This window comes from Actinoplanes sp. NBRC 101535, assembly GCF_030269225.1.
GTDB lineage: Bacteria > Actinomycetota > Actinomycetes > Mycobacteriales > Micromonosporaceae > Actinoplanes > Actinoplanes rectilineatus.
The window spans coordinates 113,057-201,899 of sequence record NZ_BSSY01000016.1 but is presented as its reverse complement, the minus strand read 5'-3'; the positions used below and the strand labels follow the sequence as shown (position 1 = coordinate 201,899).

At 70.4% G+C, this 88,843-nt stretch carries 82 protein-coding genes and 2 pseudogenes (1 of these 84 only partly in view); 49 read left to right on the top strand and 35 right to left on the bottom strand.

What is annotated here, in order from left to right; translation table 11 throughout:
* Positions 1-792: 792 nt before the first annotated feature.
* Positions 793-1,611 carry a PaaX family transcriptional regulator gene (locus QSK32_RS34690; RefSeq protein WP_285474268.1) on the bottom strand — a complete coding sequence of 273 codons (819 nt, stop codon included), beginning with the start codon at positions 1,609-1,611 and terminating at the stop codon, positions 793-795.
* 265 nt (positions 1,612-1,876) lie between these two features.
* Here QSK32_RS34690 and QSK32_RS34685 point away from each other — a divergent pair, with 265 nt between their 5' ends.
* The 11 genes from QSK32_RS34685 to QSK32_RS34635 all read left to right on the top strand — a co-directional run bounded on the left by QSK32_RS34685 (position 1,877) and on the right by QSK32_RS34635 (position 15,678).
* Positions 1,877-3,322 (top strand): aldehyde dehydrogenase family protein, encoded by a 1,446-nt coding sequence (locus QSK32_RS34685; protein WP_285474267.1) that lies wholly within the window; start codon positions 1,877-1,879, stop codon positions 3,320-3,322.
* A gap of 115 nt (positions 3,323-3,437) precedes the next feature.
* Complete coding sequence (locus tag QSK32_RS34680; RefSeq protein WP_285474266.1) at positions 3,438-4,544, top strand: NAD(P)-dependent alcohol dehydrogenase; 1,107 nt, start codon at positions 3,438-3,440, stop codon at positions 4,542-4,544.
* Between the two features lie 29 nt (positions 4,545-4,573).
* On the top strand, positions 4,574-5,923 hold the full coding sequence (locus tag QSK32_RS34675; protein WP_285474265.1) for an ABC transporter substrate-binding protein: 1,350 nt from the start codon (positions 4,574-4,576) through the stop codon (positions 5,921-5,923).
* A 74-nt stretch (positions 5,924-5,997) separates the two neighbouring features.
* Positions 5,998-6,921 carry a carbohydrate ABC transporter permease gene (locus tag QSK32_RS34670; RefSeq protein WP_285474264.1) on the top strand — a complete coding sequence of 308 codons (924 nt, stop codon included), beginning with the start codon at positions 5,998-6,000 and terminating at the stop codon, positions 6,919-6,921.
* Complete coding sequence (locus QSK32_RS34665; RefSeq protein ID WP_285474263.1) at positions 6,918-7,769, top strand: carbohydrate ABC transporter permease; 852 nt, start codon at positions 6,918-6,920, stop codon at positions 7,767-7,769. Before QSK32_RS34670 ends, QSK32_RS34665 begins: the two co-directional genes overlap by 4 nt.
* Positions 7,770-7,859: 90 nt before the next feature.
* A complete protein-coding gene (locus QSK32_RS34660) occupies positions 7,860-9,431 on the top strand; it encodes an FAD-dependent monooxygenase (RefSeq protein ID WP_285474262.1) in 1,572 nt (523 codons plus the stop codon).
* A 41-nt stretch (positions 9,432-9,472) separates the two neighbouring features.
* Complete coding sequence (locus QSK32_RS34655) at positions 9,473-11,521, top strand: acetate--CoA ligase family protein (RefSeq protein WP_285474261.1); 2,049 nt, start codon at positions 9,473-9,475, stop codon at positions 11,519-11,521.
* Positions 11,518-13,182 carry a (2,3-dihydroxybenzoyl)adenylate synthase gene (locus tag QSK32_RS34650; RefSeq protein WP_285474260.1) on the top strand — a complete coding sequence of 555 codons (1,665 nt, stop codon included), beginning with the start codon at positions 11,518-11,520 and terminating at the stop codon, positions 13,180-13,182. Before QSK32_RS34655 ends, QSK32_RS34650 begins: the two co-directional genes overlap by 4 nt.
* Complete coding sequence (locus QSK32_RS34645; RefSeq protein ID WP_285474259.1) at positions 13,179-14,267, top strand: cupin domain-containing protein; 1,089 nt, start codon at positions 13,179-13,181, stop codon at positions 14,265-14,267. Before QSK32_RS34650 ends, QSK32_RS34645 begins: the two co-directional genes overlap by 4 nt.
* Positions 14,264-15,094, top strand: coding sequence for a fumarylacetoacetate hydrolase family protein (locus QSK32_RS34640; protein WP_285474258.1), 831 nt, complete (start codon positions 14,264-14,266; stop codon positions 15,092-15,094). The genes QSK32_RS34645 and QSK32_RS34640 overlap by 4 nt, the downstream gene beginning before the upstream one ends.
* A complete protein-coding gene (locus tag QSK32_RS34635; RefSeq protein WP_285474257.1) occupies positions 15,091-15,678 on the top strand; it encodes a maleylpyruvate isomerase family mycothiol-dependent enzyme in 588 nt (195 codons plus the stop codon). The genes QSK32_RS34640 and QSK32_RS34635 overlap by 4 nt, the downstream gene beginning before the upstream one ends.
* A 10-nt stretch (positions 15,679-15,688) precedes the next feature.
* Here the strand turns inward: QSK32_RS34635 and QSK32_RS34630 are convergent, their stop codons facing one another.
* Positions 15,689-16,984: an MFS transporter gene (locus tag QSK32_RS34630; protein ID WP_285474256.1), complete on the bottom strand. Its 1,296-nt coding sequence runs from the start codon at positions 16,982-16,984 to the stop codon at positions 15,689-15,691.
* Between the two features lie 106 nt (positions 16,985-17,090).
* Here QSK32_RS34630 and QSK32_RS34625 point away from each other — a divergent pair, with 106 nt between their 5' ends.
* Entirely contained in the window at positions 17,091-17,609 is a 519-nt protein-coding gene (locus tag QSK32_RS34625) for a PadR family transcriptional regulator (protein WP_285474255.1), read from the top strand.
* A gap of 18 nt (positions 17,610-17,627) precedes the next feature.
* Entirely contained in the window at positions 17,628-18,593 is a 966-nt protein-coding gene (locus QSK32_RS34620; protein ID WP_285474254.1) for an NADPH:quinone reductase, read from the top strand.
* Here QSK32_RS34620 and QSK32_RS34615 read toward each other — a convergent pair.
* The 9 genes from QSK32_RS34615 to QSK32_RS34575 form a co-directional block, all read right to left on the bottom strand.
* Positions 18,582-19,073, bottom strand: coding sequence for a flavin reductase family protein (locus QSK32_RS34615; protein WP_285474253.1), 492 nt, complete (start codon positions 19,071-19,073; stop codon positions 18,582-18,584). The two genes, QSK32_RS34620 and QSK32_RS34615, sit on opposite strands and share 12 nt — an antisense overlap.
* The gene (locus QSK32_RS34610; protein WP_285474272.1) at positions 19,073-20,446 is read right to left on the bottom strand and encodes an NtaA/DmoA family FMN-dependent monooxygenase; all 1,374 of its coding nucleotides are present in this window, start codon (positions 20,444-20,446) and stop codon (positions 19,073-19,075) included. The genes QSK32_RS34615 and QSK32_RS34610 overlap by 1 nt, the downstream gene beginning before the upstream one ends.
* A gap of 5 nt (positions 20,447-20,451) precedes the next feature.
* Entirely contained in the window at positions 20,452-21,531 is a 1,080-nt protein-coding gene (locus tag QSK32_RS34605) for an adenosine deaminase family protein (RefSeq protein WP_285474252.1), read from the bottom strand.
* Positions 21,528-22,307, bottom strand: coding sequence for an ABC transporter ATP-binding protein (locus tag QSK32_RS34600; RefSeq protein WP_285474251.1), 780 nt, complete (start codon positions 22,305-22,307; stop codon positions 21,528-21,530). Before QSK32_RS34600 ends, QSK32_RS34605 begins: the two co-directional genes overlap by 4 nt.
* A complete protein-coding gene (locus QSK32_RS34595) occupies positions 22,304-23,098 on the bottom strand; it encodes an ABC transporter permease (protein ID WP_285474250.1) in 795 nt (264 codons plus the stop codon). Before QSK32_RS34595 ends, QSK32_RS34600 begins: the two co-directional genes overlap by 4 nt.
* Positions 23,095-24,090, bottom strand: a complete 996-nt coding sequence (add, locus tag QSK32_RS34590) for an adenosine deaminase (protein WP_285474249.1) — start codon at positions 24,088-24,090, stop codon at positions 23,095-23,097. Before add ends, QSK32_RS34595 begins: the two co-directional genes overlap by 4 nt.
* Positions 24,087-25,124, bottom strand: coding sequence for an ABC transporter substrate-binding protein (locus QSK32_RS34585; RefSeq protein WP_285474248.1), 1,038 nt, complete (start codon positions 25,122-25,124; stop codon positions 24,087-24,089). Before QSK32_RS34585 ends, add begins: the two co-directional genes overlap by 4 nt.
* A 73-nt stretch (positions 25,125-25,197) precedes the next feature.
* Entirely contained in the window at positions 25,198-26,100 is a 903-nt protein-coding gene (locus QSK32_RS34580; protein WP_285474247.1) for an Lrp/AsnC family transcriptional regulator, read from the bottom strand.
* Between the two features lie 95 nt (positions 26,101-26,195).
* Positions 26,196-27,023, bottom strand: coding sequence for a LuxR C-terminal-related transcriptional regulator (locus QSK32_RS34575; RefSeq protein ID WP_285474246.1), 828 nt, complete (start codon positions 27,021-27,023; stop codon positions 26,196-26,198).
* A gap of 101 nt (positions 27,024-27,124) precedes the next feature.
* On the opposite strand from QSK32_RS34575, the gene hxlB reads away from it, so the two are divergent.
* Together hxlB and hxlA are read left to right on the top strand one after the other, a co-directional pair.
* On the top strand, positions 27,125-27,700 hold the full coding sequence (gene hxlB, locus QSK32_RS34570) for a 6-phospho-3-hexuloisomerase (RefSeq protein ID WP_285474245.1): 576 nt from the start codon (positions 27,125-27,127) through the stop codon (positions 27,698-27,700).
* A gap of 25 nt (positions 27,701-27,725) precedes the next feature.
* Entirely contained in the window at positions 27,726-28,349 is a 624-nt protein-coding gene (gene hxlA, locus QSK32_RS34565) for a 3-hexulose-6-phosphate synthase (protein ID WP_285474244.1), read from the top strand.
* 571 nt (positions 28,350-28,920) lie between these two features.
* Here hxlA and QSK32_RS34560 read toward each other — a convergent pair.
* The 7 genes from QSK32_RS34560 to QSK32_RS34530 form a co-directional block, all read right to left on the bottom strand.
* Positions 28,921-31,101: an MMPL family transporter gene (locus tag QSK32_RS34560; protein ID WP_285474243.1), complete on the bottom strand. Its 2,181-nt coding sequence runs from the start codon at positions 31,099-31,101 to the stop codon at positions 28,921-28,923.
* A gap of 170 nt (positions 31,102-31,271) precedes the next feature.
* Complete coding sequence (locus tag QSK32_RS34555) at positions 31,272-32,705, bottom strand: MFS transporter (protein ID WP_285474242.1); 1,434 nt, start codon at positions 32,703-32,705, stop codon at positions 31,272-31,274.
* A complete protein-coding gene (locus QSK32_RS34550) occupies positions 32,702-33,283 on the bottom strand; it encodes a DedA family protein (protein ID WP_285474241.1) in 582 nt (193 codons plus the stop codon). Before QSK32_RS34550 ends, QSK32_RS34555 begins: the two co-directional genes overlap by 4 nt.
* Positions 33,284-33,322: 39 nt before the next feature.
* Entirely contained in the window at positions 33,323-34,261 is a 939-nt protein-coding gene (locus QSK32_RS34545; RefSeq protein ID WP_285474240.1) for an SDR family NAD(P)-dependent oxidoreductase, read from the bottom strand.
* Positions 34,258-35,445 (bottom strand): cytochrome P450, encoded by a 1,188-nt coding sequence (locus QSK32_RS34540; RefSeq protein ID WP_285474239.1) that lies wholly within the window; start codon positions 35,443-35,445, stop codon positions 34,258-34,260. The genes QSK32_RS34545 and QSK32_RS34540 overlap by 4 nt, the downstream gene beginning before the upstream one ends.
* Positions 35,446-35,462: 17 nt before the next feature.
* Positions 35,463-36,635 carry an NAD(P)/FAD-dependent oxidoreductase gene (locus QSK32_RS34535; RefSeq protein WP_285474271.1) on the bottom strand — a complete coding sequence of 391 codons (1,173 nt, stop codon included), beginning with the start codon at positions 36,633-36,635 and terminating at the stop codon, positions 35,463-35,465.
* An 8-nt stretch (positions 36,636-36,643) separates the two neighbouring features.
* Entirely contained in the window at positions 36,644-36,847 is a 204-nt protein-coding gene (locus tag QSK32_RS34530; RefSeq protein WP_502872577.1) for a ferredoxin, read from the bottom strand.
* Between the two features lie 95 nt (positions 36,848-36,942).
* On the opposite strand from QSK32_RS34530, the gene QSK32_RS34525 reads away from it, so the two are divergent.
* Together QSK32_RS34525 and QSK32_RS34520 are read left to right on the top strand one after the other, a co-directional pair.
* Entirely contained in the window at positions 36,943-37,536 is a 594-nt protein-coding gene (locus QSK32_RS34525) for a TetR/AcrR family transcriptional regulator (protein WP_285474238.1), read from the top strand.
* 38 nt (positions 37,537-37,574) lie between these two features.
* Positions 37,575-38,147, top strand: coding sequence for a TetR/AcrR family transcriptional regulator (locus tag QSK32_RS34520; RefSeq protein WP_285474237.1), 573 nt, complete (start codon positions 37,575-37,577; stop codon positions 38,145-38,147).
* 107 nt (positions 38,148-38,254) lie between these two features.
* Here the strand turns inward: QSK32_RS34520 and QSK32_RS34515 are convergent.
* Together QSK32_RS34515 and QSK32_RS34510 are read right to left on the bottom strand one after the other, a co-directional pair.
* Positions 38,255-38,873: pseudogene (locus tag QSK32_RS34515) on the bottom strand (IS5 family transposase).
* 848 nt (positions 38,874-39,721) lie between these two features.
* A complete protein-coding gene (locus QSK32_RS34510; RefSeq protein ID WP_285474236.1) occupies positions 39,722-40,318 on the bottom strand; it encodes a cupin domain-containing protein in 597 nt (198 codons plus the stop codon).
* 40 nt (positions 40,319-40,358) lie between these two features.
* On the opposite strand from QSK32_RS34510, the gene QSK32_RS34505 reads away from it, so the two are divergent.
* The gene (locus QSK32_RS34505; RefSeq protein WP_285474235.1) at positions 40,359-40,952 is read left to right on the top strand and encodes a TetR family transcriptional regulator; all 594 of its coding nucleotides are present in this window, start codon (positions 40,359-40,361) and stop codon (positions 40,950-40,952) included.
* A gap of 75 nt (positions 40,953-41,027) precedes the next feature.
* Here the strand turns inward: QSK32_RS34505 and QSK32_RS34500 are convergent.
* Positions 41,028-41,111 (bottom strand): annotated as a pseudogene (locus tag QSK32_RS34500) (IS5/IS1182 family transposase); the annotation flags it as partial.
* An 80-nt stretch (positions 41,112-41,191) separates the two neighbouring features.
* Positions 41,192-41,815 carry a TetR/AcrR family transcriptional regulator gene (locus QSK32_RS34495; protein ID WP_045746667.1) on the bottom strand — a complete coding sequence of 208 codons (624 nt, stop codon included), beginning with the start codon at positions 41,813-41,815 and terminating at the stop codon, positions 41,192-41,194.
* An 87-nt stretch (positions 41,816-41,902) separates the two neighbouring features.
* On the opposite strand from QSK32_RS34495, the gene QSK32_RS34490 reads away from it, so the two are divergent.
* Positions 41,903-43,513 (top strand): amidohydrolase family protein, encoded by a 1,611-nt coding sequence (locus QSK32_RS34490; RefSeq protein ID WP_353051004.1) that lies wholly within the window; start codon positions 41,903-41,905, stop codon positions 43,511-43,513.
* A 268-nt stretch (positions 43,514-43,781) separates the two neighbouring features.
* Positions 43,782-45,266, top strand: a complete 1,485-nt coding sequence (locus QSK32_RS34485) for an FG-GAP-like repeat-containing protein (protein WP_285474234.1) — start codon at positions 43,782-43,784, stop codon at positions 45,264-45,266.
* A gap of 141 nt (positions 45,267-45,407) precedes the next feature.
* On the opposite strand, the gene QSK32_RS34480 is transcribed toward QSK32_RS34485, so the two are convergent.
* Positions 45,408-48,356 carry a M4 family metallopeptidase gene (locus tag QSK32_RS34480; protein ID WP_285474233.1) on the bottom strand — a complete coding sequence of 983 codons (2,949 nt, stop codon included), beginning with the start codon at positions 48,354-48,356 and terminating at the stop codon, positions 45,408-45,410.
* 260 nt (positions 48,357-48,616) lie between these two features.
* Between QSK32_RS34480 and QSK32_RS34475 the strand changes: the two genes are divergently transcribed.
* Positions 48,617-49,666 (top strand): helix-turn-helix domain-containing protein, encoded by a 1,050-nt coding sequence (locus QSK32_RS34475; RefSeq protein ID WP_285474232.1) that lies wholly within the window; start codon positions 48,617-48,619, stop codon positions 49,664-49,666.
* Between the two features lie 27 nt (positions 49,667-49,693).
* On the opposite strand, the gene QSK32_RS34470 is transcribed toward QSK32_RS34475, so the two are convergent.
* A complete protein-coding gene (locus QSK32_RS34470) occupies positions 49,694-50,644 on the bottom strand; it encodes a helix-turn-helix domain-containing protein (RefSeq protein ID WP_285474231.1) in 951 nt (316 codons plus the stop codon).
* A gap of 153 nt (positions 50,645-50,797) precedes the next feature.
* Here QSK32_RS34470 and QSK32_RS34465 point away from each other — a divergent pair, with 153 nt between their 5' ends.
* Both QSK32_RS34465 and QSK32_RS34460 read left to right on the top strand, forming a co-directional pair.
* Complete coding sequence (locus QSK32_RS34465) at positions 50,798-51,844, top strand: SAM-dependent methyltransferase (protein WP_285474230.1); 1,047 nt, start codon at positions 50,798-50,800, stop codon at positions 51,842-51,844.
* Entirely contained in the window at positions 51,837-52,511 is a 675-nt protein-coding gene (locus QSK32_RS34460; protein ID WP_083448954.1) for a hemerythrin domain-containing protein, read from the top strand. The genes QSK32_RS34465 and QSK32_RS34460 overlap by 8 nt, the downstream gene beginning before the upstream one ends.
* Positions 52,512-52,539: 28 nt before the next feature.
* Here QSK32_RS34460 and QSK32_RS34455 read toward each other — a convergent pair whose 3' ends face one another.
* Positions 52,540-53,211: an SDR family oxidoreductase gene (locus QSK32_RS34455; RefSeq protein WP_045741958.1), complete on the bottom strand. Its 672-nt coding sequence runs from the start codon at positions 53,209-53,211 to the stop codon at positions 52,540-52,542.
* Between the two features lie 72 nt (positions 53,212-53,283).
* Here QSK32_RS34455 and QSK32_RS34450 point away from each other — a divergent pair, with 72 nt between their 5' ends.
* On the top strand, positions 53,284-53,865 hold the full coding sequence (locus QSK32_RS34450) for a TetR/AcrR family transcriptional regulator (protein WP_285474229.1): 582 nt from the start codon (positions 53,284-53,286) through the stop codon (positions 53,863-53,865).
* Here the strand turns inward: QSK32_RS34450 and QSK32_RS34445 are convergent.
* Positions 53,839-54,297: a YybH family protein gene (locus tag QSK32_RS34445; RefSeq protein WP_045741957.1), complete on the bottom strand. Its 459-nt coding sequence runs from the start codon at positions 54,295-54,297 to the stop codon at positions 53,839-53,841. The two genes, QSK32_RS34450 and QSK32_RS34445, sit on opposite strands and share 27 nt — an antisense overlap.
* Positions 54,298-54,403: 106 nt before the next feature.
* Between QSK32_RS34445 and QSK32_RS34440 the strand changes: the two genes are divergently transcribed.
* The gene (locus QSK32_RS34440; RefSeq protein ID WP_045741956.1) at positions 54,404-55,063 is read left to right on the top strand and encodes a TetR/AcrR family transcriptional regulator; all 660 of its coding nucleotides are present in this window, start codon (positions 54,404-54,406) and stop codon (positions 55,061-55,063) included.
* 49 nt (positions 55,064-55,112) lie between these two features.
* Here the strand turns inward: QSK32_RS34440 and QSK32_RS34435 are convergent, their stop codons facing one another.
* On the bottom strand, positions 55,113-56,012 hold the full coding sequence (locus tag QSK32_RS34435; RefSeq protein ID WP_285474228.1) for a TIGR04222 domain-containing membrane protein: 900 nt from the start codon (positions 56,010-56,012) through the stop codon (positions 55,113-55,115).
* A gap of 125 nt (positions 56,013-56,137) precedes the next feature.
* Between QSK32_RS34435 and QSK32_RS34430 the strand changes: the two genes are divergently transcribed.
* The 6 genes from QSK32_RS34430 to QSK32_RS34405 all read left to right on the top strand — a co-directional run bounded on the left by QSK32_RS34430 (position 56,138) and on the right by QSK32_RS34405 (position 63,172).
* Positions 56,138-57,190, top strand: coding sequence for a LacI family DNA-binding transcriptional regulator (locus QSK32_RS34430; RefSeq protein ID WP_285474227.1), 1,053 nt, complete (start codon positions 56,138-56,140; stop codon positions 57,188-57,190).
* 89 nt (positions 57,191-57,279) lie between these two features.
* Positions 57,280-58,548 (top strand): extracellular solute-binding protein, encoded by a 1,269-nt coding sequence (locus tag QSK32_RS34425; RefSeq protein WP_285474226.1) that lies wholly within the window; start codon positions 57,280-57,282, stop codon positions 58,546-58,548.
* Positions 58,545-59,429, top strand: a complete 885-nt coding sequence (locus QSK32_RS34420) for a carbohydrate ABC transporter permease (RefSeq protein WP_045741952.1) — start codon at positions 58,545-58,547, stop codon at positions 59,427-59,429. Before QSK32_RS34425 ends, QSK32_RS34420 begins: the two co-directional genes overlap by 4 nt.
* Positions 59,426-60,241 (top strand): carbohydrate ABC transporter permease, encoded by an 816-nt coding sequence (locus QSK32_RS34415; RefSeq protein WP_045741951.1) that lies wholly within the window; start codon positions 59,426-59,428, stop codon positions 60,239-60,241. Before QSK32_RS34420 ends, QSK32_RS34415 begins: the two co-directional genes overlap by 4 nt.
* 10 nt (positions 60,242-60,251) lie before the next feature.
* The gene (locus QSK32_RS34410) at positions 60,252-61,421 is read left to right on the top strand and encodes a glycoside hydrolase family 1 protein (protein ID WP_285474225.1); all 1,170 of its coding nucleotides are present in this window, start codon (positions 60,252-60,254) and stop codon (positions 61,419-61,421) included.
* Positions 61,382-63,172 (top strand): glycoside hydrolase family 3 protein, encoded by a 1,791-nt coding sequence (locus QSK32_RS34405; protein WP_285474224.1) that lies wholly within the window; start codon positions 61,382-61,384, stop codon positions 63,170-63,172. Before QSK32_RS34410 ends, QSK32_RS34405 begins: the two co-directional genes overlap by 40 nt.
* On the opposite strand, the gene QSK32_RS34400 is transcribed toward QSK32_RS34405, so the two are convergent.
* Complete coding sequence (locus QSK32_RS34400) at positions 63,173-65,326, bottom strand: carbohydrate-binding protein (protein ID WP_285474223.1); 2,154 nt, start codon at positions 65,324-65,326, stop codon at positions 63,173-63,175.
* Positions 65,327-65,451: 125 nt separating this feature from the next.
* Positions 65,452-66,450 (bottom strand): hypothetical protein, encoded by a 999-nt coding sequence (locus QSK32_RS34395; RefSeq protein WP_285474222.1) that lies wholly within the window; start codon positions 66,448-66,450, stop codon positions 65,452-65,454.
* Between the two features lie 422 nt (positions 66,451-66,872).
* Here QSK32_RS34395 and QSK32_RS34390 point away from each other — a divergent pair, with 422 nt between their 5' ends.
* From QSK32_RS34390 to QSK32_RS34360, 7 genes are all read left to right on the top strand, one after another.
* A complete protein-coding gene (locus QSK32_RS34390; RefSeq protein WP_285474221.1) occupies positions 66,873-68,498 on the top strand; it encodes a glycosyltransferase family 2 protein in 1,626 nt (541 codons plus the stop codon).
* 203 nt (positions 68,499-68,701) lie between these two features.
* A complete protein-coding gene (locus tag QSK32_RS34385) occupies positions 68,702-69,184 on the top strand; it encodes an Asp23/Gls24 family envelope stress response protein (RefSeq protein WP_211275348.1) in 483 nt (160 codons plus the stop codon).
* Positions 69,181-69,477 (top strand): hypothetical protein, encoded by a 297-nt coding sequence (locus tag QSK32_RS34380; protein ID WP_211275347.1) that lies wholly within the window; start codon positions 69,181-69,183, stop codon positions 69,475-69,477. Before QSK32_RS34385 ends, QSK32_RS34380 begins: the two co-directional genes overlap by 4 nt.
* A 36-nt stretch (positions 69,478-69,513) precedes the next feature.
* Complete coding sequence (locus QSK32_RS34375) at positions 69,514-69,693, top strand: hypothetical protein (RefSeq protein WP_045741946.1); 180 nt, start codon at positions 69,514-69,516, stop codon at positions 69,691-69,693.
* Positions 69,686-70,168 carry an Asp23/Gls24 family envelope stress response protein gene (locus tag QSK32_RS34370; protein WP_285474220.1) on the top strand — a complete coding sequence of 161 codons (483 nt, stop codon included), beginning with the start codon at positions 69,686-69,688 and terminating at the stop codon, positions 70,166-70,168. The genes QSK32_RS34375 and QSK32_RS34370 overlap by 8 nt, the downstream gene beginning before the upstream one ends.
* Positions 70,165-70,725 (top strand): DUF6286 domain-containing protein, encoded by a 561-nt coding sequence (locus tag QSK32_RS34365; RefSeq protein ID WP_285474219.1) that lies wholly within the window; start codon positions 70,165-70,167, stop codon positions 70,723-70,725. Before QSK32_RS34370 ends, QSK32_RS34365 begins: the two co-directional genes overlap by 4 nt.
* Positions 70,725-71,306 carry a hypothetical protein gene (locus QSK32_RS34360; protein WP_285474218.1) on the top strand — a complete coding sequence of 194 codons (582 nt, stop codon included), beginning with the start codon at positions 70,725-70,727 and terminating at the stop codon, positions 71,304-71,306. Before QSK32_RS34365 ends, QSK32_RS34360 begins: the two co-directional genes overlap by 1 nt.
* A gap of 84 nt (positions 71,307-71,390) precedes the next feature.
* Here the strand turns inward: QSK32_RS34360 and QSK32_RS34355 are convergent, their stop codons facing one another.
* The 3 genes from QSK32_RS34355 to QSK32_RS34345 form a co-directional block, all read right to left on the bottom strand.
* Complete coding sequence (locus QSK32_RS34355) at positions 71,391-71,954, bottom strand: hypothetical protein (RefSeq protein WP_285474217.1); 564 nt, start codon at positions 71,952-71,954, stop codon at positions 71,391-71,393.
* A gap of 139 nt (positions 71,955-72,093) precedes the next feature.
* Complete coding sequence (tkt, locus tag QSK32_RS34350; protein WP_285474216.1) at positions 72,094-74,304, bottom strand: transketolase; 2,211 nt, start codon at positions 74,302-74,304, stop codon at positions 72,094-72,096.
* Entirely contained in the window at positions 74,301-74,444 is a 144-nt protein-coding gene (locus tag QSK32_RS34345) for a hypothetical protein (protein ID WP_157410956.1), read from the bottom strand. Before QSK32_RS34345 ends, tkt begins: the two co-directional genes overlap by 4 nt.
* Before the next feature lie 214 nt (positions 74,445-74,658).
* On the opposite strand from QSK32_RS34345, the gene QSK32_RS34340 reads away from it, so the two are divergent.
* On the top strand, positions 74,659-74,940 hold the full coding sequence (locus QSK32_RS34340; protein ID WP_285474215.1) for a hypothetical protein: 282 nt from the start codon (positions 74,659-74,661) through the stop codon (positions 74,938-74,940).
* Positions 74,941-75,012: 72 nt separating this feature from the next.
* Here QSK32_RS34340 and QSK32_RS34335 read toward each other — a convergent pair whose 3' ends face one another.
* Positions 75,013-75,795 carry an IclR family transcriptional regulator gene (locus QSK32_RS34335; RefSeq protein ID WP_045741941.1) on the bottom strand — a complete coding sequence of 261 codons (783 nt, stop codon included), beginning with the start codon at positions 75,793-75,795 and terminating at the stop codon, positions 75,013-75,015.
* Positions 75,796-76,032: 237 nt separating this feature from the next.
* On the opposite strand from QSK32_RS34335, the gene QSK32_RS34330 reads away from it, so the two are divergent.
* From QSK32_RS34330 to QSK32_RS34290, 9 genes are all read left to right on the top strand, one after another.
* The gene (locus QSK32_RS34330) at positions 76,033-77,619 is read left to right on the top strand and encodes an ABC transporter substrate-binding protein (RefSeq protein ID WP_285474214.1); all 1,587 of its coding nucleotides are present in this window, start codon (positions 76,033-76,035) and stop codon (positions 77,617-77,619) included.
* The gene (locus tag QSK32_RS34325; RefSeq protein WP_285474213.1) at positions 77,613-78,635 is read left to right on the top strand and encodes an ABC transporter permease; all 1,023 of its coding nucleotides are present in this window, start codon (positions 77,613-77,615) and stop codon (positions 78,633-78,635) included. Before QSK32_RS34330 ends, QSK32_RS34325 begins: the two co-directional genes overlap by 7 nt.
* Positions 78,632-79,450, top strand: coding sequence for an ABC transporter permease (locus tag QSK32_RS34320; RefSeq protein ID WP_285474212.1), 819 nt, complete (start codon positions 78,632-78,634; stop codon positions 79,448-79,450). Before QSK32_RS34325 ends, QSK32_RS34320 begins: the two co-directional genes overlap by 4 nt.
* On the top strand, positions 79,447-80,352 hold the full coding sequence (locus QSK32_RS34315) for an ATP-binding cassette domain-containing protein (RefSeq protein WP_052720369.1): 906 nt from the start codon (positions 79,447-79,449) through the stop codon (positions 80,350-80,352). Before QSK32_RS34320 ends, QSK32_RS34315 begins: the two co-directional genes overlap by 4 nt.
* A complete protein-coding gene (locus QSK32_RS34310; protein ID WP_285474211.1) occupies positions 80,349-81,083 on the top strand; it encodes an ABC transporter ATP-binding protein in 735 nt (244 codons plus the stop codon). Before QSK32_RS34315 ends, QSK32_RS34310 begins: the two co-directional genes overlap by 4 nt.
* On the top strand, positions 81,080-81,967 hold the full coding sequence (locus tag QSK32_RS34305; RefSeq protein ID WP_045741937.1) for an amidohydrolase family protein: 888 nt from the start codon (positions 81,080-81,082) through the stop codon (positions 81,965-81,967). The genes QSK32_RS34310 and QSK32_RS34305 overlap by 4 nt, the downstream gene beginning before the upstream one ends.
* Positions 81,968-81,983: 16 nt before the next feature.
* The gene (locus QSK32_RS34300; protein WP_045741936.1) at positions 81,984-83,447 is read left to right on the top strand and encodes a dihydroorotase; all 1,464 of its coding nucleotides are present in this window, start codon (positions 81,984-81,986) and stop codon (positions 83,445-83,447) included.
* Positions 83,448-83,521: 74 nt separating this feature from the next.
* Positions 83,522-84,856 (top strand): MFS transporter, encoded by a 1,335-nt coding sequence (locus QSK32_RS34295; protein WP_285474210.1) that lies wholly within the window; start codon positions 83,522-83,524, stop codon positions 84,854-84,856.
* Positions 84,853-86,085: an MFS transporter gene (locus tag QSK32_RS34290; RefSeq protein WP_285474209.1), complete on the top strand. Its 1,233-nt coding sequence runs from the start codon at positions 84,853-84,855 to the stop codon at positions 86,083-86,085. Before QSK32_RS34295 ends, QSK32_RS34290 begins: the two co-directional genes overlap by 4 nt.
* Before the next feature lie 810 nt (positions 86,086-86,895).
* On the opposite strand, the gene QSK32_RS34285 is transcribed toward QSK32_RS34290, so the two are convergent.
* The gene (locus QSK32_RS34285; RefSeq protein WP_083448950.1) at positions 86,896-87,255 is read right to left on the bottom strand and encodes a peptidase inhibitor family I36 protein; all 360 of its coding nucleotides are present in this window, start codon (positions 87,253-87,255) and stop codon (positions 86,896-86,898) included.
* Between the two features lie 217 nt (positions 87,256-87,472).
* Positions 87,473-88,537 (bottom strand): threonine aldolase family protein, encoded by a 1,065-nt coding sequence (locus QSK32_RS34280; RefSeq protein WP_285474208.1) that lies wholly within the window; start codon positions 88,535-88,537, stop codon positions 87,473-87,475.
* Positions 88,538-88,608: 71 nt separating this feature from the next.
* Here QSK32_RS34280 and QSK32_RS34275 point away from each other — a divergent pair, with 71 nt between their 5' ends.
* A protein-coding gene (locus tag QSK32_RS34275) for a LysR family transcriptional regulator (RefSeq protein ID WP_285474207.1) crosses the window boundary here: on the top strand, positions 88,609-88,843 show its 5' portion. 647 nt of this gene lie beyond the right edge of the window; the window shows 235 of its 882 coding nt (coding positions 1-235); the start codon lies at positions 88,609-88,611; the stop codon falls past the right edge of the window.

The window sequence follows — 88,843 nt, the reverse complement described above, 5'->3', positions numbered from 1 at the left end:
GCGTGTGAGCTGTTGAGCAGCTCGACGGTGTTACCGCCCTTGGCCACCAGGCCCGAGATGGCCTGACCCATGTTGCCGGTGCCGATGATGCTGATGTGCGCCATGATGCCCTCCGCAATTGGTTGTAGTGACAACTATGGACCATGCAGAAGCTTGTAGCAACAACAATTGTAGAAGCAACCCTGTGGTGAGGGTCTCACTCAGGCTCCGCGCAGGATTGCCCAGAAGTCGCAGTTGTGCTGCTGGCTCGCTGAGGTGGAAACCCCAGGGCCGTCAGGCTGCAGGACCAGAGTCCCGTGCGTGGCGGTGCGGTATGCCGGCCAGGACGGCAGACCGCGGCCGTTCGGATCGCCGGTCTCGGCGGACGTGCCCCAGTGTCGTTTGATTTGCCAGGCGAGCAGGCGAGCAGGCGAGCAGGCGCGAGGTGCGCGGCACCGATGTGGTGCCGAGGCTGAAGTCGAACAGGTGAGCCAGTTCGGCGTAGGGGATGCCGAGGAAGGTATCTGCCGTTCCTCGCCGTGTGCCTTGCAGTCAGCCGGTTGTGGTCCTGGCCGCCGGGGCGTGCCGAGCATGGTCGGCGTTTGCGGGCCGGGCGGCGGAGGCGGGCGCGGTCAATGACGCGGCGAGCGTGAGCGCGAGACTAAGGAGTGTGAGGGGTCGAGGCATCGGCCTTTCCTTCCTGGTGAATTCCATGAAGGAGCAGGACGTGTGGCGGCGGCATGCCGAAGGCCGCCGGCGGCCTTCGGCATGCGGCGTGGTGTTCCTCGGTGCGGGTTGGAGCGGAGTGACGCGTTACGCCGCCGGATCGGTTGGTGAGGCGATGAGCTCGTCGACGTAGGCGTCCGCGGCGGTACGCAGCAGGCCGTGGGCCTCGAGGAAGATCTCGTGGGCGAGACGGCCGTGCCAGCCGTCGGGCAGCAGATCAGACGGCAGATCGGGATCGCGGAACGGGAACAGCCGGTAGTCGTGGATCAATTGGGTTCGCTCGACCAGCGCGGCACGGCCGGTCAGCCGGCCGGCGCGGTAGTCGGCGAGCCGGGGTTGGTAGACCTCGAGCAGGTCGACGTAGTCGCTGTCGAGCTCCTTGAGATCCCAGGCGCGCGAGGCGATGTCGCGATCGGACTCCAGGCCCGCCGAGCGTGACCGGAAAACGTCCAGTTGTACGGCGGGTTCCTTGATGAACTCGTTCTTCACCTGCTCGAGGCGGTCATGTGGGCTCAGCCAGACGGCGGGCGAGAGCGGGCCGAAGCCCCACCAGGACAGTTTCTTGCGTAACTGGCCGCGAAGGGTCCGCTCGGTCTCCGGCACGGTGTAGATGACCATGTGCCACTGGCCGTCCCACGGGCTGCGAACCCGGTCGAAGATGCGCGAACGGCCTTCGTCGAACAGTTCCCAGGCCGCGCCGGTGAGTGCATAGATCGTCTCGCGGCCGTCGCGGCGGCTTTCCAGCCAGCCTTCGTTGCGCAACCGGTTGACGACCACGCGGGTGGTGGCGGAGGGAACGTCGAAGCATTCCATCAGGGAGACGAGCCCGCGCAGGCGCGTCTCGCCGCCCCGGTAGCGCAGGTAGTCCCCGAAGAGGTCGAACACCAGTGAGCGCGGCTTGAGCAAAACGCCTCCTGACAACTCTTGCCGTCACTGTGCCACAGGGCGGCGCCGGTACTTCCCGGCAGCTTACGTGACTCATTGAAAAAACGGCCGACACGCAATTGACACAAGTTACTTGGGTCACGATGCTAGAGCCCAGATCCGCCGTCGCGCTCTCCCACGGCGGTCGACACCTCGACATCCATTCCGGTCAGTCCAGCCCGCCCGGCGTCACGACCTGCTCCCGCTCAGCCGACGCGGACGCGGCCGTCTCCGAAAGGATTCCGTCATGACCAGCATCGACATCCCGCAGATCGGTCATCTGATCGGCGGGGAGACCGTCCTCGGCGACCTGCGCGAGATCCGTGACCCCGGCCATCTCGACGACACCGTGGCGCAGGTCGCCGTCGGCAGCGCCTCCGATGTCGACCGGGCGGTCCGTGCGGCCCACGCCGCCTTCGACGGCTGGCGCCGCACCTCGCCTGCCGAGCGCGCCAAGCTGATCCTCGCGGCTGCCGACGTCGTCGCCGGGGCGGGCGCCGACCTGGCTCCGCTGCTCGTGCGCGAGCACGGCGGCGTGCTGTGGGAGGCCCAGACCGACTTCGGGCTGGGCACCGGCGTGTTGCAGCACACCGCGAGCCTCGTCGAGGACTTCAGCCGTCCGGTGCAGTACGACGACGAGCAGAGCTTCATCAGCGTGGAGCGCGTCCCTCGCGGCGTCGTGGCGGCGATTGTGCCGTGGAACATGCCGGTGGTCCTGACCATGATGAAGCTGGCCCCGGCGCTGGCGACCGGCAATACCCTCGTGCTCAAGCCGTCGCCGTTCGCTCCGGCGGCGCTGACGATCCTTCTCACCCGGATGGCCGACCTGCTGCCGCCCGGCGTGCTCAACGTCGTCCACGGCGAGGGCGACGTCGGCGCGGCGCTCACCAGTCACCCGCTGGTCCGCAAGGTCGGATTCACCGGCGGCATCGCGACCGCCCGCAAGGTGATCGAGTCCACCGCCGGCACGATCAAGAACGTGACCCTCGAGCTGGGCGGCAACGACCCGGCGATCGTCCTCGACGACGTCGACATCGACGCAGCCCTGGACCGGATGCTCAAGGGCGTCTACACCCGAACCGGGCAGATCTGTTTCGCCGTCAAGCGCATCTACGTGCCGCGTGGGCTGTACCAGCGCTTCGCCGACGCCTTCTGCGACCGGGTGAACCAGTACGTGGTCGGCCATGGTCTCGACCCCGAGGTCAGCTTCGGGCCGCTCAACAACGAGGCCCAGTACAAGAAGGTCACCGACCTGATCGACCGGACCCGTAACTCCGCCGCGACCCTGCTCACGCTGGGCAGCAAGCGTGACGCGGACACCTGGGACAACGGCTACTACGTGCTGCCTCACGTCGTGCGCGACGTCGCCCACGAGGCGCCGATCTCCTGTGAGGAGCAGTTCGGGCCGATCGTGCCGCTGATCGCGTACGACAACGAGCAGCAGGCGCTCGACTGGGCCAACGACGGCGAGTACGGCCTCGGCGCGTCGGTGTGGACCACCGACCCGCAGCGCGGGCTCGCGCTGGCCCGGCAGATCGAGGCCGGCAGCACGTTCATCAACACCCACTCCTTCGAATCGCTGGACTTGCGGATGCCGTTCGGCGGCGTCAAGCAGAGCGGCATCGGGCGCGAGTTCGGCACTGCCGGGCTGTCCGAATACGTCGAGGAACACGCCATCCGGCACCTGAAGTAACAGCGGGCAATCCACACGCCCCGGCCACCGTCCGGCCGGGGCGTCACCCCTGCACGCCTGAAGGCCTTCTCTTACCTCCCTTTTATGACTGATTGTTGCGATGAGAGGACCGACCATGACCACAGTGACCGCGGCGGTGGCCCGCGAACTCGGCGCCCCGCTCTCCGTACAGCAACTCGAACTCGACGACCTCCGCGCCAACGAGGCCCGCGTACGCATGGTCGCCGGCGGCATCTGCCACACCGACGCGATCGTCCGCGACGGCATCTATCCGACCCCGCTGCCGGCCGTACTCGGCCACGAAGGCGCCGGCCTGGTCGAAACCGTCGGCGAGTCGGTCACCAGCGTGCGGCCCGGCGACCACGTCGTGCTCTCCGCCGCTTACTGTGCCGCCTGCAACGAGTGCCAGGCCGGGCGGATGGCGTACTGCGAGAACCTGTTCGCTCAGGACTTCGGCGGCAGCCGCACCGACGGCACCACCGCGTTCACCACCGCCGACGGGACCCGGATCTCGTCGCACTTCTTCGGGCAGTCCTCGTTCTCGACGTACTCCAACGTCGTGGAGAGCAGCCTCGTCCGCATCGACCCGTCGGTGCCGCTGGAGGTCATGGCGCCGCTCGGCTGCGGCATGCAGACCGGCGCCGGTTCGGTCCTCAACGAACTGCGCCCACCGGCCGGATCCTCGATCGCCGTCTCGGGTGTCGGCGCCGTGGGCATGGCCGCGGTCATGGCTGCGAGAGTGGCCGGCTGCACCACCATCGTCGCCATCGACCTGCACGACTCGCGCCTCGAACTCGCGAAGGAACTCGGCGCCACCCATGTCGTCAACGCCGCCGCCGGCACCGTCGTCGACGAGCTGATGAGCATCACCGGCGGACAGGGCGTCAACTACGCGCTGGACACCACCGCCATCCCGGGCGTGCTCGCCGGACTCATCGGCGCGCTGTCCATCCGCGGCACCCTGGCGCTGGTCGGCGCCGCGGCCCCGGGCACCACCGCCGAATTCGAGATCGGCGCCTCCCTGGTCAAGGGGTGGACCTTCAAAACCATCATCCAGGGCAGCTCGGTTCCCCAGCAGTTCATCCCGCGCCTGGTCGAGCTCTGGAAACAGGGCCGATTCCCGTTCGACAAGCTCGTGCGCACCTACAAGCTCGACGACATCAACGCCGGCTTCGCCGACTCCGCATCCGGCGCCGTGATCAAGCCGGTCGTCGTCTTTTGAAGTCCCTCATGAGAAAGGAAACCGCAACGATGACGTTGCGTCACATACGTCGCAAGTCACTGGCCGCCGGGGCAGTTCTGTCACTCGCTCTGCTGGCCGCCTGCAGTGGCGGGGGCTCGGACGACACCACCACCAGCGCCGGAGGCGACTGTTCGGCAGCCGCGGAGGGGGAGAAGGTGACCCTGACCTTCTCCTCCTGGGTGCCCGGCATGCAGAAGACCGTGGACCTGTGGAACAAGCAGAACCCGAACATCCAGGTCCAGTACAAGGAGGTCGCCGCCGGAGCACGCGGCACCTACCAGACATACGCCAATCAGATCAAGGCCGGTAACACCGACGACCTCGGCATGGTCGAGTTCGATTCGCTGCCCAGCTTCCGCATGCAGGACGGCCTGGCGAACATCGGCGCCTGCCCCGGTGTGGCGCAAACCGCCGCCCAGTACGTGCCGTGGACGATGAAGCAGGTCGCGTTCGGTGAGCCCGGCGCCGTCTACGGTGTCCCGCAGGACGTTGGACCGCTCGCTCTCTACTACCGCAAGGATTTGTTCGAGAAGAGCGGCATCGCGGTACCCGCCACCTGGGACGAGTTCTACGACGCGGCCAAGCAGGTCAAGGCCAATGGCGGTCTGATCACCAACTTCCCGCCGGACGCCGCCAACTACTTCGCGGCGCTCGCCTGGCAGAACGGCGCCAACTGGTTCAGCAACTCCGGTAGCGCCTGGACGGTCTCGATGACCGACGACAAGACCAAGCAGGTCGCCGACTACTGGCAGCGCATGATCACCGAGAAGCTCGTCGACAGCACCCCGGCGCTGACCGACACCCAGTTCAAGGCGCTCGAGACCGACCGGCAGTGGTCGGTGATCGGCGCTGCCTGGACCGCCAAACTGATCGAGAACGGATCACCGGGCACCGCGGGCAAGTGGGGTGTGGTGCCGTTGCCGCAGTGGCAAGCCGGCCAGCAGGTCTCCGGTAACTGGGGCGGCTCGACCACCGTCGTGTTCAAGAACTCCAAGCACCCGGCCGAGGCGGCCAAGTTCGCCTTCTGGGCCTTCGGCAATCTCGAGGCGCTGGCGCTCAACAACGCCAACGGCGGCCAGTTCCCGGCGACCACCGCGGGCGAGACCGACCTGCCCGCGCTGACGCAGCCGTATCCGTACTTCGGCGACCAGGTGATCTGGAAGACGTTCCAGGAAGCCGCGGCGCAGGTGGACGAGGCGTGGCAATGGGGTCCGACGATGACCCAGACCTTCACCGACCTCGCGGACGGACTCAGCGACGCCATCAACGGCCAGGGCACCGTGCTCGACGCGGTCACCGAGGCACAGCAGAAGACCATCACCACAATGAAATCCCAGGCCATCCAAGTCACCGAGTAGGTGAGTCAGGGCGCAGCAGCCGTCCCGCTCCGCCCTGACTCTTTCTCTTCAGGAGCATCCGTCCGATGGCGAACATGCAGACAATCTCCGCGGCTGTACCGCCGGCCCACCGAACACCACCGCGGCCTCGGCGCGGCAACCAGCACCGAGGCGCTATCGCCATCCTGCTCGGCCCCTTCCTCGTGCTGTTCGCGCTCTTCTATCTCATCCCGATCGGCTACTCGGTCTACCAGTCGCTGTTCACCATCGAACGGGTGGGAACCTTCGGCGCGCCACAGCAGGTGTTCGGCGGGCTCACCCAGTACCAGCAGGTTCTGGCGAACAGCGACTTCTGGGCCAGCATCGGGCGGGTACTGATGTTCTTCTGCGTCTCCGTACCCGTGCAGTTGGGCCTGGCTCTTGTCTTTGCCCTTCTGCTGGATTCGGCGGTCCCGAAGGGACGCCGCTTCTTCCGGCTGGTCTTCTTCGCGCCCTACGCGGTGCCCGGAGCGATCGCCGCCCTGATGTGGGCGTTCCTGTACGTGCCCAGCCTCTCGCCGTTCCCCGCCATCGCCGAGAACGTCAACCTGCTCGGCTCCGGGCTGCTGATGTTCGCCCTCGCCAACATCGTCAACTGGGTCTACACCGGCTACAACATGCTGATCATCTATTCCGCGCTGCAGGCCATCCCGGGCGAGCTCACCGAGGCGGCCCGGATGGACGGCGCCGGTCAGTTCCGCATCGCCTGGTCCATCAAGATCCCCATCGTGGCGCCGGCGCTGATCCTGACCGGGGTGTTCGCCATCATCGGCACCCTGCAGCTGTTCAACGAACCCACCGTTTTCCGGCTCTTCTCCAACGCGGTCAGCAGCGACTACACGCCCAACATGATGGTCTACGCCACCTCCAACGTGCCGAACTACCACCTCGCGGCCGCCTACTCGGTCGTGCTTGCGCTGGCGACCTGCGTGTTGTCCTTCGCTTTCCTCAAGATCACGCAGAAGCGGGCGATGGCATGAGCACGCAGGCTCCGCACCGCACGTCCACCATCGGCGCCACCCTGTTCCTGGCGATCTTCGCTGCCTATTTCCTGGTCCCGATCTGGTGGCTGTTGATGGCCGCCACCAAGACGCGCAGCGACCTGATCAACAGCCCGGGACTGTGGGTGGCCGATTCCGTCCGGCTGTTCGGCAACATCAGCGACCTGCTGGAGCGCGACGGTGGCGTCTACGCCCGATGGATGTTCAACAGCCTTCTGTACGCGGGCGCCGGCGCCGCGTTCGGCACCCTGTTCGCCACGATGGCCGGCTATGCCCTCGCGAAATACGCGTTCACCGGCCGGGACATCACGTTCAACACCGTGCTGGCCGGCGTTCTCGTGCCCGCCACCGCCCTGGCGCTGCCGCTGTTCCTGATGTTCAGCCGGGTCGGTGCGGTCGACACCTACTGGTCGGTGCTGCTGCCGAGCATGGTCAGCCCGTTCGGTGTCTATCTGGCGCGGATCTACGCCGCCGCGTCGGTGCCGGAGGAGATCCTCGAAGCCGCGCGCCTCGACGGGTCCTCCGAGGTGCGCACCTTCTTCACTGTGTCGACACGGTTGATGGCGCCGGCGCTGGTGACGATCTTCCTGTTCCAGTTCGTGGCGGTCTGGAACAACTTCTTCCTGCCGCTGGTGATGTTGCAGGACCAGGACCTGTACCCGGTCACGTTGGGCCTGTACATCTGGAACTCGCAGATCACCCAGGACCCGACCCTGCAGATGCTGGTCATCACCGGCGCCCTGCTGTCGATCCTGCCGCTGATCCTGGCCTTCATCGGTCTGCAGCGGTACTGGCGCAGCGGCCTCGCGGCCGGCGCTGTCAAGTAACGCTCTGGAAACCCGACGGAACATGTGTCACTATCGTGTTGGCCGTCGCCAGAATGAAATACGTGATGTGAGAGGCGTGGTGGAGGGTTGATGCGGATCGCGGTGCTCGGCGGAGGACCAGGTGGCCTGTTCGCGGCCACCCTGGCCAAGGCCTCGGACCCCACCCGGGAGGTGACCGTGTTCGAGCGCAACCGGGCCGACGACACGTTCGGCTTCGGCGTCGTCTTCTCGGACGCGACCCTGGCGGGCATCCATGCCGCCGACCCGGTGCTCCGGGACGCGCTCGGCGACCACGGGGTGCACTGGGACCCGATCGAGGTGCGTCTGTACGGCGAACGATTCCGCTGCGCCGGCAACGGCATGGCGGCTGTCGAACGCCGTACGCTGCTCAAACTGATGCGGCAGCGCGCCGCAGCCGCCGGTGTGACCCTGCGATTCGCCACCGCGATGGCACCGGATGATCTGCTCGCCGCCGGGTGCGACCTCGTGGTCGCCGCCGATGGAGCCAACTCCCAGCTGCGCGATCGGTTTGCTGAGACGTTCGAGCCGTCGGCCGAGACCGCGACGGCCAAGTTCATCTGGCTCGGCACCACCTACCCGTTCGAACAGCTGACATTCGTGCACGAACGAGGTCCGCACGGCGTGTTCGCCGTGCACGGCTATCCCATCGGTGGCGGGGTCTCGACGTTCATCGTGGAGACCGATGAGGAGACCTGGCGGCGCGCCGGTCTCGACGAGTTCGACGTCACCCAGCCTCCTGGTCCCAGCGACGAACGCAGCCGCCGATACCTGGAAGACCTCTTCGCCGGACAGCTCGACGGGCACCGGTTGCTGGTGAACAACTCACGGTGGGGCAACTTCCGCACCCGCAGCGCCGCCCGCTGGCACCACCGGGTCGGGCCAACCGCGATAGCGCTGCTCGGCGACAGCGCCCACACCGCTCACTTCTCCGTCGGATCCGGCACGAAGATGGCGATGGAGGACGCGATCGCCCTGGTCGCAGCGCTCGACACGGTAGGCGATGTGGACGCCGCGCTGGGCGCCTACGAGAGCGTCCGCCAGCCGCAGGTTGCCAAGATCCAAGGCTCGGCGCGGCCGAGTCTCTCCTGGTGGGAGCACTTTGGGCGGACACATGACGCGCTGCCGCCGTGGCAGTTCGCCTACCACTTCTTCACCCGTTTCCTCACCGACGCCAAACTGCGCCGCCGCGACGCCGGCTTCGTCGCCGCCGCACACGACGCCTGGCAGGCGGCACACGGCGCCGAACCGCTGGACAGCCCGATCGAGATCGCCGGCCGTCATCTGCCCACCCGGCTCGTCACGGTCGACGACCAGGCGATCCGGCTACCGGGCGGCGCGCTGCCGCTGAGCGCCGCTCCGGCCACCGATGGTGCATGGGTGCTGGACGTGCCGGCGCCAGCATCCGAGGGTGATCTCACTGCGGTGCTGGAGTCGCTTGCCAAGGGCGTCACGGCTGGCGCCGCGCTGATCTCGGTCCGCGGCGGCACGGCACTGACCCGCCGGTTGATCTGCGAGGAGGCCCGGATGACGCACCACACTCCGGTGCTGACCCTGGGGATCACCGACCGCGACGCGGCCCTCACCGAACTGCTCTCCGGTCGTACCGACCTGATCGGCGTGCGGTCAGGGGAGTCGCTGTGACCGCCGGCGCCGAGGTGATAGCGCCATCAGACTCCCGCCGGTTGGAACCGCTCTTCGCACCCCGCGGTGTCGTGGTGATCGGTGCCTCCCGCGACCGGTCCAAACTCGGCGCCGTGATGAGCCGGTCGCTGTCCCGGTTTCCCGGGCCGGTCGCCGGGGTCAACCCCCGCGACGCCGATCCCGGCCAGGGCCGGTTTGCGAGCGTGGCCGACGCGGCCACTGCGCTGGGTGCGCCGCTCGACCTCGCGGTGCTGTGCGTACCCGCCCCGGCCAGCGCCGGTGCGCTCACTGAGGCAGCGGCCGGCGGAGTGCGGGCCGCGCTGGTCTGCTCCGGCGGATACGCCGAGGCCGGCGGTCCCGGCATCGGATACCAGGCAGACCTGATCGAGGCCGCCCGCAATGCCGGCGTGGTTCTGCTCGGGCCCAACACCTCGGGGTTTCTCGCACCGGCGCTCGGCCTGACCGCGACCTTCGTCCCCGGCGCGGCCTCGGTCCCCGCCGGAACGGTCGCAGTGGTCGCCGCCAGCGGCGGCGTCAACCATGCCCTCGCGTTCCTGCTCGCCGAAGCCGGCCTCGGCGTCTCCCTGGCCGTAGGGCTCGGCAACGCCGTCGACGTCACTGCAGCCGACGTGCTGACCCATCTGGCCGGCGACGACACCACCCGCGCCGTGGCCCTGCACATCGAATCGGTCACCGACGGGCCTGCCCTGACCGCCGCCGTACGAGCCCTGACCGCCCGGGTCCCGGTGGCGGCGCTTGTGTTAGGCCGCAACGACGTCGCCGACTTCGCCCGCTCCCACACGGGAGCACTTTCCACGTCATGGCGAGTCACTCGCGCCGCGCTGCGCCAGGCGGGCGCGGTCCTGGTCGACGACGAACGGCAACTGGTCGACGCGGTCACCGCGTTGTCCCTGGTTCGGCTCCCGGCACGGCGGCACCCTGGCGTCGGCGTCGTCACCGCGCAGGCCGGGCCGGGCCTGCTGCACGTGGACGGGCTACGCGGACACGGTGTGACCGTCCCGCCGCTCGGCGAGGCGACGACCGCCCGGCTCGCGGGGCTGCTGCCACCACTGACCTATCAGGCGAACCCGGTCGACACCGGCCGACCAGGGGAGACGTTTCCTCAGGTCATCGCCGCTGTCACCGCCGACCCGGCGATCGACCTGGTCAGCGTGTACGCACTGGCCGAACCCGACTCGCTGGACCTGCCCGCTGCTCTCGCCGCCTCCGGCTGTACCCGGGTGGTGGTGGCCACCGGTGGCCCGGCGTCGGAGACCGCGGGTCTGCGCGAGGCTCTGCGCCCGCGGGGTGTCGCAGTTCTGGGCAGCCCGGCGGCGCTCACCACCGCGGTTACGGCGCTGGTGCACGACGCCCAGTCCCAGTCCCGGGCACGCGCCACCTCCTCGGGAACTGCCGGCGCCGGCCGGGTGGACGGCGCAGTCTTCGACGAGGATCAGGCCAAGACGCTGCTGACGTCGCTGGGCATCACCACCCCGCAGCGGCGGGTCTACGAGACACGCGCTGAGGCCGAACAGGCGCTCGCCGACCTAGGCGGCCCCCTCGCGATGAAGCTGCTCGACGCCTCAGTCACCCACAAGACCGACATCGACGGCGTGCACCTGGGCATCACCGAGCAGGCCGGGCTGCACCAGGCCCTGGACATCCTGCAGACGGCAGGGGCACGCCGTTTCCTCGCCGAACGGATGGCGTCACCCGGCGTGGACCTGATAGTTGGGGCGGTCCGCGACCCGGTGTTCGGCCCGATGGTCCTGGTCGGGTTCGGCGGCGTCATGGCCGAGGCCTTCGCCGACGTGGCGACCACCCCGGCGCCGACCACCGGCGCCGAGGTCGCCGACCTGCTCGGCGAGCTGTCCGGCCAGCCGCTGCTGAACGGATTCCGTGGTGCACCAGCCGTCGACAGGCAGGCGGTCGGCCGGGTCGCGGCTGTGCTCGGCGACCTGCTCATCGCGAATGACCAGATGGAGTCCATCGAGATCAACCCGTTGCGGTTCACCGCAGAAGGGGTCATTGCCCTCGACGCGGTGGTGACGGCCGGCCACCCGGACACACAGGAAGGCGCACGCAGATGAACGATGGCGTAGTTCCCTGGCCCGACGGTGCGGTGCGGGAGTACGTCGCCCGAGGCTGGTGGCGCGGCGACTCACTCGGCAGCCTGCTCTGGGCGAGCGCGGACGAGCGAGCAGGGCACGTCGCACTGGTCGACGGCGAGACCCGTCTGACGTACGCGCAACTCATCGCCCGCAGCGACGCCCTGGCCACCGCTCTGCGCGACCAGCTCGACCTGCAGCGAGGTGACCGGATCGTCGTGCAGTTACCGAACTGCTGGCAGTTCGTCGTGCTCACCCTCGCCTGCCTGCGCGCCGGGGTGGCGCCGGTGATGGCGCTGCCCGCGCACCGCCGGCACGAACTGCGTTACCTGGCCGGGCACAGCGATGCCCAGGCCATCGCCGTGCCCGGCGTGCTGCGCGGCTTCGACCACCAGACCATGGGCCACGAACTCGCCGCCGAACTGCCGGCGTTGCGGCACGTCCTGGTCACCGGGGACGACATCCAGCCCGGATCCGCCGACCTGACCGCCCTCGCCACAGCGCCCGGGGACGCCTCGGCGCACCGGCGACGATGGGACGCCGACCTGCCGGGTGCGCGGGACGTGGCGGTGTTCCTGCTGTCCGGCGGCACCACCGGCCTGCCCAAACTGATCGCCCGCACCCACGATGACTACGCCTACAACGCCCGCGAGAGCGCCGCCGTCTGCGAACTCGGCGAGGACACCGTCTACCTGGTGACCCTGCCCGCCGGCCACAACTTTCCGCTGGCCTGCCCCGGCATCCTCGGCACCCTGCTGGCCGGCGGCACCGTGGTGATGCTGGGCTCGCCCAGCCCGGAGAAGGCGTTCGCGACCATCGCGGCCGAAGGCGTCACCGCCACCGCGGCGGTGCCGGCGGTCGCCCAGCGCTGGCTGCAGCACGCCGTCGACGTCGGCGCCGTCCAGCTGCGCACCCTCACGCTGCTGCAGGTCGGCGGCGCCCGCCTCGCCGACGAGGTCGCCCGGCAGGTCCGGCCGGTGCTCGGCACCCGCCTGCAACAGGTGTTCGGGATGGCCGAAGGGCTGCTCAACTACACCCGGCTCGACGACCCCGACGACGTCGTCTGCCACACCCAGGGGCGGCCGCTCAGCCCGGGTGACGAGATCCGGCTGGTCGACGAGTACGACAAGGATGTGCCCGACGGGGAGCCCGGATCCCTGCTGACCCGTGGCCCGTACACACCGCGCGGCTACTACCGGGCCGCCGAGCAGAACGCGCGGGCGTTCACCGCCGACGGCTGGTACCGCAGCGGCGACATCGTGCGCCGCCGGCCCGACGGCAACCTGGTCGTCGAAGGCCGGGACAAAGACATGATCAACCGTGGTGGCGAGAAGATCAGCGCCGAGGAGGTGGAGAACCTCGTGTACCGGCTGCCACAGGTACTCCAGGTCGCCGCGGTCGCGATGCCCGACCCTGAACTGGGCGAGCGGATCTGCCTGTTCGCGGTGCTGCACGCCGGCACCGCACTCACCCTGCCCCAACTGCAGTCAGCGATGGCGGCCGAAGGTGTTGCCGCCTACAAGCTGCCCGAGCGTCTCGAAATCGTCGATGAGATCCCCACGACCAAAGTCGGAAAGATCGACAAAGAGGCGTTGCGGGCCGACATCAGCAACCGCCTCGTCCTGAAGGAGGGCACGCCATGACCACCCTGGACACCGGCTTCGACAGCCCACAGCATCAGGCCGCGCTCACCGAGCTGTACGACGACTTCGCCGCGGTGGGCATGACCCCGCTGTGGCGTACCCGGGAAGGTTTGATGCCCTTCTCTCCCGAGCCACGCGCGGTGCCGCACCTGTGGCGCTGGGCCGAGTTGCACCCGCTCGCCGCACGTAGCGCGGACCTGGTGCCGGTCGGCCGCGGCGGTGAACGACGCGCGATCGGCCTCGGCAACCCCGGCCTGCCCGGCGACCCGTACGCGACACCCACCCTGTGGGCGGCCATCCAGTACCTCGCCCCGCGCGAGAACGCACCCGAGCACCGGCACACCCAGTCGGCCTTCCGATTCGTGCTCGAAGGCGACGGTGTCTGGACAGTCGTCGACGGCGACCCGGTGGCGATGCGGCGCGGTGATCTGCTGCTCACCCCCGGCTGGCGATTCCACGGGCACCAGAACGTCTCCGACACGCCGATGGCCTGGCTTGACGGACTCGACATCCCCTTCGTCGCTACCACCGACCAGGGCTTCTTCGAATTCGGTCCGGAGGTGGTGCGGGACAGCAGCACCCCGGAGCGCAGCCGCAACGAACGGCTGTGGGGAAGCGCCGGCGTCACCCCCGAGTCGGCGGCCGCGGCACAGCCGGCGTCGCCGTTGATGGCGTACCGATGGGCGAACACCGACGCCGCGCTGACCGCGCAGCTCGAACTGGAACAGGAGGGCCACCCCGGAGTGCTCGGCCCGGGTCATGCGGCCGTGCGCTTCTCGAATCCGACGACCGGCGGGGACGCGCTGACCACCATGCGGATGGGCATGCACCGGCTTCGGGCCGGCGCGAGGACCCGGCCGGTGCGAACCACCGCGTCCTCGGTGTGGCAGGTCTTCGACGGGACCGGGACCGTCACGCTGAGCGGCACCGACTTCACCCTGGCACACGGCGACGTCTTCGTCGTGCCCTCCTGGACGGAGACCACCCTGCACACCGACACCGGACTGGACCTCTTCACCTTCTCCGACGCACCGATCATCGAGCGGCTGTCGCTGCTGCGTACCGAGACTGGAGCCGCTCGATGAGACTCGCGACGATCCGCACACCGCAAGGCACCCGTGCGGTCCGGGTGGACGCCGGCCGCGCCGTCGAGACCGGCCACCCTGACGTCGGCTCATTGCTCGCCACCACCGGCTGGCGGGAGGTCGCGGCGGCCGCCGACGGCCCGGACCACGATCCGGCCGCGCTCGACCACGCGCCGGTCGTACCTGTCCCCGGAAAGGTCTTCTGCATCGGCCTGAACTACCGCAACCACATCCTGGAGATGGGCCGGGAGCTACCGCAGTACCCGACGGTGTTCACCAAGTTCGCCGACGCGCTGATCGGGGCCAGCGACGACATCGTCGCGCCACCCGAGTCGGCGGCGGTGGACTGGGAGGCGGAGTTGGCCGTCGTGATCGGCGGCATGGTCCGTCGGGCCTCGGAGGCTTCGGCAGCCGCAGCGATCGCCGGATTCGCGGTCCTCAACGACGTGACCATGCGCGACTGGCAGTACCGGACCACGGAATGGACGCAGGGCAAGACGTTCGAGGCGACCACGCCGCTGGGCCCGATGCTCGTGACCCCCGACGAACTGCCCGGCGGGGTTCGACCCGCTCTGCCGCTGTCCTGTTCGGTCGACGGCGAGATCATGCAGAAAGCCGACACCTCGGACCTGGTCTTCGACCCGGTGGCACTGGTCCGGTACCTGTCGACCATCGTGACCCTGCGACCCGGCGACGTGATCGCCACCGGCACTCCGGGCGGAGTCGGGCATGCGCGAAAACCACCGCGGTACCTGGCCGGCGGCTCGACGCTGGTGACCGAGATCGGCGGGATCGGACGGCTGACGAATCAGGTCCGGGGCGAATGAGCGCCCGGACTTGGGCGCAGGCCGGGACGACGCTGTTCCTGGAGCGCCTCGACGTCCTGTCGGACGTGGATCTGAACGGGCCGTCGGGGCTGCCGGGCTGGAGCCGGCGACATCTCGTCGCGCACGTGCACTTCAACGCGCAAGCGCTGCTGCGGCTGGTGTCCTGGGCGGCGGCCGGCACCGAGAAGCGGATGTACGCCTCGCCGCAGCAGCGCGCCGCCGAGATCGACGAGGGAGCCACCTGGGAGCCGGGCCGGCTCAGGGAAGCGGTACGTGACTCCGCCGGACGGCTGGAGAAGGCGCTCGGCGACCTGACCCCCGGGCAACGGCAGGCGCAGGTGGTCACCGCGCAGGGCCGCACGGTGCCGGCCACCGAGATCCCGTGGATGCGTGCCCGCGAAGTGATGATTCACGCGGTCGACCTTGACACCGGGCTGACGTTCGATGATCTACCCGGCGACTTCATCGCGGCTTTGCTGGCCGACGTCGTCTTACGACGAACCGCCACGGGCGAGGGCGCCGGGCTGGCGTCCTGGCTCACCGGCAGGGCGCCGCACCCGCCCGGGCTCGGACCGTGGCTCTGAGCGTTTCAGGTCACCGCGCGTCGCCACCGCGCAGACCGTGTGAGGTTTCGGGCAGCCGCCACAGCACGGGCAGGGTGGCGAGGGCGACCGCGGCGACCATGACGCCGGGCACGAGACGCCAGCCGCTGGTGTCGACCAGCAGCTGCGCGAGGTAGGGCGTCAGCCCGCCGAAAACGGTGGTGGCGACGGTGGCCACCGCCAGTCCGCTGAGCCGGCCGGCGACCGGGAACTGTTCCGGGGATGCGGACGCGCCCACTGCGCTCACCCCACCGGCCAGCAGGGCAAGAACGACAGCTCCTGCCAGCGCCGGGGTGTGGCCGCCACCGTTCATGATCGCGAACATCGCGACCGGCAGGGTCACCGACAGAAAGGCGAACACCAGGATGGTGGGCCGGCGTCCGAACCGGTCGGCGAGCCAACCGGCCAGGGGTGTGACGGCGATGACGGCGGCGGAGGCGACGGTGGCGAGCCAGAGGGCGTCATCCTCGGCGAAGCCGCCCACAGCGACAAGGTAGGTAGGCACATAGGTGATGCCGACGTAATAGGTGATCGAACCCAGCGCCGAGATCGCAAACGTGCGATACAAGGCTGCCCGCTGGAAACGCAGGACCTGGCGCAGTGGCCGCGACGTCGTGGCGGACGCCTGCTGCACCCCGGCGAAGGCCGGCGACTCCCGCATCACGGTGCGCGCGATCAGGGTTCCAGCGGCGAGAACGGCACCGACCAGGAACGGTATGCGCCAGCCCCAGGATTCCAGCGCCGGACCGCGGACCAGCGCGGTGGTCACCGCCGTCACGGCCACCGCGAGCAGCGCCCCGATCTCACTGGCTGCCGCGGCCAGCGACGCCACCAGGCCGCGGCGGCGCGGCACAGCGCCCTCGACCAGGTAAGTCATCACGCCGGTGTACTCACCGCCGACCGAGAAACCCATGACGCAGCGCAGCAGCAACAGGAGCAGGCCCGCGGCAGGGCCGATCTGCTCTCGGATCGGCAGCAGCGCCGTGGCCAGCATGGCGATGCTCATCATCGTCATCGAGGCGAGCAGGACCTGACGCCGCCCATACCGGTCGCCGAGGTGGCCGAAGACCAGCGCGCCGAGAGGACGCATGACGTAGGCGATGGCGAAGACCGCCAGGGTGGTCAGCAGGGAGCCGGCACCGCTGCCGAAGAACACCCGCGACAGCACGGTGGTCATGAACAGGTAGAGCGTGAAGTCGTACCACTCGACCACCGTAGAGAACGCCGCCACAGCCAGCGAAGATCGCGGCAGGATGTGCAGGGTGGTACCGGAGGTTGTCAGAGTCATCGCTTGCTCGCAGAGGTGAGGGGAGGCCGCCACAAGAGGGCTCGTGCAGGACGCTAACATCGAATCGATGTGAACATCGAAACGATGTCACTGTGAGGATGAAGACATGCTCGAATTAGCGATCCTCGGCTTCCTGGCCGAGAGCCCCCTGCCCGGCCACGAACTACGCCGCCGGGTCTCCCGGCTGACCGGCTTCACCCGGCCGGTCAGTGATGGCACCCTCTACCCGGCCCTCAATCGCCTCGCCAAAGCCGGCCTGCTGCAACGGCGCCCCGACCCCGGGGCGGGCGGCGGGCGCTATCTGCTCAGCCTCACCGATGCCGGACGCGCCGACATGCTCGACCGGCTGCGCCGGCCCGCCGATCACGAGATCACCGACATGTCGCGGTTCCTGGTCGTCCTCGCCTTCCTCTCCGAGCTGCCCGACGTGGCCGAACAGCACGCGGTGCTGCGGCGGCGCCTGGCGTTCCTGGACCAGCCGGCGAGCTTCTTCTTCGACGGCGACCGCCCGGTGCGCGCCGCCGACATCACCGACCCGTACCGGCGGGGCATGCTGCTCACCGCCGGCGCCACCAGCCGAGCCGAACGCGCCTGGCTGCGCGAGGTCCTCGGCGACACCGACTGAGAAGAATCTGGAGCACTCATGCTTGCTGCCTGGTACGACCAGCAGGGACCGGCCACCGTGATGAACGTCGGCGACCTTCCTGATCCGCATCCCGGTCCCGGCGAGGTCCGGGTCCGGTTGACCCTCTCCGGCGTCAACCCCGGCGACACCAAGAAGCGACGAGGCTGGCTCGGCTCGACCATGCCGTTCCCGCGAGTCATCCCGCACAGCGACGGCGCCGGCGTCATCGACGCCGTCGGCGACGGTGCCGACACCGGCCGGATCGGCCGGAGGGTGTGGGTGTACAACGCCCAGTCCTACCGGCCGTTCGGCACCGCCGCCCAGTACACCGTCGTGGCCGAACAGTGTGCCGTCGACCTGCCTGACCACGTCAGCGACGAGTTCGGCGCCAGTCTCGGCATCCCCGGCATCACCGCGCACCGGGCCGTATTCGGTGATGGACCCGTCATCGGGCAGACCGTCCTGGTGCACGGCGTGCTCGGCGGTGTCGGGGCAATGGCAGCCCAGCTGGCGCGCTGGGGCGGCGCGACCGTGATCGGCACTGTCCGCGGCAGCGCCGACCTGGCGCAGGTGTCCATCCCGGCCGTCGCGCTGGACCGGCCCGACGCGGCGGCTGCGATCCGTGACCACGCGCCCGATGGCGTCGATCGCATCATCGAAGTGGCATTCTCCGAGAACGTGGACCTCGACGCCGCCGTCGCCAAGAGCCAGGCTGTCATCGCCGCCTACGCCACCGGCCGGGACCGCCCGGATTTTCCGTTCTGGCCGATGCTGTTCGACAACATCACCATCCGGCTGCTCGGCAGCGACGACTTCCCCGCCGAGGCGAAACAGCAGGCCGCGGCCGATCTGACCGCGGCCGCCGCAGCCGGGGCTCTGTCCATCGCCATCGGTACGCCCATACCCCTCGACCGCATCGCCGAGGCCCACGACCGCGTCGACGCCGGGACCCGTGATCGGGTTCTGCTGTCGTTACCGCAGTAACTGGGGGCGGTTGTAGGCCCGGCGATGCAATACGACCGGCTCCACGTCCGCCGTCTCGGCGGCGGCGTGCACCCGTAACAGCACGATCTCGTGGTCGCCGGCATCGTGTGAGGCGGCGATCTCACACTCCAGCCACAACGCCGCACCGGCCAGCAGAACCGCGCCCTCCTCGGTGACGTGCCGCTCGACGTGGCGGAACCGATCGGTGCTGTCGCGCGACGCGAGAGCATCGATGACTGCCGCCTGACTGGTACCGAGTACCGAGACGCCGATGCGGGACGCCGCGCGCAACCCCGGCCAGGTGCGGGAGGTGGCCTGCACCGCGACCGCGCACATCGGGGGGTCGAAGCTCACCCCGACGCTGAACGACGAGGCCACCAGCAGCGCCGGTCCGGAGGCTGTCTCGGCGGCCAGCGCCACCACGCCGGTCGGCACCGATGCGAAGATGTCGCGCACCGCCGTGCCCCGCAGGGGCATCATCACGCGGCTCCGCCTGTGTTGCGGCGGGCGCCGCCGGTATGGGTGGCGGGCAGCCGGTCCCCGTGCTCCGGGAACAGCCGGGCCCGTAGCGTGCCCGGGGTGGGGGACTCCTGCTCCAGCAGGCCGCGCCGGGTGAGTTCCGGAACCAGCAGATCGATCAGGTCGTCGTAGGTGCCCGGTGTCAGGTGCGGCTGCACCAGGAAACCGTCGGCGCCGGTCTGCTCCAGGAACTGCTCGACCTGGTCGGCGATGGTGATGGGATCGCCGACGAAGACCGTGCCGTTGATACCGTTGTCGCGGTACTCGACCAGGATCTCGCGGACCGTGTTGCGGATGCCGGTCTCCGGGTCGGTGAATCGGTCCACGCTGGTCTGGCCCTGTTCGGTGTGCAGCCGCGGCATGGGCGCGTCCAGCGCAAGCCGGGTCAGGTCGATGCCGGTCACCCAGGCGTAGGTGGTCGCCGCATGCTCCAGGGTGGCCATCTCCAGCATCCGGGCTCGCTTCTGCTGGGCCTGCTCGGCCGTGGTCCCCACCACGAAATGAGCGCCGACCACGAACTTGACGCTGTCACGGGGCCGGCCGGCCTGGTCGACCCGGTTGCGGATGTCAGCGATCTGTGCCGCGATCACCGGCGTGTCACCGCCGCCGAGGAACACCAGCTCGGCATAGCCGGCGGCGAACGATCGGCCGGCCTTGGAGGTGCCGGCCTGAACGAGCAGCGGACTGCGCTGCGGCGACGGAGGCAGGGCGAAGATTCCCCGGCTGCTCAGGAACTTGCCGGAGTGCTCGACGAGGTGGACCTTCTCCGGGTCGGCGAAGACCCCGGTCTCCCGGTCCAGCCGCAGCGCGTCGTCGTCCCACGAACGTTCCCACAGGTTCAGGCAGATCTCGACGTGGTCCGCGGCCTGGGCGTACCGGTCGTCGTGAGGGATCAGCGCTTCACCGAAGAGTTCCGCGGACGACGCCTGGGCGGCGCCGGTGACGATGTTCCAGCCGATCCGCCCGCCGGACAGGTGATCGAGCGTGGCGTAGCGCCGGGCGACAGCGGCGGGCCGTTCGACGGTCGTCGACGAGGTCACGACGACACCGAGGCGTGTGGTGGCCGCGGCGACGCACGAGGCAAGCACGATGGGATCACCCATCGGGACGTACATGCCCGCGCTCAGGGCGTGCGGCAGGACCTCGCCGTCGATCAGGGGATATCCGTACGAGTCGGCGAAGAACAGGAAGTCGAAGCCGCCCTCCTCCAGCCGGCGGGCCAGCCGCGTCCAGTAGTCGACGCCCAGGTATCCCAGCGAGGTGTTGCCAGGTTCCGCCCAGCTCGACCCGATGGTGCCGTTCGGGTTCATGGTCTGGAAGGCGCCCAGGATCATGCGGGTCACAGTTTCACTCCTCGGTCAGGACAGCGGGGGTTGTCGAGTAGGGCGCGGGTTTCGGTACGCCAGGCCGCCAGCAGTGCCGGGCGCAGACTGGGTTCGATCCAGGCCGCCTCCAGTGACGCCGTCGTGATATCGGCGAGCGTGGCGGGGTCCCAGTCGTAGGTGGTGGCGGCCAGCAGATGTTCCTGGGCCGAGTCGGTGAAGAACATCGCGGCGTCGTCGGTGTTGAGCGTGACGCGCACGCCGGCCCTGCGGACTTCGTCGAGCGGGTAGGCGGCCGCGGCGGGGAATCGGCCGGGCAGCATCATCAGACAGCTGGTCATCGCCATGGTCACCGGTGTGCCGGCTTCGGCGAACCGGCGCTGCAGCTCGGGCCGGCCCTGCAACTCCCAGGCGTGGTCGACGCGGTCGAGACCGAGGTCCAGCGCCTCCGGGACGTCGCGTGGCTTGTTCGCGTGTCCGGTGGTCCGGAACCCGTGGTGGCGCGCCTCGTCGTAGACACCCGCGAACGCCGCCAGCCGGTGTGCGGGGAAGCCGTCGTTGCCGATACCGAGGACCGGGGCGCCGTGCTCGCGAGCGATGGCCGCAGTGTGGACGGTGTCCAGACCGGCGGAGGGATCGTGGGCGCGGTCGGCGGCCACGATGATCCCTCCGGAGAGTCCGAGCCTGCGGCGCACGGACTCGAACGCCGCACCGATGGCGGCGAGCGCCGCGGTGAGACCGTTCGGGAAGGACCCGAACTCGGAGGCGTTCACCGACAGCTCGACGTGTCGGCATCCGGTGTCGGCCGCGCCGTCCAGCACGTGCTCGACGACCTCGCGCAGGACGCCGGCGTCGCGCAGATGCGCCGCCACGTCGCGGTGTGCGGCGAAGAACGACTCGACACCGCCGTAGTCCAGGTGGCGCCGGTCGACCGGGTAGCCGAGCCGGGCCAGGACACTGGGGCGCAGCGCCCCGGTCAGGTGCAGGTGCAGTTCGGCTCGGGGCAGCCGGCGACACAGCAGGATCCGGTGCAGCGCGGCGTCGACCGGCCCGCTCTCCTCGGTACGCCAGTCGTCAGCGGTGCTGATCGTGCTCATGCTGCCAGTCCTTCCCGGGTGCTCGCGGTCAGCTCGTCGAGCAGCAGCCGCTCGTTGTGCCGGAATTCCGCCGTCTCCAGGAACGACAGGTCCCGTGGCCGTGGCGCCTGCTGTTCGAGGACGTGCCGCACGGTGGCCGGCCGGTTCGACAGCACGTAGACCCGGTCGGAGAGCAGCAGCGCCTCCGGCACGTCGTGGGTGATCAGCACGACCGAGAGCCCGTCGCGGGCGCACAACTGTGACAACCACAGCTGCAATTCGGTACGGGTCAGGTAGTCCAGTGCGCCGAACGGCTCGTCGAGCAGCAGTACCGGCCGGTTCTGTACCACCGTGCGCAGCAGGGCGACCCGCTGGCGCATGCCGCCGGAGAGTTCGAACGGCAGGGCCGTGGCTCGTCCCTCGAGCCGGAACGTCGGCAGCAGTTCGGCGATGCGGCGCCGGGCGTCGCGGCGGCGCATCCCGCTGAGCTCGAGTCCGATCCCGGCGTTGTCCTGCACGCTCAGCCACGGCAGCAGCAGGTCCTTCTGCGGCATGTACGCCGAGAACGGCTGGCCGGCGCGTCGCTCGCCGTGGAAGGTGACCGCGCCGGCGGTGGGGCTGGTCTGTTCGGCGAGCAGGTGGAACAGCGTCGATTTGCCGGCGCCGCTGGGGCCCACCACGGAGATGAACTCGCCGGCGGCCAGTTCGAGGCTGATGTCGGCGATGACCGGGGTGATCCGGCCGTCCGGTGCGGTGAACGACTTCGCGACGTGATCGACGGTGAGCAGGGGTTTCATCGGCGGGCCGCCTTCCGGCGTCGTTCCCAGGGCATGGTGAGGGCTTCCAGCAGGTATGTCGTGGCGAACAGTGCGAGGCCGATCACGATGGTGACGAGGACCGCGGCGAAGACCAGGTCGGTGCGGAACAGGTTCTTCTGTAGTTGCATGTAGATGCCCAGGCCGGTCTTGGCGCCGACGTACTCGGAGAAGATGGCCGAGACCACGACGAAACTCGCGACGATCCGCAGCCCGGTGAAGAAGAAGGGCAGGGCGGAGAAGACTCGCAGCCGGAGGAAGACCTGCCAGCCGGAGGCGCCCATCGAACGCAGCAGGGTCGCCGCCTCGTCATCGGCGGACAGCAGCCCCTGCAGCGTCGCCAGGGTCAGCGGCAGCATGCTGACCACCGCGACCAACAGGATCTTCGGTTCCGGGCCGAACCCGAACCAGATGATGAACAGCGGGGCGAGCACGATCACCGGCACCGACTGGGCACCGATGAGCAGCGGTAGCATGGTCTGACGCAGTGGGCGCAGGAAGCTGAGCGCCCCGGCCAGCACCACGGCGAGTCCGACCGAGAGCAGCAGGCCGAGCAGGGTGATCTGCAGCGTGGCGCCGGTCGCTTCGGCGATTGCGGTGCGGTCGGCCCAGCCCGCGGAGATCACCTGGCTCGGCGGCGGCAGGACGGTGACGTCGAGGCCGGTCCATGCCGGGACGCTCTGCCAGACAGCGGTCAGGGCGGCGAGTGCAGCCAGTGGCGCGAGGTGCGCCCATTGTGGCCGGCGCCACGACGGAGGGGAGTCGCCGCTCATGAGGCCGGCTCTCGCAGCCAGGCTTCGATGCCGTCCACGGCTCGCCGGTGAAGAGTCTGCGGGAGCGCGGAGAAGGTGATGGAGGTCCGGGCGCAGGCGGCGAGCTGCTCGTCGGACAGCCCGATCCGTTCGCGTGACAGCTGGTACTCGCCGAGAATCGAGGAGGAGAACAGGCTGGGGTCGTCCGCGTTGATCGAGCACGGGACACCCGCGTCGAGCAGGGCGAGCAGCGGATGCGGCCGGTCACCGGGGACGACACCGAGCAGCTCGTTGGAGGTGGGACAGACGTCGAGGCAGACCTGTTCCCGGGCGAGGCGGCCGACGACGCCGGCATCCTCGGCGGCGCGGATCCCGTGCTGGATGCGGTCCGGGCGCAGCTCGTCCAGGGCTTCGGTGACGGCCTCGGCGCCGACCAGTTCGCCGGCGTGCGGTGTGACGCGCAGGCCGGCGTCCCGGGCGATCGCGAACGCGCGGGACAGTGGAGCGGCCGGGTTTCCGCGTTCCTCGTTGGCCAGGCCGAGTGAGACCACGCGCCTGCCGGACCATCGGGCGGCGAGCCGGGCGGTCTGTTCGGCGTGCTCGGCGCCGAGGGTTCGGTCGACGGTCACCATGAGGCCGACTTCGACGCCGGTCCGTCCGGTGGCCTCCTCGGCTGCGCCGGCCATGGCGGCGAGCGCGTTCGCCGCGGATCCGTAGGCATCGGCGTAGAAGTGCGGGCTGACGCCTAGTTCCAGGTATACGACACCCTCGGCCGCGGCGTCGGTGGCCGCCTCGTCGATGACCTGGGCGAGCATCCGTGGTGCCGCCAGCAGATCCACCAAGCCGAGGAACGCGCCGGCGAAGCCGCTGAAGTCACCGGTGTACCGCACCGGAGGGATCGGCACACCGTGGCGCTGCGCCAGGCGTTGCGCCGTCTGCGGGGGCAGAGCTGCTTCGAGGTGGATGTGCAGGTGCGCCTTCGGTAGCCGGGCGAGGTCGCGACCGGCGCTCACTTCTGAGCCAGGAACTCGTTGGTGAACAGGCCGGTCGTGTCGAAGTTGTCCAGTTTGGTGCCGCCCGGTCCGCTGAGGATGCCGTTCGTGGCGAGCCAGTCGGCGTTGGCCTGCCAGACGGCGGGGTCCTGGGTGCCGAACGTGCCGTCCGGGCTGGGGAACAGCCGCTCGGTCTGGATCTTGCTGACGTATTCGACCTGGGCGGGGTCTAGCTTGTCCGGGAAGAAGTCCAGGACGGACTTGTTCGCGGCGGCGGGGTCAGCGATCGCGGCGTCGTACCCGTCGCGTAGCGCTCCCATGAATCGCTGCACGGTGTCGCGGTGCTCGCTGAGGTACGTCTTGCTGGTGATGACGTTGCTGGCGTAGCCGTCGGGCACACCGAACTTCGTGGAGTCGAAGGTGTCCACCGGCGTGCCCTTCTTCTCCAGGTCGAACAGGTTTCCGGGGAAGGAGAGCACGGTGTCGACGCGTTCGGAGGCGAGCGCCTCGAAGGCCGCCACACTCAGTGTCACGTTTTGGGCGTCGCCCTTGCCGCCGGCCGCGGCGATCATGTCGTTGACGACGGCTATCTCCATGGGGGAGCCGAAGCCGCCGTAGGTCTTGCCGGCGAGCTGGGCCGGTGAGGTGTAGCCGTCCGACTTGCGGGTGGTCAGGACGTAGGGCGTGTGCTGGAAGATGGCGGCCGTCGACACCAGCGGCATCCCGGCGGCCTGGGCCAGCAGGGTGGTGCGCAGGTCGGTGGCGATGCCGATATCGGCCTGTCCCGTCGCCACCAGTGACTCCGAGGGGGTGCTGCCCCACGGGACCACCTCGACCTCGAGGCCGGCCTTCTCGAAGAGGCCGTTCTGCTGGGCGTAGGTGAATCCACTGAGCGAGGGATCGGGAAGGTAACTGAGTGCGAAGGTGACTTGCTCGAGCCCGGGCTTTTCGGCGGTGGTTCCGGACCCGCACGCGGCGGTGAGGGCGGTGAGGAGTGTCAGGGCGCCGGCGGCCCACCCGCGACGCTTTGCTGAATTGTGCTTTTGATCGGCCACCAATACAGAAAACGCAGGATCAGTGGCGTACGGAAGCCCGGCGCGTTTCCGGCCGGTTAAAAGATCTCCGCGGTCAGGGTCGGTGCTCCTGTGCTGCCCAGCTGAGGTCGTCGCGCAGGATCTGTACCGTTTCGGCATTACCGTCGGTGATGCGAGGGTCGTCGAGAAGCGCCTGTGCGACCCGGTCCAGCTCCGATCGGGATGCCGTGATCAAGTACGCCGCGACGTTGTGCGGACCGGTCTGCTCCACGACGAAGCGGATGGCGGGGTGTTCCCCGAGATCGGCGAGCAGGCTCGGCACGTCGCCGGCCCTCACGGACATGCTGAGATTCGCCTCTGCCGTCTCCTGCGATGCGCGTACCCGCACGGTCGCCCGGATCGCTCCCGTTTCCAGCAGCCGCAGGGCGCGACGGCGGGTGGCGGCCACGGTCAGCCCGGACACCTCGGCCAGGGCTGTGTAGCTCGCCCGGCCGTTACGCCGGAGTTCCTCGATGAGCCGGCGATCCACGTCGTCGGCGTCCACTGCCTCGTCGGCCCAGGCCGTTGCACCGCCGCGCCAGGCCGCGCCGACCCGCACACTGACGATGACCGAGACCTCGGCGCGGCGGACACCGGGCAGCGAACGCAAGGCCACGCTTCCGGCGACGAACTCGGGGTGATCGGCCGCGGCCATCTGGATGAGCAGATCGCCGCTGTCCGCCATCAAACCGATCCACGGCGACGCCGCGACCGCTTCACTGGTGAGTACCTGCTCCCGATCGGCGCCGCCCACACGGACCATGTACAGGAATCGAGGTTGCTCGAGCGCCGGATGAACCATGACAGTCGGTGTGAGGTCGCCGTTGCACAACAGCGCGCTCACCCGGGAACGCACCGTGGACTCCGGCTCGCCGAGCCGTCGAGCCAGATCCCGATAGGTTGCGCGCCCATCCCGCACCAGCAACTCGGTCAGCCGGCTGTCCAGCGCGTCCTGCACGGATCCATCCCATCCACCGGCTCACTGGCCCGCGTCTCTCCGGTACGGCATTGCCGGCGCCCGAAGGACGCGTGGATGACCATACCGAGCGCGCGTCAGCGTGAGAGCGCGGCGAGTTCCGCCCGAGACCGGGCGCCGAACTTCCGCAGAAGATTCGCGACGTGGTACTTCGCGGTGTTGATGCTGATGTTGAGGGTATGCGCGATCTCCTGGTTGGCGGCGCCGGTGACAACCAGGCGGAGAACGTCGCGCTCGCGTTCAGTGAGGTCTTGCTGATCGTCGATCGTGCCGCTGAAAGCCGGAGCGTCGAGCGGGATCGTGATGTCGATCTGTGAACCCCATGTCGGTGTCGAGCTGACGCGCAGATGGCCGTCAAGGGCGGCGACACGTTCGGCGATGGGACGGATAGCGTCATCGTGCGCGTCGAGCATGCCGTCACCGTCATCGCGGACCTCAACGAGCAGGTTCCGCCCGTCGCAGTCCCATTGGATCCTGACCCGGCGGGCGGTGCCCGCGTCGATCAGGGCGAGCACCGCGGTGCGCACGATGGTGCGGGCTGCCCGGGCGACGTCGCCGGGCAGCGCCCGGCCGCTCGCCGGCGGCTCGATGAACTGGACATCGAGTTCGCCGAAGCGCACCAGTGGCCGCAGGTCGTCACGGAGCCGGGTGAACGCGTGGGTCACCGGCTCGAGCAAGGAGCTGCGTTGCTGGTCGGTGGCGGTGCGCAGACCGATGAGCGCGGCGGAGGCGACCTCGATCGCCTCGGTCCGCGCCGCGGTGGCGTCCAGTCGTGAGGATCGCAGCACAGCAAGGATGGACTCGAGCGTCAGGGCATGACGAGTGGCCTGCTCGGCGACGGTCTGGGCGTGTTCGCCGAGCAGGTCGCGTGCCGCTGTCGACGCGGTGGTGGGCTCAGCCGGCATGCCCCGAACCTACCTGGAGGGTCGGGTCCCACCCGATCGAACGGGATTGCCGCCCAGAGGAGTAGCGGCCGGCCCGCCGAGACCTGGCGATCATCAATGACATGTTCACGGAAACAACCGCCACCAGCGCGTTTCTACTGGTGGCCGACGAGGTGGAGGACCTGGCATCGCGTGTCTCCGCCGGTGACGGCGCCGCGCTCGCCACGGTCGCCGACCTGATTGCCGGCGCCGGTCGGATGTTCACTCACGGCGCCGGCCGCTCCGGCCTGGCCTTACGGATGACCGCGATGCGCCTGATGCACCTCGGCATCGAGACGCACGTCGTGGGCGAGACCACCACGCCCGCGATCCGCTCCGGTGACGTGCTGCTCCTCGCGAGCGGTTCGGGCACGACGCCGAGCGTGGTACGCGCCGCGGAGACCGCAGGGCGTGCCGGCGCTACCGTCATCGCGGTCACCGCTGCAGCCGGCTCACCCCTGGCCCGTCTCGCCGCCGCGACGGTGCTGCTGCCCGCCGCCACCAAGACGGACCGGAGCGCCATCGCGTCGGCCCAGTACGCCGGGAGTCTTTTCGAACAGGGCCTCGTCCTTCTCGGGGACGCACTGTTCCACACCCTCTGGCAGCACAGCGGCCGCTCGGCGGACGACCTGTGGCCCACTCACGCCAACCTCGAATAGTTCAGCGAAAGACAGGAAAAGGACCATGCAACTCCAGTTCGCCATGGACACGCTCAGCACCGACGCCGCCCTCGCGCTCGCCGCGGCGGCCGCCCCGCACGTCGACATCCTCGAGCTCGGCACCCCACTGATCAAGAGTGAGGGCCTCGCCGCCATCACCGCGATCAAGAAGGCGCACCCGGACAAGATTGTTTTCGCCGACCTCAAGACCATGGACGCTGGTGAGCTGGAGGCCGAGATCGCCTTCACGGCCGGCGCCGACCTGGTGACTGTGCTCGGGTCTGCTGGCGACAGCACCATCGCCGGTGCCGTGAAGGCTGCCAACAAGCACGGCAAGGGGATCGTCGTCGACCTGATCGGTGTTGCCGACAAGCCGGCCCGAGCCCGGGAGGTCGTGGCCCTCGGCGCCCAGTTCGTCGAGATGCACGCCGGACTCGACGAGCAGGCGGAGGAGGGCTTCACCTTCGAGACGCTTCTCGCCGCCGGCAAGGCCGCCGGCGTCCCGTTCTCCGTCGCCGGGGGAGTGAGCGCCGCATCGGTGGCCTCGGTGCAGGCCGCCGGGGCCAGGGTGGCGGTCGCGGGTAGCGCGATCTACAGCGCCGAGGACGTCGGCGCTGCCGCCGCTCAGATCCGCGCAGCGATCAACTGACGATTTCACCATCCGTGTTCCCGGTGGCGCCGGCGTACGCTCGCGTGGCGGCACCCCCGGGCCGGGCAATCTTGAACAGTGTCAGTCGGGGTCGGCGGTGGAGGCGGCGGGGGATCGAGGAGACCGAAGCGTCCCGGGACGGCGAGCAGTTCGGGGCGGCGCAGGGGCGACTGCGCTCTGCACCGCGGCGAAGATTCCCAGCCGGGCGGCGATGATCGACTGGGATCCGCACCGGTCGCCGCAGCCGAGCCAACCCAGGGTGGTCTCGGGCAGCCGGCGCGATGATGCCGGCGTGGCTGTTGAACAGCATGGCGATCGGGAGGAGTGGCCGGATGTGCCGAGTCCGGTGGTCAGGTCTGGAGGTGCGGTAAGGCCGACGTGACCTCGAACAGGGCACGGTCGAAGACGCAGGATGATCAGAGCACGAGGATTCCGATGCTGCCGAGGGGCACTGAAGCCGGAAACGCCTCCGGGCGGGGAGTCGTTTTGTCGGACTCTGGAGCCACTGTCATGGTCTCCGCCGATGGGTGTCAGTGGAGACCATGACCCGTCAAAGGCTTCTGGTGATGTGTCAGACGGTCAGTCGGTCGCGGTGTTCACCTGCTGGATGCTGTCGTCTGTGGACATTGAGCTGGCGGCGCAGCTTCTCGCCCTCGACGTCGACGTCTGGCAGGACGCGATCGAGCCATCGTGGTAGGTACCACGCTGTCCGGCCGAGCAGGGTCATGACAGCGGGCACGATGGTCATCCGGACCACGATGGCATCGAACAGGACCGCGCAGGCCAGCGCGAAGCCGATGGATTTGATGATGGCGTCCGGGGCGAGGATGAAGCCGGCGAAGACGCTGATCATGATGATCGCGGCGGCGGTGACGACGCGGGCGCCATGACTGAAGCCGGAGACGACGGCCGCGCGTGCTTCGGCGCCGTGGACGTAGTCCTCGCGCATGCGTGTGACGAGGAAGACCTGGTAGTCCATGGCGAGGCCGAAGACGATGCCGATCAGGATGATGGGCAGGAAGCTGATGATCGGTCCGGGCTGGTCGACGCCGAGCAGATCGGCGGCCCAGCCCCATTGGAAGACCGCGACGACCGCGCCGAAGGTGGCGGCGATACTGAGCAGGAACCCGAGCGTTGCTTTCAGCGGTACCAACAACGAGCGGAAGACCAGCATCAGCAGCAGGAAGGCGAGGCTGACCACCACCAGCAGGTAGGGCAGGAGTGCGTCGCCGAGTTGCTGCGAGATGTCGATGTTGACGGCGGTCTGGCCGGTGACCCCGATCCGGGCGCCGGGCACCGTGCCGTCGATCTGGCGGATGGTGTGCACGAGGTCTTGGGTGGCGGTGTCGCTGGGTCCACTGGCCGGGATGACGGTCAGGACGGCGGTGTCACCGGCCTGGTTGAGGACGGCAGGGGTGACGGTCGTGACGCCGTCGAGTTGTCCGATGCGGTCTGCCGCCGTCTGAGCGGAGGCTTTCACCGATCCGGCGGCGCCGTCGACGACGACGGTCAGGGGCCCGTTGAGGCCAGGCCCGAAGCCCGCGGAGATCAGGTCATAGGCCTGGCGAGGGCTGCTGGTGGGTGCCGCGGTGCTGTCGTCGGGGAGGCCGAGCTGCAGATCGAGGGTGGGCAGGGCTACGACGCCGAGGCCGATGATCCCGGCGACGAGCGCGATGACCGGCCGACGGGCGATGGCGCGGGCCCAGCGCAGGCCGAAGGCTTCCTTGCTGGGCACGCGGCGGGCGGGTTTCCCGGAGACCTTGTGACCGGCGAATCCGAGGACTGCGGGTAGCAGGGTCAGTGCGATGAGGACGGCAATGGCGACGGTCAACGCGGCGCCGATGCCCATCTGGGCGAGGAACGGGATGCCGACCACGGAGAGAGCCACCAAGGCGATGATCACGGTGAGTCCGGCGAACACCACGGCTGATCCTGCGGTGCCGGTCGCGCGTCCTGCGGCGTCTTCGGGTTCGTAGCCGTCGTCGAGTTCGGAGCGGTAGCGCGACACGATGAACAAGGCGTAGTCGATGGCTACCGCGAGTCCGAGCATCAGGGCGAGGATCGTGGTCGTCGACGACAGTTCGATGAACCCGGTTGCAGCGGTGATCGTACCGACGCCCACGCCGATACCGAGCAGTGCTGTCAGCAGCGGCAGGCCGGCGGCCACCAGGGATCCGAAGGTGACGAACAGGACCACGGCTGCTACGGCGACACCGATGACTTCGGTGAAACCGGGCTCGCTGCCGCCGTCCATCGCGTCGCCGCCGGCTACCACGCTCAGTCCGGAGGTGTCGGTTCGTTCCACGATGCCGGCGAGGGCGGTCTTCGCTTCCGCTGTCAGGTCCCGGGCGGACATCTCGTAGGATACCTGTGCGAAACCGACCGTCGCGGCCTCGTTGATCGTGTGCGCCTCGTACGGGTCATCGACGGAGGCGACGCCGGGTGCCTGCTGCAATTGCGTGACGATGTCTTCGACTGCGGCTCTGATGGTTTTGTCGGTGAGTTTGCCGTCGGTGGTGGCGAAGACCACGCGGGCGGTGGCGCCGTCGGCCGAGGCTTGCGGAAAACGTTGCTGGAGCAGGTCGATCGCCTGCTGTGACGGGGTGCCGGGGATGCGCAGGCCGTCGCTGGTTGGGCCGGACAATGTCGCGGCGCCGATCAGGGCAGAGGCGAGAACGGCCAGCCAGAGCCCGAGAACCAGCCATCGTCGGCGGAAGGCGGACCGGCCGAGCCGGTACAGAAACCAAGCCATGGGTGAGTCCTCGTATCGGTCGAGTCGGAAAGGGGGGTGTCCTGCAGAAGCTAGCCACCGAGCCCATAAAAAACTGCACGATCGTGAAGTTCATTACTTCACGATCGTGCAGTTTTTACTGTGCAGTTACCAATTCCGACGCAGCGCAATGCCACCGTGGCCCAGTGCTGCTACCCCCGCGTGGCCTGCGGTTCCTGTGGCAGGTCGAGACTGGTGCGCAGACTCACCGGCCGTAGCGACACGGCAGCCACGATGCCCAGCACCGCCACGGCTGCGGAGATCAGGAAAACGGTGCCGGTGGCATTGCCGTACGCGACGTTGTCGGTGGTGGTTGTGTCGAGGCCGCGGGCGTAGATCGCGCCGAGTACGGACACGCCGACGGTGCCGCCGAGCGAGCGGAAGAACGCGATCGTGGAGCTGGCCGTGCCGATGTCGCGCAGTGGAACGGTGTTCTGGACGACGAGGACGAAGTTCTGCATCGTCAGTCCGATCCCGGCGCCGACGGCAAGCATGCCCACGCCCATCAGCACCAAGGGTGTCCGCGCCTCGGTCAGACCTAGTAAACCGAGCCCCGCGGCGAGCAGAACCGCGCCGGTGACCAGGAACGGCTTGACCTGCCCGGTACGTGAGACCAACCGGCCGCCCACTAGCGACGTTACCAGGATGCCCGCCATCATCGGGATGGTCAGCAGGCCCGCTGAGGTCGGCGAGAACCCTCGGGCGAGCTGGAAGTACTGGGTGAGGAACACGGCCGCGCCGTACATCGCGGTCCCGGCGGCCAGGCTGCCGAGAATGGCCAGAGCGGTCGTGCGTTGCCGCAGGATCCGCAGCGGCAGGATCGGCTCCGCCGCTCGCGCCTCCACCCAACCGGCGAAAGCCAGCAGGCCGAGCGCCCCCATGATGAACAAGACGCTCGGCCGCGACCACCATGCGAAGGCGTCGCCGGCGAACGACACCCACACCAGCAGCAGCCCGACGCCTGCCGTCATCGTCATCGCACCCAGATAGTCGATCCGCACTCGTTCCCGGGGCACCACCGGGATTCGTAACGTCGCCTGGAGCACGATCAGGGCGGCGACGGCGACCGGGATCCCGATGAAGAAGCACCAGCGCCAACCCAGCCAGGACGTGTCGACGATCAGCCCGCCGAGCAACGGGCCCCCGATCGTGGACAGCGCCGTGGTGCTGCTGAGGTAGCCGCTGTAGCGACCGCGTTCTCGTGGGGGGATCATCGCGGCGATCGCGATCTGGGCCAGAGCTTGCAGACCGCCGACTCCTGCTCCTTGCACTGCTCGAGCGGCGATCAGGGACCCGACGTTCTGGCTCAGTCCCGCCGCCAGCGACCCGGCCACGAACACCACGATGGCAGCGTGGATGAGCGTCTTCTTGCTGTAAAGGTCGGCGAGTTTGCCCCAGATCGGGGTGGACGCCGTCGCGGTGAGCAGGGCTACGGTGACGACCCAGGTGAGCTGGGCCGGCGATCCGTTCAGTCGGTCCAGCATCTGAGGCAGCGCAGTCGAGATGACCGTGCTGCTCAACGTGGCAACGAAAAGTACCAGCAGCAAGCCGCTGAGTGGCGCGAGCAGACGTCTGTCGGCGCTCATCGCCTGCGCCGCCGGTACATCACGAACACGGCAATGGCAGCGGCGAGGAGCACGGCTATGACGATGCCGGCGCCGGCACCTTTGGCTCCTTGAGCGATCGCCACCGCGAACAGGATGGGCAGCGCTGTGGCGATCGCGGCTCCGGCGGTGACGGCGGGCAGGAACATGCGGTAGGAGAGGCCGCCGGCGCCGGCTACCGGTGGCACGACGTTACGCACGAACGGGATCACTCGGCCGGTGAATACCGCCCAGGCCCCGTGTTTCTGCAGCATGAGTGTTGCTTTATCCCAGGACTCGGCGCCACGTTTACGGACGAGCCGGGTGTCGCGCAACGGTGGACCGACCCGGCGGCCGAGCTCGAACCCGACCACGTTGCCCGCCACCGAGCAGGCGACCGTGGTGCTCCAGAGCAGGAAGAAGTCTGCGATCGATCCGACGGCGGCCGCCGCGAGCAGCAACGCTGCCTCGCCCGGCAGGAAGAAGCCGACGCCGATGATGCCCTCACCCAGGACCAGCAGGCCCGTGGCGGCGACGATCGCGTATTCCGGCAGTTCTTGCAACCATGTGAGTACGTCCATGGGGCGTGCTCCCTTCAGATGCTGGCTGTCGGTGTCCCGTCAAGTGGTGCTGATGGCCTTCAGCAATTGGGCGATCTCGGCGCCGGGATCAGCGGGGACGGTGTAGCCGGTCTCGTCGCGGATCTCGTCGAGGTGGTCCCGCACGTCCTCCACGGACAAGGCGGGATGGTGGTAGCCACGAGTTCGGCCGGTGAAGAAGCGAGCTACCTGCCCCGCGCCCGCGGTGTAGATCTCGCCGGTCACCGGGCAGCCCTGGTGCGCGAGGAACGCCACCACGGGTGATACGAGCGCCGGATCGAGCCGGGCCGTGACCGCGTCCATCATCGACTGCGCCCGCGGATCGAGCCCGCCAGCGGGCATCGAGTGGGTGAGCATGCGGGTGGCGGCGATCGGGGCGACGGCGTTGACCCGGATGTCGTACCCGGCGCCTTCGAGGGCCAGAACACGGGTCAGACCGGCGATGCCGGCCTTGGCGGCCCCGTAGTTGCTCTTGCCGGCGGTGCCGAGCAGCCCGGCGGCCGAGGTGGTGTTCACGATCCGGCCATAGCCCCGCCCGGCCATGACCCGCCAGGCCGGGCGGATGAGATGGAAGGCGCCCTTGAGGTGCACGTCGAGGACCGCGTCGAGTTGCTCGTCGGTCAGGTCCCCGATCGGGCTGTCGCGCAGGATACCGGCGTTGTTGATGAGGATGTCGACATGCCCGTACGCGGCGACTGCCGTACCGATGACGGCTTCTCCCCCTTCGGAGGTTTCGACGCTGTGGGTGTCGGCGACGGCTTCCCCGCCGAGCTCACGGATCTGCGCAGCGACCTCCTCGGCCGGACCTGCACCGGCACCCTCGCCGGTGACCGAGCCACCGAAGTCGTTGACCACGACCCGGGCGCCGCGCTCGGCCAGCAGCAGCGCGTGGTGGCGGCCGAGCCCGCCCCCCGCTCCGGTGACGACGGCGACCCGGCCGTCGAAACGCAGGGCGCTCACCAAGCGACCGGGAGATCGTGGACGCCGTAGATGCTCATGTCGTTGCGGAACCGGATCTCCTCCAGCGGCACCGTCAGCCGCAACCCCGGCAGTCGGCGCAGCAACGTGGGAAGAGCGATCTGCAACTCGGCACGGGCCAGAACCTGACCCAGACACTGGTGCACGCCGTGACCGAAGGCCAGGTGACCGCGCACGGCGCGGTCGAAGTCGAGTTCACCGGCGTCGATGGCGAAGGCGGGATCCCAGTTGCCGGCGGGCAGATTCATGACCAGGCCCTCACCCGCCTTGACCTGCTGCCCGCCGATCTCCAGGTCCTCGTGCGCCACCCGGGCGACGAGGCTGTGCACGATGGTGAGATAGCGCAGCAGCTCCTCGACGGCGTTCGCGATGAGGGCGTCGTCGTCTGTTTCGCGTAGCACCGTTGCCTTCGCGGGGTTGTCGAGCAGCGCCGCCGTCCCCAGGGCGATCATGTTCGCGGTGGTCTCGTGGCCTGCGTTGAGCAGAATGACGCCGTTCATCGCCGCGGTCTCGCGGCGCAGCTCACCGGTGAGGACGTGCTCGTGGACGAGGCGGCTCATCAGGTCGTCGCCGGGCTCGCATTCCTTGCGAGCCACCAACTGCATCATGTAGCCGAAGAACTCCCGCGAGGCAGCCGCCTTCTGCTCCCGCGACGCGCCCATCGTCATCATCGTCGCGGTGATCTTCTGGAAGAAGTCATGATCGCTGTACGGGACACCCAGCAACAGAGAGATGACCAGCGATGGCAGCGGCAGCGCGTAGTCGGTGACCAGGTTCGCGGGCTGCCCGCCGGCGATCATGGCATCGATGAGGTCGTCGGCCATCTGCTGAATGCCGGGGCGCATGGCGTTGACGCGCTTGACGGTGAAGTCCTTGGTGAGCATGCGACGCAGACGGGCATGCTCCGGGTCGTCCATCCGCGGGAAGATGTCGGGGGCGTTTGTCCCGTCGTGGGCGCCGTTGCTCTGTAAGGCGAGAGCCTGTGCGCTGACCCGGGGATCGGTCATCGCAGCCTTGATGTCCTCGAATCGGCTGACCACCCAGACGGTATGGCCGTTCCAGATCGCCTGGTGCAGGCCCGGCCGCTCGCGCCACTGCGTGTACTCGGCGGGCGGGTCGAACGGGTGACGGGCGGAACGCGTACCGGGGAATGTTGCATTTGTCATGTGAACCTCTTCCGTTGTCAGACCGGTGTCATGTCGGTGAGAGCGGCCGCCCAGGGTGTGCGGGCGGCGATGAGCGCACGCCATGCACGCAAAGTTCGAGGGGATACGCCGACGGCCAGGACACCGGTCAGCGTCTGGCCCCGGCGGTAAGCCACGAGCATCCGGCGGGTGTCCACGTTGTTCTCCATTACGAGGGCTTCGTCGTGGCCACGCAGGACGCCGTACGCCTGGATCTTGACGTCGTACTGGTCGGACCAGAAGTACGGCACCGGCGCGAACGGGCGCGCCGCCTGGCCGGACAGGGCACGAGCTACGGCCAGGCCCTGCTCGGCTGCGTTGGTGCGATGCTCGACCCGCATCACCTCGCCGAACAGCGGGTTGTACCAGCGGGCCACGTCACCCACGGCATAGACGCCGGGGGCTGCGGCACAGTACCCATCGCAGACGACACCGTCGTCGAGGGTGAGCCCACTGCCGGCCAGCCACTCGGTGTTCGGGATGGTGCCGATCGCCATCAGGACCACATCGGCGGCGATCCTGGTGCCGTCGGCCAGCATCACTGCGGAGGCCTCGATGTGAGCCACGACAGCCCCGGTACGGACGGTGACGCCATGTGCGGCGTGCACTGCGGCCAGGAACCGGCCCACCTCCGTCCCGGCCACCGCCGCCAGCGGAACCGGTCCCGACTCCAGCAGTGTCACTCGTACGCCCAGGGCGACCGCGGTCGCCGCCACCTCAGCACCGACGAACCCGGCGCCGACGATCACCAGATGTCGGCCGGGCCGCAACTGCTCCCGGAACGCCAGAGCATCCGACAACGACCGCAACGTGTACACGCCGGCGAGACCCTCGGTCCCGGGTAGCCGACGTGCCCGGACCCCGGTCGCCAACACGACGGTGTCGTAGTCCAGGGCGACTCCGTCGGACACTGTCACGGTGCGGCGATCCGGATCCAGGCCGATCGCCGTACACCCGAGCCGCAGATCAAGATCAAGGGCGTCGAGCGCATCCACCGTACGCAGGGCCAGATCGCCTGACGTCCATCTGCCGAGCATGAATTGCTTGGACAACGGTGGCCGGTCATAGGGTGCCTCCACCTCATCCCCGACCAGAGTGAGCCCGCCGTCATATCCCGATCGCCGCAGCGCCTCAGCCGTGGCGATCCCGCCGGCCGAGGCGCCGACAATCACGACCCGCGTCACGACCCGGCCAGGTGGATCGCCGCCGCGGGACACATCATGGCCGACTCCCGCACCGCGTCGTGCAAGGACTGATCCGGAGCCGTTTCCAACAGCACCACGACACCGTCCTCGTCCCGCTGATCGAACACCTCAGGCGCGAGCAGCACACAGTGACCGGCGGCGACGCACTTCTCGGTCTCGACGTCGACGTGCAACACCATCACCCCTTCCGCCCCAAAATGGCAGTCGGCTGTCATTTAGTCCCGACAAGCTAGCACAGAACCGACAGTCGGCTGTCAATTGTTAGGCTGGGAAGGTGGCCACCGAGACCGAACGGCACCCGCGAGCCGACGCCGCCCGCAACGCGCAACGCATCGTGCAAGCAGCGCGAACAGCCTTCGCCGACGACGGACCCGACGTGCATCTCGAGGAGATCGCCCGCCGGGCGAAAGTCGGCATCCGCACCCTCTATCGACACTTCCCCACCAAGAGCGACCTCGTCCGGGCGGCCATCGACCAGAGTTTCGCCGAACGCCTGACTCCCGCCATTGAGCAGGCCGTCGCTGACGACGACGCGCTACGTGGCTTCACCACACTCATCGAAGCCGGAGTTTTCACCGTGGCGCGGGAGCGCAACACCCTCGCGGCGGCACGGACCACCGGATCCCCGACTGCTGACCTGTCCACCGCCTTCTTCACCGCACTCGCCACGCTCGCCGGGCGGGCTCAGCAGACCGGGGCACTACGGCCCGACATCACCACGGCTGACCTCCCGCGAATCATGGCGATGCTGGTCAGTGTGCTATGGAGTACCGATCCCGCTACCGAGGACTGGCGCCGTTATCTCGCTTTGCTGCTCGACGGACTCTGTCCCACCACGACTCGCAACCTGCCCGGGGCCGGCCGTTAGGCTACGAACAGGCGGCCACAGCAAGGAGCCCGAACGAAATGCCACGCACCACGGCGAAAGCACTGGAGAGTCGGCAGCGCTTCATCGACGTTGCTCTCGGCCTGTTCATCCGCCACAGCTTCGCCGGAACGTCACTACAAATGATTGCGGATGAACTGGGTGTCACCAAGTCGGCGGTTCACCACCACTTCCGCACCCGCGACGACCTGCTCCAAGCCGTAATCGATCCACTGATCGGACAACTGCGCAACGCCGTCGAAGCAGCCGAGGCGTTACGCGGACGCCATGCCCGCGCCGAGCGCCTGCTCATCGGCTTCGTCGATATCGTCGTAAACCACAAAGCCCTGATGAGCCTGCTCTCGGGCGACCCCGGAGTCATCGAGATGCTGCGTGCCCACCCCGAACTCAGCGCCCTGAGTCGACGGCAGATGACCCTTTTCGCAGCGGTCGAAGCCGGGCCGGCCGGCGAAGTCAAAGCCAGTGTCGTCACCCGCGGACTCGCTGGTGCGGCAGCCAACCCTTTGTTCGGACTCGACGACCAAGCGCTGCACACCCACCTCTGTACGGTTGGTCGGCTCACCCTCGGCCTGCCCCGATTGCGCCCTTCATAGCTGTCCAAGGGCAGGGCGATGCTCCCTCAAGTCGAGGGACGGTGCTATGTATTTCTCGCGATCGGCGCGAGTGCCGATTCGCTGCATCTGCGAGCCGCTTAAAGCTCCTAACACGATCTCTGGTCAGTCCAGTTGATCAATCGTCGCCAGCAGATCAGGACGCAGGCGAGGCTGACGAAGCCGTCGTGGATGTCGAGTCGGCGTTCCCGACGCACGGCGAGGTGGCGGAACTGATGTAGCAGAGCGAAGGTCTGCTCGACGACGTAGCGCAGTTTGCCGAGGCCCTTGATTCCCGTGGTTTGATGTCAGGAACGTTCGCTCCGCTGGTCGGCACGTAGATCGGGGTACCGTTGCCGTCGCAGATCAGGTGTTGCTTGGAGCCGGGTTTGCCGCGGTTGACCGGCGACGGACCTGTTCCGGCACCCCCTTTTTTTTCGCGTCGATGTGACTGCCGTCCATCGCCGCTCTCGACCAGTCGATCCGGTTCGCCGCGTTCAACCTGGCGAGCAGTATCTGGTGGACCCGGTCGAACACGCCCGCCTCGGTCCACCGCTGCAACCTGCGCCAACACGTCATACCGGACCCGAAGCCGAGTTCCTGCGGCAGATCTTCCCAGCCGATCCCGGTATGCAGCACGAACAGGACGCCTTGCAGGCACAACCGGTCCGGGACCGGCCGCGGCCCCGGCGCCTTCGCCGGCCACGGAGGCAACACCGGCTCGATCAACTTTTACAACTCGTCATCAACGACCCATACCTTGCTCACAACGCCCGAACGAGACTGATCTTCACCTCGCAACGCTGATCAGCATCGATTCAGCAGATCGTGTTGGGAGCTTTTAGGCCCAATACGCCTGTCCGAGAAATTCGGGGCAGCTCAGATCCTCAGTCGGGTCGTTGAGCAGGGCACGGAGCACCTTTCCCGGTGTCCGCCGTGACCCGTGACGCAGGCGCCATGTACTGATCGCACGTTGGTCTGCCCGATGATGCCGTTCGTGAATACCAGGGGCGTAAGCGCCGTCAATGAGGTGACCCGAGTAGCAGTCCGGCGGTGACGTAGCGTCACAGCGCTTGGCGGTGAGAGGGTGGGAACCCGCAGGGCGGGTCGGTCCTCTCACAGATCGACTTCTTCCTCCGGAGTCCCGCCGTGCTCGATGCCGCGACCCTGCCCACCCCGCTCACGGAGGGGACGACCGAGGAGCGAGGGCAGGCAGTGGGGGATGGGTCGACAGCTTGCTTGCGCCGGGTCGCTACGCGCATTTCGGTCGGGTCGTTCGGGATGCCGCGCTTCCGCATGCGGATCTTCGTTAAGTCGCCCTGTTCAGTGCCGCCCTGACCCGAGTAGTGGACGCGCTAGACACCTAATCGCAGTCATGGTCTGCCTGCGTGGTGACTTGGGGCGTCCAGCGCGCCCGTATTCACCACACCCCCACGGGTGTGGTGACTTCGGGTGTCCAGCGCGCCCGAAATCACCACGCGGACGGGCTTCGCACCCTGACCACGAAACGTGTCTAGCCCCGCGCCGCACACTCGCTGGATATTTTCTGATCGGTTGAACGTGCGTCAGGGGGCGAGTCACTGCTGAGCTGTGCGCTCTGCACCGATGGAGACGGCGACGAGCGTGCAGGGTTCGGAGCCGTGGTTCCGCCACGCATGACGCGTGCCGTTTTGAACGATGACGTCTCCCTCGCGGAGTACGGTCGCCGAACCGTCGCCGAGCTCGAGCGTCGCCTCGCCGCGAACGACCATCAGGTAGTCGATGGTGTCGCTGGTGTGCATGCCGTCGGGTTCCGACGCCGCCATCACGCCGGGCATCTCCCACTCGAACTTCTCCGCTGCCGCAGCGAGGTCCACGTCCGGTGCTGGCGTTGCGCCCTCCGGGGGATGAGTGATGACCACGAAACGTGACCCACCCACGGGTGGGAAGTACGTCGCGGTGGGACTGGGCGATCCGTCGTCGGGGAACGTGGGGACGTCGTCGCGGCTCCAAAGCCGGTGCGCTGCGAAGCCGGGCATCAGATCCGACGTGACGGGATCCACGGTGCGGTCGTCGACGATGCGTGACGTGCCCTCGGCGTCGTGCCCGGTGACAACTCGTCTGGTCAAGGGGATTCCTTCGGTTCTCGGACGCGACTCGTGATGAGTCTTGGTCTCATCAGCGTACATCTTCATGAGACTTGGTCTCATCGGGTCGTGCGGCTACGATGCGACTGTGTCTCGCTGGCTGCCCGACTCGCATGCGCGTCTCGAAGATGCAGCCCTCGAGCTGTTCGCCGAGCGCGGCTTTGACGCGGTCTCGACCACCGAAATCGCGCAGCGCGCAGGGCTGTCCAAAGCGACCTTCTTCCGCTACTTCCACGACAAGCCGGAGGTGCTGTTCTGGGGCCAGGACCTCCTCGCCGATACGTTCCGGCAGGCGATCGCAGGGGCACCCTCGGATGCCTCGCCTCTCCAGCTGGTGGGTGCTGCGGTCCTCGCCGCGGACGGCATCTTCGACGCTGACCGGCATCGTCATGCCGCGCTCCGGGCGCGGTTGATCGCGTCCTCGGCGTCCTTGGGGGAGCGTGCGGGGCGGAAGCGTGCCGTGCTTGCTGCGGCGATGACCGATGCGCTCCGGGCGCGCAACGTCGCCGACGGCACGGCAGACCTCACAGGCATGGTGGGCGCAGCCATCTACGGTGCGGCGTACGAGCGTTGGGCCGCGAGCCCCGTCTACCGATCTTTCGCCGATCTCGCACAGCACGAGTTCGACCTGACGGTCCTCGCCGCTGCTGATATGTCTGCGCGGCCGAGGGCATCGAGGTGATCCGCGTAGCCGTCTGATGTTGACGGTGGGTCACGTGTGATCAGCAGGTCCGGGTCGGCGCGGGCCGCGGTGACGGTCGTGCTCTCGGCCGGGACGAACGTCGGAGGTCCGCAGGGGCCGGCCGTCGGGGGCGGTGATCACCTGGATGTCGCCGCCGTGGGCCGTCCTGTGGGGTCCCACCCTCTCGCCGCCAACGTGCTGTGACGCTGCGTCACCGCCGAGCCGCTACTCGGATCACCTCAGGGTGCTCGACGGGTCACCTCCACCGCAGGCAGGCTCAGCAGTCGCAAGACAGCGTGGGCGAGCACGTCGGAGGCTTCGGCGGTCTCTGCGGGCGAGAGCGAGATCGTTCGCCGGAGAACGGCCGTGATCGCACCGAGGGTGGCGGTGACGAGGATGTCGAACTCGAGCGTTTCCGGCACTGCGCCGCCCGCGGTCATCGCGGCGCGTACGTCCGCCCGGATTCTCTGGCCGCGCGGATCGTTGCCGTCGTCGAGCAGTGCGAGGCGGCGGGTGAGGATCGCGGCGATCCGCGGTTGCTCGAGAGCCAGCCGCCCGGTGTGGCGCACGCTCTCGATCAGACGATCAACAGGATCGGCGTCATCGGGCAGGCGTTCGGTGAGCCAGCGCAGGTAGTCGTCGACGGCCGTGGTCGCCGCCGCTTCGAAGAGTTCCTCTTTGGAGGAGAAGTAGTTGTAGAACGAGCCGAATCCGACATCAGCGAGCTCGGTGATCGCCTGGATGCTGGCGTGCGCATCCTCACCCTCGGAGAGGAGGTGCTGGGCCGCTTCGATGAGGGCCGCACGCGTGCGTTCCTTGCGGCGGTTCTGCCGGGCGGGGGGTGGTGCGTCGGGGGCTGGCATGCCTCAACTCTACAGCCATCATCAAAGTTGATAGAGCTATCAATAATGATGATACGATCAACTCCGCTACTGAAGGAGTGAAGTTTGATGCCTGAGGATATGGACGATTCGGGCGCCGAACAGGCGGAACGTGGTCCCTCGGAGGTGAAGCCGGCGCGGCGCAGCACGCGGCGGACCTTTCTGAAACGAGTGGGATCGGGTGCCGCTCTTGTGGGACTCGGGGTGGTCGCCGACGAGACGATCAGGAGCGCGACAGCGCCGGTGGTGCCGCCACGAACCACCGTCACCGCTGCGGACGGCGTGCGGATCGACGACGTGACCGTCATCGACCCGATCGACGGTAGCCGCCGTGCCGGTCGGTCGATCGTCGTGCGCAACGGGCGCATCGCCGACGTCATGCCGACCGCGTCGGCGCCGGTCGAGTCGTCCCTGCGTGTCATCGACGGCGCGGGGCGCTTCGCCGTCCCGGGCTACAACGACATGCACACCCACGTGCTCCAGTCGCCCAGCACGGAGCTCGGCTTCGCGCTGATGCTGTCCCAGGGCATCACTGGGATTCGCCAGATGGAGGGTTCCGAGGAGCTCTTGACCAGACGCGCCGAGAACCGGCTCGGGCTGAACGAGACAGCCCCGCGCCTCCTGCAGCTGCCGGGCGCACTGCTCCTGCCGTTCAACGCGAACAGCGTCGACGACGCCCGGACCGAGATCGCCCGCCAGTGGGATCAGGGTGCCGACTTCATCAAGATGGTCCTGACCGACCGAGAAGTCTTTTTCGCCGCCATCGACGCGGCGCACGAGAAAGGCCTGCGCATCGCGGGTCACCTGCCTCCGCCGGTACGCATCGACGCTGCGGCCGAGAGCGGCTTCGACTCCATCGAGCATCTCGGGACCGGTTCGAGCGTCTTCCTCACACTCTCCACCAAGGCCGACGAACTCTGGGCACAGACCCCGTCCACGCTGCCCTTCCCCACCTGGGCTGCCGGCATCCCCTTCGCCGGCTGGGCCTTCGACACCTTCCTGAAGAAGAACTTCCTCGGCCCGGCCACCAACACCACGGATGCCGACCAGCTCGCTCTGCTGAAGCAGGCCTTCGACACCTACTCCGAAGACCGCGCGACCGAGCTCGCCGGATCCTTCGTCGCGAAGCGGACCTGGAACATCCCGACCATGGCCAACATCAGGAGCAAGTACGCCCTCGACGATGCGGAGTTCCGTGACGACCCCTGGCTCAAGCAGCTCCCCGCCAAGGAACAGGAGGAACACCTCGCCGCCGTCGCGACGTTCCGCTCCACCCCATCCGCCGACCTCGACATCCTCCACGAGTACTACGAACGCACCCTCCAGACCGTGGGCATCTGGGCGAAGGAAGGGGCGCCGATCATGACGGGAACCGACGGCAACGGTCGCGGGGTCGGCAACAGCTTCGCGATCGAGTTCCGCGAACTGGGACGCGCAGGTCTCACTCCGCTCCAGGTTCTGCAGGCCACGACCAGCCAGCCGGCGAGCTACCTCGGGCGCACCGACCGGATGGGCCGAATCGCCGCGGGGATGGACGCCGACCTGCTCCTTCTCGACGCCGACCCGTTGGCCTCGATCGAGGGGCTGAGTTCCATCTCCCTCGTCATGCGCGACGGACACGACTACACGTCCGCCGATCTCGAAGCACGCATCGGGCGGCTCATGACGGCACAGGACTGATCTTCGGCATGCGGCTACGCCGCCCCGGCGGCCCGCCGTCGTCCGGCCACGACCGCGGTTCGTGATGTGCCGGCATTCCGAGGGTTCTGACATCTGACGTTGCCGGCAGTGTGGCGTCGAGAAGTGCTCGACCGCGTGGAGCACCTGCCTCATGGCCTCGCCCGCGGCGGTCCAGCCGAGCACCTGTTCGCGTAGGCGGAAGGCATGCGCCATGGCCTGCCGGGTACGGGGCAGCGTGTAGCGGATTGTCTGGTTAGGATCACCGCCTGTGCGAAACCGATTGATTCTCGCGTCCTTTTCCGGAGCGGCGGCCGTGGTGCTGACCGGTGCCGCGGCGTTCGCGGTGGCCGGGGGAACCTCCGCCGCGGTGCCCGGGTACGCCGCCCGGGTCGTCGTCTCCGACGCCACGGGACTTCCCGCGCAGGGCTGCTCCGGTGCTCTCGTCGACAAGCAGTGGGTGCTGACCTCGGCGCTCTGCTTCACCGGGCAGGCCACCCCGGCCGCCACCGTCTCGGTGGCAGGTGTCACCCGTACGGTGACCGAGGTGCTCAAGCACCCGGACCGGGCGGTCGTCCTCGCGCGTCTGTCCGCCGATGTCACCACTGTCGAACCCGCGAAGCTGGCGGGCACCCCGTCCTCGGGGGAGACGCTGACGTTCGCGGGCTGGGGCCGTACCGCGACCACCTGGGTGCCGGACCAGCCGCACCGGGCGGATTTCCAGGTCACGCAGGTTTCCGGTGTCACCGCCGAGCTGACCGCGGCTGCCGCTGACGCCGCCCTGTGCAAGGGGGACGCCGGAGCGCCGCTGGTGCGCGGCTCGGACGTGCTGGCCCTCGCTGCGTCAGCCGGCCAGCGCGGCTGCCTGGACGCGCCGGCGGGCGGTACCGGCGCCGCGCAGGCGGTCCTGGTCGGGGATCTGTCCGGTTGGCTGGCCGCCGCGACTTCGGTCCCGGCGGACTTCAGCGGATTCGCCAAGGTCCAGGCTGGTCGTTTCGACGGTGACGCTCACCCGGACGTCACGGCCATCGAGCCGGCGACCGGCAAGTTGTGGCTGTTCCCGGGTACTTCCACCGGTCATGTGGTGGCCCCGAGGGTGGAGATCGGCCGGGCCGGCTGGAACGCGTTCAGTCAGATCGCGGCCGGTGACGTCACCGGTGACGGTCTCGCCGACCTGGTCACTCTGGAGTCCGCGACCGGCAAGCTGTTCCTCTATCCGAACACCGGCCAGAGTGGTCTGTCGCTGCCCGGCGCGCGGGTGGAGATCGGCCGTAGTGGCTGGAACGCTCTCACCGATCTGATCACCGGTGACTTCACCGGGGACCGTCTCGCCGACGTCGTCGCGGTGGAGTCCGCGACCGGCAAGTTGTTCCTCTATCCGAACACCGGCCTGACCGGGCTGTCGCAGCTCGGCGCGCGGGTGGAGATCGGCCGGGCCGGCTGGGGCGCGTTCGGCAAGCTCGTCGCGGGGGACTTCACCGGTGACGGCCTGGCGGACATCCTGGCGGTGGAGTCCGCGACCGGCAAGCTTTTCCACTACCCGAACACCGGCCAGAGTGGCCTGTCGCTGCCGGGTGGCCGGGTCGAGGTCGCCTCCGGCTGGCAGGGCCACACCGAGGTGGCGGCCGCCGATTTCACCGGTGACGGCCGGCAGGATCTGTTCGCGCTGGTCTCCGGCGCCGGATGGCTCTATCCGCTGAACGGTGACGGGTCGGCGCCGATCAGTACCCGGACTCAGGTGCGTACCCTCTCCTGATGTGCTGCTCCGGGACGGCGGGCCGGCCGTCCCGGGTTGACCGTGATTGATCGTCGCCGTGGCGGGTACGGGCGGCGGCGCGCCGGGATCGTCGGGTGAGATCCCAGCGCGCCGCCGCCCGCCGGATGCCGCGGGTGGTGCCTACTTGCAGGACTTGACTCCCGTCGCGTACGCCAGGCCGAAGCCCGCCGCCGACGAGTCCATGAAGATCACCTCGCGTCCGGTCGCGGCTGTCGCGAACATCTGCGCGCCCGGGCTGCACGATGCCGGGCCGAGGTACCTGCCCTGGAACGTGTACTGCTTGAGTTTCGGATTGAGTGAGTTGTCGGGGTAGCCGCCGGTCTCGATCCAGGCCTGCACCGGCGCCTCCTCGGTGACGGTGAGGGTGGTGTCGGACAACGCGACGGTGTCGGCGCGGATCGCCTGCGGGGAGTTCTCCTCGAACAGCAGGTGACTGGTGCCGGTGGCGAAGTCGAAGAGCCGCACGGAGTCGTGGTAGGCGCCCTGGCTCCACTCGCCGTCGATGATCGTGCCGTAGTCGCGGTCGGTCATCCAGGCGACCGCGGTGTCGGACACGTCGGGGTAGCTCATCCTCTCGGCGCCGACGTCGCCGCCGGCGTAGGCCGTCTGCCCGGTCGTGACGTCATGGACCTCGACGCCCAGCGACCAGTAGTAGCCGTCGGCGTCGGGCTGGTTGAAGATCTCGTAGCGGACGTAGGAGATCTTCCCGCCCTTGACGTCCGGTGCCGTCGCGCTGCCGAACCAGCCGGGATGGGTGAGGGTGTGCACGGTCGGCGAACCGCCGCGCAGGTAGCGCACCACGTCGAGATATCCCTGCGCCGGGTCGTACTGGCTCCACGCGACGACGCCGCCGTCGAAGCCGAGGCCGCTGATGCGTTCCGGGGAGCTGTAGAGCTCCGTGACGGGGCCGCCGCCGATGGGCGCCGACAGGATGCGGTTGGTCTCGTACGTCGGTGATGCGGGGTTCAGTGCGATCGACAGCCACACGACGCGTCTGCCGTCGGTGTGCGGGAAGCTGTTGACGCTGCCGTCGTCGGGGGAGATCCGGTACGGGGTGCCCTTGCCGTTGGTGCGGCCGGCCCAGATCGAGGTCGGTTCGGTGCGGTTCGCGTCGGACCGGGGCACGGCGAACCAGCCGCCGGCCACGCTCGCCTTCATGTCGGCGTACATGCCGGTGTTGAGCCGGTCGATCAGGACCTCGGTGCCCTTGCCGTACAGGTTCGCCTTCCACTTCGCGGTGATCCCGCGGGAGTCGAACGCGGTGCGTACCACCTTGAGGTCGGTGTTGTTCAGGCGGAACGACCTGGCGGAGGCGATGATCGCTTCGCGGGCGTCGACGAAGTCGGACATGGGCGTCAGGTAGTCGGTGAGGGCGCGGTAGACGATCTTGTCGGCGGTCGTCCTGCCGAGTTTCTGGCGCAGGTCCCAGAGGGCGCCGGACACGATCGTCGAGTTGAGGTGCACGCCGCCGTCGTCCATCGAGGGCGTGTCGATGAGGTGCTGGAAGTCCGCGGTGGTGGCGCCGTCGTCGAGGTCGCGCAGGGCGCACTGGGCGGGGGCCAGGGTGCGGCAGAGGTCACCGCCGAGCAGGCTCGCCTGCGGGTCGGACATCGGGGTGCCCGACGTGTCGACGTCGATGGCGTTGCCGAAGTAGTCGGCGACAGCCTCGTTGAGGGCCCCCGACTGTCCGGCGTAGACGAGGTTCGCGGTGTTCTCGACCACGCCGTGGGTCATCTCGTGGCCCACCACGTCCGGGTCGGCGGACAGCGGCAGGTACTCGGCGTCGCCGCTGCCGTACACCATGCGGGTGCCGTCCCAGTACGCGTTCACCCACGGGTAGCCGCCGTAGGTGATGCCCACGATCGAGTCGATCGGCATGCCGGCGTCGTCCAGGCTGTCGCGCCCGAGTTTCGCCTGGTACCACTCGAACACCTGCGCGGCGTCCCAGGCGGCGTCGACGGCGCCGGCGTCGGTCAGGTCGGCGCCGAGCGTGGTCGACGCGGAGACGAACGGTGCCAGGCCCTCCGGCCACTGGCCGCTCATCAGGTTGTAGTAGTCCCAGCCCCGGCCGTCCCAGGTGGTGACCGGCACCGTCCGGCCGCTCGGCAGTTTGTGGGTCAGGTCCTGCATGAGGTACGCGCCGGTGCCGGACTGGACCAGCGGCAGCGACACGGCCGTGCCGTGCAGGGTCGTGCCCTGGCCGACGACCGGGGCCGTCCCGTCACCGGCCGTGCCCGGCGCGGTGCCGGTCTGCGGTGCGGTGGTGGCACCGGCGGCCAGGGCGGCGGCCTGCGCTGCGGAGACGAAGGACTTGATCCGGCTGACGCTGAGCAGCGGCACCCCGTTGGTCGCGCCCACGTAGACGTCGCGGAGCACGGGCTGACCCGTGACGGCGTCCTTGCCCTTGACCAGGATGCGCCGCGCGAGCACACCGGTGCCGGTCGGCATGACCAGGAGTCCCTGGTCGGTGCCGGTGAGGTCGGTGGGGGTCCGGCCGGGCGCCTGCCCGGGGCGGGAGTCGGGGGCGACGACCGCGGTGCCGGGGTGCAGGCTCCTGCGGACCTCCTCGACCGCCCGGGAGACGGCGACGGCCGCGGGGATCGCGGTGGCGTTCGTGTCGACGTCCAGGTTGGTGAAGTAGGTTCCCGAGGTTCCGGTCACCGTGCGCCTGTCGGCGGTCTTCTCGGTACGGACCACGTACTGGGCGCCGAACACGGGCAGGCCCTTGTACTTCTGGTCCAGGCGGACCGTCTCCCGCTCGTCCTGTGTCTCGACGCTCGCGGTGGTGAGGGTGCCTGCCGGATCGTCGATCCGGTAGCGGTCCTGGTGGCCGGCGAGGTGGGCCTTGGCGGCCTGGTCCGCTGCGATCGTGGCGTTGACCGGGTCGGCGACGTCCTCCACGAGTGCGGGGGTGTCCGTGGGAGGCGCCGCGGTGACCGGGACGGGCACCTCCGGCGCCGTCGTGCCGGCCGGCGACGGGTCCGCCGCGTTCGCGGGCTGGGCGGTGGTTCCCAGGATGGCAGCCGTCGCCAGGACGGCGATCGCGGGTAGTGCCTTGGGTCTACGCACGTGTTGCTCCTGCAAGGTCGTGGACGGCGTCCATCCGCCGGCCGGTTCGTCTCCGCACCGGTACGCCCACCTCACCCCGGTGCCGGAGGGCGCCACAAGGACGATGTTGTGCACCTGCGCAAGTGCGCAGCGGCGCCTAGCCGTCCACACCGGACGATCGGGGGACCGGTGCCCGGCGGCTTCTTACAGATCCGTAATCACCGATTCATCGCAGCGAGAGGCGCCGCGGGCATCCTCATGGCGGAGGATGACGAGAACGTATGGACGACACGGATATACCCTGGTCGGCGACGGGTCTTGATCCACTGGCCGGCCGTGTGCTGGAGCACCTGGTGGCCGTGCGATCGGCGGACCGCGACGAGGTGGCGTCGGCGGCCGGTGTGTCACCGTCGGAGGCGGAGCGGGCGCTGCGGCACCTCACCGACGCGGCCCTGGCGTCGCGGATCGGCGGTGCGGTGCCGCGCTGGGCGGCCGCACCGCCGCGGCCGTCGCTCGGCGCCCTGCTGGCCCGCCGGCGGGCCGAGCTCGCCCGCGTCGAGAATCTCGTGGAGCGGCTCTCCGAAGCGCACGAGGCGGTGTCCTCCGCGCGTGCCACGGACATGGTCGAGGTGCTCCTGAGCCGGGACGAGGTTCCGGCGCGCTACCGCCAGCTGCTGAGGGGAAGCTCGTCGGAGGTGCTGCATCTGGCGAAGCCGCCCTATGTGACGGGTGCGGCGGCCTCCGCCGAGACGGCCGCCGTGACGCCCGGCGTCCGGATGCGTTCGGTGTACGAGCTGGACGGCTTCACCGACGCGGTGTCGCTGCGCACGGCCCTGCGCGGGACGGGCCAGGGCGGGAAACTGCGGCTCACGTCGCAGATCCCGGTGAAACTGGCGATCTTCGATCGGGGTGCCGCGCTGATGCCGATCTGGGGTGACCGCCCGTCGTCGGGTTCCGTGGTGGTGCACTCGCCCGCCCTGGTGACGGCGCTCGTCGCGTTGTTCGAGAGCGTGTGGGAGCGGGCCGAACCGGTGTCGCTGACGAAACGGCACGACCTGCCGGAGCCGGAGCCGGAGCCGGAGCGTGGACTGCCGGCCTCGGGACGGGACCTGCGGACCCGGGAGATCCTGCGCATGATGGCCGCCGGGATGAAGGACGAGACGATCGCCCGGATCCTCGCCGTCAGCCGTCGTACCGTCCAGCAGCACATCAGCGATGCGGGTTCGCTGCTCGGCGCCCGGACCCGTTTCCAGCTCGCCGTGCTGGCGGGCAAGCGGGGGTGGCTGAGCGAGCAGGGCGACAGCATGCCGCAGCCGCTGCCGGCGCGATGAGACGGCGGCCCCGGGCGGGGGAGCCGCTCAGGGCGCCCTGGTGTGGTCCGCGACGTAGCCGGTGGGCGTGGTGCCGTACCGCCGTTTGAAGGCCCGGCTGAAGTGGCCGCCGTCGGCGAACCGCCACCGGGCGGCGATCTCGGCGACGCTCAGGCGCCCGGCCGCGTCGACGAGGTCTTGGCGGGCCCGGCCGAGACGGTGGTCGCGGATGCAGGCGGCCACCGACTCGCCGCCGGCGGCGAACGCGCGCTGCAGGGTCCGGGTGGAGACGTGCAGTTCCCGTGCCAGCGTGGCCGGTCCGAGGTCGCGGTCGGCGAGCCGTGCGGCCATCAGCTCCTTCGCGGCCTGGACGAGGGCCGGCGCCGTGCGCGGGTCCGCGGGGCCGACGGCGCCGCGGACCACCGCCGCGGCCAGTTCGACCAGCGCGTCGCGGGCCGCCCGGGCCCCGGGCGGGCTCAGGTCCGGCGCCGTCCGGCGCAGCAGGTTCGCGTACGCCGTCAGCAGCCGCATCTCGGCGGTGTCCGCCGGTCCGCGGGCGACCCGGTCGCCGAGCACGGGGACGAGCCCGGCGCCGGGCAGGGTGATGGACAGCCCCGCGGTGTGCGGTCCGTTGGTGAAACTCGCCGGCCGGTCGAGCCGCCGGATCGCGAAGCTCCCGGCGGGCACGGCGTGCGTGTCGCGGCCGACCTGCAGCTCGGCCGAGCCCCGGCGGACCAGGATCAGCGTCACGCCGCCCTCCCCGCCGGTCGGTTTGCCGGCGCGTACGGCGGAGAAGCCCTCGTGGTGGTGCAGCAGCGCGTCGTGGACCCGTGTCTGGTGGAAGCGGATGCGCAGGTCGGCGAGCGTCGCGGGATCGTAGGCGGGGGTGGCCGCCGGGGCGCCGAGCCAGGCCCGCCAGCGCCGGAGGGACACCGACAGCCCGGTGGCGCCGAGCGGCCGGGTGTCCAATGCGAACGTCGTCGTTGCGGGGTCGCCCATCGCACCATTCAAACGCGCCGGCGCCGAGTCCGCTGGGTTCGGGCGGCCCGGCCGCTGACGCCGGTGTCCGCACCGGATGTCGCGGATGTCCAAGCCGGATGATCTTCAACCCTTTTAGCGTGGAGGCGGATCAGACGCTGGACGGAGGCAGTGATGCACGACGCGGACACCGAGGCGATGACCCGTCTCCAGCAGGCGTTCACCGCACGGGACACGGTGCAGGGCTGGGCGGCCGCGGCCAAGGCGCTCGCCCTGCTCGGCGCCGTACGCGATGCCGGGCTGATGACCGTCCTGGACGGCGGTGACCTCCCCGACCTCGCCGCCCGCACCGGTATCGGCGAGGCGCAGGCACGCGACGTCGTCACCGTCCTGGCCGCCATGGGTGTCGTGACGCACGACGACGGAAGACTCGGGCTGACGCCGGCGTTCGGGGTCCTGGCCCGTGGCCGGTCCGCCGTCAGCCTGGACAGCCTGCTGGATCAGGCGTCGGCGGAGATCGAGGAGACACGCCGGGCGCTGACCGTCCCGCCGGGGCACCCGCCGGACGGTGCCGCGGCGCTGGCTCTGGCCGCGACCACCGGCGTCCGGGTCGACCGGGCGGCCATCGCGCTCTACCGGTCGGTCCATGACGCGGTGCCCGAGTTCAGTGGGCCGCTCGCCGCGGGCGGCACGCTGCTCGACGTCGGCTCGGGAGTGGGCGGAGCGCTGCTCACCACCGCCGTCCTGTTCCCCGCCGCCCGCGCCACCGGCGTCGAGGTGATCGCCGCGGTCGCGGAGGAGACCCGGCGGCGCGCGGCCGAACTGGGAGTGGCGGACCGGGTCGAGGTACGCACGGGCGACGCGGCCGAGCTGACCGACGAGGCGGTCTACGACGTGGCGTTCTGGGCACACCCCTTCTTCGCCGACACGCTGCGCGCCCGCACGCTCGGTGCCGTCCGGCGGGCACTGCGACCCGGAGGAGTGCTCCTCATGCAGGAGCTGCACCCGCCGGCCGGCGACGCGGCACCCGACCTGGCCACCGCCCAGGAGGTGCTTCTGCACCGGCGGCGCGGGATCACCTACGCGCGCTCGGCCGAGGACCTGATCCGGGAGGCCGCCGCGAACGGCTTCGACCCGGTCCGCATCGCGCGGACACCGCTCGGCCGCGTCGTGCTGGCGGCCCGGCCCACCACCGCAGGAGAGGAAGACCCTGATGACTGACGCAGGTGTACGGATGGCGGACAGCCGCGACATGGTCGGCGCCCACGACATGTTCCGGGCCCAGTTCGGTGCCCTGCCGGCCCTCCTCGCCGGGGTCGCCCCCGGCGACACGGCCCGGGCCGCCGTCGTCGAGGAGCACGTGGTCCTGCTGGCCACGCTGCTGCACGGGCATCACGGCGCGGAGGACGAGCACGTCTGGCCGAAACTGCACGAGCGATGCCCGCGGGAGTCGCAGGACCTGGTCGCCACGATGGAGGCCCAGCACGCCGGGATCGACACCGCGCTGCAGGACCTGGTCACCGGTGCCCGGCTCTGGGCGCCGGCCGCGGACGCCGCCGGCCGCGACGCGCTGGCGGGTGTGGCCGCACGGCTGGGACCGGCGCTGGCCGAGCACCTCGCCCTCGAGGAGGCCGAGACGCTGCGGCTGATCGACGGCTACCTGACCGAGCAGGAGTGGAAGGCCACCGTGGCGGCGGCCGCCGGGAAACTGACGCCCGATCAGGGGCCGCTCGCGATCGGCATGATGCTGCACGAGGCGGACGAACACATGGAGGAACTCATTCGTGGCGGCGCGCCCGAGGAGTTCTGGACCGAGGTCCGCCCGGTCGCCGTCGGCGCCTATGCGGCGTACGCCACCCGCGTCTACGGTGACGCCGGGCGTCCCTGACGGGTCCGGCGGGTCTGCCGTCCTCACCTCATCCGGCGAGTGCCGCCTTCACCTGGCGGGTCGCCTGGTCGCCGAGGACCTCGGCGTCGCCGCGGGCGACCGCGTCGAGGGCGAGTCGCGCGACCCCGGCCGGGTCGACCTTGTGTCCGGCCGGGACGGCTGCGGCCATGTCGGTGTCCATGTAGCCGACGTGCAGCCCGGTGACGGTGATGCCGTGCGGGGTGAGCAGCTCGCGGGTGGCGCCGGTGAGTGCCCAGGCGGCGGCTTTGGCCGCAGAGTACGAGCCCGCGGCGCCCGGGTGCAGCCAGGACAGGACGGAGAGCACGTTGAGTACGGCGCCGCCGCCGTTGGCCGTGATGACCGGTGCGAATGCCCGGGTGAGCAGCAGTGGCCCGAAGTAGTTGGTCTCCATGTCCCGCCGGATCCCGGTGAGGTCGCCGTCGAGCAGTGGTGTGCCGGTGGCGATGCCGGCGTTGTTGATCAGCAGGGTGACGTCGGTGGCCGCTGCGGCGGCCTCGGCGATCGAGGTGGGGTCGGTGACGTCGAGTCGCAGGGGGAGGGCCCCGGGGAGGTCCACGGATTTCGGGTCGCGGGCCGCGGCGTAGACGGTGGCGCCGCGTTCGAGCAGCTGGGCGGCGAGGTGGCGGCCGAATCCGCGGTTGGCTCCGGTGACCAGGGCGACGGCGGTGGTGAGTTCCATGCGACTTAGATTACGACCGACATCTAAAATGCGCGACGTAATAGATGACACATGCCATCTATAGTTGACGGCATGGGACGGGTGTCGCAGGCGCAGGCCGCGCAGAACAGGGAACGCATCGTCGCCGTCGCGGCACGGCTCTTCCGGGAGAAGGGCATCGGCGGCGTCAGCGTCGCCGACGTGATGGCGGAGGCGGGACTCACCCACGGCGGGTTCTACAAGCACTTCGCCTCGAAGGACGCCCTGGTCGCCGAGGCGGTCACGGCGGCCTTCGGCTCCCGGTGGGTTCCGTCGCCCGGCGCCTATCTGTCGGCGGCACACCGGGACGACCCCGGCGGCGGCTGCCCGACCGCGGGCTTCGGTGGCGACGTCGCGAAAGACCTCGGCGGCGACGCGACGCGTGCGGCGTACGCGCGCGGGGTCGAGGATTTCGCCCGCGGCCTGGGCGGCGGGGAGCCGGACCTGGTCGCCCTCAGCACCATGGTCGGTGCCCTGCTCCTGTCCCGGGCCACCGCCGGCACCGGCCTGTCCGACCGCATCCTGGCGGCGGCCCGCGCCGCCCTCGAAGCCCCGGGGCAAGATCCGGAGCCGGCTGCGGAACCGGCCCCGGAGTCGGTCGCGGAACCGTCAGCGGCTGCCTTCCCAGAGCGGTAGGCGGAACGTCGCGTAGGTGAACTTGCCGGTGATCCGGCCGGCGCCGTCGAAGTGGAAGACGTCCAGGCCGTGCCACTGCATCCGGCCGCGGTAGCGGAGCCGGGCGAACAGCCGCACCAGGGGTGTCGCGCGCCTGCCGGCGTCGCCGGTCAGGTCCAGCCGGCACGCCCAGCGGATGGTGGCGCGGCGGCGGGACTCGTCGATCACCTGGTCGTACACGTCGAAGGTCATCGCGCCGTAGCGGCCGGCGAACTGGGGGGCGAACTCGGCGCGGATCGCCGCGAGCCCGTGCAGTTCGGGCCCGTGGCCGGGCAGGTAGCGGGCGTCCTCGGCGAAGAAGGACATCACCTTGTCGAGGTCGGGTTCCGGCTCGTTGAAGGCGGCGACGAAGGCGTCGATGGTGTGGCCGAGGTCGGTGCTGGTGGAGGTCATGGTCCTGCCGATCGGAGCCGAGGGGTCGGGTGCGGTCAGGGAGACGTTATAAGAACACTGTGCTCTTAACAAGAGAACGCCGTTCTCTTGTTGAGAGGTTAGGGTGATGGCTGTCATGGAAGCGTCGTTCCAGCGGGCCAGGCGCCCGGAGCAGAAGAACCAGCGGCGCGAGGACATCCTGGCCGTCGCCGCCACACTCGCCCGGGAGACCGGTGTGGCCCGGGTCAGCCTGGGCGACATCGCCGTGGCGGTCGGGCTGGCCAAATCCAACATCCTGCGGTATTTCGGAACCCGCGAGGAGATCTACCTCGAGCTGACGATGCGCGAAGGCGCCGACTGGGCTGCCGCCGCCGGTGCGGCGCTCCGGCAGGCCCGCGGCTACTCCGGGGTGGCGGCCGCGCTCGCCGACGCCTACGCCGACCGTCCGCTGTACTGCGACCTCACCACCCACGCCGAGACGATGCTGGAACACAACGTCTCGATGGCGGCCCTGAAGACCTACAAGACCTGGGCCATCGAGACGTACTTCACCGTGGGCCAGCTGATCATCACCGCCTGTCCGCAGCTGAGCGGCACCGAGGGCGCCTCCCTGGTGATGGCCTCCAGCGCCTTCGTGGCGAAACTGTTCCCGGTGACCCGCCCACCGGAGGCCCTGCGCCGGCTGTACGACCGCGAGCCGGAGATCGCCCGGGTGTTCCCGCCGTTCCGGCCCACGCTGCAGCGCATGATCGCCGCCACCGCGGCCGGGATGCCGGCGACGCGCTGACCCTCGCCGATCGTGGGCATCCGGAGACGGGCCCACGCCGGTGCCGGGGTCAGCGGCGCGGAGCGGGGACCGTGGACTGGGCGGGCGAGCGCCACCACCGGATGCGGGGTTCGCCGACACGGGGGGCGTACCACGGGACGTGCCAGGTGCTGGGCGGGACCGGGTGCGGGTCGGTGGCGCCGGGGCGCAGGTCGGCGACCGAGCGCAGGCCCCGGGTGGCGATCCGGTACCGGGGTTCGCCGGTGGCCGCGGCGTCCAGGGCGAGAGCGGTGGCGCGCAGCCCGGCGGCGGTGCGCGGGTCGAAGCCGTAGCCGGTCAGGTAGCGGGTGCGGGCCACGGCCAGGATGCCCAGCAGCAGCGCGCCGGTGCCGAGCACGAAGGTCAGGCCGGGCAGGGTGGTGGCGAGGGCGTATCCGGTGGCGGCGATCGCCCCGGCGACGTAGACCTGCGGGTACTGCCGGTGCCAGGCGGGCAGGAGCAGGCCGTGCCCGGCGGCGGTACCCCAGAGCTGCGGGAGGGCCGCCGGGGACCGTGCCGCGAACCGCAGCCCGGCCAGGTCGGTGCTGCCGTGCGCCAGCCGGTCGAGGACCTCCGCCCGCAAGCCGGTGGCCCCGGGGGCGGCGGAGGCCACGGTGAGGCGGCCGTCGTCGTCCACGATGACGTGCCGCTCGGCGACCAGGTCGGCGACGGTCAGGTCGACGACCCGGTCCGGGCCGCCACAGAGGAACGCGACCTCGGCCGCGCTCGGGCCGCGGGCCCACCAGCGTGCGGCGGCCCGGGCCGTGCGGGTGGCCCGCCGCAGCCACCACTGCAGAACGTGCGGGCCGAGCAGAAGACCGATCAGGATCAGTCCCAGCACCCACCGTGCCACGTCCGGCGCGGCCACCGCGAACGCCAGCGAGCCGGCACCGATCCCGGCGACCGCCGCCAGCCAGGCCAGAGTCCCCATGCGCCATCATCCCCCGTTCCGTGCTGTGAGGATGCCCGCATCCGGGGGTTCCAGGCATCGGTCGACCGGTGGGAACACGCTTACCGTGACGTGTACGGTGGGCGCACCAGCACAGGGGGAACCTCGTGGCGAAGGCAGCAACGGTCTACGACGTGGCCAAGCACGCCGGTGTCTCGATCGCCACGGTGTCGATGACGTTCCGCCGTCCGGAACGGGTCAGACCGTCCACCCGGGATCTGGTTCTCGCCGCCGCCCGCGCGTTGCACTACGTGCCGTCGGCGAGCGCCCGGGGGCTGGCCGACGGGCGCACCGGTGTGCTGGGGTTGTTCTCGTTCGACTATCTGCTGCCCGTGGAGGTCGACGAGGGTGCGGACCCGGACGAGGACTGCCGGGACTTCCCGCTCTACGTCGACGAGATCCAGCGGGGCATGGAGCTGGCGTGCCGCAGGCACGGGTACGCGCTGCTGATCGGCGGTCCGAGCCGGGTCGGTGGCGCCGGGAACCTGACCGACATCGCCGGTCACGTGGACGGTCTCGCAGTGTTCCCGCAGACGCTGCCGGCCGAGGCGCTGGAACGCATCGCGGGGCGGATCCCGGTGGTGGCGGTCTCCGAGCCGCCGGACGACGACCGGCTCAGTCACGTCACGGTCGACAACCGGGGCGGGATGCGCGCGGTCACCGAGCATCTGATCCGTGCGCACGGGCGGCGGGATCTGCTGTTCGTGGGCGGGCTCAACCCGGCGGAGGGCCGGGACCGGTTCGCCGGGTTCCAGGACGCGGTGCGGGCGGCGGGGTTGCGGGTGCCGCGCGAGCCGCTGGTGCCGCGGACGAGGGCACTGCCGGGCGGCCGGGCCGCGGTCGTGCTGCCGGCGGATCTGCCGTTGCCGGAGGCGTTCGTGTGCGCCACCGACGATGTGGCGCTGGACCTGCTGGAGATCCTCGCCGGGCGGGGTGTGCGGGTGCCGCAGGACGTGGCGGTGACCGGTTTCGACGGCATCGTCGCCGGGCGGGTGGTGCGCCCGTCGCTGACCACGGTCCGGCAGCCGATGGCGGAGATGGGCCGGGTGGTGGTGGACATCCTGCGCGGTCGTCTCGACGATCCGGGCCGGGCGCCGGTGTTCCGTGAGTTGCCGGTGCGGGTGGTGCTCCGGGAGAGCTGCGGCTGCGGTCCGGGGTAGCCGGACGCCGGGTTTCAGTGACCATTGCCAATGGCTGCGCTAGGCGCTTAACTGAAATCTAAGCGCTTAGATCTCCGGAAGGAGAAGCGATGCCACGAACGCGGAAGACACTGTCGATACTGGTCGCCGCCACCCTCACCGTCACCGCGTGCGGCCGGTCCGGCACGGCCGGCACCCCCGCCACCGCCACCACCGTCGGCACCGGCCCGGCCACCGGGACCGTCACCCTGTGGGCCCAGGGCGCCGAGGCCGAGAAACTGCCGGCGATCCTCGCGGAGTTCGAGGCGGCCAACCCGGACGTGACCGTGACCGTCACCCCGGTCCCCTGGGACGCCGCGCACAGCAAGTACCAGACCGCCATCGCCGGCGGCACCACCCCGGACATCGGCCAGCTCGGCACCACCTGGATGAGCGAGTTCACCGCCGCCGGGGCGCTCGCCGCGGTCCCCGCCGACCTGGGCGCCGGCCCGTTCCACCCCGGCGCGGTCGCCTCCACCCGCTTCGACGGCGGCACGTACGCCGTCCCGTGGTACGTCGACACCCCGGTGCTGTACTACCGCACCGACCTCGCCGCCCGCGCCGGATTCCGGCAACCCCCGGCCACCTGGGACGACTTCAAGAACCTCGCCAAGGCGATGCAGACCAGGGCCGGCGCGGAGTACGGCGTCGCCCTCGCCCCCCGCGACTTCCAGGGCTTCCTGCCGTTCGCCTGGTCCAACGGCGCCACCCTGACCACACCGGACGCCCGAACCTGGACCCTCGACAGCCCGGCCATGATCGAGGCGGCCCGCTACTACCAGAGCTTCTTCACCGAGGGCATCGCCGACCGGACCCCGAGCACCGACCCCGGCGCCTACCAGGCGGCCTTCACCGACGGCTCGGTACCGATGTTCATCGGCGGCCCGTTCGAGGTCGCCGCCCTCGCCGACCTCGGCGGCCCCGGATTCGCCGCCAAGTACGCCACCGCCACCCTCCCGCGCGCCCGGTCCGCCACCTCGTTCGTCGGCGGCTCCCACCTGGTCGTCTTCGAGAAGTCCGCCAACGCCGCCGCGGCCTGGCGGCTCATCCGCTTCCTCAGCCTGCCGCAGACCCAGGTGGCCTGGTACAAGGCGACCGGTGACCTGCCGTCCGCGCAGGCCGCCTGGGACGACCCGGCACTGGCCGGCGACCCGAAACTCGCCGTCTTCGGCCGCCAGTTGCAGGACGTCGACTCCCCGCCGTCCACCGCCGAGTGGACCCGCCTGCAGGACGCCGGCAACGCGCAGATGGAACGCCTCACCGTCTCCGGCGAGGACCCGGCCCGGGCCATGGCGACCCTGCAGGCCACCGCCGCCGGGATCGGGACCGGCGCCCGGTGACCGCCGCGGCCCGGCGGCGGCAGGCCTGGACGGCCTGGGCGTTCACGCTGCCGTTCGTCGCCGTCTTCGGCCTGTTCATGCTGGTGCCGCTGGTCAGCTCGGTGCTCATGTCGTTCACCGACTTCCGCGGCAGCGACGTGACGACCCCGTGGGCGGTGAACGTCGTCGGCCTGGACCAGTACACCGCCCTGTTCGCCGACCCGGCGTTCCGGCGGGCCATGCTCAACACCGGCTACTTCGTACTGGTCGGCATCCCCCTGACGATGGCGGTGGCGCTGGCCCTGGCGCTGGCCCTGAACACCGGCATCACCCGGTTCCGCACCGCGTTCCGGGTCGGCTTCTACACCCCGGTGGTGACCAGCGTCGTCGCCGTCGCCGTGGTGTGGCGGTTCGTGCTGCAACCCGACGGGCCGCTCAACCGGCTGCTCGGCGGCCTCGGCATCACCGGCCCGGACTGGCTGCACAGCACCACCTGGGCGATGCCGTCGCTGATCGTGATGGCCGCCTGGCGCAACATGGGCACCCTACTGGTGATCTTCCTGGCCGGGTTGCAGGCACTGCCGGCCGAGGTCGTCGAGGCGGCCGCGGCCGACGGCGCCGGCCCGTGGCAGCGGTTCCGGCACGTGATCCTGCCGCTGCTGCGCCCCACCCTGCTACTCGGCGCGGTCCTGATCTCGGTGGTCTACCTGCAGTTCTTCGAGGAACCGTACGTGATGACCCGCGGCGGACCGCTGGACGCCACCCTGTCGGCCACCTACTACACCTTCAACCAGTTCGGCTTCGGCCGGTACGGGACCGCGTCCGCCGCCGCGTACGTCCTCTTCGTGGTCATCGCCGCGGTGAGCGTCCTGCAGTTCCGGCTCCTGCGAGCCCGGGAATGACGGCCCGGCGGGTCCTGCTCCACGCCGCGCTGATCGCCGCCGCGGCCCTCACCGTGCTGCCGTTCCTCTGGATGCTGCTCGGCTCGGTCAAACCGGACAGTGAGATCCGCGCCGACCCGGCCGCCTGGCTGCCGCACACGCCCACCCTGGACAACTACCGCCAGTGGTTCGGCGCCCTGCGCATCGGCACCTACTTCGGCAACAGTGTGCTGGTCGCGCTGGTCACCGTGCTGGGCAACCTGCTGTTCTGCTCGATGGTCGGCTACGCCCTGGCCAAGCTGCGCTTCCCCGGGCGGCGGCTGCTCTTCGGCCTGGTCATGGTCACCCTGATGGTGCCGGGCGTGGTCACCTTCGTCCCGCTGTTCGTGGTGGTCGCCAGACTCGGGCTGGTCGACACGTACGCCGGCCTGATCCTGCCGTTCCTCACCTCACCGACCGGGGTGTTCCTGATGCGGCAGTACCTGCGGTCCATCCCGGACGAACTGCTGGAGGCGGCCCGCATCGACGGCGCCGGCGAATTCCGGATCTTCGCCCGCGTGGTGCTGCCGCTCTGCGGGCCACCGCTGGCGACCCTGGGCATCCTGCAGTTCCTGGCGTCGTGGAACAACTTCCTCTGGCCGCTGGTGGTGGCGCAGAGCCAGGACCGGTACACCCTGCCGGTCGCGTTGTCGCTGTACTCCACCGGCGAACAGGCCACCGACTACGGCCTGCTGCTCGCCGGATCCGTCATGGTCATCACCCCGATCGTCGCCCTGTTCATCGCGCTGCAGCGCTGGTTCGTCCAGGGCGTGGCCACCGCCGGTCTCAAGTAAGGAGACGCCCGTGCGCACCTTCCCGCCCGGATTCCTCTGGGGGGCGGCCACCTCCGGCCACCAGACCGAGGGCAACAACGTCACCAGCGACTACTGGCAGCGCGAGTACGCTCCCGCCGGCACCGTCCCCGAGGTCAGCGGCGACGCCTGCGACAGCCTGCACCGCTACCCCGAGGACATCGCGCTGCTCGCCGAAACGGGCCTGACCAGCTACCGCTTCGGCATCGAGTGGTGCCGCATCGAACCCGAGCGCGGCCACGTCTCCACCGCGATGCTGGACCACTACCGGCGGATGGTCGACCGCTGCCACGAGCACGGGCTGACCCCGATGGTCACCCTCAACCACTTCACCGTGCCCCGCTGGATGGACGCGCTCGGCGGCTGGCGCCACCCGCACGCGGCCGAGATGTTCGCCCGGTTCACCGAGATCGCCCTGCCGGTGGTCCGCGACGGCGTGCCGTGGGTGTGCACCATCAACGAGCCGAACATCATCGCCTGCCGGGAGGGCGCGAACCTGCCCGGGGTGGCGCCGGTCGCGCACGGCATGGCCCGCCCCGACCAGCGGGTCTCCGCGGAGCTGACCCGCGCGCACCGGATGTCGCGGGAGGTACTCACCGGCGTGCCGGGCCTGCGGTCCGGATGGACGGTGGCCACCCAGGCGATCCACCCGCTGCCCGGGTGCGAGGAGCAGGCGTACGCGTACAGCCGGCCGATCGAGGAGTACTTCCTGGAGGCGGCCCGCGACGACGACTTCGTGGGCGTGCAGGCGTACACCCGGACGTTCGTGGGGCCCGACGGCGCGCTGCCGCCGCCCGCCGGCGCGGAGACGACCCTGACCGGCTGGGAGTACTTCCCGGACGCGCTGGCCATCGGGGTCCGCAACGCGTGGAAGGTGACCGGGGGAGTGCCGGTCATGGTGACCGAGAACGGCATCGCCACCGCCGACGACGACCGCCGCATCGACTACACCCGGGACGCGCTCACCGGGTTGCACGAGGCGATCGCGGACGGCGTCGAGGTCCACGGCTACTACCACTGGAGTGCGCTGGACAACTACGAGTGGGGCAGTTGGGCGCCGACGTTCGGGCTGATCGCCGTCGACCGGCGGACTTTCCGGCGTACCCCCAGAAGGAGCGCACGGTGGCTCGGAGCCGCCGCCCGGGCGAACGGCCTGGCATGACCGCCTGCCTCTACCGGGATCCGGATGTTCCGATCGGCGCGCGGGTGACCGATCTGCTGGCGCGGATGACGCTGCCGGAGAAGGCCGGTCTGCTGTTCCACACGATGATGAAGGCGGTCGGCGACGGTCTGTACGAGCCGGGGCCGGACGGCGACGACGTCCCGCACGACGTGCTCTCCACCAGCCGGCTGGTCACCGCGTCGCACATCACCCACTTCAACGCCGCGCCGCGGATCGCGCCGCGCGCGTACGCCGCCTGGCAGAACCGGCTGCAGGACCTGGCCGCGGGTACCCGGCTGGGTATTCCGGTGACGCTGTCCAGCGATCCGGTGCACGGCTTCACCGACAACCCGGCGACGTCGATGGCGAGCACCACGTTCTCCCGCTGGCCGGAACCGCTGGGGCTGGCCGCGGTGGGCGACGTCCGGCTGGTGACGGAGTTCGCCGAGGTGGTGCGGCGCGAGTTGCGGGCGGCCGGGATCCGGATGAGCCTGGGGCCGCAGGCCGATCTGGCGACCGAGCCGCGCTGGTCACGGCTGCCGGGCACGTTCGGCGCCGACGCGGCGACGGCGTCCCGGATGGTCGGCGCGTACGTGCGTGGCCTGCAGGGCGACCGGCTGGGACCGGACAGCGTGGCCTGCATGACCAAGCACTTCCCGGGCGCCGGCCCGCAGCGGCGGGGCGAGGACGCGCACTTCCCCTACGGCAGGGAGCAGGTCTATCCCGGCGGCAACCTGGAGTACCACCTGCGGCCGTTCCGGGCGGCGTTCGACGCGGGCACCGCCGCGGTGATGCCCTACTACGCGATCCCGGTGGGCCTGGGCGTCGAGGAGATCGGCTTCGGCTTCCACCGGGAGGTGATCACCGGCTGGCTGCGCGAACGTTTCGGTTTCGGCGGGGTGGTCTGCTCGGACTGGGGGCTGGTCACCGACGTCCGGGTGGAGGGGATGCGCTGGCCGGCCCGCTGCTGGGGCGCCGAGCACCTGTCGCGCCGCGAGCGGGTCCGCCGGATCCTGGACGCCGGCGTCGACCAGCTGGGCGGCGAGTCCTGCCCGGAGCTGGTGGTCGATCTGGTGTCGTCGGGGGAGATCAGCATGGCGCGGATCGACGCGTCGGCGCGGCGGATCCTGCGGCTGAAGTTCGCGCTGGGCCTCTTCGAGAACCCCTATGTCGACCCGGACGAGGCCGAGCGGGTGGTGGGTGCCGCCGCTGCCGCCGGGGTCCGCGCCCAGCAGCGGGCGGTCACGGTGCTGAAGAACGGCCCGTTGCCGCTGCGCCGCGGTGCCCGGATCCACCTGGACGGTGTGGACCCTCGGGTGGCGGCCGGCTACGGGCCGGTGGTGCCGTCGCTCGACGAGGCCGAGGTCGCGGTGGTGCGGATGGGCGCGCCCTACGAGCGGCGCGACACCGGCATCGACTACGAGGCCGGTTTCCATCAGGGTTCGCTGAGCCTGCCGCCGCAGCGGGTGGCCGAGCTGGTGGCGCGGTTCGCGCGGGTGCCGACGGTCCTGGTGGTGCATCTGGACCGGGCGGCGGTGCTGCCCGAGGTGATCGGGGCGAGCGCCGCCGCGCTGGGGGAGTTCGGGGTGACCGACGAGGCCCTGTTCGGGGTGCTCTTCGGCGACGCGCGGGCGCAGGGACGGCTGCCGATGGAGCTGCCGTCGTCGATGGCCGCCGTCGAGGAGTCCCGGGAGGACGTCCCCGGCGACAGCCGATCTCCGTTGTTCCGGGCCGGGCATCCGGCCTCGTGATCAGGCGACCGCCAGCCAGTCGATCGACAGCCCGGTCGCCGCGTCGCCCGCGTTGCGCTGCACGATCACCGTGGCGTTCTCCGGGACGGCCAGCGCCAGCGTGGCGGTGCCGAACCCGCTGCCGGTGGCCGGGAAGGCGATCCGGTGGCCCACGTCGTTGAGGATCACCGTCATGCTCGCCGCCCGGGTCGCCCGGTACCGGACGGTGAGGCGGCTGCCGGCCCGGACCGGCGAGTACACCACCGACGCGCCGAGCACGTCGAGGTCGGTGGCCAGGGCGCCCTGCGACGCCGATGCCAGGGCGACCGCGTGGGCGCCGTTGTAGAGTCCGCCGGACGATTCGGCCTCGTACTGCCCGTCCACCCGGAGCAGGTCGACGACCAGGGCGCCGCCGGCCGCGTCGCGGGTCAGCTCCAGCGCGGTGCCGCTCACGACCGTCTTCTCCACGGTACGGGTGCCGAAGCCGTCCCCGGTCGCGGGCAGGGTGACCGCCGTGCCGCCCAGCCGCACGGTGACCGCGGCCGCCGCCGCGTACCGGATCAGCGCCCGGGTGCCGCCGCGTACCGGGTCGACGGTCATCGTGCTCGCCTGCCCGGCCGGCATGCTCAGTGCCTCGCCCCGCGACGCGCCTGCCGCGGTGACCGTGGCCGCGCCGGTGTGCGGCACGAGTTCCGCCTCGTAGTCGGGCTTGCCGCCCAGCCAGTCGACGGTGACCGCGGCACCGGACGCCGGCCGTTGCAGGGTCACCACCGCCTGCAACGGCAGGTCGGTGGGCACGGTCAGGGTGCTCCACGTGGCGGCGGCGGGCAGCGTGACGGTACGCGCTGAAGCCCCGTTCACCGACAGCAGCAGGCTGGTGGCCTGCGGCGCACGGTAGCGGATCTGGAGGACGGTGGCGGCGGCGAGGTTGACGAACGCGAGGGCGTCCCCGCCGGCGGTGAGGGTGACGGCCGCGCCGCCCCACGCGGTCGCGTCGGCGACGGGTGTGGTGTCGACCGGTGAGCCGCCCCGGTAGTAGCGGGTCAGCGAGGTGTCCTCGGCCTGTGCCTCGGCGGCCGGGATGCCGAGCGCCCAGTCCATGACGGCGGGCGGGTTGCCCTCCGGTTTGAACAGGTTCTCGGCGAAGTACAGGGTGCCCCGGACGTGGAAGCGGGTGTCCCGGTAGTACGCGGTGGTCTCGGTGAGCGCCCGTTTCTTGGCGGCCTGTGAGCGGACCAGGCCGGCGGTCTGGTCCGGGACGACGCCGCCGGCGAAGTCGACGGTGTGGAACCCGTACTCGATGATCTTCGGGGCGTCGCCGTACTGGCCGATCATCCGGTCCATGGCGCTGCTCAGGCGGGGCACGTTGAGCAGGTCCGCGGTGGAGGCGCCGGCGTCGGCGGGAGCGCCGACCGGGTAGGAGTAGTTGTTCAGGAAGTAGCCGTCGGCGGGGTGGGCGATCCCGGCGTACGAGGGTGTCGGGTAGGACTGGTCCCAGCCGTAGAAGACGCTGAGGTAGAGGTCGGTGTCGCCGACGGCGCGGCGCAGGCCGGCGAGCAGCCGTTCGGCGTAGGGGGCCTGGGTGGCCGCCCATTGCGGATTGGCGCGGCCGTCCGGGTACCCGCTCGTGGCGAAGTGGTCGCTGACCATCGCGTCGTCGACCGGCATGTTGACCGCGAAGTAGGCGACGTCGGCGAGCTTCCCGCGGCGGACCAGGTAGTTCAGCAGGGCGGTGTAGCCGTGGGCGGTGTCGTCGGTGGTGTAGTGGCTCAGCACCCGGTCGGCGTCGGCCGCGGTGAAGGCGAAGGTCTGCCGGTCGTACCACTCGATGCGGACCACGGCCTTCATCCGTCGGCGTTCCAGTTCGGCGAAGAGCCGGTCGCGGTCGGCGTCGGTCATGTGCACCAGGTTGTAGAGGCCGACGGTGTTGACCCCGATGCCGCGCATCTGGGCGATGTCGAAGGCCGCCCGCCGCTGCCAGTCGGCGGTCGGGTTGAAGACGTAGGTGGCGCCGGTGATCGGTCCGCCGGGGTCGGCGTAGAGGTCGGCGAACTGAGCCGGGTCATAGGGAGTTAACAGGTTGGACACACCGGGTGCGGCCTGTGTGGCCTGCGCGGCGGTGCTGGAGGTGAGACACAGGACGGTGGAGAGAAGTGCCGACATCACCCTCTTCATGGGCCGACTCCTTGATCGAGGCCGAACGAAGGTAAGCCGGTCGCAGATCTAAGCGCTTAGATTGACCGATGGCCCGACTCTAAGCGCTTAACAAGGAAGTAACAAGAACGTTATCGGGCCAAGGTTTAGACCAGGCCGAAATCGGTGACGGTCGACGGCTCGCCCTCGCTCTTGTGGATGTCGAAACCGAAATACATCGTGCCGCGTACGCTCGGATACCCGGCACAGTAGAACCGGGTCGTCGCCGCCAGCGCGCGCCGCTTCGCCGCCCGGTCCCGGACCAGACCGGCCTCCTGCGCCGGGCCGCCGGTGGTCTGCACGCCGTACTCGATCACCACCGGGGCGTCGCCGTACTGGTCGAGGAACCGGCGCATCACCGCATGCCGGGCCCGCGCGTCGATCAGCGCGTCGTCGCCGTCCGCCGCGCCGGGCGCGTCACCACGCGGATAGCTGTACTGGGTCAGGAAATAGCCGTCCGCGCCGGCCCCCGCATAGGACGGTGGCCGGTAGGCGCCGTCCCAGCCGTAGAAGACACCCAGATAGACCGGCAGGCCGGGAGCGGCGGCGCGCAGCCGCGACGTCACCGCGACGGCGTACTCGGCCTGCCGGGCCACCGACGCCGGCGAGTTCACCCCACCCAGGCGGGCCTGCACCCGCGGATCGTCGAGCGGCATGGTGACCGCCAGGTAGGCCACCCGGCTGCGCGCCCCCGCCTCGCCGAGGCGGCCCAGCAGGTCCCGGTAGCGCTCCACCAGCCGGTCGGCGTCGGCGGTGGTGAAGGCGAAGGTCTGCGGGTCGTACTCCTCCAGCCGCACCACCGCCGTCATGCCGAGCTCCTCCAGCGCGGCCAGCACCGGGCCGGGATCGTCCAGCCGGTACAGCCCGGCGGTACCGATGCCGAACCGGTCCCGCATCGTGCGCAGCGTCGCCCCGGTCGCCGCCGGATCACCGTCCGGGTCCAGGGACGCTCCCCGCAGGAAATCACGTCCGGCCATGGCGGGGTACGGCGTCAGCGTGCTCCCGCCGTCGTCCGGCGCACTCCCGCAGGGCCCCGGCGCGGGCGTGTCGCCACCGAGCCCGGCGACGCCCAGCACCACCGCCAGAGCGATCAACAGCCGTGTCACCACGTGTCCTCCGCTCCTCGAGGGCATCGTCGCCCACCCCATTCCCCGGCCGCCGAACCATACCTCCGGCGGGGAACGTGACGCCCGCCACCGATATGGCGTTCGGATTTCATTTCACGCGAAGTGGATCGCTATTCGAGGCCATCCGCGACCGTGCGCCACACGTCTTTAACGCGCGGGCAATACGGGCTGGTCCGCAGTGATTCCGGTCTCGTCGGCCGACTTGCTGTCCTATCGACGTGTCGCTATGGTTGGCGCCGTTCGCACATCCAGGCTCGCGACGACGCCGACGACAATCAACGGTGATTGCCCAGGGCGCGGCAGGCGGATGCCGAGAAACAGTTTCGGTGCCGTATCACGGACCGCCACCTCCCCAGTCGAACAATTCCTCATCGAGGACCGATTCACCTGAGAGGGCAGTCGTGACCAAGTCACCTCGTGTCTACCTGATCATTCTGGCCGTCTGGCTGGCGATCCTCGCCCCGGCGGTGCCGGCGATGGCGCACGTCGTCGCCTCCGCCACACAGACCGCGTGGTACCTGGGGGCGCTGACCCTGGCCAGCGCGCTCTTCGTCACCTACTTCTGGCTCAACGGCACCAAGGACATCGTCTACACCCTCTACTTCCACCTCGTCCAGCGCCCGCACCTGATCCACGTGCCCCGCCGCCCGGACGGCCCGGAACCCAAGGTCGCGCTCCTCTACTGCACCTGCGACGACTTCTCCGCGGACAGCCTGCTGCGCAGCATGGCCCAGCGCTACGGCAACTACGAGACGGTCATCCTGGACGACTCCAGCAAACCCGAGTCGCTCGCCGAGATCGACGACTTCGCCGCCCGCCACGGCGTCCAGGTCGTCCGCCGGGCCGACCGGGCCGGGTTCAAGGCCGGCAACCTCAACAACCACCTGCGGACCGCCGAGTACGACTACTTCGTCATCCTGGACAGCGACGAGATCATTCCCAGTGATTACGTCACCCGCAGCCTCGACTACTTCGCCCATTACGGCAACGCGGGCATCGTCCAGGCCAACCACAGCGCCACCCGCAACCGCAACGATTTCATGCGGGTCTTCGCGATCGGCGTCGACTCGCACTGGATCGCCTACCAGACGGTCAAGGACCGGCACGGATTCCTGTCTCTTCTGGGGCATGGCGCCATGGTCAGCCGCGAGTGCTACCAGGCCGCCGGCGGATTCCCCGCCGTGGTCGCCGAGGACCTGTGCTTCTCCATCGCCGCGCGCGACGCGGGATATTACACGGTATTCGCGCCCGACATCCGCTGCGAGGAAGAATTCCCGGTCAGTTACCACGCTTTCAAGAAACGACACTCGAAATGGACTCAGGGAAACATGGAGTTCATCAAGCGGTACACCACGACCATCCTCGGCTCGCGGATGACCTGGTTCGAGAAGCTCGACATCGTCCTGTTCACCTACAGCCTGCCGCTGACCGCGCTGTTCTCCGTCTACGTGGTCATCCACGTGGTCGCGCTGCCCGCCCTGGGATACACGGTCACCTACCCGCTCTGGATGCTGGTGCCCACCATCGCGTTCCTGCTGGCACCGCTGCTCAACGACACCGTCTTCCACTTCCGGCGGATGCCCAAACTGCGGCTGCTCTCCTACCTGCTGCACTCCATCGTGCTGTACGGGTCGATGTTCTTCGTCAGCCTGCGTTCCTCGGTCACCTCCGCCTTCGGCAAGTCGGTCTTCCTGGTCACCCCGAAGAGCTCCGGCCGGGTCAGCATCCGCGAGGCACTGACGGCGACCCGCGGTGAGATCGCCTTCGGCATCGTCCTGGCCGCCGTGTCGTACCTGCTCACCGGCAGCGTCCTGCCGGTCGTGCTGATCGTGGTCCCGGCCCTGCTCTGCGTCTTCCTGGCCCGCAAACACAACAAGACCTCGGCGGGCACCGTCCGGACCGAACTCCCGGCGGCCGTCGTCGCCCCCGCCCGCAGCGCCGCCGAGGAACGCCGGCAACTCGCCACCCTGGCCCGTGCCGCGGACCCCGGCCCGCCTCACGAGCGCACCCCGGAACTGGCCGCCTGACGCGCGGCGGGGCTCACGCGTACCCCGGCAGGAGCGGAACCGGAAGGCCCCGGAGCGACCGGCCACCGGTGTTTCGGATCGCGGCGAACGGGTATCCGGTGAACCTGGTCTCGATGCCGTGACGCGTTCGCGTCACGGCGGCCGTCCGGACTCCGCGGCCCCGTCTCCTGCCACCGCCCCCCGCCGCCCCGAAGGAGTCCCGCATGACCGAGCCGATGACCACCATCACCACCACGAACAACACCGCCGACCGGACGAGCACCGACCTGGCCGCGCGGGACCGGGGGCTGCAGGGCCCGCAGGGCACCACCTCCATCGCCGACACCGTGGTCAGCAAGATCGCGGGGATCGCCGCGAAGGACGTCTCCGGTGTCTACGCACTCGGCAACGGCACCTCGCGTGCGGTGGGCGCGTTGCGGGAGCGGATCCCGGGCGGGCGGGTGAACCACTCGCAGGGCGTCTCGGTGGAGGTCGGCGAGACCCAGGCCGCCGTCGACATCGACATGATCGCCGAGTACGGCGTGGCGATCGCGGACCTCGCCGTCGGTATCCGCCGCAACGTGATCACCTCGATCGAGCGGATGACCGGCCTGCAGGTGACCGAGGTGAACATCTCGGTCGCCGACATCCACCTGCCACAGGACGACGAGGGCGACGACCCCGATCACGCCCCGCGGGTGCAGTGACCACCGAACATCGCGCCGGCCCGGTCGCGGTGACCGTCGACGCGATCGTCCGCGCGGTACTGGCGGTGCCGGGCGTGGTACGGCTGCACGGGGGCCCGTTCGGTGAGGCCGGCACCTACCTGCCCGGGCGCCGTGTGCCCGGGATCAGGCTCGGCGACGACCGGGCCGAGGTGCACGTGACGGTCACCGGCCGGGTCCCGTTGACCGCCACCGCGCGGCTCGTCCACGCCGCGGTGGCACCCCTGGTGACCGTGCCGGTGCACGTCCGTATCGAGGACGTCGTCCTCACCTGATCCGCGGCCCTCGATCATTCTCGTTCAGGAGTCCTCATGTCCCCGTCCCTCGCCGGTCTGTTCACCGGGCTACTGCTCGCCCTGATCGCGGCGACCGCCGGATTCGGCTGGTTGCTGCTCGCGATCCTGTTCGCCACCGCCGGCTATCTGGCCGGCGCCCACCTCGAAGGCCGGATCGACCTCGCCGGCGTCGTCCCGGGCCGCAGCCGTGGCTGACAGGGGTGCCGTCCCGGCCGCTGACCGGGGTGCCGGCCCTACCACTGACCGGAGTGCCGTCCCTGGCGCTGACCGGAGTGCTGTCCCTGCCGGGGGCCCGGCCCGCGCCGGCCACGACGACCCGGGCGACCGGGGAGACCTGATCGTCACGGACCGGGCCGCCCGGCGCATCGCCGAGGTCACCGCCCGCCGGGTTCCCGGCGTCGTCCCGGTCACCGACAGCGGCGGCGCCGTCGGCAACGCCCTGGGACTCGGCTATCCCCGGGTGGACTGCACGGTGTCCGCCGGCCGGGTCCGTGCCGAGGTCACCATCGCCGGACTCTGGCCGGTGCCCGCCGCGACGCTGGCGGCACAGGTCCGCTCCGCGGTCACCGACCAGCTGCACCGGCTGGCGGGGCTGCACGTCGACAGCGTCGACGTCACCGTCGCCAAGGTGGTCCGCCTCGCGGCGGCACCGGGCCGCAGGGTCCGATGAGCGTCTCCCCGCACGTGTCGATGCCCGCGGCCCGGCCACGGACCGGGGCCGGGCGCATCGGTTTCGCCGGGCCGCTCCTGGCGTGTCTGCTCACCGCCGCCGGTGTCGTGCTGCTGCACGACGCGGTCGCCGAGGCCGACCGCAGACCGGGACGCACCTGGCTGGCCGCCGTCCTCGACGGCCTGGACGGGCTGACGGCCTCCTGGTGGATGATCCCCGCCGGGGTGGCGGTCGCCGGCGCCGGCGTCTGGCTGATCGTCACCGCGGTACGGCCACGGTCGCGCCGGACCCTGGCGGTGACGTCGGCGACCGGGGTCTTCCTGCACGTCCGTGACGTCGCCCGGCTGGCGTCCGCCGCCGCCGAGGACGTCGACGGGATCCGCTCCGCCCGGTCCGTCGCCGGCCGCCGCGCGGTCACCGTCACCGTCACGTCACCGGACCCCGAGATCGCCGGCCGCGTCCAGGAGGCCGTCGAACGCCGTCTGTCCGTCCTGGAGGACCCGCTGCCGGTGACGGTCCGGGTCCGTTCCGGCCCACTGCCGAAGGAAGATGCCTGATGCGCCGATCCGTTCTCGGCCTCGACCGGGCCGCCGCGATCCTGACCGGTCTGCTGCTGGTCATCGCCGGTGCCGTCATCGCCGGCTGGTACGACGGCGGCCTGGTGCGGCTGTGGCCGTCCGTCTCCCGCGAACTGTCCACCGGCGGCGCCGGCGACGTCCTCGACACGGCCTGGTGGCCCTGGGCGGCCGGTGCGGCCGGGACACTCGCGGTCGTGCTCGGCCTGTGGTGGCTGGCCGCGCACCTGCCCCGCCGCGGTGCCGGCCTGCTCGTACTGCCCGGCTCCGGTGCGTCCGGGCGTCTTCTGCTCGACCCCGCCGGCACGGCCGGCGCCGCCGCGGAGGCCCTCGCCGACACTCCCGGACTCCGCTCGGCGCACGGCCGGATCCTGCACGACCGGGGAGAACTCGTCGTCGCTCTCACCGGCACCGTCGACCCCCGCGCGGACCTCACCACGATCGTCGCGGCCGCGGACAGCGTCGCCGCCACGCTGCGGGCGGTCCTGGGCCGTGACGACGCCCGCGCCCGGGTCCGGTTGTCGGTCGCCCGGCGTGCCCGGGCACAGGCCCGCGTGCTCTGACCGCCCGGAATCCGGCAAGACCGGGTGGACAGGACACCGCCCGGACCCGCAATCGGGTCCGGGCGGCGGCCGGTGCGCATGCGGTCAGCGGCCCAGGACACCGGTGAGCCGGTCGGTGACCCCGTCCCACATCTGGCGCGGGCGCTGCTGCTCACCCTGCTGCGACCCCATCGCGATCATCGTGCCGGTCAGCGCCGGGATGGCCCACTGCAGCAGACGCTGCTGTTTGAGCGCCACGGCGACGTGCTCCGGGGTGTTCCACGCCGGCACGGACCCACCCTCGGACGGCACCCGGCCGGCCCGGGCGATCCGCGCGCCGAGCAGCCCGCTGTACGCGGTGGCACTCAGCGCCGCGACGGTCACCGCGGTCTTGATGACCGTGTTCGCGGTGACACCGGACTGACCGGCCACCCGGCCCCGGTTGGCGATGAGCAGGCCCAGGCCGCCGGCCAGGTGCGTGGCGATCGCGGCGGCGGACACCGGCGCCCACCGGGCCCAGCCACGGGACGCGATCTGGGTCCGTTCGGTGGCGTCGGCGGCGTCCTGGGAGGCGCCGTTGAGGCCGACCGCACCCATCAGCGAACCGCCCATCCAGACTGCGGCGCCGAGGTCGTGCATGCTGCGGATCGTGGTGTGACGGTCGTTCATGGTGGTGCTCCTTCACTGGCGGATGTGCGACGGCCGCGCGGGTGTTCCCCGGCGCGGTGCTGATCGCGGGCCGCGGGGTCTGGACGACCGGATGACGACACGTTGCTGTCGATGGAGTGCATGCCCGGGCGGGCCGGGATCAAACGGGCCGGTCGCCGGTGCCGCCGGCGGTGGGCGTGGCGGCCGCCCCGGCGCCGCCGGGACGCACCGGGCCGGTCACGTCGTGCAGACTGTCGCGGGCCGCGCGGGCGACGGCCCGTGCGGTGATGCCGAACTCCTGGTAGAGCCGCTGGTGGTCGGCGGAGGCGCCGAAGTGTTCCAGGCCGACGATGCGGCCGGCGTCGCCGACGATCTCGCGCCAGCCCTGGCCGACACCGGCCTCGACGCTGACCCGGGCGCGTACCGCCGGCGGCAGCACCTCGTCGCGGTAGGCGGCCGGCTGCTCGGCGAACCACTCCCGGCACGGCATCGAGATCACCCGGGCGGTGACACCCTCGGCGGTGAGCAGATCACGGGCCTGCAACGCGATCGGCACCTCCGATCCGGTACCGATGAGCAGCACGTCGGCGTCGTCGCCGGCCCCGGCCAGGACGTAACCGCCGCGGGCGGCGCCGGCGGCCGGGGCGTACCCGCGAGGCCCGCGTTCGAGCACCGGCAGGTTCTGCCGGGTCAGGACCAGGCCGGCGGGCCGGTCGGTGTGTTCCAGGACGGTGCGCCAGCAGGCCGCGGTCTCGTTCGCGTCAGCCGGGCGGACCACGTCGAGGCCGGGGATGGCGCGCAGCGCGGCCAGATGCTCGACCGGCTGATGGGTCGGGCCGTCCTCGCCCAGGCCGATCGAGTCGTGCGTCCACACGAAGACGGCGGGCAGGCACATCAGCGCGGCCAGCCGGACCGCGGGCCGCATGTAGTCGCTGAACACCAGGAACGTTCCCCCGTAGGGGCGGGTCAGGCTCTGCAGGGCGATGCCGTTGAGGATCGCGCCCATGGCATGCTCACGGATGCCGAAATGCAGGGTGCGGCCGTACGGTCCGCCGGTCCACGTGCGGGTCTGCCGCCCGGTCGGCACGAACGAACTCTCGCCGTCCATCGTGGTGTTGTTGCTCTCGGCCAGGTCGGCGGACCCGCCCCACAGCTCCGGGAGGACCGGCGCGAGCGCGGAGAGCACCGCCCCGGACGCCGCACGGGTGGCCATGCCCTTGGCGTCCGGCGCGAACGTGGGCAGCGCCGACGTCCAGCCGTCCGGCAGCCGGCGGGCCTGCAACCGGTCCAGCAGCGCGGCCCGGTCCGGGTTCGCGCGGCGCCAGGCCTCGAAACCCGACGACCATTCCCCGTGTACGCGCGCGCCACGCGCCACGACGGCACGGGTGTGCGCCAGCACCTGCTCGTCGACGGCGAACGAGGCGTCCGGGTCGAAACCCAGCATCCGTTTCGTCGCGGCGACCTCGTCCACGCCCAGGGCGGAACCGTGGGCCTTGCCGGTGTTGCGCCTGGTCGGCGCGGGCCAGCCGATGATCGTACGCAGCCGGATCAGCGACGGCCGGCCGGTCTCCGCCTTCGCGGCCTCGATCGCCGCCAGCAGCGCGTCGACGTCCTCCACGTACCCGCCGGTGCTCTTCCAGTCGACGCTCTGCACGTGCCAGCCGTACGCGGCATAGCGGGCGGGCACGTCCTCGCTGAACGCGATGCCGGTGTCGTCCTCGATGGAGATGTGGTTGTCGTCGTAGAAGACGACCAGATCGCCGAGCTGCTGGTGGCCCGCGAGCGAACTGGCCTCGGCGGTGACGCCCTCCATCAGGTCGCCGTCGGAGGCGACCACGAACACGTGATGGTCGAACGGGCTGCAGCCGGGTGCGGCGTCCGGGTCGAGCAGGCCCCGCTCGCGGCGGGCGGCCATGGCCATGCCCACCGCGGCGGCGAAACCCTGACCGAGCGGGCCGGTGGTGATCTCCACGCCGCGGGTGTGCCGGTACTCGGGGTGTCCCGGGGTCGCCGAGCCCCAGGTGCGCAGGGCGCGCAGGTCGTCGAGTCTCAGGCCGTACCCGCTGAGGTAGAGCTGGCAGTAGAGGGTGAGGCTGGTGTGCCCGGCGGACAGCACGAACCGGTCCCGGCCGAGCCACTGGTCGTCGTTCGGGTCGTGGCGCATCACATCGTGGAAGAGCAGGTAGGCCAGCGGCGCCAGACTCATCGCGGTGCCCGGATGGCCGTTGCCGGCCCTCTGCACGGCGTCGGCGGCCAGCAGCCGTGCGGTGTCCACGGCCTGCACGTCCAGGGCGGTCCAGCCCGCGGCTCCGGCGATCGGCGCCGGCACGTGCCGGGGGAGCGTGGTCGCGGTGGGAGGGAACCGGTTCATGGTGATCTCCTCGAGGAGCGGTGGTGCGCGGACCGGGCGGCGCTCACGTCGTCGTAGCCGACCCCGCCGCGGGTCAGCGTGTCGGCGGCCCGCCCGTGGTCGAGGAACGTCTCGAGGGTGGCGCGGGGCATGGTGGACATCGGTGATCCCGTCCGGAACCGAGTGCCGGGCGACGCGGCGCGCCGTGACCGGCGAAGAGGGACGGTGCTCGCGGCCGCCGGTAAGCGACCACAGTGACCGGAGAAGGCGCGGGAAGCGCGGACGTGGCGCGACTGAGGACGCCTGTGCTTGAGGATGCCCGCCGCCCGGACGGCTAAACCGTCAGGTCCGGCGAGGTCCACCTGACGGACCCGGATGGGAACCGTCTCCGCGTCTGTCCCCGGCCACGCCACCGACATCCCGTTCGTCTTCGACACGATCCACCTGCCGGAACTGGCGCCAAGGCTCGGTGCCGCCCCGAGTGTCGCGGTGGCGGCGACGGTCCACGGCGCCTGGGTGTCGTTCGTTCGCGACGGCCGCGTCCCGTGGCGGCCGTTCAGCCCGGACCGCACCGTCGGCCTCCTCGCCGCCGGGATCCGCACGGGTCGTGCGGCCGGTGACGGCCGGCCGCGACCGGTTCCACGAGGTGGCCGTTGACGAGCCCGCCGGGCGGGTGCCGCTCGCGGGCGGCCGCACGGGCCGCTCGCGGGCGTCGTCTCACGGCGGCGCTCAGCCGCGGTCGGGCAGGCCGCCGTGCCAGCCCAGCTTGCGGGAGATGGTGTCGGCGGCGGCCCGGACCAGCGGGACGACCTTGTCGCGGGTGTCCTCGTCGAGGCGGGTGGCCGGTCCGCAGACCGAGATCGAGCCGGTGACCTCGCCGTCGAGGCCGAACACCGGTGCGGCGATCGCGCCGGCGCCGAGTTGCCGTTCGCCGGCCGAGGTGGCGTAGCCCTGGTGCTGGATGGTGTCGAGGCGGTCCTGCAGCAGGGCCGGGTCGACCAGGGTGTGCTCGGTGACGGCGGTGATCTCGGCGGCCAGGACGGCCTCGCGTTCGGCGGCGGGCAGGAAGGCCAGGATGCAGTTGCTGGAGCTGCCGGCGTGCAGCGGGTAGCGGCGGCCGATCTCCACCGTCATCTTGATCTCCTGCGGGCTCTGCACCTGGTCGAGGTAGACGCGGCCGCCGGCGACGCGGGCCGAGACGGTGGCGGTCTCGCCGGTCTGCAGGCTGAGCTCGCGCAGCACCGGCATGGCGGCCTCGCGCAGGCGGGACTCCCGCAGGGCGCGGGCGCCGAGGGCGGCCGCGCCGGGGCCGAGGCGGTAGCCCCGCACGCCGGGGTCGGTCTCGAGCAGGCGGCGGTCGACCAGGGTGGTGAGGATGCGGTGCACCACCGCCTTGGGCATGCCGAGCAGCCGGGCGATCTCCGAGACGCCCCGTGCGGTGGGGCCGTCCGCGAACAGCAGGAGAACGTCCGCCACGCGCGCGGCCGATGCGGTCCCCGTTGCCTCCGTCATGGCTGCCTCTCCTTCGCCGCGCCCATTGTCCCGGGCCCACTGTCGAGCGTGACACTAGCATCCGTTCCTTCCAGCGGAACGAAATCCGAGGCTGCTAGCAAGCCGGAAATCATGGAAACGAACTGTTAACGGCGCTGAGCGGGAACGATCTTGACCGACCAGGGGCGCGCTGCAAGATTGGATCCCGTTCAACGTTCCTCTCAGGGGAACGTTCGGAATCACTTGGCGGGAGTGCCGATGAGAACCACCACCTGGCGAGTGGCGCTGGCGTGCGCCATCCCTGTCGTGCTGGCCGGCTGCAACGGCTCAGCACCGTCGGCATCGGGGCCGGCCACGTCCACCTTCACCATCGCCATGGAGTCGCTGACGAACTCGATGGAGCCGTCGGCCTGGGACAACGCCTCGCACCGGTTCGCCCTGGACCCGGTGAAGGCGACCCTGGTGCAGTACAAGGACTACGAGCAGACCGGCGGCAAGGTGCCGGGACCGGCCGACATGGAGCCCGCTCTGGCCACCACGTACGAGGTGGGCGCCGACGGCATCACCATGACCCTCGGCACGGCGAAGAGCGCCGCCGGGAACACCCTGAGCCCGGAGGACGTCAAGTACACCTTCGAGCGGGTCGTCGGCGTCAAGGACACCGTCGGCACGTTTCTGATGACCAACGCCGGCATCGACCCGGCGAACCCGGTGACCATCACCGGCGAGCACGAGGTCCGGATCAACGCCAAGCCGACCGCCCTGTCGCTGCTCAGCCTGGACGCCTACAACTTCGCCATCCTCGACTCCACGGTGGTCGAGTCGCACGCCACGGCCGACGACCCGTGGGCCTCACAGTGGCTGACGACCAACACCGCCATGTTCGGGGCGTACACCGTCACCGCCTTCACACCGGGCACCAGCGTGGCGATGGAGGCGAACCCGAACTACGACGGTGAACTGGGCTATCCCAAGGTCGTCATCCAGGCGGTCCCGGACGCCGCGGCCCGGGTGGTGCTCGCCAAGACCGGCAAGGCACAGATGGTCGCCGGACTGCCGCTGGCCACCATCAAGACACTCGCCGCCGACCCCGCGGTGAAGGTGGTCACCACCCCGACCCCGGGCCAGGACTTCCTCGAACTGAACAAGAACTTCGCCCCGTTCAAGGACCCGGCCGTGCGCCGGGCCATCTCCCAGGCCCTGGACCGGACCGCGCTCGCGGCCGGCCCCTACTCCGGGCTGGCCACCCCGGCGACGTCGATCGTGGCGTCCACCATCAACGCGCAGAACTCGACCTCGCCGTACTTCCAGCACGACATCGAGGCCGCCAAGGCCGCGCTGGCCGCCGCCGGGCAGAGCAACCTGACGTTCACCATCACCACCAACTCGGCCTCGATCAGCAGCGTCCCGGTGGACAGCCTGCTGACCACGCTCCAGCAGCAACTCGCCGCGGTCGGCATCACCGTCGAGGTGGCCACCGTGCCGGCCGCCGCCGACTTCACCGCCGGCTACCGCGCCGGCAAGTACGAGGCGTTCATCCGGGTGGAGAGCCCGGTCGCCGCCGACCCGGTGTTCCTGCTCAACGCCTTCCACTCCACCAAGGGCGTCTCGAACTACGCCAACGACGACGACCCGGCCGTCGACGCGGCGATCGCGGCGGCCACCCCGCTCTCCGGTGACGAGCGCCTGGCCGCCATCGCCCCGGGCATCGCCAGCGCCAACGACCTGATGCCCGACGTGCCGCTGGTGGAACTCACCAACCAGTACATCTACCCGGCGTCGGTCTGCCTCGGCACGCAGAGCAACTCGCGCTGGTTCGACCCGGCGGTGGCCGCGCCGTGCTGAGGACCGCCCGACGGCCCAGCCGGGCCGGTTACGTCGGCCGGCGGCTGCTGATGATCCCCGCCGGGGTCCTGATCGTGATCACGGCGACCTTCGTCCTGATCAACGCCGTCCCGTCCGACCCGGTCGGGGCCCGGCTCGGCGACCTGGCCACCCCGGAGCAGATCGAGGCCGAGAAGCAGGCGCTCGGCCTCGACCAGCCGCTGCCGCTGCGCTTCCTCGACCTGCTCGGCGGGATCGTCCGCGGCGACCTGGGCGTCAGCTACTACACCGGCTGGCCGGTCGCCGACGACCTGTTCGGCCACCTGACCAGCACCCTGGTGCTGATCGTGCCCGGCTTCCTGCTGGCCGCCCTGATCGGGATCGGTCTCGGGATCGCCGGCGCCGAGGGCCGCAAGGCCCGCGGCATCCGGCTGGTGGTGACCGTCCTGCAGGGACTGCCCGCCTTCGTCCTCGCGGTCCTCGGCATCCTGCTGCTGGTGGTGGTCCTGCCGCTGCTGCCCTCACCCACCGGGCAACTCGACCCGGACCTGCTCGCGCCCCCGGCACACACCGGCGCGGCACTGGTCGACGCGCTGCTCGCCGGGCGTACCGACCTGATCGGCAACGCCGTCGGCCACGCGGTCCTGCCGGTGCTGTCGATCGCCCTGATCGCCGCGGTGCCGTTCGCCCGGATCACCGCCAGCGCCGTCCGCACCTCGCTGGCGGCCGACTTCTCCGCCTTCGACGAGGGCAACGGGATCCCCCGGAAGGTCATCATGAGCAACGCCCTGCGCACCTCGCGCCCCGGCATCGCCATGGTCGGCGGCATCGTGGCCGCCGAACTGATCGGCGGGTCCATGCTCATCGAGCAGGTGTTCTCCTGGAACGGGCTCGGGCAGTGGGGCCTGACCGCGATCAACCAGAAGGACCTGCCCGCGGTCCAGGCCTTCGTGCTGTTCGCCGCGATCGGCACGATGGTGATCTACCTGCTCGCCGACATCGTGGCGGTCCTGCTCGACCCGAGGACCGGATCGTGAGGGCCCGCGCGGTGCTGCGCGACCCGGTGATCCTGCTCTGCCTCGGCTACATCGTGGTCCTGCTCGGCTGGTCGGTCACCGGATTCCTCCCGCACAGCCCGACGGTGGCCGACCCGGCGGTCTCGCTGAGCGCGCCGGGCGCCGGGTACTGGTTCGGCACCGACGCGAACGGCTACGACCTGCTGTCGAGGACCGTCTACGCGGCCAAGTTCGACGTGCTCACCGCGTGCGCGGCGGTGCTGGTCGCCGCGGTGGCCGGCAGTTGGGCCGGGATCGCCATGAGCACCGACGGACGCCTGGCGTCGCTGGCCTCGCGAGGACTGGACGTCTTCCAGGCCGTACCCCTGCTGGTGATCGCCGTGGCCGTGGTCGGCCTGGTCGGCGCGTCCCGGCCGGTGCTGGTCCTGATCATCGCGGCGATCAACGTCCCGCTCTTCATCCGCCTGGTCCAGGCCGAGGGGCGCCTGGTCCGCAGGCGTGGGTTCGTCACGGTCGCCCGCGTCCACGGCGTGCCCGAGCGGACCATCCGGTGGCGGCACATCCTGCCCAACGTGACCGGGGTGATCTTTCCGCAGCTCTCCCTCTCCACCGGGTACGCCGCCGCCTCGGTCGGCGCGCTCAGCTTCCTGGGACTCTCCGAACCGGGCAGCGCCAGCTGGGGATCGATGATCAAGGACGGTGTCCCGCTGCTCGCCCTCGGCCAGTGGTGGATCGTCTTCTTCCCCTCACTCGCCCTGTTCCTGCTGGTCCTGTCCTTCAGCGAACTGTCCCACCGCGTACAGAGCCTGGTCGAGACCCCGGGAGGCCACTCGTGAACCCCGCCGAACCGGTGGTCGACATCGCCGGCCTCAGCGTCGACTACCGGACCCGGCAGGGCCCGGTCCACGCCCTGCGCCGAGCCGACCTGAGCGTCGGCGCGGGCGAGGTGGTGGCCGTCGTGGGGGAGAGCGGATCGGGCAAGTCGACCCTGCTGCACGCCCTGCTCGGGCTGCTGCCGCGGACCGCCGGGATCACCGGGGCGGTCACCGTCCGGGCCGGCGGCGAACCGTTCACCCCCACCGCCGCGTCCCGCCGGGCGGCCACCCGCTACCGCTTCGCGCACGTCGGCTACGTGCCGCAGCTGACCCAGCGGTCCCTGGTACCGGTGCTCACAGTCGGTGAGCACTTCCGGCAGTTCCTCGGCGGCGGGCGTACCGGCTGGCGGGAACCGGCCGTGCGGGCACTGACCGATCTCGGCCTGCGTGACCCGGAGAACGTGCTGTCCCGCCATCCGCACCAGCTCAGCGGCGGCATGGCCCAGCGGGTGTGCATCGCGCTGGCCACCTTCGCCGGTAAACCCCTGCTGGTCGCCGACGAACCGACCTCCGGACTGGACCCGCTGGTCACCGTCCGGGTCGCCGACCTGCTGCTGGAGTCGATGCGGCGTACCGGCAGCAGCCTCGTGCTGGTCACCCACAACCTGCAGCTCGCGCGGCGGATGGCCGACCGGATCGCGGTGTTCCGCTCCGGCGTGCTGGTCGAACGCGGCCCCGCCGCCGACGTGCTCGGCGAGCCGCTTCACCCGTACACCCGGAATCTGATCGACGCGGTGCCGCAACCCGGCCGCCCCCTGCCGGAACCGGCGCCGGTCGCCGATCCCGGCGACGACCTCACCCTCCGCGAGGTCGCGCCGGGCCGGTTCGTGGCCGGCACCACGGTGACGGGAGTGACCCGATGATCGAACTCGAAGCGGCCCGGATGGTCTACGGCCGGACCGTCGCCCTGGACGACGTATCACTGGCCGTGACCGAGGGCGAATGCCTCGCGGTGATCGGCGAGAGCGGCTCGGGCAAGTCGACCCTCGCCCGGGTGATGCTCGGCCAGGAACAGCTGACCTCCGGCGTCTTCCGCCGCACCGGATCCGGCGGCCCGGCCCGGACGGCCTATGTGGCCCAAGACCCGGCCGACTCCCTCAATCCCCGGATGAGCGTACGCCGAGTGATCGCCGAACCGCTGCCGTCCGGGCGCGGTGACGACGCCGTCCTGCGGGCCGCCCTGGAGGCGGTCGCGCTGGACCCGCACGTCCTGGACCGGCGCCCCGGCGACCTCAGCGGCGGCCAGCAGCAGCGGGTCAGCATCGCCCGCGCCCTGGTCGCCGAACCGGACCTGCTGGTGCTCGACGAACCGACCTCGGCGCTGGACCCGTCGGTGCAGGCCCAGATCCTGCGCCTGCTGCGGAAACTGCGCACCGAACGGGGCCTGACCATCGTCCTGGTCACCCACGACCTGCCGGCCGCGGCCTGGCTGGCCGACCGGATCGCGGTGCTGCACCGGGGCCGGCTGGTCGAGATCGGACCCGCGCTCGACATCTGGAACGCGCCGACCCACCCCTACACGAAGGCCCTGCTGGCCGCCGCGCTCGGCGACCCGGTGCCGGAGAACCACCACGACAGCGAAGGAGCACCATGAAACCCCGCATCCCCATCGTCGACGTCCTCGTGCCGGTGACGCCGGCCGGCGCGTTCGACCTCGACGAGGTGCCGCCGGGCATGCGATTCCCGGCCGTCGTGAACGCGCTCACCGTGGAGCAGCTGCTGGCCCGCATGGACCACTACGGCATCGGGCAGTCGGTCATCCCGGCCCGCAAGTACGGCCCGCACTGGGGCCTGGACTACGCGCGGGTCCGTGACTTCGTCGCCCAGGCACCGGACCGGCTCTTCGCCACCGCCGGTATCGACCCGCTGGAGAAGATGCCCGGCGTACGCCGTTTCGAGGAGGCGGTCCGCGACTTCGGGTTCGTCGGGGCACACACCTACTCGTCGTGGTCGCAGGTGCCGGCCGACGACCGGCTCTACTACCCGTACTACGCCAAGGCCGAGGAACTGGGCGTGCCGTTCCAGATCGAGTGCATGGCCGCGAAGGCGCCGCGCTCGATGGGCCACCCGGACTACTTCGACCGGGTCGCCGCGGACTTCCCCGGCCTCAAACTGGTCGCCACGCACACCGGCTATCCGTGGGAACGCGAACTGGTCGCGTACGCCGAGTTCCGGCCCAACTTCTACATCGGCGCGGACGGCTTCCCCACCCCGCTGTGGCACGAGGACCTGATCCGCTTCATCAAGGGCACCACCTTCGCCGGCATGCACCCGCTGTCCCGGCAGCGGATCGCCGACGGTGACCCGACGTTCAGCCCGACCAGCGACCGGGCGGTGTTCGCCACCAACTACCTGAGCATGGACCTCGAGGAGACGTTCGCCGATCTGGACGCCATGGACCTCAGCGACGAGATCCGCGACAACCTGTTCGCCCACAACGGCCGTCGCCTGTTCAATCTGCCCGACTTCTCGTTCTGATCGTTAGGGAACAACCATGAGCACGATCATCAAGAACATCACCGTGGTACGCCCGGAGACCGGTCCCGCGGCCGGCGAGCAGCTCGACCTGGAGATCGACGGCGGGAAGTTCGTCCGGGTCGCGGCGAACCTGCCGGTCGACGGTGCGGCCGAGGTCGTCGACGGGCGGGGACTGCTCGCCTTCCCCGGTGTGGTCGACGCCCACCAGCACTGGGGCATCTACAACCCGCTCGCCGAGGACACCGCCACCGAGAGCCGGGCCGCCGTGCAGGGCGGCGTGACGACCGGGCTGACCTACATGCGCACCGGCCAGTACTACCTCAACCAGGGCGGGCCGTACCGCGACTTCTTCCCGAAGGTGCTGGAGCAGTCGGCGGGGCGGTCGTACATCGACTACGCCTTCCACCTGGCCCCGATGATGAAGGAACACATCGACGAGATCCCGTCGCTGATCGAGGACTTCGGCGTCACCTCCTTCAAGATCTTCATGTTCTACGGCGCCCACGGCCTGCACGGCCGCTCCGCCGACCAGAGCAGCTTCCTGATGACCCCGCCCGGCGAACGCTACGACCTGGCGCACTTCGAGTTCGTCATGCGCGGTGTGCAGGCCGCCCGGGAGCGGTACCCGGACAAGGCCGGCGCGATCTCGCTGTCGCTGCACTGCGAGACCGCCGAGATCATGAGCGCGTACACCAGGATGGTCGAGGAGGAGGGCACCCTGACCGGGCTGGCCGCCTACAGCGCGTCGCGCCCCCAGCACTCCGAGGCCCTCGCCGTGAGCATCGCGGCAGTGCTCGCCGACGAGACCAACCTGGCCAACATCAACCTGCTGCACCTCTCGTCGGCCAAGGCCATGCGCGCCGCCCTGCTGATGGCCAAGACCTTCCCGCACCTGGACTTCCGCCGTGAGGTCACCCTCGGCCACCTGCTGGCCGACATCGACACCGCCGCGGGCATCGGCGGCAAGGTCAACCCGCCGCTGCGCCCCCGCGACGACGTCGAGGCGCTCTGGCGGCACGTCCTGGCCGGTGAGGTCGACTGGGTGGTCAGCGACCACGCCTGCTGCAAGGACGAGCAGAAGTTCGGTGAGCAGCGCGACGACGTGTTCGCCGCCAAGTCCGGCTTCGGCGGCGCCGAGTACATGCTGCCCGGCATGGTCGGCGAGGGCACCAAGCGTGGCCTGTCCTACCAGCGGATCGCCCAGCTCGTCTCGTGGAACCCGGCGCGCCGCTACGGCCTGGCCACCAAGGGCACCATCGGTGCCGGGTACGACGCCGACCTCTGCCTGGTCGACCCGTCCCGCTCCTGGACGGTCACCCCGGCCGCCTCCGAGTCCACCCAGCAGTACACCCCGTTCGACGGCTTCGAGATCGGCGCCACCGTCACCGACACCTGGGTCCGCGGCAACCGGGTCCTGCGCGACGGCAACGTGGTCGGCGCCCCCGAGGGGCGCTACCTCGCCCGCCCGACCGGGCTCTGACCCGTCCCCTCGGCCGCGGCGGGGCCGTCCCCGCCGCGGCCGCTTCCTTGACACCCCGAGAGAACGGATAGCTCATGGGTGCGCAGCCGTCCTGGCTTGCCCGCACGTTCGCCTCGCTGAGCGTCCGCAACTACCGCTGGTACTTCCTCGGCCAGCTGATCGGGCAACCCGGCAAGTGGATGCAGACCACCGCCCAGTCCTGGCTGATGCTCGAACTCACCGGATCCGGCACCGCCGTCGGCGTCACCGTCGCCGCCCAGTTCCTGCCGGTCCTGCTCTTCGGCCCCTACGGCGGCGTGCTGGTCGACCGCTGGGACAAACGCCGCCTCATGATCGTCACCCAGGTGCTCACCGCCCTGTTCGCCACGATCCTCGGCGTCCTGGTGGTGACCGGCACCGTCGAGGTGTGGATGGTCTACCTGCTGGCCGCCGGGACCGGCGGCATGAACGTGGTGGACAGCCCGGCCCGGCAGAGCTTCGCCATCGAGATGGTCGGCCCGGCCCAGGTCACCAACGCCGTCACCCTCAACACCACCGTCATCAACATCGCCAAGATCGCCGGCCCGGCGCTCGCCGGCGTCGCCATCGCCCTGGTCGGCACCGGCGTCTGCTTCCTCGTCAACGGCGCGGCCAGCCTGGCCGTGGTCGCCGCGCTCGCCGCGATCCGCCCCGCCGAACTGCTGCGCCCGCCCCCGGCCGGACGCGGACCCGGCCAGGTCGCCGAGGGCCTGCGGCACGTCGCCGCCACCCCGGCGCTGCGGACCACACTGACCATGCTCGCCATCGTGGGCTGCCTGGCCACCCAGTTCCCGGTCGTGCTGCCGCTGCTGGCACAGGAGACCTTCGGAGCCGGAGCCGACGCGTACGCCACGCTCTACTCGCTGCTCGGCATCGGCGCGGTGCTCGGCGGCCTGGCCACCGCCTCCCGGTCCGGTTCCGGCACGTCACGGCTGACCGTGCTGGCCGCTCTGCTGGCGGTCGCCTTCGCGCTGGTCGCGGCCGCACCGACACTGTGGAGTGCCGGCGCGCTGCTCGTCGTGGTGGGGTTGCTCTCCGCGCAGTTCAACATCACCGCCAACGGCACGTTGCAGATCGCCGCCGACCCGCGGATGCGCGGCCGGGTGATGTCGCTGTGGTCGATGGCGCTGCTCGGGACCACCCCGCTGGGTGGGCCGGTCGTCGGCGCGGTGAGCGAACACCTGAGCCCGCGGTGGGGGATGGCGATCGGTGCCCTCGGCGCGGCCGCGGCGGGCCTGGTCGGCGCCGTCGAACTGCGCCGGGCCCGCGACACGCCCGCCCCGGCGTCTGCTCCGCCGTCGCTCTCTGCACCGGCGTCTTCTGCACCGGCCCCCTCGGTACCGGCGTCCTCTTCGCCGGCCCGATCCGACATCGCGGAGGAGACCACATGACGGCGACCGGGAGTGTCTCCACCACCGGCGGCCGGGAGCGGCTGCCGGCGGTGGTCTGGCTCGTCGGCGCGGCGGCGTTCCTGACCGGCACCAGCGAAATGATCGTCACCGGGCTGCTGCCCGAACTCGCCGCCCGCTACGACGTCGGCCTCGGCACGGCCGGACTGCTCGTCACCGTCTTCGCCACCGGCATGATGGCCGGTGCCCCGATCATGGCGTTGGCGACCCTGCGCCTGCCACGCCGCACGGCCCTCGTCGCGGCACTGATCGTCTTCGCCGCCGGGCACGTCCTCGGCGCCCTCGCACCGTCGTTCGCCCTCGCTCTGGCGGGCCGGTTCCTCGCCGCGCTGGCCACCGGCACCTTCTGGGCCGTCGGCGCGGTCGTCGCGACCACCGCCGCCGGACCGTCCGCCGGGGCGCGGGCGATGAGCGTGCTGCTGGGCGGGGCGACCCTGGCCGCGATCGTCGGCGTGCCGGCGGGCGCCGTCGCCGGGCGGGCACTCGGCTGGCAGGGCCCGTTCTGGGTGCTCGCCGCGTCGGCCCTGGCCGCCGCGGCGGTGCTCGCCCGCCGGCTGCCGGCCGTCGCGTCGCCGGCCGGCACCACCGTCCGCGGTGAACTCGCCGCGGTCCGCCACCCGCGCCTCTGGCTCATCTATCCGGCGACCGCGCTGATGCAGGGGGCGGTCCTCGCCGTCTACAGCTACGTCGCACCGGCACTGACCGACCGGGCCGGACTCGCCCCCGCACTGGTGCCGCTGGTCATGCTCGGATTCGGTGCCGCGGCCCTGGCCGGATCCCGGTTCGGCGGGCGCCTCGGCGACCGGCACCCGGCCGCCGTCACTCTCGGGGCCACCGCCGCCTGCGTCGTGCTGACGGCCGCGATCAGCCTCGGGGCGACCAGCCCTCCGGCCGCCGTCCTGCTGTACGTGCTGCTCGGCGTACCCGGCATGGTCTTCGCCCCGGCGATGTCCGGGCAGATCATCGGCGTCGCCGGGACCGGCCACGTGCTGCCCCTGGCCCTGTCGACGTCCGCGGTCCAGGTCGGCATCGCCCTCGGCTCCTGGGGCGGGGGCCTCGCCCTGGAATCCGGCCTCGGGCTGCGCGGCCCGGCGCTGGTCGGTCTGGCCTTCGCCGTTCTCGCCGCGATCCCGGTCGGCGCGCTCGCCCTCACCCGCCGTTGCGCGCGGGCCGGCATGATCGAGGGCCGACCCATGGCTGAAGGGGCGTGAGGCGCCACGGCGCCTCGCCGGTCCGCACGCCGGGGGCGTGCCGGCCGGCGAGCAATGCCGCTTAGCTTGAGTTGACCAACGCCGTGACCGGTAACCATGCGATGCCCTTCGCCGCGGCGACTCGCCAGTCGTTGGTCTCGGCCGTTGACGCTGGCCGTGGCCGTGGCCGTGGCCGTGGCCGTGGCCGTTGACGCTGGCCGTGGCCGTGGCTGTGCCCGTGGGGTGGCGGTCGCATCAGCGCAGCTCAGCTGTTTGTCGCGGCGTGTGGTCAAGTCCATGATCAACTTAAGCTGGGTGGCATGGTGCGACCGCCGGCCGTCGCTCACGGTCGTTTTCGGCTCGCGGATGGACCGCAGTCGACGGCCGATCCGGTCGAGCCGTCGACTACGGCTGTTCGGCCAGGTGGGAATCAGCCATCGGCGACGGCCCGGGGTCGCCCAGCCGTCGTCCACGGTCGCTTTTGGCCCATGGGTGGACCGTGGGCGACGGCTGGGGGTGGCCGGAACGCCACCGAACTCGCCCTGATCTCGGCGACGGCTCTGGTGGGGCCGCGAGCGGCTGAACGGCGCCGACGCACGGGGCGCCCGGAGACGACGCCCGGAGACGACGCCCGGAGACGACGCCCGGAGACGACGCCCGGAGACGACGCCCGGAGACGACGCCCGGAGGCGGCGCCCGGCAGACGTGATCGCGGCCGCGGCGAAGTCGATGGGCAGACTCATGATCGACTTAAGCTGAGCGGTACAGCTCGCCGGCAAGCACGCCCCCAGTGTGCGGGCCGGCGAGGGCCGTGGCGTTGAGGAGGCCGGACTACGACACTCCGAGGAGCCGCACGCTGCGGGCGTTGAATCCGAAATCGTAGACCTGGATGCCGGCGCCGAGAGTCGCATAACTGCCCGAGCAGTCGGCGTTGCTGAAATACCGGACCGCGTACACGCTCCGGTTCTTTCCGGCCCGGGGGCGGTTGGCGGTGACGTCACACAGGCCGGCCGGCGGGGCATAATGGGCGAACGTTCCGGTGTAACTGGCTCCGGTCCATTCGCACAGCCTTCCTGTGTAGGCGGGCTGGCATTCGGCGACGCTGGCCTGAGCCGGAGCGGCGCCGAGGAGAATGCCGGCTCCGGCCACCGCCGACGACAGAGCCAGCGCCGTCACCTTACGAATTTCCATTTCCTGTTTCCTCTCGGGAGGTGATTCGCCTCCACATTAGAGGGCTGTTCCATGGCCATCGATGTGATAAAAGGCACCGCGCCACTGTGTGCGTATTTGGTTCGTTCTGCGGATTCCCGGCGATGCGCCGGGGTGGATCGCCGAGCGATTTTCGACAATAATGTCCACATCATTCAAAGAGATTGAATCGTATATTGAGCAGCGATTTATAACCCGTTCATGTGGGATTCGTCTTCGCGTGAACGGGGTTCAGGGCCGCCCGCACCGCCGCGGCGAGGCGGGTGACGTCGTCCGGGGTGGTGTCGAAGGTGGTCATCCAGCGGGCCTGGCCGCCGGCCCAGTCGTAGAAGTGGAACTGGTCGTGCAGCCGGGTGCGGGCCGCGTCGGGGAGCGCGACGAAGACGGCGTTCGCCTGGACGGGGGCTTGTACGCGTACCCCCGGGAGGGTGGCGATCTGGTCGTGCAGAAGGGTGGCCATCGCGTTGGCGTGGGTGGCGTTGCGCAGCCACAGGTCGCCTTCGAGGAGGGCGAGGAACTGGGCGGAGACGAAACGCATCTTCGAGGCCAGCTGCATCGACGATTTGCGCAGGCGGTCGAGGCCGCGGTCGAGGGCCGGATCGAGGACCACGACGGCCTCGCCGAGGAGCAGGCCGTTCTTGGTGCCGCCGAAGGAGAGGATGTCGACGCCGGCGTCGGTGGTGAGCGCGCGCAGCGGCAGACCGAGGTGGGCGGCGGCGTTGGCCAGGCGGGCGCCGTCCAGGTGGACCCGCATGCCGTGGGCGTGGGCGAAGTCGGTGATGGCGCGGATCTCACCGGGGTTGTAGACGGTGCCCAGTTCGGTGGACTGGGCCAGGGAGATCACCTGGGGCTGGGCGCGGTGCTCGTCGTCGAACCCGTGGGCCTCGGCACGGATGGCCTCCACCGTGAGTTTGCCGTCCGGCGTGGGGACGGTGAGCAGTTTGAGGCCGGCGACCTTCTCCGGGGCGCCGCCCTCGTCGACGTGGATGTGGGCGCTCGCGGCGCAGATCACCGAGGCCCAGCGGTCGGTGGCCGCCTGCAGGGCGATCACGTTGGCGCCGGTGCCGGTGAGCACCGGGTACGCCCGCGCGTGCGACCCGAAGTGGAGACCGAACACCTCCCGCAGCCGGTCGGTGTAGACGTCCCCGCCGTAACTGACCTGGTGCCCGCCGCCGGCGGCACCGATGGCGGCCAGGATCTCGGGGTGGATGCCGGAGTAGTTGTCGCTCGCGAATCCGCGGCTGTCCGCGTCGTGCCTGTTCACGCCCCGATTCTGGCCGCCACCCGTACCCCTCGGAAAGCCGATACCCGCAGTGCTGAGCCTAGGATCATCCGATGCTCAACACCCGTCGCCTGCACCTGCTCGTCGCCGTCGCCGACACCGGGTCGATCGCGGGCGCGGCCGCCGCGGCCGGATGCAGTGCGGCCGCGGCGTCGCAGCAACTCGGCATCCTGGAGAGCGACCTCGGTGTGCCGCTGCTCGAACGCACGGCGCGCAGCGTCCGGCTGACCCACGCCGGCGAGGTCCTGGTGGAACGCGGCCGCGGGATCCTCGCCGATCTGGCGTCCG

Bases quoted from the DNA above. Each gene is read 5' to 3' on its own strand.
- QSK32_RS34285 (WP_083448950.1), bottom strand. From the start codon at position 87,255: ATGGAAATTCGTAAGGTGACGGCGCTGGCTCTGTCGTCGGCGGTGGCC.
- QSK32_RS34675 (WP_285474265.1), top strand. From the start codon at position 4,574: ATGACGTTGCGTCACATACGTCGCAAGTCACTGGCCGCCGGGGCAGTT.
- QSK32_RS34625 (WP_285474255.1), top strand. From the start codon at position 17,091: ATGCTCGAATTAGCGATCCTCGGCTTCCTGGCCGAGAGCCCCCTGCCC.
- hxlB (WP_285474245.1), top strand. From the start codon at position 27,125: ATGTTCACGGAAACAACCGCCACCAGCGCGTTTCTACTGGTGGCCGAC.
- QSK32_RS34560 (WP_285474243.1), bottom strand. From the start codon at position 31,101: ATGGCTTGGTTTCTGTACCGGCTCGGCCGGTCCGCCTTCCGCCGACGA.
- QSK32_RS34600 (WP_285474251.1), bottom strand. From the start codon at position 22,307: ATGAAACCCCTGCTCACCGTCGATCACGTCGCGAAGTCGTTCACCGCA.
- QSK32_RS34335 (WP_045741941.1), bottom strand. From the start codon at position 75,795: ATGACGGAGGCAACGGGGACCGCATCGGCCGCGCGCGTGGCGGACGTT.
- QSK32_RS34595 (WP_285474250.1), bottom strand. From the start codon at position 23,098: ATGAGCGGCGACTCCCCTCCGTCGTGGCGCCGGCCACAATGGGCGCAC.
- QSK32_RS34640 (WP_285474258.1), top strand. From the start codon at position 14,264: ATGAGACTCGCGACGATCCGCACACCGCAAGGCACCCGTGCGGTCCGG.
- QSK32_RS34670 (WP_285474264.1), top strand. From the start codon at position 5,998: ATGCAGACAATCTCCGCGGCTGTACCGCCGGCCCACCGAACACCACCG.
- QSK32_RS34400 (WP_285474223.1), bottom strand. From the start codon at position 65,326: ATGAAGAGGGTGATGTCGGCACTTCTCTCCACCGTCCTGTGTCTCACC.
- QSK32_RS34460 (WP_083448954.1), top strand. From the start codon at position 51,837: ATGACTGACGCAGGTGTACGGATGGCGGACAGCCGCGACATGGTCGGC.
- QSK32_RS34555 (WP_285474242.1), bottom strand. From the start codon at position 32,705: ATGAGCGCCGACAGACGTCTGCTCGCGCCACTCAGCGGCTTGCTGCTG.
- QSK32_RS34650 (WP_285474260.1), top strand. From the start codon at position 11,518: ATGAACGATGGCGTAGTTCCCTGGCCCGACGGTGCGGTGCGGGAGTAC.
- QSK32_RS34345 (WP_157410956.1), bottom strand. From the start codon at position 74,444: ATGTCCACCATGCCCCGCGCCACCCTCGAGACGTTCCTCGACCACGGG.
- QSK32_RS34550 (WP_285474241.1), bottom strand. From the start codon at position 33,283: ATGGACGTACTCACATGGTTGCAAGAACTGCCGGAATACGCGATCGTC.
- QSK32_RS34660 (WP_285474262.1), top strand. From the start codon at position 7,860: ATGCGGATCGCGGTGCTCGGCGGAGGACCAGGTGGCCTGTTCGCGGCC.
- QSK32_RS34530 (WP_502872577.1), bottom strand. From the start codon at position 36,847: ATGGTGTTGCACGTCGACGTCGAGACCGAGAAGTGCGTCGCCGCCGGT.
- QSK32_RS34610 (WP_285474272.1), bottom strand. From the start codon at position 20,446: ATGATCCTGGGCGCCTTCCAGACCATGAACCCGAACGGCACCATCGGG.
- QSK32_RS34445 (WP_045741957.1), bottom strand. From the start codon at position 54,297: ATGACCTCCACCAGCACCGACCTCGGCCACACCATCGACGCCTTCGTC.
- QSK32_RS34635 (WP_285474257.1), top strand. From the start codon at position 15,091: ATGAGCGCCCGGACTTGGGCGCAGGCCGGGACGACGCTGTTCCTGGAG.
- QSK32_RS34685 (WP_285474267.1), top strand. From the start codon at position 1,877: ATGACCAGCATCGACATCCCGCAGATCGGTCATCTGATCGGCGGGGAG.
- QSK32_RS34455 (WP_045741958.1), bottom strand. From the start codon at position 53,211: ATGGAACTCACCACCGCCGTCGCCCTGGTCACCGGAGCCAACCGCGGA.
- QSK32_RS34630 (WP_285474256.1), bottom strand. From the start codon at position 16,984: ATGACTCTGACAACCTCCGGTACCACCCTGCACATCCTGCCGCGATCT.
- QSK32_RS34520 (WP_285474237.1), top strand. From the start codon at position 37,575: ATGCCACGCACCACGGCGAAAGCACTGGAGAGTCGGCAGCGCTTCATC.
- tkt (WP_285474216.1), bottom strand. From the start codon at position 74,304: ATGAACCGGTTCCCTCCCACCGCGACCACGCTCCCCCGGCACGTGCCG.
- QSK32_RS34490 (WP_353051004.1), top strand. From the start codon at position 41,903: ATGCCTGAGGATATGGACGATTCGGGCGCCGAACAGGCGGAACGTGGT.
- QSK32_RS34355 (WP_285474217.1), bottom strand. From the start codon at position 71,954: ATGAACGACCGTCACACCACGATCCGCAGCATGCACGACCTCGGCGCC.
- QSK32_RS34465 (WP_285474230.1), top strand. From the start codon at position 50,798: ATGCACGACGCGGACACCGAGGCGATGACCCGTCTCCAGCAGGCGTTC.
- QSK32_RS34300 (WP_045741936.1), top strand. From the start codon at position 81,984: ATGAGCACGATCATCAAGAACATCACCGTGGTACGCCCGGAGACCGGT.
- QSK32_RS34510 (WP_285474236.1), bottom strand. From the start codon at position 40,318: ATGAAGATGTACGCTGATGAGACCAAGACTCATCACGAGTCGCGTCCG.
- QSK32_RS34295 (WP_285474210.1), top strand. From the start codon at position 83,522: ATGGGTGCGCAGCCGTCCTGGCTTGCCCGCACGTTCGCCTCGCTGAGC.
- QSK32_RS34475 (WP_285474232.1), top strand. From the start codon at position 48,617: ATGGACGACACGGATATACCCTGGTCGGCGACGGGTCTTGATCCACTG.
- QSK32_RS34665 (WP_285474263.1), top strand. From the start codon at position 6,918: ATGAGCACGCAGGCTCCGCACCGCACGTCCACCATCGGCGCCACCCTG.
- QSK32_RS34290 (WP_285474209.1), top strand. From the start codon at position 84,853: ATGACGGCGACCGGGAGTGTCTCCACCACCGGCGGCCGGGAGCGGCTG.
- QSK32_RS34540 (WP_285474239.1), bottom strand. From the start codon at position 35,445: ATGACAAATGCAACATTCCCCGGTACGCGTTCCGCCCGTCACCCGTTC.
- QSK32_RS34365 (WP_285474219.1), top strand. From the start codon at position 70,165: ATGAGCGTCTCCCCGCACGTGTCGATGCCCGCGGCCCGGCCACGGACC.
- hxlA (WP_285474244.1), top strand. From the start codon at position 27,726: ATGCAACTCCAGTTCGCCATGGACACGCTCAGCACCGACGCCGCCCTC.
- QSK32_RS34385 (WP_211275348.1), top strand. From the start codon at position 68,702: ATGACCGAGCCGATGACCACCATCACCACCACGAACAACACCGCCGAC.
- QSK32_RS34605 (WP_285474252.1), bottom strand. From the start codon at position 21,531: ATGAGCACGATCAGCACCGCTGACGACTGGCGTACCGAGGAGAGCGGG.
- QSK32_RS34330 (WP_285474214.1), top strand. From the start codon at position 76,033: ATGAGAACCACCACCTGGCGAGTGGCGCTGGCGTGCGCCATCCCTGTC.
- QSK32_RS34415 (WP_045741951.1), top strand. From the start codon at position 59,426: ATGACGGCCCGGCGGGTCCTGCTCCACGCCGCGCTGATCGCCGCCGCG.
- QSK32_RS34575 (WP_285474246.1), bottom strand. From the start codon at position 27,023: ATGCCGGCTGAGCCCACCACCGCGTCGACAGCGGCACGCGACCTGCTC.
- QSK32_RS34645 (WP_285474259.1), top strand. From the start codon at position 13,179: ATGACCACCCTGGACACCGGCTTCGACAGCCCACAGCATCAGGCCGCG.
- QSK32_RS34680 (WP_285474266.1), top strand. From the start codon at position 3,438: ATGACCACAGTGACCGCGGCGGTGGCCCGCGAACTCGGCGCCCCGCTC.
- QSK32_RS34495 (WP_045746667.1), bottom strand. From the start codon at position 41,815: ATGCCAGCCCCCGACGCACCACCCCCCGCCCGGCAGAACCGCCGCAAG.
- QSK32_RS34360 (WP_285474218.1), top strand. From the start codon at position 70,725: ATGCGCCGATCCGTTCTCGGCCTCGACCGGGCCGCCGCGATCCTGACC.
- QSK32_RS34305 (WP_045741937.1), top strand. From the start codon at position 81,080: ATGAAACCCCGCATCCCCATCGTCGACGTCCTCGTGCCGGTGACGCCG.
- QSK32_RS34375 (WP_045741946.1), top strand. From the start codon at position 69,514: ATGTCCCCGTCCCTCGCCGGTCTGTTCACCGGGCTACTGCTCGCCCTG.
- QSK32_RS34435 (WP_285474228.1), bottom strand. From the start codon at position 56,012: ATGGGGACTCTGGCCTGGCTGGCGGCGGTCGCCGGGATCGGTGCCGGC.
- QSK32_RS34615 (WP_285474253.1), bottom strand. From the start codon at position 19,073: ATGATGCCCCTGCGGGGCACGGCGGTGCGCGACATCTTCGCATCGGTG.
- QSK32_RS34450 (WP_285474229.1), top strand. From the start codon at position 53,284: ATGGGACGGGTGTCGCAGGCGCAGGCCGCGCAGAACAGGGAACGCATC.
- QSK32_RS34440 (WP_045741956.1), top strand. From the start codon at position 54,404: ATGGCTGTCATGGAAGCGTCGTTCCAGCGGGCCAGGCGCCCGGAGCAG.
- QSK32_RS34425 (WP_285474226.1), top strand. From the start codon at position 57,280: ATGCCACGAACGCGGAAGACACTGTCGATACTGGTCGCCGCCACCCTC.
- QSK32_RS34470 (WP_285474231.1), bottom strand. From the start codon at position 50,644: ATGGGCGACCCCGCAACGACGACGTTCGCATTGGACACCCGGCCGCTC.
- QSK32_RS34310 (WP_285474211.1), top strand. From the start codon at position 80,349: ATGATCGAACTCGAAGCGGCCCGGATGGTCTACGGCCGGACCGTCGCC.
- QSK32_RS34340 (WP_285474215.1), top strand. From the start codon at position 74,659: ATGGGAACCGTCTCCGCGTCTGTCCCCGGCCACGCCACCGACATCCCG.
- QSK32_RS34620 (WP_285474254.1), top strand. From the start codon at position 17,628: ATGCTTGCTGCCTGGTACGACCAGCAGGGACCGGCCACCGTGATGAAC.